We start from the raw sequence: 115343 nt of genomic DNA, 5'->3' as shown, positions 1-115343 counted from the left end.
GAAGCAATAATCGGTGAAGGGGACGTTGTGCTGGATCGCTACTTTGAGTTCATGGGCAAGACCTCTGAAATCAATGAAAAGCTGATCAAGTACATTGACCAGGTAGACAGTCGACTGCAGGAGCTCAAGCAGGTCCCCCGGCTGGGCATTGAGTACTGGAAGCGACTCACCAGCGGCAGGCCGGAAAATGAGATGACGGCACTGCGGGTCAAAAGCTACCAGCTGGGAGTGTTACGCCTGCTCAGTCTCAAGGCCATGGGAAGCAGCACCATGAGTGTCCTCGAAAGCACCCTCAGTCCCCTGCTGTTACTGTCCCGATCGCATTCCGAACTGCAAACGCAACATTTCTACTCCAACACCGACCGGATCGCCGTCCTCGAAAATCTGGTCGAGCATTACAACAAGGCACAGGACGGTCTGGAAACCATCAATATTTTCAGCACAGATGAACTGCAGACGCACCCGTTCAATCGCCTGCGCGAGCTTATAGATCAGTTGCGTATCGATGCCGAGCAGCGTCTAGCCCAGGCGCTGCAACTCGAACCAGAACCGGATGAGCCACCGGCTTCTGCATCCGGGGCCAGGCCATCGGTACCACAGCCAAACTCGTCACACAGTCGCAAGCGGGTAATCAAAACCGCCAAAGGCACCTTCATCGGCGACCTGCGCCCACGAGCCACCGAACTGGGAGGGGACATCGTCGACATCAATGGCCCTTTCGAAGAGAAGCCACTGGCTTCGTTCCACGAACACGAACCCAATGTCTGGGTCGAAGTTGTCGAGGTGAGGCCCATTCCAGCCAGGGCTCCGCGTCCCTATCAGCAGGTGAAGGGCGATGCGCGCAAAGCGTTGGCCGAAGTTGATAGGAACGTGCAGAAGATCGACGGTTACGCGCAACGCGCCAGCTCTCCAAAGGAAATCGAGGAGCAATTGCAACGCGAGGCACAGAAGCTGGCCGGCTACGCCGATAATCTGGAACAGCACGACAGCCCTCCGGCCAACCGGGATCCCGATATGGCGCTGATCAGCGGCCTGCGGGACAAGGCGCGCATCCTCCACGCCAAGGCCACCGAACTGCGCACCCGCATGACTCTCGCCCGACCGCCGACCAGCGAGGGCGTGGAGTACCTGCTGCGCAGCAATGCAATCTTTGCCCGGATCACCGGCAACCGGGTTCAGCTGAAGACTGGACGACGGGACTTCATGCAAGAGTACGTATTGCTCAAAGAAGAAAACCAACCCTGGTGGTACGCGCATTTTCACTACGCCACTGCAGAGGACGCCAAGGCTGACTACACCCAGGCCCATCTGAAGACCAGGGAGCAACGCTTCGAGACCTATGAATCGGCGATGGCCAAGGCCAGGGACCCGAAACAAAAAATCGATATCCATCATGGAATCATCAGCAAGGAACTGGCGAGCAACGTATTTTTACCATTGATCCCACGCTGAGTTTTCAATCGCCATAAAAAAAGCCGCAACCTGGGTTGCGGCTTTTTTTCCTCAGCTATTGATCAGTGAGCAAACAACGAATTGCCCTTCTGCCCCGCCAGTTTCTCCGGCTTGATCAGGAACCGCGCCAGTGCCGGCAGCAGCCACAGCGCACCGAACATGTTCCACAGCAGCATGAAGGTCAGCATCAGGCCCATGTCGGCCTGGAACTTGATGGCCGAGAAAATCCAGGTGCACACGCCGATCGCCAGGCACAGGCCGGTGAACAGCACCGCTTTACCGGTGGACTTCAGTGTCTGGTAATACGCCTCCTGCAACGGCAAGCCGGCACGCAGGAAACTCTCCAGGCGACTATAGATGTAGATACCGTAGTCCACACCAATCCCCACTCCAAGCGCCACCACCGGCAGGGTCGCGACTTTCACGCCGATGCCCATGAAGGCCATAAGGGCGTTGCCCAGTACCGACGTCAGCACCAGCGGCAGCACGATGCACAAGGTCGCCGCCCAGGAGCGGAAGGTGATCATGCACATGGTCGCCACGCAGATATACACGAGGATCAGGATGGTCAGCTCGGACTCCTTGATCACCTCGTTGGTCGCCGCCTCAATCCCGGCGTTACCCGCTGCAAGGATGAATTCCAGGCCGTCCTTGTTGTTTTCCTTGGCGAAGTCCTGCACCGCATGCACCGCACGATCCAGCGTCGCCGCCTTGTGATCGTTGAGGAACACCAGCACCGGCGCCAGGGAGCAACTGTTGTTGTACAGGCCGTCAGCGCGGGCGATGGAGTTGTTCAGGACATCCGGGTTACGCGACAGGGTTTCCCATTTCAGGTTGCCCTCGTTCATGCCCTTGATCATCTGCTTGGACACGGTCACCAGCGAGATCGCCGACTGCACGCCCTCGGTGTTCTGCATCTTCCACATCAGCTCGTCGATCGGAGCCATGGCTTCGTAGCGCGAGCAGCCTTCGGACTTGGTCTTGACCATCACCACCAGCACATCGGAACTGGTGGAGTAATTACTGATAATGAAGTTGTTGTCCTTGTTGTAGCGTGAGTCCGGACGCAGTTCCGGAGCACCCTGGTCGAGGTCGCCGATCTTCAGGTTCTGGCTGTACCAGAGGCCACCACCGAAGGCGATCAGCGCCAGCACCACGGAAATCTTCGCGACTTTCGGGTTGGCGAAGTTCGACAGCAAGCGCCAGAACGGATGTTCGCGATGCGCGTCCTTCTTGCTCTTTTCGATCGCGCGCTTGCTGATGCCGACATAGGAAATCGCCACCGGCAGCAGGATCAGGTTGGTGAACACGATCACGGCGACGCCGATCGACGCGCCAATTGCCAGCTCGCGAATCACGCCGATATCGATGATCAGCAGGGTGATGAAACCCACCGCATCCGCCAGGATCGCGATCATCCCCGGCAGGAACAGTTGGCGGAAGGTACGACGCGCTGCAGTCAAGGCGTTGTCAGCCTCACTGGATTGCAAGGCAATACCGTTGATCTTCTGCACGCCGTGGGAAATACCGATGGCGAAGATCAGGAACGGTACCAGCATGGAATACGGATCCAGCCCGAAGCCAAAGAAGTGCATCAGGCCGAGTTGCCAGACCACCGCCACCAGCGTGGTGCTCAACACAGCGACCGTACTGCGCAGGCAGTTGGTGAACCACAGCAGCAGGATCAGGGTAATGACGAAGGCGATACCGAAGAACATCACCACCATCACCAGGCCATCGATCAGGTCGCCGACTTTCTTGGCGAAACCGACAATGTGGATCTGGACGTTGGGATTCTGTTTCTCGAACTTGTCGCGGATCTTGTCTTCCAGCTCGTGGGAGAACTTGCGATAGTCAAGGGCCAGCAGCTTGCCCTGGTCCTGCGGATCCGGGTAGGACTCCAGCAGCGGGATATCGACGATGCTCGACTTGAAGTCGTTGGCTACCAGGCGTCCGACTTGCCCGGACTTGAGCACGTTGTTGCGCAGCAGGTCGAGGCTTTGCTGGGACCCGTTGTAGCTCTGCGGGATCACTTCACCACCGGCGAAGCCTTCCTCCGTCACTTCGGTCCAGCGGACGCTCGGGCTCCACAGCGACTTGAGGCCGGAACGGTCGACGCCGGAAATGTAGAACACTTCGTCGTTGATCTGGCGCAGGGTCTCCATGTATTCCTTGGAGAAGATGTCGCCGTCGGTGGCTTCCACCGAGATCCGCACGGTGTTGCCCAGGTTAGCCAGGTCGTTGCGATGCTCCATCATCTTCTGGATGAAAGGATGCTCCAGCGGGATCATCTTTTCGAAACTGGTGGACGGCCGGATCAGCGTTGCCTGCCAAAACAGGAAGATACTGACCAGCAGGCAGATGGTGATCACTGCCGGGCGGTTATTGAAAATCAGGCGTTCGAGAAACGTCGCCTTGTCCTGGTGATGACTTGTCATGGATGTCATAGCTCCGCCCTTCTTATTATTTGCCCAGCTCGGCGCCGGATAGCGAAGTAGCGCGAACGCCGCCCTGTCCTGCCAGAATCAGATTGCCGTTGCCCGCTGCTGTCACCGCCGAAACGGAAATGCGGTCCGGGCGATTGAACACGCTGAAGGTTTCGCCGTTGTCGGTGCTGCGCACCACACTGCCGCCGTTGCCGACGATGACGATGGAGCCGTCGTCGAGCAAGGTCGCGCCAGACAGGCCGAACTCCAGCGCTCCGCGAGTGGCCTTCAGCTCGACCGGCTCCCAGGTGCTGCCGAAATCGGTAGAGCGGAACAGGTTGCCGCGCAGACCATAGGCCAACAGGGTGTTGGCCTGGGCTGTGCCGATCGCGCCAAACAGCGAACCTTGGTATGGGCCTTCAAGCTTTTCCCAGGTCTGGCCCCAGTCGGCAGAACGGAACATGCTGCCCTGCTCGCCGACGATAAACAGCCCGGCATCCTTGACGGCGGCAATGCCGTTGAGGTGAAACTGGTCTTCGTTGTCGAGGCGATCGCTGACATCTTCCCAGTGCTTGCCGCCGTCGGTGGTGGCGACCAGCGCGCCATAAGCGCCCACGGCAAAGCCGTTGCTGGCGTCCTGAAACCAGACGTCGAGCAGCGGCGCTTCGCGTTTGAGGTCTTCGTATTGTTTGCTCCAGGTGACGCCACCGTCCTCGCTGGCGAGGATCTGCGCGTCATGCCCGACGGCCCAGCCGTGCTTGTCGTCGGCGAAGAATACCGAGGTCAGCAGCTGCCGCGTCGGCACCTTGGCCTGGGTCCAGGTGACGCCCTGGTCATCGGAATAGAGGATGTGCCCACGATCGCCCACCGCCACCAGGCGCTTGCCGGCGTGCACGACGTCGAGCATCAGGCTTTTGCTGGCCTTGGCCGATTCAACGGAATAAACAACGTCGGCTGCCGGCGTAGCAGCGGCCAGCACAGGCGCCGACATCACGGCACAGCCCAACAGCGAGAGCGCTGTAGCCAGCAAGGCGATTTTGCGCAATGCCGGCGGGCGGCAGGTACCCACACCCATGACAGGCTCACTCATAAACCTTTCCCCATTATTATTGTTAGGTCGTTCAACCCTTCAGGGCGCCGTAAGGGTGCTCATGCTGATTGCCTGTTCTGGAGCATAGTCCTGAAATGCGCAATCTAGAGCCCCTTCGGAAGCTGGCTTATCCTATCGGGGTTTGGAAAGGTCTGACAATCGACGCCACGTTATCTTTTGTTAACCTGGGGCGGATGGGGTTCATCTGAATGACGGGGTATCACGCGGGGGGATCCCTGGCTCGGTCCCCTGTAGGAGCTGCCGAGTGAAACGAGGCTGCGATCTTTTGATCTGGCTTTTTTTCAATCAAGATCAAGAGATCGCAGCCTCGTTTCACTCGACAGCTCCTACGGGGCATACGGGCATACGGGCATACGGGCATCCTTGCGCGTTACGCCAGGCTCTTGCTGACCACCTCGAATACATCGCTCGACAGCTGCCCCGAACCACGAATGCGCTCAAGCTCACCCTTCATCAACGCCTGACGAGCATCGTCGTACTTGCGCCAGCGGGTCAGCGGGGCCAATTGCCGCGAGGCGATTTGCGGGTTGAAGGCGTTCAGTTCGATGACCAGATCCGCCAGGAAGCGATAGCCGGAACCGTCTGCCGCGTGGAAGTTGATCAGGTTCTGCCCGGCGAATGCGCCGATCAGTGCGCGCACCTTGTTCGGATTCTTGATGTTGAACGCCGGATGCTGCATCAACGCCTTGACCCTCTCCAGACCACCCGGCAGCGGGCTGCCGGCCTGGACGCTGAACCACTGGTCCATGACCAGCGGGTTGTCCTTGAAGTGCTCGGCAAAGCTCGCCAATGCCTGGGCTTTCTGATCTTCGAACGGTGAATTGACCAGCACCGCCAGCGCGGTCAAGCGCTCGGTCATGTTGTCGCTGCTCTCGAACTGCTCCAGGGTCGCGGCCAGTACTTCGGCTTTTTCGCTGAGCATCAGGTACGACAGCGCAATGTTCTGCAAAGCGCGACGGGCGAAGTGTTCGGCTTCGGCGACGTAAGGGGTCTTTTTCGACAAGTCGCGATTGGCCTGGTAACGCAGCCACAGCGGCTCGAACAGGTTGTCGGCCAGGTGCTCGCGGGCGAACTCGCGGGCGGCGTGGATGGCGTCGACGTCAGCCACTTCACTGATTTCCGTCAGGTAGGCTTCGCCTGGCAGCGAGAGCATTTCGGCGACCATCGCCTGGTCCAGCGTTTCGTCGGTCAGCACGCTGTGCAAGGCGGTGATCAGGCGCTGGTCGAGCACCAGCGCTTCGCCCTTCTGGTAATCGGCGATCAGTTCCTGCAGGACCTGCACCGACAATTGCTGGCCGGCCTCCCAACGGTTGAAGCCGTCGGTGTCATGCTGCATGAGGAACATCAGCTGGTCGCGGCTGTAGGGGAAGCTCAGCTTCACCGGTGCCGAGAACCCGCGCAGCAACGACGGCAGCGGCTGTTCGGCGATGTCGACGAAGGTGAAGGTCTGCTCGGCTTCGGTCACCGAGATAACCCGCGAAGTGCCCTGGGCGCTGGCTTCACCTTGCAGGCGCAAAGCGAGTTCGCCACCCTGGCTATCCAACAGGCCCAGTTCGACCGGAATCACGAACGGCAGCTTCTCGACTTTGTCCGGGGTGGCCGGGCAGCTCTGCCGGAAGGTCAGGCTGTAGGTTTTCGCCGCAGCATCGTAGGACTCGCTCACGGCCAGGCGTGGGGTGCCCGCCTGGCTGTACCAGCGCTTGAATTGGGTCAGGTCGACGCCATTGGCATCTTCCATGGCCTTGATGAAATCGTCGCAGGTCACGGCCTGGCCGTCATGGCGTTCGAAGTACAGGTCGCTGCCTTTACGGAAACCTTCGGCACCAAGCAGGGTGTGGATCATGCCGACCACTTCCGAACCCTTCTCGTACACGGTCAGGGTGTAGAAGTTGGAGATCTCGATGAAGCTGTCCGGGCGCACGGCGTGGGCCATGGGGCCGGCGTCTTCGGCGAACTGGTGGGTGCGCAGGTAGGCGACGTCCTGGATGCGCTTGACCGTCGCCGAGTTCATGTCGGCGGAGAAACCGGAATCACGGAACACCGTGAAGCCTTCCTTGAGCGACAGCTGGAACCAGTCGCGGCAGGTCACGCGGTTGCCCGACCAGTTGTGGAAGTATTCGTGGGCGACGATCGCTTCGACGCGCTGGTGAGCGGCGTCGGTGGCGGTTTCGGCGCGCGCGAGCACGGCGCTGGAGTTGAAGATGTTGAGGCCCTTGTTCTCCATGGCGCCCATGTTGAAGTCGTTCACGGCGACGATCATGAAGATGTCCAGGTCGTACTCGCGACCATAGACTTCTTCATCCCAACGCATGGACTTCTTCAGGCTGTTCATCGCGTGCTGGCACTTGTCGATGTTTTCCGGTTCGACGTAGATGCGCAGCGCCACCGAGCGCCCGGTCATGGTGGTGAAGGTATCTTCCACGCACCACAGGTCACCGGCCACCAGCGCAAACAGGTACGCCGGCTTCATGAACGGGTCTTCCCAGGTCGCCCAGTGCCGGCCGTCTTCGCCAGGGCCCGAGGCAATCGGGTTGCCATTGGACAGCAGCACCGGATAGCTGTGCTGCTCGGCCACCACGGTGGTGGTGAACTTGCTCATCACGTCCGGGCGGTCGAGGTAGTAGGTGATCTTGCGAAAACCTTCGGCCTCGCACTGGGTGCAGAACATGCCGCTGGATTTGTACAGACCTTCCAGGGCAGTGTTGGTTTCCGGGTGAATCCGCACGCTGGTGTCGACCGTGAAGGTGGTGCTGGTCGGGTGCAGGGTCAGGTGGTTTTCGGTTAACTGGTAATCCGCCTCGCCCAGCTCGCTGTCGGCCAGGGTTACCGACAGCAGTTCCAGCTGCTGACCATCCAGCACCAGCGGCGGCAGGCCCGGGCCACGTTGGGGATTGCGGCGCATCACCAGTTGCGCATGGACCAGGCTGTGGTCCTCGAACAACTCGAAGGTCAGGTGCGTCTCGTCGATCAGGTACTCAGGCGCCTGATAGTCCTTCAGGTAGATCATCTTCGGTTGTTCGGTGCGCATGCTGGAGTCCTTACTGATGCACGGCGAGCTGGTAAGCCGTGTATTTGCGAATATTGATGACACCGGTGTCGAAGATCAGGTACTGGCCCTTGATCCCCAGCAGGGTGCCTTCGGCAATCGGGTTCTTGTCCAGGTTGAAGCTGACGATCTTGGCCGGATACTGCTCGACCGGGTAACGGATTTCGATGGGCTCGACGTCGGCAATGGTCTGGATCGCCTGCAAGCCAAATCGTTCCTGCAAACCTTGCAGGCCCTCGGCGGAGCTGTCGAACAACTGGTCGCGAACTTCTGCCAGGTTCACCGAAACCGCTTCGCCCTTGAGTAAAGCACGCCAGTTGGTCTTGTCCGCCACCTGGCTGCGAAACAAATCTTCGACGAAACCCGACTGCTGGCGGGTCGAGGTGCGCATGATCGGCAATGCCTGGCGGGCGCCCTGGTCGATCCAGCGGGTCGGCAGCTGGGTCGCACGGGTGATCCCGACTTTGACGCCCGACGAGTTGGACAGGTAGACGATGTGGTCGGTCATGCAGAACGTCTGGCCCCACTCCGGATCACGGCAGGTGCCGGCGTCGAAGTGGCAGCGTTCAGGACTCATGATGCACAGGTCACACTGGGCCAGCTTGGTCATGCACGGGTAGCAGTAGCCTTGGCTGAAACTGGTCTTGGTCTTGCGCCCGCAATGGGAGCAATGGATCGCCCCCAGGTATTCCAGGCGCACCGTGGTGCCGATCAACGGGTTGACCGGTACCTCGACTTCACCCAGGCGAAACGCGTACTGCACATTCGGCCCGTCCAGGCGCGCCGACATCTTGCTGATTGCACCGCGGCCAATCTCGATCAATGGATGGCATCCGACTTGAACAGGATATTGGGCACTTCAATCGACTTGGAGCTGCACTCTTGGGGGCCCATGTAACCGGTGCGCTGGTCTTCGGGCAGGTTCTGGATTTCCCAGGCGATCATTGCCTGCAGCGACAGTTCGCGTTGCTCGGCGCTAAGTTTGCCACCGTCGGACCATTTACCGATTTCCACCGCCAGTTTCAGGCTCTCGTAGATATCAGGAGTGATGTTGTTGATCATTTCGTTAAAAGAGGACATTGGGTCTCCGCGCTCTTTATTTACCGCAAAAATTTTAGGCGGCCAGTTTACGGCGGTTGTACAAACCGCCCAACAAGCCGGTGAAGCATCCGATGAGTAACCCGCCGACGTGGGCGGCATTGGCAATTTCGCCGAAGCCGATCATCGACACCAGCCCGGACAGGCACAACACTAGCCAGACCAGCATCATCACCAGCACGCCGCGCGGCAGGCGATAAGCCGGGTTGGGCGCGACCATCTGGAATATCCAGCAATGCCCGAGCAGGCCGTACAACACGCCAGACAACCCACCAAACAGGGTCGGGCCGCTGAACAGGTATTGGGCGTAGTTGGACACCAGGCTGAACAACAGCGTCAGGCCGATCAGGTTGATGCTGCCCTGGCGCGACTCGATCCGCCGCCCCAGCTCCCAGTACCACATGCCGTTCATGGCCAGGTGCAGGATCCCGAAGTGGATCAGCATCGGCGTGACCAGGCGCCACCACTGCCCCGCCGCCAGGCTGTCAGCCAATGGCACGAAGTGGATGTACTCGCCGACCACGCGAAAATCCAGGAAAGTCAGCCAGCGCATGGTCTCGAGGTTTTCGCCGAGCAAGGTCACTGCGCCAACGATGATGCTCAACAACAGCACCAGCGCCGTGGCCTTGGCATAACGCAATTGCTCGACAAAGCCTGGGCGATGGCTGGTTTGCGCCACCGGGATGTCCAGTTGCTGATCCGGGTCACCGGCGGGAAAGCGCTCGTACAGCGAGCGCACGTCGTCGCTGATATTGGCCGGCACCCACAGCACCTGCTCGCCCGACTCCTCGCTGACCCGATGCGGCACCTGCATGCGTTGTAGCAGCTGGACAAAACCGCTCAGATCCACCGCCAACGGCAGGCGCAATACGGCAACCTTGCTCATTGCAACACCTCCGGGCGCTCGACATCGACCCAGACGAACTTGTTGGGATCGAGGCGGGTTTCCTGGTCCAGGCGATAGGCGACGAGCTTGCCGTAGAGCACCGCGCTGTAGTCCAGGCACGCCAGGTTCGGCCGGATCGGTGCCGGTTTGCCGCTGCGCCAGTAGTGACCGACGAACAACAGAGGCTCGTCAGCACCGTAGCGCAGCAAGGTGGTTTTTTCAGAAGAAGACAGCGGCGTGCGGGCCACCGGGTCAGGCAAGGCGTCAGGCTGGAACACAATGTCTCCGTAGGTTTGCGGGTCGTCTTCCCAGAACTTGGTGCGGAAAAACGAACGCGTCAGGCCATCGCCGCTGGTCATGGTCAAGCCATGGGGCAGGCGCATGTCGGTGCCGCGCAACAGGCGATCGAATACGGTACAGGCGAAACTGCCGGGCTCGGCCGAGGACTGGAGAAAATGTTCATCGACGCAGCCGTTGGGGAACAGTGCCCGCAGCGGCTGGATCAGGCCGGCATCCCAGCAGGCATGCACCACGCGGAAGCGCTCGGCATCGACGAACAGCGGCATCTCGTAGAACCACTGCAGGAAATCATGCCAGTCCGCCGGATGGTCCTCAAACTGGGTCAGGGTTTCATGCAGCAGGCGCGCATGGCGCGGGGTATGTTCGCGCACGAACTGCTGGCCGCTGCCTGGCGATGCCGGAGTGCTCCAGCCCAGGGCGTTGAATTCGTGATTGCCCATGATGCACAGGGCCTGGCCGGCTTCGACCATGTCGTGAACGATGTGCAGGGCCTCGCGAATGCGCGGGCCACGGTCGATGATGTCACCGACGAACACCGCCATCCGCGACGGGTGCCGCCAGACACCGCCTTGCTTGTGATAACCGAGCCGGTCGAGCAAGTGCTCAAGGGTCAGAGCGCAACCGTGCACGTCACCGATCAGGTCGTAGCTACGCGCGGGATCGAGCATCAGTCGCCTCCACCACCCAGCCGGCTGCCCCAGCCGAGCTTGGTCCGGCAGACTTCATAGTAGTTGTGGTCGAGTGGGTGGATCAGCCGCAGTTTCTGGGCTTTCTTGCTGACGGTGATGGTGTCACCCGGCGCGCAGGTGAAGTGGTTCTGCCCATCACAGGAGACTTGCGGGTAGATCTGCATATCCTTGGACACGACGATTTTCAGCTCACTGTTGCCATCGACCACAATTGGCCGGCCTGACAAGGTATGGGGGTACATCGGCACAATCACAATAGCGTCCAGCTTGGGATGCATGATCGGGCCGCCCGCTGACAGCGCATAAGCGGTCGAGCCGGTCGGCGTCGCGACGATCAGGCCGTCGGCCTTCTGGCTGCAGACGAACTGGCCGTCTATGTACAGCTCGAATTCGATCATTCGCGTCGATTTGCCCGGGTGCAGCACCACGTCATTCAGCGCATCGCCCTGGCCGATGGCCTCGGCGTGGCGACGGACTTCGGCCTGCAGCAGGAAGCGGTTTTCCACCAGGTAGTGACCGTCGAGCACTTCGGCGACTTTGACTTCCAGCTCGTCGGGGCGAATGTCGGTAAGGAAACCCAGGCTGCCACGGTTGATCCCCAGTACCGGAATATTGTGTCGGGCCAGCGCGCGTGCGGCGCCAAGCAGGCTGCCATCACCGCCGACCACGATCACCATGTCGCACACTTCACCGAGCATCTTGCGCGACGAGGTCTGCAGGCCGTGCCCTGGCAGCACTTCGGCAATGGTGTCCTCGAGGATCACATGCAGGTGACGATCGAGCAGAAACCGTTTCAGTCGGCGCACGGTATCCAGCACCTGCGAACTGCCGAGGCGACCGATGATGCCGATATTACGAAATTGCTCCATGGGGCCCCTGGGTCTGTGACGGCGAAAAACACGATTATGGGCGAAACCTGCGCGCAGACAAAATCCTTTCAGCCACAAAGGGGTACTCGTGTTTCAGGCTATGCTCGCAAGATGATCCTATTTCCAGATTTGCTGCAGTTGCCCCACCAGCTACGCCATCCCGAAGTGCGTGATCTGGCGTGGGTCATCCTCGCGCCGCCGATGCTCAGCGACACGCCGTGGCCGCAGCGCCATCCACTGGCCGGCAGTGACTGGGTGCAAGCGCCGGAACGCCTGGAAGGCTGGTTGCGCCAGCTCGATCGCGACAGTTATGACTTGTTGCACTGGCTGGCCCAGGCCCGCACCCGGCGCCTGGGTTTGTACTACGAACGATTGTGGCAGTACGCCGTGCGGCACGCGCCGGGGATCGAGCTGATCGCGGCAAATCTGCCAATCCGCCGTGAAGGCCACACGCTGGGTGAACTGGATATGCTGTTGCGCGATCGCGACGGCGTGCATCACCTTGAACTGGCCATCAAGCTGTACCTCGGGCCGCAACAGGGTGATGGCCGGGACGCCGGGCAATGGCTGGGGCCGGGCTGTCACGATCGGCTGGACCGCAAACTGGCGCACCTGAGCCAGCACCAGTTGCCCATTTCGGCGCGGCCGGAGAGTCGCGAGGTGCTGGCGGCACTGGATATCGTGGAGTTCAGCGCGCACCTGTGGCTCGGCGGCTACCTGCTTTATCCGTGGCCGGGCCTGGCCGAGTCGCCCAGCGGCGCTCATCCCCGGCATTTGCGCGGCAGCTGGTTGCATCAAAAGGACTGGGCGACATTTGTCGTGCAGCGCCCGAGCGGCCGCTGGCAGCCCCTACCCCGGCATGCCTGGCTGGCGCCGGCGCACTATCCTGCCGAGCAGACCTGGGAAGTGGCGCAGCTGGATGCCTGGCTGGGTGAGCTGGAACCCTTGGCGCCGGCGCAGTTGCTGGTGCGGCTGGTGGAGAATGCCGAGGGGGATTGGGAGGAAGCGGAGCGGTTATTTCTGGTGGCGGATCTGTGGCCGAATGTGCCGGGGGGTGGTTGAGTTTTGTGCTGGCAGGACTGGCTTGATCGCGAGCAGGCTCACTCCTACAGAGGCATTCCCCTGTAGGAGTGAGCCTGCTCGCGATAGGGTCCCCACAGTTTAGATGGACAACCGCACCGCCAAAGCCGCCAAGGTCACCAGCAACACCGGCACCGTCAACACAATCCCGACCCTGAAATAATACCCCCAGCCAATGCGGATCCCCTTGCGCTCCAGCACATGCAGCCACAACAACGTGGCCAGGCTGCCGATCGGCGTGATCTTCGGCCCCAGGTCACTGCCGATCACGTTGGCGTAGATCATCGCCTCCTTCACCACGCCAGTGGCCTGGCTGGCATCAATCGACAACAGGCCAATCAACACCGTCGGCATGTTGTTCATGATCGACGACAGCAGCGCCGTCAGCACGCCGGTGCCCATGGCCGCGCCCCAGACGCCATACTCGGCGAAGCCGTCCAGCCAGCCGGCCAGATAGCCTGTCAGCCCGGCATTGCGCAGCCCATAAACGACCAGGTACATGCCCAGGGAAAAGACCACGATATGCCAGGGCGCTTCCTTGAGCACTTTGCGCGTGGAGATCTTGTGTCCTTGAGCCGCAATCACCCAGAGCAATGCCGCACACACCGCAGAAATCGCGCTGATCGGAATGCCCAGCGGTTCCAGCGCAAAACAACCCACCAGCAAGATCACCAGCACAGCCCATCCCGCATAGAACGTTGGCTTGTCGTGGATAGCACTGGCCGGATCTTCCAGCTGCTCGGGGTCGTAATTCTTGGGAATGTCGCGGCGAAAGTACCACAGCAGCACCGCCAGGGTGGCCGCGACGCTGACCAGGTTGACCGGGATCATGACCGCCGCGTAGCGGCTGAACCCGATATCGAAGAAGTCGGCGGAGACGATGTTGACCAGGTTCGACACCACCAGCGGCAGGCTGGCCGTGTCGGCAATAAAACCGGCGCCCATCACGAACGCCAGGGTGGCAGCGGGAGAAAAACGCAGCGCCAACAGCATGGAAATCACGATAGGCGTAAGAATCAGCGCGGCCCCGTCATTGGCAAACAACGCCGAGACCAGTGCGCCGAGCAGCACCATGAAGGCAAACAACTTGCGCCCGCTGCCGCGCCCCCAGCGGGCCACATGCAGTGCGGCCCAGGCGAAGAATCCGGCTTCGTCGAGCAACAGGCTGATGATAATCAGCGCAATGAAGGTTCCGGTGGCGTTCCAGATGATCTGCCACACCAGGGGAATATCGCTCCAGTGCACCGCGCCAAAAATCAGCGCCAGCACCGCCCCGAACACCGCGCTCCAGCCGACACCCAGGCCTTTGGGTTGCCAGATCACCAGGGTAATGGTCAGCAGGAAAATCAGCGCGGCGGTGAGCATGGAGGAACAGCCTTCAAAAATCGATGCAACATACAGGATCCCGAAGACTGCTCCTATCCCGCCATATGCGGATGATCAAACTTTCTTGTGCTGCTCCACCCACTGCCCGTAAGCGTCGATGAATTTCTGCAGGAACGGCCTCACCGAATCGGATAACTTGCCGGCCTCATCAAACGCCGAACCAGCCCCGCTCAAGTAAGCTTCCGGTTGCTGCATCAGCGGCACATCCAGAAACACCATGGACTGGCGCAGGTGATGGTTGGCACCAAAACCGCCAATAGCGCCCGGTGACACGCTGATCACCGCCCCCGGCTTGCCGCTCCAGGCGCTCTTGCCGTAGGGACGCGAACCCACGTCGATGGCGTTCTTCAATGGGGCCGGAACGGAGCGGTTGTATTCCGGGGTTACAAACAGCACCGCGTCGGATGAGCTCACGTGTTGTCGGAAAGTGCTGTAGGCTGCCGGCGGTGATTCACCATCAATGTCTTCGTTGTAAAGCGCCAGGTCGCCGATTTCGACGATTTCCAGCTTGAGATTCGCCGGAGCCAGATCAGCCAGGGCCAGTGCAACTTTGCGATTGATCGATTCCTTTCTCAAGCTGCCGACCACTACGGCGACCGTATAGACATTGCTCATGGAAGATTCTCGACTGTTCAACGGAAAGAACTTGTAGTTATAGATGACGATTCATCCAACGGGCGACAGAAAATTCCGTCCGTGACTATTTTTTTCTTGCAAGAAAACTTACTTCGCCCAACCACGGTCTGAATACCGCAAATTGAGTGATTTATCTCCAGAGGTTCTAAGCAGATGGCAGCAGTACTTGTCGGTCAGTTCCATGCAAGAGATGCGGAAGGCCGCGTCTATTCAGTGCATGAATTTCAGGAATCCACCCCGTCGGCAGACGGTCTCACCGGCTCCGTGCCTGTCACCACCTACAAGCTGGCCATTGGTGATCGGGTCCGCAAGCTCGATGACAACCAGTTTCTGCTGGTGCAGTCGGATGTGACCATCGTTCGCGAGCCTGACACCTACGTCGGCAGCCTGCCGGAAACGAACGTCGCCTCATAACCTGCCGCTATGAGCAGAAGTCATATGCACGGACATGGGTTAGGATTCAGCCACTGAATCCTTCATCTGCCGAACATGGACTTCACGCATGCGTTTACGTCATATCGAAGTCATCCAGGCGCTGTTGCAGACCGGTCACCTGGGCACCGCCGCCGAATGGTTGCAGTTGCCGGTGGCCGAGGTGGAACGCACCCTGCGCGACGCCGAGGATCAGTTGGGCTTCATGCTGTTTTCCAGCGTGCGTGGACGCTTGCAGGCTACGCGTGAAGCGCGCGAGCTGCAGGGTGAAATCGCCCACGTGTATGCGGCGCTGGAGCCAGTCCAGCGCCTGGCCAGCAGTCTCAAGCAGTACCAGGCCCCGCCGCTGCGAATCATCTGCACCGCGCCACTGGCGCACACGTTGTTGCCGCAGAGTATTGCCGCCCTGCGCCGACGCCTTCCCGATGCACCCTGCACCCTCCTGAGCCAACCGACCCGCGACATCGTCAGAAGCCTGCTTCTGCGCGAAGCTGACCTGGGCCTGAGCCTGCACGACCCGGACGACGCCGACATCGATTGCCAGGTCATCGCCCAAGGCAAAATCCAGCTGCTGGCCCCCCATGGCTGGCTGCAACCCAAACAGAAATACATCTCGCTGCAAGACCTCGCTGGCCAGTCAATGGTCGGTCTAGAGGGGCATGATCCGCTGAGCCCGGCCCTCGAGAGCAAACTGCACGCCCTGCGCCCTGCCCCGGTGATTCACACCCGGGTGCAGACGCACCAGATGATGCGCAGCATGGTCGAAGCCGGGGAAGGTCTGGCGCTGGTCGACCCGTTCACCGCCCTGGGCGCCAGGGCCGCCGAACTCGATGCATGCCCATTGGCGCCGGCGGTGCTCATCAGCCTGTATGCCCTGCGCCTGAAGCACGCCGAGCCCTCGCCGGCCGCTCAGGCACTGCTGGACATCGTCACGGAACAAGCCGTGGCGATGTTGGCGAACTGAGCGGCAGCACCAGCGGATCATCGAACAGGCGATACCAGAACAGCGCCACTTCGGCGGTGTTGGGGTCGATGCCGCGATAACGCAGGTAATCGATGCCGCCGACCACGTAGCCGCAACGTTCGTAAAGCCTGCAGGCGCCAAGGTTGTTGTTCTGGGTCTCGAGCATGATGCCCGGCAGTTTCTTCTTGCGCGTCCAGAACTGCGCGACATCCAGCAACGCCTTGGCCACTCCGTGCCGACGCGCCGGCGCGTGCACCGCCAGCTCGTCGATGTGCGCAAAGCCGTTCCAGTTGGTACTGACCACCAGATGGCCCACCGGCTCATCGTCCAGATAAGCCATGAACACAGCGCTGTCCGGCGCATCGCGAAAACTGCCGAACTCTTCTGGATCGATGCCGTAGCACTTGCGATAGGGCGTGATCGGCGTGACCGACCACTGCTCCACCGGTTTGCCCACTTGCGCCGCGACGTAAGCCGCGACCTCGAAACTGAAATCGCTGCCCCATACGTAGGGGGCAAATCCATCGTCGGCGACTCGCACCGACAGCCCTGGGTACTTCGGATTCATAACCGGTTGCATACTGGGAAAGGTCCTCATTCCTTGATGCAATCGACGGTGTAGTACCGCCCATTGCCCTCGTCTTCGTGTTGCAAGCCATGCACATCCGCGACAAATCCCGGAAAGCTGCTGTCGAATGTGCGGGCAAATGCCAGGTAATCGATGATCGAACGGGTCGCGTCGGTGAAACGCTCTCCGGGCATGATCAACGGAATGCCTGGCGGATAGGGTACCAGCATCACGGCAGCGATCCGCCCATCCAGGGCATCGATCGACACCGCTTCAACATCGCCGCGTACCAATTGATCATAAGCGTCCGATGGCTTCATCGCGATTTGCGGCAGCACCGTGTACATGCGCTTGAGGTGTTTGGCTGTGGCATTGCTGCGGTAGCAGGCGTGCAATTGATCACACAGGTCGCGCAAACCCATGCCCCGATAGCGGCCGGCATCCTGTTGCGCCACGCACGACAGGCAGCTTTCCAGACTGATGTTGGCATCGTAGCTGCGTTTGAATTCCAGAAGTTCCGTGAGCAAGGTGCTCCACTTCCCTTTGGTAATACCCATGGAGAACAGCACCAGGAATGAATACAGCCCCGTCTTCTCCACCACCAGTCCGCGTTCCCAGAGGAACTTGCTGACTACTGCTGCCGGAATACCACGCTCGCTCAGGGCACCGCCTGCGGTGAGGCCGGGCATGACCAGGGTGACCTTGATCGGGTCGAGCAGCACGTAATCGTCGGTGACACCGGCAAAGCCGTGCCATTCGGAGTCGGGCTGCAGCAGCCAGTCTTCGGTGACCACCTGGTTGATCCCTTCCACCGAAGGTGGCTGCCAGATTGAAAACCACCAGTCATCTGCGGCTATGTGCTGACGCAAGTTGGCCAGGGCGCGGCGGAAGCTCAGGGCCTCGTCAAACATTTCCTGGAGCAACGAGCGACCCGACGGGCCTTCCATCATGGCCGATGCGACATCCAGTGAAGCGATGATGCTGTACTGGGGAGAAGTGGAGATATGCATCATGAACGCTTCGTTGAAACGATCACGGTCGAGCTGCCGCGCACCGCCATCCTGCACGTGAATCATCGACGCCTGGCTGAAGGCCGCCAGCAGCTTGTGGGTGGAATGGGTGGTGAACACCAGCGGGCTGTCCTCGCTGCGCGAAGTGCCCATGCCGTAGCGCCCGGCGAAGAATTCATGAAATGCAGCATAGGCGTACCAGGCCTCGTCGAAGTGCAGTACTTCGACGCTGTTGCCCAGGTTCTGCTTGATCAGTTCGGCGTTGTAGCACAGGCCGTCGTAGGTCGAATTGGTCACCACCGCCAGCTTGACCTTGGGCGTACGGCCTTGGGTCAACGGGCTGGCGTCGATCTTGGCCTGGATCGCCTCGCGGCTGAATTCGCTCAGGGGGATCGGGCCGATAATTCCCAGCTCGTTGCGTTCCGGACACAGGTACAGCGGGATGGCGCCGGTCATGATGATCGAGTGCAGCACCGACTTGTGGCAGTTGCGGTCCACCAGCACCAGGTCATCTCGCGCCACCATCGAATGCCAGACAATCTTGTTGGCGGTGGACGTGCCATTGATCACGAAGAACGTGTGATCGGCGCCGAAATTGCGCGCCGCACGTGCCTCTGCTTCAGCCAGCGGCCCGGTGTGATCGAGCAATGAACCCAACTCGGGCACTGAGACCGACAGGTCCGAGCGCAGGGTGTTTTCCCCGAAAAACTGATGAAACGCCTGCCCTACCGGGCTTTTGTGATACGCCACGCCGCCGCCATGGCCGGGGGTGTGCCAGGAATAATTGGAGTCGGCCGTGTGCTGTACGAGAGCCTTGAAGAACGGCGGCAGCAAGCCATCAAGGTACTTGCGTGCGGCGCGGGCGACCTGACGGGCCAGGAATGGCACAGTGTCTTCGAACAGATAGAGGATGCCGCGCAGCTGGTTGAGCTCGGCCATGGCGTCGGCCGGGGCATTCTCCAGGGTGACCTGTTCGCCGAGGGCGAAGATCGGCAGGTCCGGTGCACGAACCCGGGCGAGCCCGATCAGTTCTGCCATGTTCTGTAACAAATGTGAGTTAGCGCTGGCATCTTCACTGGCAATCAACATGCAGGAAAGACCATGGTGCGTCGAGGCGACCAGGCGCCCCTCCGTATAGTCCATCGCGGAGACAATGCTGAAGCCTTCCTGCTCCAGCTCCCGGGCGATGCCGCGTACGCGGTCTCCGGCGACCGTGTCGGCCTTGATGTCGCGATGGACGATCAACACCGGGAATTTCAAGTCTTTATACATGGAGCTCAGTGTCCTGAGGCGGCAGCCCTGGGGGTGCCAATCTCCTCAGGGTAGAGGGTTGTAGCGGATGTGGCGAGGGGGATGCCCTGAAATGGGTCATCGGGCAGGGAGGGATCGCGTGCGCCGGGAAGATCAAAAGATCGCAGCCTCGTTTCACTCGACAGCTCCTACGGGCTCCTACCCCTACCCCTACCCCTGTAGGAGCTGTCGAGTGAAACGAGGCTGCGATCTTTCCCCGAAGCTACGCCGAAGCCTCAGCCTCGACCATCTGCTGCCACAACGAAGGAGCTCCCGCTGCCTTGGCAATGGCTTCCAGCCGCGTAACATGCTGTACCAGGTCGTCCTCGCTGGCGCGGATGATCCGCGTCGGTTGGCGATCCAGCGGCAGGCGGCGGATCTCGGTGGCCGAATTATCCGCACCCTCCCCCGAACCATTGCCATCGGAAGCATTACCGGCCAGGGACAGGCTGGTCTGGCCACCGGTCATGGTAAGGTAAACGTCGGCCAGGATCTCCGAATCGAGCAACGCGCCGTGCAGCTCACGGCCCGAGTTGTCGACGCCATACCGTTTGCACAGGGCGTCCAGGCTGTTGCGCTGCCCAGGGTGACGTCCCCGAGCCATCATCAGGGTGTCGAGGATGGTGCAGTGTTGCGTGATGTCTGCGCGATCGTGCTGGCCCATCAGCGCGAATTCGTTGTTGATGAAGCCAACGTCGAACGCCGCGTTATGGATGATCAGCTGCGCACCCTTGATGAATTCGAAAAACTCATCGGCCACTTCGTTGAAGCGCGGCTTGCCCACCAGGAATTCGTTGGTGATGCCGTGGACGCCAATGGCGCCCTCGTCACTCTCTCGATCAGGTTGCAGGTAGACGTGAAAATGCCGGCCGGTCAGGCGCCGACCGAGCAACTCGACACAACCGATCTCGATAATCCGGTGGCCATCGGTCACCGGCATGCCGGTGGTTTCGGTATCGAGTACAACGGATCTGGTGGCCATCAGTGCTCAGCTCTCAGCGGGTCAATCTTGCAAAAGCGCGAATGTTAACACGCAGGTGGTTATCGTCGAGAGCACGGCCACCGTAGGAGCTGCCGCAGGCTGCGATCTTTTGATCTGCGCTCTTAAAAAACAAGATCAAAAGATCGCAGCCTGCGGCAGCTCCTACAGGGAATTTGTAGCGGCTTCAGGCTTGTTTGTAGCCACGCACTTCGTCGACCCCGCGGTTGGCCAACTGGTCCGCCCGTTCGTTGCCATGATGACCGATGTGCCCGCGCACCCATTTCCAGGTGACGTTGTGGCGATTGACCTGCTCATCCAGCAGCTTCCACAGGTCGGCATTTTTCACCGGTTCTTTCGCCGCCGTCTTCCAGCCGCGTTTCTTCCAGTTGTCCATCCACTCGTTGATGCCTTTCATCACGTACTGCGAGTCAGTCACCAGCAGCACGTCACAGGAACGCTTCAGTTCTTCGAGGCCGCGAATTGCGCCCATCAATTCCATGCGGTTGTTGGTGGTGTTGGCCTCGCCGCCCCAGAGTTCTTTTTCAACGCCCTTGCACACCAGCAATGCGCCCCAGCCGCCAGGGCCGGGGTTGCCCTTGCAGGCGCCGTCGGTGAAAAGTTCTACGCTATCGCTCATGCCAACCTATCCAGAAAAATGCCGTGGCCCGCCGATCCGTGATCGACGCTGCCCGAGGCCGGGACTCGCCCGGCCGGGAAAAAAGAATGTATTACGGTTCGATACGACGTCGATTGACCTTGGCCATCGGCAACGGAATCAGCTTGCCCATCGGCTCGCGGCGTTCCTGGCGCAGGGGTCGCAACCCGACCACGATCTTGCGCGCCACGATTAAATAGAAGCCGCCACCGGACAATTGCCAGTCACCGGCCTTGCGCTCCCAGCCGGCCAGACGGGTCTGCCATGCCGGGGACGCAAGCGGCGGACGATAGCACCCGAAGCGGCGTTTCTCCAGCGCGAAGCCCAACAGGTTGAGCCAGTCGCCCACCCGCGACGGCGAGATGCAACGCGCCTTGCGCAAGCCGTCATGGGCGAACACGTGACGTAACCCCCAAGTACTCCAGGGGTTGATGCCGATGATCAGCAAATGGCCGCCGGGCCGCACGCTACTGGCAGCCTCGCGCAACAATCCGTGGGGCGACAGGCAGAAATCCAGCCCGTGCTGCAGCACCACCACGTCGGCTGCATGTTCACTCAGCGGCCAGGCCTGTTCTTCGCAGACGATCTCAACCCCTGGCAGCGGCGCTCCCAGGCGCACATTGCGCTGCACTTGCGGTGCCGACGGCGGGGTTTCAGCCGAAGGGCCGTAGTGCACCAGGTAGCCACCAAAAAAGCGCCCCAGCTCGTCTTCGAGCATGCGCCGTTCTTCATCCAGGAGAAATTGTCCGATCGGGCCGGACAGCCATTCACGGGCTGCACTGATCAAATCCAGCCAGTCAGGATCCGCCTGAGCGAACGCTTTATCGGTCATTGCATTCTCCAACGCGCCAGGAAGTTCTAAGATGCGCCAATGTTTTCCGCTTGGCGAATCCGACGATGATACAGATCAGTGCCCTGCCTGCCTTTACTGACAACTACATCTGGTTGTTACAAGACCACAGCACTCAACGTTGCGCCGTGGTCGATCCCGGCGATGCCGCGCCGGTCCAGGCCTGGCTCGCGGCCCATCCGGGCTGGGTGTTGAGCGATATCCTGATCACCCATCACCACCACGATCACGTCGGCGGCGTCGAACAGCTCAAGAGCGTGACGGGCGCGACCGTCTACGGCCCCGCCAGCGAGCGTATCCCGGCGCGCGACGTGGCGCTCAAGGATAACGACAAGGTCAGCGTGCTGGGCTGGGAATTCAAAGTCTTCGCCGTTCCGGGCCATACCCTGGGGCACATCGCCTTCTACCACCATGGCTTGCTGTTCTGCGGCGACACCCTGTTTGCCGCTGGTTGCGGGCGTCTGTTCGAGGGCACGCCGGAGCAGATGCATACCTCCCTGACGCGCCTTGCAGCCTTGCCTGAGGATACGCTGGTGTATTGCACGCATGAATACACCTTGAGCAATCTGCGTTTCGCGATCGCGGTCGAACCCGACAATCCCGACACCGTCGAACGCCTGGAAAAAGTCACGCAAATGCGCGAAGCCGGGATCATGACCCTGCCCTCGACGCTGGCCCTGGAAAAGCTCACCAATCCCTTCCTGCGTGTTGGCGAAACATCTATTAAACAAAAAGTGGACGAACGGAACGGTACCAATAACACCGCTCCGAGTGCGGTCTTTGCTGCCTTACGTGCCTGGAAAGACAAGTTCTAGGGAGGCTACTGGACGGTACAGAAATTCTGAATGGTTGACCTCGGGGGGTGCGCTTTCTAGAATCGCCCGACATTTTTGCCCGGAACTTACTTCCAGCCAATGTCGTCATCTATTCGTAAATCCATCAATTCAGACGCATTGACCCGCTTGGCTCAAGCCATTGCGGTGGCTGTGTCCGCCACTCTGGCGGGCTGTTCAAGCCATGTGCCGCAGACCGAAGCGACACACACACCCAACATCGCCGCTCGAGCCAAGCAGAAACCTGTATGGCTCAGCGAAAAGCCTGTTCCGCAAATCCCGCAGGACGTCTGGGAGCGCATGCGCCAAGGCTTCCAGCTACAGGACAGCCTGGGCGTCAACCCGCGCATCGAGCAACAACGCCTGTGGTTCGCCAGTAATCCGACTTACCTCGAAAGCGCCGGTGAACGCGGCAGCCTGTACATCCATTACATCGTCGAACGCCTTGAAGAACGCAACATGCCGCTGGAGTTGGCGCTGCTGCCAGTGATTGAAAGTTCCTACAATCCGATGGCCTACTCTCGGGCCAATGCGGTGGGTCTTTGGCAATTCATTCCCTCCACCGGGCGTTACTTCAACCTGCGCCAGACCCAGGCTTACGATGGGCGCCGCGACATCACCGCCTCGACCACTGCCGCGATGGACTACTTGTCCCGCCTGCACGACATGTTCAACGGCGACTGGCTGCTGGCCCTGGCAGCTTACAACGCGGGCGAAGGCACGGTCAGCCGGGCAATCGAGCGTAACGAAAAGCTCGGCTTGCCCACCGATTACTGGAACTTGTCACTGCCGGCGGAAACCCAGGCGTACGTGCCCAAGCTGCTCGCCCTGTCGCAAGTGGTGCTGTCGCCGCAAGCCTACGGGGTCAACCTCAACCCGATCGCCAACGAACCGTACTTCCAGGTTGTCGAAATCAACCAGCGCATGGACCTGTCCAAGGTCGCTGCAGTAGCCAACATCGACGAAGACGAACTGTTCCAGCTCAATCCGGCGTTCAAACAGCGCACCACCACCCTCGACGGCCCTCAGCATTTGCTGGTGCCAACCTCCAAGGCGCAACTGCTGACCACCAGCCTGTCGACCATGCGTCCTGAAGAGCTGATCAGCAAGCGACCGCTCAAGCCAGTGTTCGAAAACGCCAACAGCCCGGCCATTGCCGGCGCCAAGCGCTCCTATCGGGTCAAGCGTGGCGACAACCTCGGCACCATCGCCAAGGCCAATAACGTCGACGTCAAGGACCTGCAGCACTGGAACAAGCTGACCGGCAAGAATCTCAAGGTCGGTCAGACGCTGGTCATGCAGGACAACACCAAGCGCAGTACCGGTCGCGTCAACACGGTGGTTGCCTCCAACAGCAAGAAGCAGCAGACCCAGTACAAGGTCAAGCAAGGGGACTCGCTGTACATGGTCGCCAAGCGCTTCAATGTCGAGATGCAGCACCTCAAGCGCTGGAACCCGCGCCTGGGACAGGCCCTGAAGCCCGGCCAGATGCTGACGGTTTACTCGCCACACTAATCTGCAGGCGCTAGACCTGTAGAGGATAAGACTTGATGGAGCAAGGCCTGTGGGAACAAGGTCTGTGGGAGCAAGGCTTGCCCGCGATTCAGGCACTGCGGTGTTTCAGTCCAACCGCGTTATCGTTCATCGCGGGCAAGCCTTGCTCCCACAACAAACCCAGCACCTAACCAAGCCTTGCTCCCACAGAAACCCAGCGCCCAACCAAGCCTTGCTCCCAGACAAGCTTGCTCGCGCTGTCTACCGCAAATATCCATCTTTTTCCTGCCCAGACAAGCTGTTACTGTACGGCGCATAAAGCCCAAGCCGCCTGGATCGGATCTCTGACTTGAAGCGTCCCCTCCTCCTGCTCCTGATCAGCCTGGCCTTGAGCTCTTCCGCAAGCGCGACGATCAGCGAAAGCCACGGTTATGCGCAGTTCGGCACGCTCAAGTACCCGGCCCGATTTACCCACTTCGACTGGGTCAACCCGCAAGCGCCCAAGGGCGGTACGTTGCGGGTAATGGCATTCGGCACCTTCGATACGCTCAATCCCTACACATTCAAGGGTTCGAGCCCGGTTTCCACCCCCAACTTCCTGCAGTACGGCATCAACGAGCTCAACGAACCGCTGATGGTCGGCACCGGCCAATACGCACCATCCGGCGATGAACCGACTTCCAGCTACGGGCTGATCGCCCAATCGGTGGAATACAGCGAGGACCGCAGCTGGGTGGTATTCAACCTGCGGCCGGAGGCGCGCTTCCACGATGGCGCACCGATCACCGCCTACGACGTCGCGTTTTCCTACCGCCTGCTGCTCAAGGAAGGTCATCCGCAGTACCGCACCAATCTCCAGGAAGTGTTGCGGGTCGACATCCTCAACGCTCATCGCATCCGCTTCGTCTTCAAGCGCGCGGGCAATCCGCTGTTGATCCTGCGCCTGGGCGAATTGCCGGTGTTGCCCCAGCATTACTGGAAAGATCGCGACTTCAAGGCCACCACCTTCGAACCGCCCCTCGGCAGCGGGCCTTACCGCATCACCTCGGTCACGCCGGGGCGGCAGATTATCTTCGAGCGGGTCAAGGATTACTGGGGCAAGGACCTGGCGGTCAATCGCGGCAAATACAACGTCGATCGCATGGAGGTCGAGTTTTACCGCGACAGCGACGTCGCTTTTGAAGCCTTCAAGGCCGGCGAATTTGACATCTACATCGAACACCAGGCAAAAAACTGGGACAACGGTTACCGTTTCCCGGCCGTCCGGCGCGGCGACGTGATCAAGGCACAGATCCCACACCAGATTCCGACCCAGAGCCAGGGCCTGTTCATGAACAGCCGCCGCGCCACCTTTGCCGATGCCAAGGTTCGCGAAGCGCTCGGGCTAATGTTCGATTTCGAGTGGACCAACCGCACGCTGTTCAGCGGCGCCTACAAACGGGCCATGAGTTACTACCCCAACAGCGAGTTTTCCGCCACGGGGCTGCCGGTCGGCCACGAATGGCTGATGCTCAAGCCCTATCGCGAGCAGTTGCCAGCCAAGCTCTTCACCGAGCCTTTCAGCCTGCCGCAGACCGACGGGCGCGGCATTCCCCGGGAGACTCTGCGCAGCGCCCTCGGTCTGCTCGCCGAAGCCGGCTGGAAACTCAATGGCCAGCGCCTGCAAAATCCCGCAGGCCAGCCATTGCGCCTGGAGATACTGCTGGTCAACCCCAACCTGGAGCGCATCCTCCAGCCCTACGTAGAGAACCTTGCGAGCATCGGCGTCGAGGCCAGGCTGCGCACCGTCGACCGCGCCCAGTACAAGCAACGCCTCGATCAGTTCGACTTCGACATGATCCTGATGACCCTCAACCAGACCCTCAGCCCAGGTCTTGAGCAGTGGCAGTACTTCCACTCCAGCCAGGTGGGCGTCAAGGGCAGCAAGAATTACGCGGGAATCGCCAACCCGGTGGTCGATCACCTGCTGGATCAGTTGCTGGGCGCCCAGACCCGCGATGAACAGGTGGCCGCCGGCAAGGCTCTGGACCGAGTGCTGCTGTGGCAGCACTACATCATTCCCAACTGGTACCTCAATTATCACCGCCTGGCTTACCGCAACCGGTTCGCCTTTGTCACTACGCCGCCCTATACCCTGGGCTTGAGCGCATGGTGGCTGAAATCTTCGGAGAAGGATCGATGACTCCCGTACGTGCCCTGCTCTTGCAGGTCAGCGGCTTGATGTTCGCCGGGCTGGCCTGCGCCGCTCCGCAACACGCCCTGACCCTGTACAACGAACCGCCGAAATACCCTGCCGACTTCAAGCATTTCGATTACGTGAACCCGGATGCGCCCAAGGGTGGAACCTTCCGCCAGGCCGGATTTGGCGGCTTTGACAGCCTCAACCCGTTTATCAGCAAAGGCGTACCGGCCGAAGACGTCGGCATGATCTACGACACCCTGACCAAACACGGCCTGGACGAGGCGTTCACCGAGTATGGCCTGGTCGCTGGCAAGATCGAAAAAGCCCCCGACAATAGCTGGGTGCGCTTCTACCTGCGCCCCGAAGCAAGATTTCACGACGGCCACCCGATCCATGCCGAGGACGTGATCTTCAGTTTCGACAAGCTGACCAAGGAAGGCGCCCCGCTCTATCGCGCCTACTACAGCGACGTCGCCGAAGTCGTCGCCGAAGACCCGCTCACCGTGCTGTTCAAGTTCAAGCACAGCAACAACCGCGAGCTGCCGCTGATCCTCGGCCAACTGCCGGTACTGCCCAAACACTGGTGGGCCGACCGCGATTTCAACAAGGGCAACCTGGAAATCCCCCTCGGCAGCGGTCCCTACCGGGTCGCCGAAGTGAAGGCCGGGCGCTCGGTGCGTTACGAGCGGGTCAAGGATTACTGGGGCAAGGACCTGCCGGTGAACCGCGGCTTCTACAATTTCGACGTGATGACCACTGATTATTACCGCGACAACACCGTGGCCCTCGAAGCCCTCAAAGCTGGCCAGTTCGATTACTGGCTGGAGATGGCTGCGAAGAACTGGGCCAATGCCTACAACATCCCGGCGGTCACCGAAGGGCGGCTGATCAAGGAACAGATTCCCAACGGCAACCCGACTGGCATGCAGGGTTTTGTGTTCAACCTGCGGCGCCCGGTGTTCCAGGATGTGCGCGTGCGCCAGGCCCTGAGCCTGTTGCTGGACTTCGAATGGACCAACAAACAACTGTTCAACGGCGCTTATGTGCGCACCCGCAGCTTCTTCGAAAACTCGGAAATGGCCGCCACTGGACTGCCGGATGCCGATCAGTTGGCAATCCTTGATCCCTTTCGCGGCAAGGTTCCCGAAAAAGTTTTCAGCGAGGCGTTCCAGAATCCGCTCACCGATGCCAGCGGCATGATCCGCGCCCAGCAACGCCAGGCCTATCAGCTGCTGCAGGAAGCCGGATGGCGGATCGTCGACGACAAGATGGTCGACGCCAATGGCAAGCCGGTGTCGATCGAGTTTCTGCTGGCCCAGACCGAATTCGAACGGGTGCTGTTGCCGTTCAAGCGCAACCTCAGCGACCTGGGCATCGACCTGGTGATCCGCCGGGTCGACGTCTCGCAATACATCAACCGCGTGCGCTCACGGGACTTCGACATGATCGTCGGCAGCTTCCCGCAGTCCAACTCGCCCGGCAACGAACAACGGGAGTTCTGGATGTCGGCTGCGGCCGACAAACCCGGCAGCCGCAATTCCATGGGCCTCAAGGACCCGGTGGTCGACCTGTTGGTCGAGCAATTGATCAACGCCGACTCGCGCAAAAGCCTGGTGGCTCACGCCCGGGCGCTGGACCGCGTGCTGCAATGGGGTTATTACGTGATCCCCAACTGGCACATCAAGACCTGGCGCGTGGCTTACTGGAACCATATCGGTCATCCGAAAATCTCACCTACTTACGATGTCGGCATCAATACCTGGTGGATCAAGCCGAACGCAAAACCGGCCATAGAGATCGAAACCGAACTGCAAACCGACCCTGCGGGCACGGAGTAATTAGATGGTGGCGTATATTTTTCGGCGACTGCTGCTGATCATCCCGACTTTGCTTGGCATCTTGCTGATCAACTTCGTGATCATCCAGGCCGCTCCTGGCGGGCCGGTGGAGCAGATGATCGCCAAGCTGGAAGGCTTCGAAGGCGCTACCAGCCGCATTGCCGGCGGCGGCGCCGAGGTCTCGGTGGCCGGCTCGGCCTATCGCGGCGCCCAGGGCCTGGACCCGGCGCTGGTGAAGGAGATCGAGCACATGTACGGCTTCGACAAATCGGCGCCGGAACGCCTGTGGATCATGATCAAGAACTACGCCACGCTGGATTTCGGCGACAGCTTCTTCCGTGACGCCAAGGTCATCGACCTGATCAAGGAAAAGATGCCGGTGTCGATCTCCCTTGGGTTGTGGAGCACCCTGATCATGTACCTGGTGTCGATCCCGCTGGGGATCGCCAAGGCCACCCGGCACGGCAGTCACTTCGACGTGTGGACCAGTTCGCTGATCATCGTCGGCTATGCGATCCCGGCCTTCCTGTTCGCCATCTTGCTGATCGTGGTGTTTGCCGGCGGCAGTTATTTCGACTGGTTTCCGCTAAGGGGACTGACTTCAAACAATTTCGATGAACTGACCACCGGCGGCAAAATCCTCGACTACTTCTGGCACCTGGCACTGCCGGTGACAGCGCTGGTGATCGGCAACTTCGCGACCATGACCCTGTTGACCAAGAACAGCTTCCTCGACGAAATCAACAAACAGTATGTGGTAACCGCCAAGGCCAAGGGCCTGACCAACCACCGCGTGCTCTATGGCCACGTGTTCCGCAACGCCATGCTACTGGTGATCGCCGGCTTCCCATCGGCGTTTATCGGGATTTTCTTCACCGGTTCGCTGCTGGTGGAGGTGATCTTCTCCCTCGACGGCCTGGGCCTGATGAGCTTCGAGGCGGCGATCAACCGTGATTACCCGGTGGTGTTTGGCACGCTGTTCATCTTCACTCTGCTGGGTTTGGTGGTGAAGCTGATCGGTGACCTCACCTACACCTTTGTCGATCCGCGTATCGACTTCGAAAGCCGGGAGCATTGAGATGAATCTGTCCCCGCTCAATCGCCGTCGATTCGAACTGTTCAAGGCCAACAAGCGTGGCTGGTGGTCGCTGTGGCTGTTCCTGGTGTTGTTCGGCCTTAGCCTGGGTGCCGAACTGATCGCCAACGACAAACCGCTGGTGGTGCATTACGACGATGGCTGGTATTTCCCGGCGCTCAAACGCTACCCGGAAACCACCTTCGGCGGCGAATTTCCGCTGGAGGCCAACTACAAGAGTCCGTACATCCGCGAGCTGCTCAAGGCCAAGGACGCCTGGGTCTTGTGGGCGCCGATTCCTTACAGCTATCAAAGTATCAACTATGACCTGAAGGTACCGGCGCCAGCGCCACCCTCGCCGGACAACCTGCTGGGCACCGACGACCAGGGCCGCGACGTGTTGAGCCGGGTGATCTACGGTTTCCGCATCTCGGTGTTGTTTGCCCTGACGCTGACCATCCTCAGCTCAATCATCGGCGTGATTGCCGGGGCCTTGCAGGGGTTCTACGGAGGCTGGGTGGACCTGGCCGGGCAGCGTTTCCTGGAGATCTGGTCCGGGCTGCCGGTGCTGTACCTGCTGATCATCCTGGCCAGCTTCGTCCAGCCGAACTTCTGGTGGCTGCTGGGGATCATGCTGCTGTTCTCCTGGATGAGCCTGGTCGACGTGGTGCGCGCCGAGTTCCTGCGCGGGCGCAACCTGGAATACGTGCGCGCGGCCCGGGCGCTGGGGATGCAGAACGGTGCGATCATGTTCCGCCACATCCTGCCCAACGCCATGGTCTCGACCATGACCTTCATGCCGTTCATCCTGACGGGCGCCATCGGCACCCTGACTGCTCTCGATTTCCTGGGCTTCGGACTGCCGCCGGGCGCGCCGTCCCTGGGTGAACTGGTGGCCCAAGGCAAATCCAACCTGCAGGCGCCGTGGCTGGGCATGAGTGCATTTGCGGTGCTGGCATTGATGTTGAGTCTGCTGGTGTTCATCGGCGAGTCCGCTCGCGATGCCTTCGACCCGAGGAAGTGAAATGAATCAGGACAATCTGATCGAAGTGCGCGACCTGGCCGTCGAGTTTGTGGTCGGTGAACAGTGTCAGCGCGTGGTGGAAGGCGTGAGTTTCGACATCAAGCGTGGCGAGACCCTGGCACTGGTGGGCGAAAGCGGCTCGGGCAAATCGGTGACTGCCCACTCGATCCTGCGGCTGCTGCCATACCCGCTCGCCCGGCATCCTTCCGGGACCATCGAATACGCGGGCCAGGACCTGCTGAGCCTGAAAGAGAAAACCATCCGGCATATCCGCGGCAACCGGATTGCGATGATCTTCCAGGAGCCGATGACCTCGCTCAACCCGCTGCACTCAATCGAAAAACAGATCAACGAAGTGCTGGGCATTCACAAGGGCCTGGTCGGCAAGACTGCCACCAAACGCACCCTCGAATTGTTGGAGATGGTCGGCATCCCCGAGCCGCACAAGCGCCTCAAGGCCCTGCCCCACGAACTGTCGGGAGGCCAACGCCAGCGGGTGATGATCGCGATGGCCCTGGCCAACGAGCCGGAACTGCTGATCGCCGACGAACCGACCACCGCGCTGGACGTGACGGTGCAGCTGAAAATCCTCGAATTGCTCAAGGAATTACAGGCCCGGCTGGGCATGTCGCTGTTACTCATCAGTCACGATTTGAACCTGGTGCGAAGAATTGCGCATCGCGTATGTGTCATGCAGCGCGGTTGCATCGTCGAACAGGCATCGTGCGAAGAATTGTTCCGCGCGCCGCAGCATCCGTACACTCGGGAACTGCTGGCAGCGGAGCCCAGCGGCAAACCGGCAACTAACGTGATTGGCCCGCCGCTGCTGCAGGTCGAGGACCTGAAAGTGTGGTTCCCGATCAAGAAAGGCTTGCTAAAAAAGACCGTCGATCACATCAAGGCGGTCGACGGCATCAATTTCAGCCTGCCCCAGGGCCAGACCCTGGGGATTGTGGGAGAAAGTGGATCCGGGAAGTCGACCCTGGGCCTGGCCATTTTGCGGCTGATCGGTAGCAAAGGCGGCATTCGTTTTGAAGGCAACCAGCTAGACTGCCTGACGCAGCAACAGGTTCGGCCGTTGCGACGGGAAATGCAGGTGGTGTTCCAGGACCCGTTTGGCAGCCTGAGCCCACGGATGTGCGTGAGCCAGATCGTTGGCGAAGGCCTGCGGATCCACAAGATGGGCACCGAAGCGGAGCAGGAACAGGCGATAATTGCGGCATTGAAGGAGGTAGGCCTGGACCCGGAAACCCGGAACCGCTACCCCCATGAATTTTCCGGCGGGCAGCGGCAGAGAATCGCCATTGCCCGGGCTTTAGTGCTAAAACCGGCGTTGATTTTGCTGGACGAGCCGACTTCGGCCCTCGACCGCACCGTGCAGCGCCAGGTGGTGGAGCTTTTGCGTTCACTGCAAACCAAGTACAACCTGACGTATCTGTTTATCAGCCATGACCTGGCTGTCGTCAAAGCGTTGAGCCACCAGTTGATGGTGGTCAAGCATGGCCAAGTGGTCGAACAGGGGGACGCGCAAAGCATTTTTGCCGCCCCCCAACATCCGTATACACAGCAGTTGCTGGAAGCCGCTTTCCTGGCTCCGGCCACTGCGCAATAACCTGAAAGAGGAGCTACACATGGGTTTTCTCGCCGGTAAGCGCGTACTGATCGTCGGTGTCGCCAGCAAGCTGTCCATCGCATCCGGCATCGCTGCCGCCATGCATCGCGAGGGCGCTGAGCTTGCCTTCACTTATCAGAACGACAAGCTCAAAGGTCGTGTCGAAGAGTTCGCACAGAGCTGGGGTTCCAACCCGGACCTGTGCTTCCCGTGCGACGTGGCCAGCGATGAAGAAATCGCCAAGGTGTTCGTCGAGCTGGGCAAGAAGTGGGACGGCCTGGACTGCATCGTTCACTCGGTAGGCTTCGCTCCGGGCGACCAACTGGACGGCGACTTCACCGAAGCCACCACCCGTGAAGGTTTCCGCATCGCCCACGACATCAGCGCCTACAGCTTCGTGGCCCTGGCCAAAGCCGGTCGCGAAATGATGAAAGGCCGCAACGGCAGCCTGCTGACCCTGTCGTACCTGGGCGCCGAGCGCACCATGCCAAACTACAACGTGATGGGCATGGCCAAGGCTTCCCTGGAAGCTGGCGTACGCTACCTGGCCGGCTCCCTGGGCCCGGACGGCACCCGCGTGAACTGCGTATCGGCCGGCCCGATCCGCACCCTCGCCGCTTCCGGCATCAAGAACTTCCGCAAGATGCTGGCCGCCAACGAAGCGCAGACCCCGCTGCGTCGCAACGTCACCATCGACGAAGTCGGCAACGCCGGCGCCTTCCTGTGCTCGGACCTGGCGTCCGGCATCAGCGGCGAAATCATGTATGTAGACGGTGGTTTTAATACTACTGCGATGGGTAGCCTGGAAGAGTGATCTTCGGTTAGCTAATAAAAAACCCGCCGGTAATGGCGGGTTTTTTTATGCCCCTATTTCGAGCTCAGCGCAGATTCCCGGTAGGAGTGAGCCTGCTCGCGATGGCGTAGTGTCAATCACCATTGTATTGCCTGACAGCACGCCTTCGCGAGCAAGCCCGCTCCCACAAGGGGGTCGGGTGAATCAGAAGTATGCGCACAACCACACAAGCGAAGCGCGCCGGCTTGATGCCTTGGTCGGCCCGGAGGCCGCCACGGCCTGGCTTTTGATGGCAGGCGCCCCGTTAACCACGCTGGCCGAACGCAGGTATTGCGTAGCGGGTAAACCGGCAAGGATGTCGGTTTAGCTGCGCTGGGCCATGGATGGCCCGTCGCAGCGGCCTGCGGAGCAATGCCGGAGTGAGGGCACACCGAGCCTAGGCGAGGTGCCGAGTGGAGGGGCAAGAGCGTTTGGTCACTTTGCGCTTTTCAAAGTGACTCGCTGTAAAAGCGAAACCAATGGAAGCCGTTACCGCAGAAATGGATATGTACACACAGTGAGAAAGCCATCGCGAGCAGGCTCACTCCTACAGGATGCCTAAAATCGCACCGCCCCCTGATGGCGCGCGAAATCAACCGCAGCCATCAATCCATCCACCGTCCTGTGCACGTCAGGATCGAACTCCACCTGTTCAATACTGAAGCAAATATCGTAGCCGCGATGAACAGAGGGCATACGCTCATCGAGCATTTCCTGCAGCCGGGCGCGAATGGCGGCCTCTTCTACCGCGCCCGAACCAGTCAGCAACACGGCAAACTCGTCACCGCCTACCCGCCCCACCACATCGCTCTCGCGAAAAGCAATGCGCAGCACGTCGGCGAAAGCCTTCAAAGCCTTGTCGCCTTCGACCCTGCCGTATGTCTGGTTGATATGTCTGAAGTACTGCAGATCGAACAACAACAGGCTCACAGGCTTGTCCAGCTGCTGACAAGCGTCCAACCATAGCTGCGCCAAGGCCAGAAAGCCATGCAGGTTAGTCAACAACGTCAACTCATCCATGCTAGCCATTTGTACCGCCGTGAGTTGTTGCTCGAACTCGCGTGCCAGCTCGCGCATCCGTTCTCGGTCCTGTACGGCAAAATCGAGGACCTTGTGCCCACGCGCAATCTCTACGCTTGGCCCGGTTTTACCCGGCTTGCCTGAAACAACCATCAGCCACTCCGTTGAGGGGTTCATACATTAGAGACCCCCACAGCCGACTTGACTGGCTAATTGACGACCGTTGGTCAGATGCCCTCGACCGGACAAGGTCCTCCCGCCTCCGCCCACAGCTTGAACTGGCTGACAAAAAAGTCGTGCGGCACGGGCACTGGCGCCCTGCCAATACCTGGATTCCAGCCCCAGAGCACCAGCTTGTCGTCGCTGACATGCTTGATCAGGGCGGCGAAATCGCGATCTCCATTGGATGAACGATCCTTGATCATCGCGCACAGCTTGTCCGCTGGCAGGCCGATCCAGGCCATTTTGTGGGCTGCCGGCGGCAGGCTCCAGTGCGGCGCACCGGGTGGCGCGTTCGGGCCGTAACTGGCCGGTGGATTGGCACCTCCGCCACCTGGGCCACATAACTGCCGAACGACTCATGCACCGCCACGCCCAACGCGTGCCCGTCCGGCAGCGCTGCCTTCCAGTTGGCCTTCTCCACCGCCAGGTTCAGCACCCCGAGATGCCGCGGATGCTGCTTGAGCAGGGTGCGTCGGTACTCGACCGGATCCTTGCCTGCGGCCTCGGCCAGTTCATCTATCAAGGATTCCATGACGAACCCGGTGTGGCTATGCCCGACCGATCGCAGCCACAGAACTTGAATCCCGGTCTTCGGCGAGTGCAACTCGACCTGGTGGTTGGCCATGCCCTGCAGGTAAGGACTGTCGGCTACGCCCTCGACCGAAGTCTTGTCGACGCCGTCCTTGACCATCGCCCCTTCCAGCAGGGTGTCGCTACAACCTGGGCTGCAGCAGAATGCCGCTATAGCGCATCAGAAACAGAGTAAAAGCAGCACACCAGCACAGCGCCGACAAGCCGAGACCAGTGGCGGAAAACGGCACGAGCAGCACCCGGCAGACGCCCGCGACCATCAGCAGGGAAAACCCCAGAACCATCGTTTTTGAAGGTTTGAGCGCTCGACCTGTGTGGCCCAGGCTGACCCGCGCAATCATCGCCAGGATCAACCCGCCGATCCCCCCGACTGCAAGGGAATGGCTGGCAAGGCTCTGCTGCGCCAGCAAGCCGGCGTGCCACAGCATCATGGCCAGCGCGGCAACCACCAGCCAGGCATAAGCGAGGTACAACGACCAGAGCAACGGCACACTCCAGATCCCCCGGTCATGCCAATGCCAGAGGCGCAGCAGATGCAAGCCAGCGATCAGCAGGAAAAGGGCCGACAGCCAAAGGCTGGGCAGGTCGTCCAGGCCGAATGCAAATGACAGGGCTGCCAGCAGTCCACCAACCAGCAAGACCCGAGAGGGCCAAGAGCTGGTCACCGGCACTGGCGCACGATTCAAACCGCGCTGGATGAAGAATGGAATGACCCGTCCGCCAATCACACTCATCAGCGCCCCGACCAGCCACAGCGCAGCCAACGCGCCGCGCCGCTGCAGGTCGACGTTGTCCGTCGACATACCCGCCAACGTCATGAACTGGCAACCTGCCAGAAGCGCGATCACCAGCAGGATAGGATAATTATCACGCTTGCCCGCCTTCACCAGATCCCGTCCGATGAACCATGCCACCAACGGCAGGAAAGGGATCTGCGTAGCGATCAGCACTGCGGCCGGCAGCGGCATCAACCACGCCAGTCGCGCCAGCAGCCACACCAGTATCAGACCGATCAGCGGCCAACCGTGCAGGCCTGGGCGGCCGGTCCAGTTTGGCACAGCGGTAAGCAGGAACCCGGCGATGATTGCCGAGGCAAAACCGAATGGCATTTCATGCCGATGCCAGGCCAGCATCCCGCCGATAGGCTGGGCGCCGGGTAGTTGACCGTGCAGCCATAAGGCCCAAATCGCTATGGCAATGGTTGCGAAGCCGGCGCCAGCGAGAAAAAACGGCCGAAACCCGAGACTGAACAGCGGCGCAGAGGCCAGTGGGCGCATCAGACAGTTACCGCTACCAGGCGCTGCCCCAGGCGATGCTGGGACAACAGGCGCATGACATAGCCGATTTTCAACAGGGTTGGCCCGATGATCGTCATGGCGTGCAGGGAGACGAGGACCGGGATCGGCAAGTTTCCCTGGTACAGATAGGCGCCATAGATCCCGGCCAGCGACAGGGCCAGACCGGCACCGAGGATACGGCTGGACAGGTGCAGGACGTTTTGTGGGTTGCTGAAGCAGGTGAACATTTTCCGGTACTCCTGAAGTTGTTCTGGGTACTGGTGGTATATCAAGGGTCGTGCCAGGTTTTATTTCTAAATAAATCAACGTAGTGCGGGGGTGGCGAGTCATAATGACCTAGCGGATATTGAGTCATTATGACTCGAATTATGGTCAATATGACCTGATGGCAATCTCTCAGAATGCAGTGGAAAACTGTGGAAGCAAGGCTTGCCCGCGATGGTGTCCTGGCTGGGGATGAAGATGTAAAGATCCCAGCCTCGTTTCTCTCGACAGGTCCTACAAGGTCCCCCACAATTCCTTGTACTCCCGCAATGACCTGCAGTGGACGAGAATATGAAACACGCGGTTGCCAAGAACTCCGACAAGGCCCCCATATTCTGGCGTGATGACGCCCTGCCCTTTATCGAAGCACGCTCCATCGCCGACGGCCGAGAGGTGTGCTACTCGCGTCATTCCCACCTACACTTTTCGATCGGCGCAATCACCGCCGGGTGCAGTACCTACATCCACGAACAGGCGCAGTTTGAAGTCAGTGTCGGCACCGTGGTGCTGATGAACCCCGGCGATGTGCATGCCTGCAATCCGATCGATGACCAGCCCTGGTCATACCTGATGTTCTACGTCGACACCGCGTGGCTAACCGATTTGCAACACCAGCTGGGATTCAGCCTCGACCTTGAATTTCGGCGGTTTTCCCTGACTCATGTGCGCGACCAAAACCTGTTTACCGGCCTGATAAATTTGTACGACGCATTGATCGACACCCGACAGGACAACCTGCAAAAACACAGTGCACTGGTCGAATTTTTCAGCGAAATGCAGCTGCAGCTCAACCCGGCCGAACAAACACTGCGCGAACCCAATTTTAAGCTGGAACGCGCAGCCGACTTCATCCGCGACAACTGCACACATCTGCTCAAGCTCGAAGACATTTGCGCGGCCGCCCAGCTCTCGCCCTCCTACCTGATCCGCGCGTTCAAGCAGCATTACGGCATGACGCCCCACGCCTTCCTGGTCAACCGCCGAATCCAGTTCGCCCAGGACCGCCTGCGCAGCGGCCAGTTGATTGCCGATGTGGCGCTAGAAGCCGGGTTTGCCGACCAGGCGCATTTTCAAAGGGCATTCAAACAGCACCTGGCCGCAACGCCCGGCCAATATCGCGGCTAGCCCCCGACCTATTGGAGTACAGCCCAGTGGAGCAAGGCCCTGTGGGAGCAAAGCTTGCTCGCGACGGCAGTGCCACAGGCAACATCAATGGTGAGTTTCAGTCCCTCATCGCGAGCAAGCTTTGCTCCCACAGATCAGATCACATCAGGCCAGGCCAGGCCAGGCCAGATGAGACCAGCTCAAGGCAGCAACAGATACCCTGCACTCACTGCCAACATTGCCGCCATCCCCCGGTTGAACCAGCGCATCCCCTGCGGATTATTCAGATACCCGCGCAAAAAGGTCCCGGCATACGCCCAACACCCAACTGACAGATAACAAATCACCAGATACACCGCCGCAAATTGCCAGACCAGCCGCGCCTCGCCGTCTGCGACAAACGCACCCATGCCCGCCACACAGGCCAGCCAGGCTTTCGGGTTGAGCCACTGCATCACCGCACCGTAAAGCATCGACGGTGCACGGGCGGAGTCACTGGTATCCAACCGACCATCGTCAGTCGCCAGTTTCCAGGCCATGAACAGCAGAAATGCCACCCCCGCCAACTGCACCATCCGCGTCAGAGTCGGCCAGCGCTGCAATACCTCATGCAGCCCCAGGCCCATCAATACCAGCAACAACACAAACCCCAGCGTCGCCCCGGCTACATGCCGTTGACTGGCTCGAAAGCCAAACTGCGCACCGGAGCTCAAGGCCACGATATTCACCGGCCCCGGGGTTATCGAAGCCACCAGCGCAAACGCCGCCATGGAGACAATCAGACTCATCACATACCTCATCACTCTGTTAAACCAGACCTCAGGGTAAGGAGCAGCCGCATACGGGTATTGAACAAAACACCCCTCACCGGCAGCGCGACGTGCGTCGGCCATCGAGGTCCAGGACGATAACGTGGAATTCACTGTCGATTTTGCGGTGGAGCAACCGCCCGCGGCACCCTATGCTCCCTCCATGAACCTACAAAACACATCGCTACCACCCCACAACGAAATGGTCCGCGCCATGCTCGAACGGGACACTGCCTACGAAGGCGTGTTCTTCACGGCGGTCAAGACCACCGGCATCTTCTGCAGGCCCAGCTGCACGGCGCGCAAGCCCAAGCCTGAAAATGTCGAGTTCTTCGCCCATGCCGATGAATGCCTGTCGGCAGGCTACCGCGCTTGCCTGCGCTGCAAGCCGCTGGACGCCGCAGCCATCGCCCCCGACTGGGTACAAAAGCTCCTGACTGCCGTGGACACGACTCCGGATCGACAATGGTCGGATGCGCAGTTGCTGGCCGAAGGTATCGAGCCGCTGAAGCTTCGGCGCTGGTTCAAGCAGCATTTCGGCATGACCTTCCATGCCTGGCTGCGCACCCGTCGTCTGGGCATGGCGCTGGGCGGCATCAAGCAAGGTGCCTCCATCGACAATGCGGCTTTTGATTCGGGGTATGAATCCCTGAGCGGTTTTCGCGACGCGTTTCAGAAGTCGTTCCACATGACCCCGGGCCGCGCCGCCAGCAGCGAGCCACTGCTTTTCACCCGGCTTACCACGCCCCTGGGGCCGATGATCGCCATGGCCGAACGGCGTGGGCTGGTGCTGCTGGAATTTCTCGACCGTCCGGCCCTGACCCGCGAAGTCGAGGCGCTGCAAACCCGTTACGGCTATGCGATAGCCCCGGGACACAACGCGCACTTGCGTCAGATCGAAGACGAACTGGCGCAGTATTTCGCCGGCAAGCTCACCGTGTTCAACGTCCCGCTGCACCTGCCAGGCAGCGAGTTCTCCAGGCTGGTGTGGGCCGAGCTGGTGAAAATCCCGTACGGCCACACCAGCACCTACGGCAGCATCGCCGCTACCTTGGGCAAACCCGGCGCCAGTCGTGCGGTCGGCCTGGCCAACGGGCATAACCGGGTGTCGATCGTCGTGCCTTGCCATCGGGTCATCGGCGCCGATGGCTCGTTGACCGGCTACGGCGGCGGCCAACCGCGCAAGGCGTTCCTGCTGCGCCTGGAAAATGCTGCGCTGCAGCTCACTCAGCTGAGCCTGTCGGGAATGAGCTTGGAGGACGCCTGATGCCCGACACCTGGTCCGCTGCCAGCGAGTTTCTAGCCGGAGTCGACGAAGACTGGCGCCAACACATCGCAGCCGTCGGCCCCTGCCTGCATCAGCCGCATCCGGCGCGTGATCCGTACGAGTCACTGGTGCGCTCGATCGCCTATCAGCAGCTGCATGCCAGGGCCGGTGACGCGATCATCGGGCGGTTATTGGCGCTGTTTCCTACAGGCGCTTTTCCGCGGCCGGAGCAGATCATCGCTACCGACTTCAATCAGTTGCGAAGTTGCGGCTTTTCCGCCAGCAAGATCGCGACCATTCAGGGCATTGCCAAAGCGGCGTTGAGTGGCCTGGTGCCCGATTACCCCTCCGCACTGGCGCTGGACAATGAGGAGTTGATCGAGCGCTTGATCACCTTGCGTGGGGTCGGGCGCTGGACGGTGGAGATGCTGCTGATCTATGGCCTGGAAAAATCGGATATTTTGCCCGCCGATGACTTTGGCGTGCGCGAGGGGTATCGGCGGCTGAAGCGGCTTGAGGTGCAGCCGACTCGAAAGCAGATGATCGAGATTGGCCTGGCGTGGAGCCCTTACAGGACGGTCGCGGCCTGGTATTTGTGGAGGGTGCCGGCCAGGTAGTCCGCGTTATCGTTCTTCCCAGGCACGCCAGCTCCCACAGGTTATATATCTGTATCGCCATAGCGCTACGGCCATTCACCGCAGATCCAGTCTCCTATCACCCTCTCTTATCGTCACTGACATTGCCCCGAAGCCGGCGCATGTTGGTGCCTCAACCGGAGGGATTCGACATGCTCAACACACTTAAACAGATCAATTCAACCTCAGCGTTTAGTCGCTGGGCCGGCTTCGAAGTTACCCGCGCCGAGAGCGGTGAGGCCGAATTGACCATGGCGTTTCGCAAGGAAGATATGGCGCAATACGCGGGTTTCCTCCACGCAGGGCTGATCGGTGCGTTGCTGGACACGGCTTGTGGTTTTGCGGCGGGGACGGTGGCGGGGAATGTGCTGGCCTCGCATTTCTCTGTGAACTGCTTGGCGCCTGCGGTGGGCGAGGTCTTTATTGCCCGGGGTCGGGTGGTCAAGGCGGGGAAGAAGCAGGTGTTTGCACGGGCTGAATTGTTTGCGCAGGTGGGTGATCAACTGAAGTTGGTGGCCACGGGTGATGCGATATTGGTGCCCGTCGAAGCGCGCTGACTGAGATATTCGGTGTTGCTGCTGGCCTCATCGCGAGCAGGCTCACTCTTACAGGACTCCGCGTCGGGCACAAATCCCATACGCAGCATAGCCCCCTGTAGGAGTGAGCCTGCTCGCGATGGCCATTTTTCTAACGCCATCACCAGCAAGCCGTACGCCACAGATCAAGCAGCCGCCGGCACACCACTATGAAACCGAAACTCCACATCCGGCGATTCAATCAACTCCTGCTCCGCTACCCGCACCCGGTCAATCACCTGGGCAACATCCTTGGCATCCCCATACTGGTACGCCAGCTTCAAATAACCCTGAAAATGCCGCGCCTCGCTTTTCAGCAGGCCAAAATAGAACTTGCCCAGTTCATCGTCCAGATGCGGCACCAGGGCTTCAAAACGCTCGCAGCTGCGCGCTTCGATAAAAGCCCCGACGACCAGCGTGTCCACCAGTTTCACCGGCTCATGGCTACGCACCACCTTGCGCAAACCCGACGCATAGCGTCCGGCTGACAGCTGGCGCAGCTCGATCTTGCGCTTTTTCATCAGCCGCATGACCTGCTCATGATGCACCAGCTCTTCCCGGGCCAGACGCGACATCAGGTTGATCAGGTCGACATGCGAATGATATTTGGCGATCAGGCTCAGCGCCGTGCTGGCCGCCTTGAATTCGCAGTTCTTGTGGTCGATCAGCAGGGTTTCCTGATCGGCCAGCGCGGCTTGAACCCAGCCGTCAGGGGTGCGGCAGCCGAGGAACTGGTGAATGTCGGGAAGGATCATGGGACTCACGGATAGAAGGTACAAAACGAAGGGCGCCGATTATACCGGCCTGCCGCCAGACCACCAGTCGCTTGCCATTGATATGCATCAAGTCCCGGATACGCGGCGAGCAACTATAGTTGTCCAACGCAGTATTTTTCATTCCCCGGAGATCCCGATCATGCAAGCCATTCGCAGCATCCTGGTGGTCATCGAGCCCGAGCATTCGGAAAGCCTCGCGCTCAAGCGCGCCAAACTGATTGCCGGCGTGACCCAAGCGCATCTGCACCTGCTGGTGTGCGATCGCAAGCACGATCACGCCGGCATGCTCGGCGTGCTCAAGGCGGCACTGCTGGAGGACGGCTACAGCGTCACCACCGAGCAGGCCTGGAATGAAAGCCTGCATGAAACCATCATCGAAGTGCAGCAGGCGGAAGGTTGCGGCCTGGTGGTCAAGCAGCATTTCCCCGACAGCCCGCTAAAAAAGGCCCTGCTGACGCCGGCGGACTGGAAGCTGTTGCGCCACTGCCCTACCCCGGTGCTACTGGTGAAAACCGCCAACCCGTGGAAAGACGGCGTGGTCCTGGCAGCGGTTGATGTCGGCAATACCGACCCTGAACATCGTCACCTGCATGACACCATCATCGACCATGGCTACGACATCGCCAGCCTGGCCAAGGCCCGCCTGCACGTGATCGCCGCTCATCCATCACCCATGCTGTCGTCGGCGGACCCGACCTTCCAGCTCAGCGAAACCATCGAGGCGCGCTATCGCGAGCAATGCCGGGCCTTCCAGGCAGAGTTCGATATCGACGATGATCGCCTGCATATCGAGGAAGGACCGGCGGATGTATTGATCCCGTTCATGGCACACAAGCTGCATGCGGCGGTGACGGTGATTGGCACCGTGGCGCGCTCGGGATTGTCCGGGGCTTTGATTGGCAATACGGCGGAAGTGGTGCTGGATGCGCTGGAGAGTGATGTGCTGGTGCTCAAGCCGCAGGAGATTGAGGATCACCTGGAGGAGCTGGTGGCGCATCATTAAGGATTTTCAGCGTCTGGAGAATTGCCATCGCGGGCAAGCCTTGCTCCCACAGGATGTCCGCTGAAGATGAATTTGGGCTCTTGCTCCCACAGTGCGTTCACTGAAGATTACTGTGGGAGCAAGGCTTGCCCGCGATGCTTTCAGGCGCCGAAGGCGTCCTTGAGAAACCCCGGTGCGATGTAGCGCTGGTAATGCGCCTCTGACAGCAGAAAGAACTCCCGATCAATCGCGTCGCGCAATTGCGGCAAGTTCCAGTCGCGAAACTCCGGCATCAGCACCATCCCGTAGGCTTCCAGGTTGTTGATCACCCGCGCGCCCCGGGCAATCAACTGATAGGCCCAGCAATATTCCGACTGATGCGGCACGAAGCGAATCTTGCGCTGTTCCAGCTGCAGCCGCAGGCGCTGGGGGTCGAAAATCTCCAGTTTGCTGGCCATCACCTGGGACAACAGCTGCTCCAGACGCAGCCACACCGCACGTTTCTCCTCCTCGTTGTAACCATTCCAATTGATCACTTCGTGGTGGAAACGCTTGCAGCCACGGCACACCAGATCACCGTAAACAGTGGAGCAGAGGCCGACGCAGGGGGTCTTGATGGTCTGATTGGGCATAGGTAAGAACAACACGGGAAAGCAGAACAGGTCGGCATGTTAGCCCTTTGTCTAAGATTGATCACCCCTCAAAGTTCCCCAGCCAACTTACCTTTAAATTTTTTTTGCCGTAGAATCAGCCAGCCTTTTAAGGCGCCAATGTCCGTTAGAAGCTGTTTTCAAAGCGTCACGAGCACAGTCGTTCCTTCAGAGCGGTGTTGGCGTAGGGTTTTTCCAGCGGGGAAAAGCCCAACGCCAACCCTCATCAGCTCCCCGTTCTGCAGGCGTAAAACTTTGAAAGCAGCTTCTGTAAGGAATTGTCGGTAATTCTGGCTAAGTGGCCCACAACGCCACGCAGCGCATGAGTACGGCAATTTCGGGATGAGCGTCCCGGACACCCATTTGGGACCACTGATGAGGGTAATAACTGTGCTTGAAGCCTACCGCAAACATATCGAAGAGCGTGCAGCACTGGGTATCGTTCCCCAGCCGCTCAACGCCGAACAAACAGCCGGCCTGGTCGAGCTGCTGAAGAATCCCCCGGCTGGCGAAGAAGCTTTCCTCGTTGACCTGATCACCAATCGCATTCCACCAGGCGTGGACGAAGCGGCCTACGTCAAGGCTGGCTTCCTGTCTGCTCTGGCCAAGGGCGAAGTGTCCTCCCCTCTGCTGGACAAGAAGCGCGCTGTTGAACTGCTCGGCACCATGCAGGGCGGCTACAACATCGTGACTCTGGTTGACCTGCTGGACGACGCCGAGCTGGCGCCAGTCGCTGCCGCGCAACTCAAGCACACCCTGCTGATGTTCGATGCGTTCCACGACGTGGCCGAAAAAGCCAAGAACGGCAACGCTCACGCTCAAGGCGTGCTGCAATCCTGGGCTGATGGCGAGTGGTTCAAGAACCGCCCGGTCCTGGCCGACAAGATCAGCCTGCGCGTATTCAAGGTCACCGGCGAAACCAACACCGACGACCTGTCCCCTGCTCCAGACGCCTGGTCCCGTCCGGACATCCCGCTGCACGCCCTCGCCATGCTGAAAATGGCTCGCGACGGCATCGTGCCGGACGTCCAGGGCTCCATCGGCCCGATGAAGCAGATCGAGCAGATGCGCAACGACGGCTTCCCGATCGCCTACGTCGGTGACGTGGTCGGTACCGGTTCGTCGCGTAAATCGGCAACCAACTCGGTACTGTGGTTCTTCGGCGACGACGTTCCTAACGTGCCGAACAAGCGTGCCGGCGGCTTCTGCTTCGGCAGCAAGATCGCTCCGATCTTCTACAACACCATGGAAGATGCTGGCGCCCTGCCAATCGAATTTGATGTGACCAACATCAACATGGGCGACGTGATCGACCTGTACCCGCACGCCGGCAAAGTCTGCAAGCACGGTACTGACGAAGTCATCACCACCTTCGAAATGAAGACCCCTGTGCTGTTGGACGAAGTCCGTGCCGGCGGTCGTATTCCGCTGATCATCGGCCGTGGCCTGACCGAGAAGGCTCGCGCCGAACTGGGTCTGCCAGCGTTCGACCTGTTCAAGAAACCGGATGCCCCGATCGAAAGCACCAAGGGTTTCACCCTGGCGCAGAAAATGGTCGGCAAGGCTTGCGGCGTGGCTGGCGTTCGCCCAGGCACCTACTGCGAACCGAAAATGACCACCGTGGGTTCCCAGGACACCACCGGTCCAATGACCCGTGATGAACTCAAAGACCTGGCGTGCCTGGGCTTCTCCGCTGATCTGGTGATGCAGTCGTTCTGCCACACCGCGGCTTATCCAAAGCCGATCGACGTGACCACCCACCACACCCTGCCTGACTTCATCATGACCCGCGGCGGCGTTTCCCTGCGTCCGGGCGACGGCATCATCCACAGCTGGCTGAACCGCATGCTGCTGCCGGACACCGTCGGCACCGGTGGCGACTCGCACACCCGTTTCCCGATGGGCATCTCGTTCCCGGCCGGTTCCGGTCTGGTTGCGTTCGCTGCTGCCACCGGCGTGATGCCGCTGGATATGCCGGAATCGATCCTGGTGCGCTTCAAAGGCAAGATGCAACCGGGCGTCACCCTGCGTGACCTGGTTCACGCCATTCCTTACTTCGCGATCCAGGCTGGCCTGCTGACCGTTGAGAAGAAAGGCAAGAAAAACGCGTTCTCCGGCCGCATCCTGGAAATCGAAGGCCTGGACAACCTCAGCATCGAACAGGCTTTCGAGCTGTCCGATGCCTCGGCTGAACGTTCGGCTGCCGGTTGCACCATCAAGCTGTCGAAAGAGTCGATCACCGAGTACCTGCAATCGAACATCACCCTGCTGCGCTGGATGATCGGCGAAGGTTACGGCGATGTGCGCACCCTGGAACGTCGCGCTCAAGCGATGGAAGCCTGGATTGCCAACCCTGAGTTGATGGTTGCCGATGCTGACGCCGAATACGCTGAGATCATCGAGATCGACCTGGCCGACATCAAGGAGCCTGTGCTCTGTGCGCCAAACGATCCGGACGACGCCCGTCTGCTGTCCAGCGTTGCTGGCGAGAAGATCGACGAAGTGTTCATCGGTTCGTGCATGACCAACATCGGCCACTTCCGCGCTGCGGGCAAGTTGCTGGAACAGGTCAAGGGTCAGCTGCCAACCCGTCTGTGGCTGTCGCCGCCGACCAAGATGGACGCTCACCAGCTCACCGAAGAAGGCTACTACGGCATCTACGGCAAGGCTGGCGCGCGCATGGAAATGCCGGGCTGCTCGCTGTGCATGGGTAACCAGGCACGTGTAGAGCCGAACTCGACTGTTGTGTCGACTTCGACCCGTAACTTCCCGAACCGTCTGGGTGACGGCGCCAACGTTTACCTGGCTTCGGCCGAGTTGGCGTCGGTGGCTTCCATCCTGGGTCGCCTGCCGACCGTCGAGGAATACATGGAATACGCTGGCAAGATCGACAGCATGGCGGCTGATGTCTACCGCTACCTGTCCTTCGACCAGATCGCCGAGTTCCGTGAAGCTGCAGCGAACGCCAACATCCCGGTCGTTCAAGCCTAACGCTACAACGCAATAAAAAACGCCGCCCATCGTGAGATGAGCGGCGTTTTTTTATGACGTGAAATCAAAAGATCGCAGCCTTCGGCAGCTCCTACGGGTCTGCGCAAATCTCTGTAGGAGCTGTCGAGAGCAACGAGGCTGCGATCTTTTGATCCTGCTGGTCAGGCACTCAGCGAATAGATCAACGCCGAAATCGCCACCAACCCCACCGCCGTCACAAACACATTCGAAGCCTGCCCACGATACCGCGCCATCGCCGGCACCTTGCGAATCGCATACATCGGCATCAGGAACAGAATTGCCGCAATGATCGGCCCGCCCAGGGTTTCGATCATCCCCAGAATGCTCGGGTTCAACGTCGCGACAATCCAGCACACCACCAGCATAAATGCCGCTGTCATCCGATCCAGAGTCTTCGGCGCAGGACGCTTGCCGCTCTTGACGATCAACCCCTTGAGCCCTTCACTGGCGCCGATGTAGTGCCCCAGAAACGACTTGGAAATAGCCACGAACGCAATCAACGGCGCAGCAAAGGCGATGGTCGGATTGCTGAAATGGTTGGCCAGATAGGACAGGATCGACAGGTTCTGCGCCTTGGCTTCTGCCAGCTGTGCCGGCGATAACGTCAGCACGCAGCTGAACACGAAGAACAGCACCATCACCACCATCAACCCGTGGGCGCGGGACAGGATCTGCGAGCTGCGCTCCTCGGCATGTTCGCCGTATCGGCGCTTCTGATCGACAGCAAAAGCCGAGATGATCGGCGAGTGGTTGAACGAGAACACCATCACCGGGATCGCCAGCCATAGCGTATGCAGCAACGCCGAAGGCTCAGGCAAGGTCGTGGCGGTGGCAAGAATGCCGCCATTCCAGTGCGGAATCAGGAACACCGCCAGGAACAGCAGCGCGACGATGAACGGATACACCATCAGGCTCATCGCCTTGACGATCACCTGTTCACCGCAGCGCACCACCGCCAGCAGGCCGAGAATCAGCACCAGCGACAGCACCGCACGCGGTGGCGGCATGATGTGCAGTTGATGCTCGAGGAAACTGCCCACGGTGTTGGTCAGGGCCACGCTGTAGATCAACAGGATCGGGAAGATCGCAAAGAAGTACAGCAAGGTGATCAGCGCGCCGGCCTTGATCCCGAAGTGCTCTTCAACCACCTCGGTGATGTCGGCGCCTTCACGCCCGGACAACACAAAGCGGGTCAGGCCACGGTGCGCGTAGAAGGTCATGGGGAATGCCAACACCGCAAGCACCAGCAGCGGCCAGAAGCCGCCCAGCCCTGCGTTGATCGGCAAAAACAGCGTGCCGGCCCCGATTGCCGTGCCAAACAGGCCGAGCATCCAGGTGGTGTCATGGCGATTCCAGCCTTCAAGGCTGGTGGGTTTCGCCGCTACATAGCGTTCGTCGACGCTATTGGCCTGATCATTCATCCGGTGGGATCTCCGCATTCCGGTCAGTTGCTACCCGGTCAGGACGAGTCGGAATACCCGACAGGCAGCGTCCTGGCCGAAACAGGGGCGCGATTGTCCGGGATTAATGAGCAGAAGCAAAGACTTAGCTGAGGAATGGTTATGCGGATCAGATGCTTGACCGGTTTTTCTAAATCCTGTCAGCCCGACGCTGCGCATCGCTCTTGGAGCAAACGTACGAACATGCTCAGGCTTTGCGACACCGTCCCCCGGCGCCACACCAGCCAGGTTCGCAAATAGCGAAAGGACTCCGACAACGGCCACACACTCACCGTGGTGCAGTCCGGCATTTGGCCCGATGGCTCGCTTTGATCTGCGCGATGAGCTGGATCAACAGGTACGCGATACTCTGGAGGAAGGTGCTACGTTGTTACTGGGTGGCAAGAGAGCCGACGGCCCGGGTAACTTCTACGAGCCAACGGTTTTTGCTAATGTCACCGACCAGATGACCTCGTTCAAGCTTCTGCAACGTGCAGACGGTGTGGCTGGATCGGCATTAAGCCGGGGCCGTCGGTAAAAATCTGGCCGCGTCCAAGCGCTGTTACGCAGGTTCCACTTGTCTGCTCGATTGCTGCCAAGCTAGCTGCGCCTGGACTTCAGCTGCTGCACTTAAGACTCGCTGCGCCCAATTTTCATCATCCGGTCGTACTACAACGACGCGAAATCCGTGATCACAGCCTTCTATCCGCACACCCTCGGAATCATCGACATGCAAGTCGATATCGAATGCCGGGGGAAATTTCGAGGGCGAGTTCGAGAGCCCGTGCGCCGTGAGGGCATGATTATGCCGAACACTGTTGACCACACCGTCCACGCGAATACCGTACAACATTAGCCAACGCCTGATGTAGGAAGGCGTTCGACCGGACGATGTATAGACCCAGATACTGCACCCCTGGCGACGTAATTCCCGGGTCAGGGATACTGTTCCAATACGCAGTGGCTCGCCCATCCAACGATGGACAAATGCCGGCAACCTGCTCTGCTCGACTGCGCTGTGATGGAGCTGACAGGCTAACGTGTCATCGATATCAAACGAAATACGAATGCGCTGACGCCCGAGCACGTTTATCGGAATCCAACCCTTGATTGCTTGCCAGACTCGGCTGCTGGAAATTCGGCAGCTGGCAAGTGTCGGGTAAAGTCTCATCAATGCTCCCCCTGATAAACGGGCAGGTGCTTGTCGCTCAAAAAAAATTGCATTGGATCAGGGGCTTGTTCTTCCAGGAAGGCCGCATATTTTTTCTTGATCTTGGGCAATTCGTACAATGCCCTGACCCCATGCTTGGCGGAGTTGCGTATCACCGATGAAGGATTGAAATAACCTTCTGCATTCTCTAACGTCAACACGAATGGGGGCAGTCCAGCGCGCATGAGCAAATAGCTGACGATGAGGGATCCAGTGCGGTTGTTGCCCTCGATGAATAATTGCGGTTTGCTGAGAATTCGTACGTAGACACCGGCCGCACGCTTCCATGCTGATTCGCTGCGGTGCGCGCAGTACCAATTGAACAAGTCCTTTATCCCACCCTCAGCATTGTTGAAGAAGTGCTGCTCGGTAGCGGCCAGGTGCTGAGCGTATTCCTGTCGGCGTACCGGATCCTGGCCGCAGAGTACGGTGGCATTGATCTCCAGCATCAGATTCAGTTGCTGCAGATCAAACAGGTCGACGCCACGTGCGACGTAGTCGTCAATCAGCGCGTAGCCATCAAGCATGTTGACCAGCACTTCGTCAGTCAACGGATCGCGCGGCTCGGTAAAGTGCATGCTGAGCTCGGCGAAGCGACCCTGCACCTCACGTAGCGCACGTTCAATCGCTGGCAGATCAAGACGACGCTTTCCAGACATTGGCAATCCTGACGAGAGGTGTGAGAGCTAAAAAAGAAAGAATGCAGGCAAATGCCGTATGACCGATATTTGCCTTCGACCGCAGCCGAACAGTTGTTGGCTAGCTAAATTTGCCGCTGATGTAATCGCTAGTCATTTGTTCGCGTGGGCTATCGAAGATCTGGTTGGTCGGGCCCATCTCCACCAGATAGCCGGTGCGCGTGCCCTGGGAAATATCCACCGAGAAAAAAGCCGTCGTGTCAGCGACACGAATCGCCTGCTGCATATTGTGGGTTACCAGAGCGATGGTGTAATCCTTCTTCAGTTCGACCATCAGTTCCTCGACCCGGCGGGTGGCGATCGGGTCAAGTGCAGAACACGGCTCATCCAGCAACAGCACTTCAGGCTCGGTCGCGATGGCGCGGGCGATACAGAGTCGTTGCTGTTGACCTCCCGAGAGAGACAGGCCACTGACCTTGAGCTTGTCCTTGACCTCATCCCACAGTGCCGCGCCCTGCAGGGCGTGCTTGACGCGGTCACCCAAATCACCTTGATAACGATTAAGGCGCAGACCAAAAGCGACGTTATCAAAAATGCTCATCGAGAACGGGTTGGGTTGTTGAAACACCATCCCGATATAACGGCGCACGACCACCGGATCCACACCTTTGCCGTAGACGTCCTGCCCGAGAAAATGTACATGGCCCTCGAAACGAAAGCCTTTTACCAGATCGTTCATCCGATTCAGACTGCGCAGCACAGTACTCTTGCCACAGCCGGAAGGACCGATGAATCCGGTAATCTTGTTCTTTTCGATTGGCACATGGCTGTCGCGTACCGCCAGGAAGTTGCCATAGAAAATCTTGTCCAGCTTGCAGTCCATGACTACTGGTGCCTGGATTTCAAACGGGGCGGTTTTTTGCACGCTTAATACATTCACAGTTCAGTTGCTCCCATTCTCAAAACTTAGGCTTGCCAAAAATACGGCTGACAACATTCACCACCAGTACGATCATCACCAGCACCAGCGAAGCGGCCCATGCGAGCTCAAGCTGATTGTCGAACGGCATACCGGAGAAATTGTAAATCAACACGGCGAGCGATGCGGTTGGATTCATCACATCCAGGCTGCCCTCGTGGTAGATCCAGTAGTTGCTGAATAGAGCGGTAAACAACAGCGGTGCGGTTTCGCCGGCAGCGCGCGCCACGGCCAGCATCACGCCGGTCAAGATCGCCGGCATGCCGGTCGGCAATATGATTTTCCAGATCACCTGCGATCGGGTGCAGCCCATCCCGTAAGCGGCATCCTTCATTATCTTGGGCACCATCCTCATCGACTCTTCAGCTGTTAGCACAACGATGGGCAGCATCAGTACAGCCAGAGCCACGCCGCCTGCCGGTGCCGAGTAGGTACCGGTGGTCATCACCACGAGGGCGTAGGCAAAAACCCCGGCCAAAATGGAGGGCAGCCCCGTGAGCATCTTGGCGGCAAATCGCGAGGCGTTGGCGAGCTTGCTATCGGGGCCCAGCTCAGCAAGGAAAATGGCAGCCATGATACCGATTGGCACCGCAATTGCGGCTGCGATACCAACCATGACAAAGGTACCTGCCATCGCGTTACCAAAGCCGCCGCCAGTCTCGAATCCGGTCGGAGGCAATTCGGTGAACACCTCCAGGCTAAGGCGTGCACCGCCGCGCGTGATGAGCATGTAGAGCACAGAAATCAGCGGCACGCTGGCCACAACAGCGCCAGCCCAGACCAGTGTGGTCAAGACCAGGCTTCGCAGGGCGCGGCCTTCGAACTTGCGCTGCAGGCTGGGCAACGCGGTCGCAGGAGAAGTGAGATCACTCATCATTTAGTACCACGCTGGGCATAGACCATTATCATCGATCCGATGATGTTCACTATCAGGGTGATCATCATCAGCACCAATGCGGCATACATCAAAACCTCTATCTCGGTCGGCCCCGCTTCGGGGAAATTCAGCGCCAACAATGCCGCCAGCGTATTGGCTGGTGCGAACAGAGAAAGAGAAATATTGTTCGAGTTGCCTACCAACATGGCCAGGGCCATCGTTTCACCCAAGGCACGTCCCAGACCCAGCACCAATGAGCCAAAAATACCGGTGGCCGCGGATGGCACCATTACCTTGAGAATCGCCTCCCAATGGGTGGTGCCCATGCCGTAGGCCGCCTGCTTGGTTTTCATTGGAACGCCCGCGAGGGCATCCTGGGAAACGGCAGCAATGGTCGGCAGAATCATGATGGCCAGCACCAGCGCGGCGGGTAAAAGTCCCGGCCCGCTCAATGTCGTACCGAAAAAAGGTATCCAGCCAAGTTCACTGTTTAGCCAATCCGTGAGGGGCCGAATAGCCGGGATCACCACGTAGATTCCCCACAGGCCATAAACGACGCTGGGAATGGCCGCGAGCAATTCGACGATAGTGCGGAAGACGGCCGCAAGTTTCCCTGGCAGGAAATCCTGGGTCAGAAAAATCGCCATGCTGACGCCAAAAAAACCAGCAATCACCAACGCTATCAGGGCGCTGTAGAGCGTGCCCCAAATAGCCGGCAGAATTCCGTACTTGCCTTGGTTCACGTCCCATACGGTACCTAACAGCACGTCCAGACCGTGTTTTTCCATGCCTGGAAGGGCCTTGCGTCCTACCTCGAACACCAGGGCAAAGACCACCGCCAGAATGAGAACTACACCTATGCGCGCAAGTGCGCGGAAAGTGCGATCAACCAGGAAGTCCTTTGCTGACGGAGGGCGACAGGCAGAATCCGGGTTAACCGGTACGACAAATGGCTTGTTCATGGGTTATTCCGGGGCGTAGGGGAAAACTCTCTGGCGAGGCTAAAAGCACTCGCCAAAAGAGGCCTCGCGAGCGTCACTGGATGTTGGCGGAAGCTTTGCGAACTTGATCAACGACCGACTGCGGCAGAGGGATGTAACCCATCGAATCGGCAATTTTCTGACCCTCAGTCAGACTGTATTCGACCATCTCACGCATGGCCTTGGCTTTGGCCGGGTTCTCGTTTTGCTTGCGGAAGATCATCCAGGTGTAGGAAGTGATCGGGTAGGACTTGGCACCGTCCGGATCCGGCAACCAGGCCACCAGGCTTTCCGGCATCTTCACCGCCGCCAATGCCTCAGCGCCGCTCTCGGCGTTCGGCACAACGTACTGACCGGCCTTGTTCTGCAACTGGGCAAAGTCGACTTTGGCCAGTTTGGCGAAACCGTATTCAATGTAACCAATGGCACCTGGGGTCTGGCGTACGGTGGCGGTCACGCCATCGTTTTTGGGCGATTTGATGAATTTGTCGCTGGCCGGCCAATTGACCGTGTTGCCTTCACCCAAGGTCTTATTAAACTCTGGGTTGATTGCCGCCATGTGCTTGGTGAACACGGCAGTCGTACCGCTGGAGTCTGCGCGTACAACAACAGTGATTGGCATGTCCGGCAGTTTCATCTCGGGATTCGCGGAAACGATTTGCGCATCGTTCCAGCGAGTGATTTTGCCCAGGAAGATATTGGAGTAAACATCGCGCGGCAGTTTCAGCCCTTTAGGACTGCCTGGCAGGTTATAGGCAAGTACGATTTCGCCCGCAGTCATCGGCAGCAATTGTGCGCCTTCGGCAACCTTGGCGATGTCCTCGTCTTTCATGGCGGAGTCGCTGGCCGCGAAATCAACGGTCTTGTTCAGAAAGTCCTGTACACCCGCACCGCTGCCTTTGGATTGGTAATCCACGGTTACGCCAGCGGTTTTTTTGCTGAAATCCTTGAACCAGGTGAGGTAGATCGGAGCCGGAAAACTGGCGCCGGACCCTGTAAGGCGGACGCTTTCCGCAGCAAAAGAAACCGAGGTGGCACAAAGAGAAACTGTAAAGGCGAGCGCAACAGACTTCATCAAACTTTTCATCGAAAGGACTCCTTGTGATAGCGGGCCGCGTCACTCTGCAACATTATTGTTACGCTTTTATGAAAACCGACCGACGCAAGCTTTCGCCGGTCTGATTTATCTGTCAGCTACGGCCTACCTGGAACCCGAGCCAAACCCGCGACAGGCCTGTTTCCGATAAAAACATCATGTAATTATTTAGTAACAGGTTACGACTGACACTCAGGAGGCCCTCCCCGACGCGAGTTTCTCCCATGCTCTCCACCGAAGACTCCCTGATACAGCGCATCCACCGTGAGCTTCTTGATCACAGTGACGAAGAGCTGGAACTGGACTTATCCGAAGACGGTACTGACTTGAATGCTCTATTCGATGAGCAGCTTGAGGAAGGAAGTCAGAAGGAAGCTCGAAGGATGTATTTCAGCGAGCTATTCCGCCTGCAAGGCGAATTGGTGAAACTGCAAAGCTGGGTGGTCAAGACTGGCCACAAGGTAGTGATTCTGTTCGAAGGCCGAGATGCCGCCGGCAAAGGTGGTGTCATCAAGCGTATTACTCAGCGACTCAATCCTCGAGTCTGCCGGGTCGCCGCGCTGCCAGCACCCAATGACCGCGAACGCACTCAATGGTACTTCCAGCGCTACGTCTCGCACCTGCCGGCAGCCGGTGAAATAGTGCTGTTCGACCGTAGCTGGTACAACCGTGCGGGGGTCGAACAGGTGATGGGGTTTTGCAACGCCGACCAGTACGAGGAGTTTTTCCGCACTGTGCCCGAATTCGAACGAATGCTCGCACGCTCCGGCATCCAATTGATTAAATACTGGTTCTCCATCTCCGACCAGGAACAGCACCTGCGCTTCCTCAGTCGCATCCACGACCCACTCAAGCAGTGGAAACTCAGCCCTATGGATCTGGAGTCCCGCCGACGCTGGGAAGCCTATACCAAGGCCAAGGAGATCATGCTTGAGCGCACTCATATTGACGAGGCGCCATGGTGGGTAGTGCAGGCCGATGACAAGAAGAAAGCCAGACTCAACTGCATTCATCACCTGCTGGGGCAGATGCCCTATGAAGAAGTGGAGTTGCCGGTTATCGAACTACCGCAACGTGTCAGGCAGGAGGATTACTCCCGCAGTCCGACACCACCAGAACTCATCGTGCCCCAGCTCTATTAGATTGGGTGAAACAGGGCACTCAAACCCACGGGGTCATCGATAGAATAACCGCCGGAAGTGCAACTGCTGCCAGCAGGGTCTGGCATGCGATTATCCCGGCCATGAGGGGCGCATCTCCCCCTAGCTGCCTCGCCATGATGTAAGAGGATGACGCCGTGGGCAGCGCCTGGAAAAGCAATGTCGCGATTGCTGCTTTTCCTTCCAATCCAAATAAATGACATGCGCACAGCGTGGCCAACGGCATGATCATGAATTTGACCACCGATGAATACGCAACGGGTCGAATCCAACTGCGCACTGAGCCCAGCTCAAGGGCTGCCCCTACGCAAAGCAGGCCCAGTGGTAAGGACGCTTGCCCCAGGGCCTTGATAACCGGCTCGATGCCCGCAGGCAAGCCTAATCCTAGAGCCTGAAGCAAGATTCCCCCGAAGCAAGCGAGTACCAGCGGGTTAAGTGCCAACTGCTTGGCAACCTTGCCCACAGGCATCTTGCCACCTGTGCCGTAGCGCGCGAATACCAGGACACACAAAATGTTCACTGTCGGCACTATGGCCGCATTAGCTACGGCAGCCAGAGCGATCCCCTGGGCACCAAACAAGCCGGCCACCACTGAGACGCCGACGTAATTGTTAAAGCGCACCCCTCCCTGGAAGACGGAAGTGAACGCCGCGTCATTACTTTTAATAATCCTGCGGGCGCCGACCATCAACACTGCGACCATGACCGTCGAGAGCACCAGCGCCATGATCATCCCTTGGACTGGCACGTTGTCCAATTTGGCGGTCGCCAGGCCATGTAAAAACAGCGCGGGCAGGAGAACGTAATAGCCTAGGCGCTCCGCCTGTGCCCAGAAGCTGTCTTCCATAAACCGAATGCGCTTGAGCCAGGCGCCCATGACAATAAGCAGGGCAATAGGCGCGAGCGCAATCAAAAGTTCCGCAGTCACGAGTACGCCTCTAGCGCACGAACCAACCGCTTACATCCTTCAACCAAGGTAGCTTTGTCGGTGGCGAAGGAAAGGCGCAAATGCCCAGGCAGGCCAAAAGCACTTCCGGGAACCGTTGCAACGCCGACTTCGAGCAGATCCAGTGCGAGCGATTGATCGTCAATGCTCGTTTTGATCCGAGGAAGTAGATAGAACGCACCCTCCGGGCACGATACCTCCAGTTTATCGCTCGCCTGGAGGACATGAAGTGCAGCATCTCGGCGCTGACGATAGATCGCGTTGCGCTCAGCAAGAAAATTTCGGGGCCCCTCAAGCGCCGCAACCGCAGCTAGCTGGCTCAAGGTACTGGTCTGCGTACAGTTTTGAGATTGCACTGTGGTGATTGCCGAAATCAGCGATCTCGACCCACAACCCCACCCTACACGCCAACCTGTCATCGCGTAGGCTTTGGATACACCGTCGACGATGAGGATACGTTCTGCCAGGTCTGGTGCTACCGAAGCCAATGTCCGATAAGGATCTTGGGTGAATCGGATTTCTGCGTAGATATCGTCGGACATTACCATCACGTCCGGGTACTGACGCAGAACGTCAGCCAACGCTTGCAAATCGGTCTCGCAGTACAGTGAACCGGAAGGATTACCAGGGGCATTGAGAATGACCCATTTGGGCGATTTTGCCAGGCGCAGGCCTGCTGCCAAGTGCTCCGCTGTCAATCTGAATCCTTGCGAGGCGGTGGTCGGCAGAATGATCGGTTGGGCGCCGCACATCTTGATCATCGCGGGATAGCTGGCCCAGTAAGGGGCCGGGACAATAACGTCATCACCCGTCTTGAGGGTAGCTTGGAAGGCGTTAAAGATGATCTGTTTCGCGCCGCATCCCACCGTGATTTGATCATCATCGAAATTTAATCCCCGGTCGTCCCGTGCTCGCTTACGAATAGCGCTGCGAAGCGGCTCAATACCGTTTGACGGCGAATACGTCAGGCGGCTACCTAGCGCCAGGTGCGCAGCGTCCAGCACGTGCTCGGGGGCATTGAAATCAGGTTCGCCGAGTGTCAGGTCAATTATGTCCCGCCCTTCAGCGCGCAGGGCGGCGGCACGTTTGGCCATGAGCAGAATAGGCGATTGGAAAGCGCTGGTTAGGGATTCGTTGCTGTGCATGGTGCCCTTCTCGGAATGCGTTTGTATGGGCACTACGATAAGGAGTCGATACCTAAAGTAAAAACGATTTAATATTCAGCTATCAACAAGTATTTCTCATTGATCGGTGTGCGGGGAATGCGCTATCACGGCGTGCACCAAAGCTTTAGCCAATCGACCAAGAGGACGGTCTTCTCGCTCCAGCAATACCACACGCCTGGTTTTCTGCGGCGTGCCGAATGGCTCGAAGACGATTGTCGTCAGGCTTTCAACTTGATGCCGGGCGAGCGGAATGATTGATACGCCGAGCCCGCTTGATACCATCTGGATAATCGCATCCTGACTATCCAGCTCCATACTGGTTTGCACCCGCAGTCGCCTATTGCGAAGTTCTCGCTCAATTGTCCGACCTGCCCAAGCGCGACGATCAAAGCGGATGAAAGGCTGACTTTTCAGTAGACGGTGCAAGTCCTGATTCGCGTGGGACACTGGCGCGATGATCCAGAATCCCTCCTCATACAGCACCGTGCTTACCAGACCGTAAGGGTGTGGTTTGACCGGCTCCGTGGTGATCGCAACGTCAAGCTCGCCCGCCTCTACTCGCGTGGCCAACTCAGCGGACATTCCTGATGCAACCGTAATACGCAGATGGGGATGATCTGCGCCCAATGCCGACAGCGCGAGTGGCAAGGGGCCCGCCAGCGCTGTCTGGATCGCGCCGATTCTAAGCCTGCCGCGCAACTCACTGTCGCCGCCAATCTCGGATGAGATGCCGTCGTACAGGCCCAGAATTTCTCGCGCGCGCTCCACTGCGATATGGCCGGCATCCGTGAGCACTGGCAACCGTCGTGAACGGTCAAACAGGAGTGCATTAAAATCCTCCTCTAGCGCGCGAACATGCAGACTCACCGCTGACTGGGTGAGATGCACGGCGTCCGCAGCTCTGACGAAAGAACCGTATTGGGCGATGGCAAGAAGTGTTCTAAGTGCGCGTAGTGACATAGCCATTCATCCAGCGTGTTGAGGGGGACAGCTTACCAGCTGGTACAGTCGTCTGGCCGCAGCAAACCGGCGGACCCGTGGCGAAATAGCGCACCCTGGGAAATTTACATCGTTAGTTAATGCGGGCTAAACAGCCGCCCCCTTGCGGCGATTTCATTTATGAGTTCGTTGAAACGCGTCGGTCCCTGGATGGCCTGCAAAAAGCCAAGCGCCTGGTTTCCGTCTGTACAGGGATATTTGCATTGGCAACCGCCGGAAAATTAAATGGGCGGAACGTAACGACGCACTGGTCAGCATACGACAAGTTGGAACTTGATTTTCCGGCTGTAAAGGTCCGCCGCGGGCCTATCTTTGGCACTTCTGTGGTGATCTACAAACAGTCCTGGGCGCCGCTTGTGAAGAAATTCAATACTTGTGGCCGGTTATTGGCCGACGGATATTCTTGCCGAAGCCAGGTGAAACGACAGGATGGTGTAGCCGTCTTACATCCGCTGCAAGCGCTGCTCGCTGTCGCCAGGAATGCTGCTGCCTAAGTTGTAGGGCATCGTCGAATGTCAGCCTTGGACCGAGTAGGCGGCTCAGCGGAATGCTCACTGCTGCTCGCCTTCCGACCCGGGTTGATTTCGCGAGAAAACGTTCGACGATATTCAGAAGGCGAAGTACCAAGATGAACACTGAATTGCTGCCGCAATGATAAGGGCGTTCCAAAACCTGCCTCCCCCGCAATACATTCGATAGGCAAGTCAGTGGTTTCCAAGAGTTCTTGCGCCCTGACAACGCGCTCAGCGTTCAGCCATTTTGAAACGGTACTGCCAGTGGCGTCCTTGAATCGCCGGGTAAACGTGCGCCTGCTCATTTTGGCCATGTCTGCCAGGACGTCGAGCGAAAGATCGCTGGCCAGGTTTATTCGGGCCCACGCCAATACGTCAGACAAATGAGTCTCGCTGGATAGTTGCGGCACCGGATGTTCTACGTATTGAGCCTGGCCTCCCTGTCTGTGCGGCGGCGTCACCAGCATCTTCGCGGTGCGATTCGCTACGTCGGCACCGAGGCGCTGGCGTATCAGATGCAGGCAACAATCGATTGCCGCCACGGTTCCCGCAGAAGTCATGATATTGCCATCACTGACATACAGCACCTGGGGCCTGAAACGAACCTCAGGGAAACGTCGCGCAAACTCGTCTCGGACTGCCCAGTGAGTAGTTGCTTCCTTCCCATCAAGCAGCCCTGCATCTCCGAGCACGAATGCGCCTAAACATAATCCGACGATGAGCTTGCCCTGGGCATTGGCGAGCTGAAGCGCTTTTACCAGCTGTGAAGATGCACCGGCCGATTGATCTCCCCACGCGGGAATGACGATTACATCAGATGCCTCCATCAGCTCCAGGCCGTGAGTGACCGCCAAGCCGATGCCCTGGTCGCTACTGACCATTCCCGGCGTCTCCGCGCAGTAGCTCACCTCGTATTGAGGTTCACCAGGTGCCGAGTGCGCCGTCCCCAGCACCACTCCCGGCACAGAAAGATGGAACAGGCTTACGCCGTTAAAAGCTAGAACAGCAACACGTATGGGTTTCATATGGCAGCCTCGAATTGGCCCGATTATATCGCAACATGTCTTTCAGGCCACTATCAAGCTTCAGAGCATTCAGCAAAAATAGGGTACTCGATGCATCAACAGGATTAATCTCATGAATCTCAGAACTCTCCCGCTTGCCCTCAGCATCGCTTGCGCTGCAGCTACCACCCCTGCATTCGCGGGCACAAGCGCCCCTCAAGCAGCCCACAAAGTGGACCTGCAGCAAGTTCGTAACGCAACGGTAAAAATCGCCTACGGCGACACTACCTTCCTGATAGACCCTATGCTTGCAAAAAAGGGAACCTACCCCGGCTTTGAAAATACCTACCGGAGCAACCTCCGTAACCCGATGGTTGATCTAACCGAATCGCCCGCTGACGTCATTGCTGGTGTGGATGCCGTCATCGTCACTCATACGCATCTTGACCACTGGGACGATGCCGCGCAAAAAGCACTGCCAAAAGACATCCCGCTGTTCACACAGCATGAGGACGATGCAAAGCTGATTCGATCCCAAGGTTTCAAGAATGTGCGCGTACTGACTGACGAAGCTGAATTCGGCGGAGTCAAAATCACCAAGGCCGGTGGTCAGCACGGCACGGACGCGATGTATGCCGCGCCGCCCCTCGCAAAATTGCTGGGCGAGGCGATGGGCGTTGTGTTCCAGGCGCCAGGCTACAAAACTCTTTACTTGGCCGGTGACACCGTCTGGCGTAAAGAGGTCGACCAGACCATTGAGAAATATCACCCTGAAGTCATCGTACTCAACGCCGGGAAAGCAAAAGTGAACGGGTTTGAGGGCTCGATCATCATGGGTGAGGAAGACGTCCTGCACGCGTCAAAAGCCGCTAAAGACGCGAAAATTGTCGCCGTGCACATGGACGCAATCAATCACATGTCCCTGACCCGTGAAGAGCTGCGCACCTACGTCAAGAAGCAGGGTATTGAGAGTCGCGTAGATATTCCGGAAGACGGCGCTTCGCTGGAGTTCTGACTATAACCCTCTTGCGTCGGGGTAAAGGCAGGTTCTCTACCCCGCCCCAGCCTTCACCACTACACCACTGGATAATTCGACATTGATGGCTGCGTTTGAATTCGGCTACGCCAGCGTTAAATCTGTGGACGAGTATCTGTCGGCCTAATCGCGTAACGGTTTACTCTTTCGGGCCCTACGGGGCCCTTTTTTTCATCATCGAAGCACACTAAGGTCGCCGAGAAGCTGGGGAGGCAATTCCCAAAAAAGACGTGAATCCAAATGTCCTCAGTGTCTGCTCGAAACGACTGACGTACCCATCGAACACGTTGCAGCAGACGTAGGCTTTAGTTCTTCAACCTCTCTGAGAGAACACTTCCTGCATATTGTCGGGACGAATCCGATGACTTACCGACAGGCCTTCAGAAAGGCGCCGTCAAAGGTCAAGCCAGACCCAACAACATGCGCGGCAACATCCTTTCTCACAACGCCATAGCCATCCAGTAACGCTCCGCTATGATCATTGGAGCACGGCGACCTTCGGTCATTGCCAAAGTGGCCCGCGGCCCGCAGTCTCAAGCGACGTTCGAGTCCCCGACTTCATGATGCCCACAGGAGCCAAGCATGCCCGCAACCGTTCTGGTACTGGTTGAAACCATCAATGACTACTTGCCGATTCTCGAACAACAGGGCTTTCACCTGATCCTGGCGCCGACCCCCGCCGAACGCGCGGCGGCCATCAGCCGCCACGGCGCGCAGATCGATGCCGTGCTGACGCGCGGCCCGCTGGGTTTGTATGCCGATGAGATCAGCGCCCTGCCCGCCCTCAAGATCATCTGCGTGATCGGTGCGGGCTACGAACACGTCGACTTGCAGGCTGCCGCCGACCGGGGCATCACCGTGACCAATGGTGCAGGTGTGAATGCCTCTTCGGTGGCTGACCACGCCATGGCGATGCTACTGGCACTGGTGCGCGACATTCCTCGCTGCGATGCCGCCGTGCGCCGTGGCGAATGGCCGAAGATCATGCGCCCCTCCCTTGCCGGTAAACGCCTGGGCATCCTTGGCCTCGGCGCTGTTGGCATGGCCATCGCCAAACGCGCGGCCTATGGCTTTGACATGACGGTGAGCTACCACAATCGGCAAAACCGCAAGGAAGTGCCCTATCACTTCTGCTCGACGCCCACCGAACTGGCCCGCGCCTCTGACTTCCTCATCGTCGCGACGCCTGGCGGGCTTGGCACCAAGCACCTGATCACACGCCAAGTGCTCGATGCGCTGGGGCCCACCGGCTTTATCGTCAACATTGCCCGGGCCAGTGTGGTCGCCACCGCAGATTTGATTAGCGCCCTGGAGCAACGTCGAATTGCCGGTGCGGCCCTGGACGTATTCGACGCCGAACCCCATGTGCCCGAAGCGCTCAAGTCCCTGGCCAACGTGATCCTTACGCCGCATGTCGCCGGGCTGTCCCCCGAAGCGACTCAGGGCACCGTGGAACTGGTCGGGCGCAACCTCGTGGCATTCTTCAGCGGCGAACGAGTGTTGACACCCATCAGCCTGCCCCATGCCCTGAGCAGTGCTGTACTCTGAGGCAATTCAAACAGGTGTATCAAAAACAATGATTGCCCGGCAACACGCTCACCTATAAGGGCCGTCCGTGGTTGTGGGTGCCGGGAGTGCGCATTAGATTAGCCAATAGTTTCGGGCCTCCAGAATAAGCAGAAGGGATAAGCATGGCGCTTACTGACCAATCCACACGCATTCGCAGCGGCGAAGAACTCGATGCCAGCCTGATCGATCCTTACCTCAAGGCGCACATTCCCGGTCTCAGCGGCCTGCCCATCATCAGCCAGTTCCCCGGTGGCGCGTCCAACCTGACTTACCTGCTGGAGTACCCTGAGCAGGAATTTGTCCTGCGTCGGCCGCCGTTCGGCCACAAGGCCAAGTCCGCCCACGACATGGGGCGCGAGTTTCGCATCCTCAATCAACTACGTGACGGCTTCCCGTATTGCCCCAAGGCCTACGTGCATTGCACCGACGAATCGGTGATGGGCGCCGAGTTCTACGTGATGGAGCGGGTCAAGGGCATTATCCTGCGCTCCGAACTGCCCGCAGAACTGGGGCTGGATTCGGCGAAAACCGAAGCCTTGTGCAAGAGCTTTATCGACAAGTTCGTCGAGCTGCACCAGGTTGATTACCAGGCCTGCGGCCTGGGCGACCTGGGCAAGCCTGAAGGTTATGTGGCTCGGCAGATTCGCGGCTGGAGCGATCGCTACGAGAAAGCCCTGACCCCGGACGCTCTGCAATGGGCAGAGGTGAAAGCCTGGCTCAACGACAAGATGCCGGCTGATCACCCGACCTCAAGCATCGTGCATAACGACTACCGCTTCGACAACGTGATCCTCGACCCGCACAACCCGATGCAGATCATCGGTGTGCTCGACTGGGAGCTCACCACCCTCGGCGATCCGCTGATGGACCTGGGCAACACCCTCGCCTACTGGATCGAAGCTGGCGATCCACCGCCGGTGCAACTGATGCGCCGCCAGCCGAGCCATGCCCCAGGCATGCTGACCCGCCGTGAATTCGTCGACTATTACGCCGAACGCGCCGGCCTGAAGATCGACAACTTCGACTTCTACTACACCTATGGCCTGTTCCGCCTGGCCGGCATTGTGCAACAGATCTACTACCGCTTCTTCCACGGCCAGACCCAGGACAAGCGCTTCGCGCAGTTCATTCACATGAACAAACTGCTGGAACAGATGAGCTTGCAGGTCATCGCCAAATCCAGCCTCTGAGTTCGCCTCTGGCCCAATAACAACACTTATATATAAGGGAACACCATGTCCAAGACCCAGTTGTTCGACCTCGACGGCAAGATCGCTTTCGTCTCCGGCGCCAGCCGCGGCATTGGTGAAGCCATCGCCAAGTTGCTGGCCCAGCAAGGTGCCCACGTCATCGTCTCAAGCCGCAAGCTCGAGGGCTGCCAGCACGTTGCCGACGCCATCATCGCCGACGGCGGCAAGGCCACTGCGATCGCCTGCCACATTGGCGAGATGGACCAGATCAGCCAGGTCTTCGCCGGCATCAAGGAACAGTTCGGTCGTCTGGATATCCTGGTTAACAACGCCGCGACCAACCCGCAATTCTGCAACGTACTGGACACTGACCTGGGGGCCTTCCAAAAAACTGTTGACGTGAATATTCGCGGCTACTTCTTCATGTCAGTGGAAGCCGGCAAATTGATGCGTGAGAACGGCGGTGGCAGCATCATCAACGTGGCCTCGATCAACGGTATTTCCCCGGGCATTTTCCAGGGGATCTACTCGGTGACCAAAGCTGCTGTGATCAACATGACCAAAGTGTTTGCCAAGGAATGTGCGCAGTTCGGTATCCGCTGCAACGCCCTGCTGCCGGGCCTGACGGACACCAAGTTTGCTTCGGCACTGGTAAAGAACGATGCGATTCTCAAGACCGCGCTGCAACAGATTCCGCTGAAGCGGGTAGCGGATCCGAGTGAAATGGCGGGGGCCGTGCTCTACCTGGCAAGTGACGCGTCCAGCTACACCACGGGTGTGTCGCTGAATGTGGACGGCGGTTTTCTGTCCTGATTGACTTCATCACTTGAAGCAAACTGTAGGAGCCGGCTTGCTGGCGATCGCTGTGGGAGCAAGGCTTGCCCGCGATTCAGGCGCCGCCATCATCCAGATGGACCGCAGCGCGTGCATCGCGGGCAAGCCTTGCTCCCACAGTGTTTCAAGCCACTATTGAGTGATACACCGAGTCAGCTCGGTCACTCGCGTGACCTGCCCATTCTCCCCGCGCGCATCTCCCTGCACATCAGTGCTCTCGATCGTCTCGCAAGTTCGTTCAAGGGGCGGCGGCGCTGGAGGGGGTGGCGGCGGTGGCGGACTGGCGCAACCGACCAGGATCAGTGCGCATAGGGCAAGCGACAGCGGCGAAAAAATACGTTTTACAGGACTGTTCATAGGCTGACCTGCGGTAAGTAATCGACACTTTCCGCAACCCCACGACGACACCGCGAAGCCGCGGACTGGTCACAGAAAATTATACCTTCGCCTTCCTTATAGCTCAGCCTGCGGTCAACGCCAGTAAATCGCCACTTAACGACTACAAAGGACCCAATTGCCGCAGATTGTTGCTCTCAAGTTCATAGCGCAGCTCTTCGACCAGGGCAGCCACTGCATCGGGGGTACGAAGGTTGACCACACTCAAGCCGCTCACCACAAGGTCAACCTGTCCCGATGTCGGGTGATACAGCTTAACCGTCAACGAGCTGTCGCCGGTCAGGCTGCATTCGCAGGCCAGAGGGGAGAAGCTCTGCTCCAGCTGAACACGTAAATGCGCAAGAGAAATCATAAGGATTCACCTTGGCAGTGGCGCAAAATGGATCGATATGTCGAGGTATTCATGGTCAATGTTGCAGTTCCTTGGGCTGAATGTCAGGACACCACAGGTGATTTCAAGACCTGTGTCGCACCCTTCCAGAATACGAATCCCAGCCACCCCTAAAACACATCAATTTGCACCCCCGCACCTAGTGCATTTGCACCCCTAGCGCTGCCATTTAGTGCGCCATTCCCCCGAGAACAAACCACGCTCCCGCGCCCAGACGATGGCTTCGCTGCGACTGTGCACGTCCAGTTTCGAGTAGATGGTCGAGACGTGATTGCGCACCGTGTTCGGCGCCAGTTTCAGGCGTGCGGCGACTTCCTTGTCGGCCAGGCCTTCGCAGATCAGCCCCAATACATCGCGCTCGCGGGCGGTCAGGTCGGCGAAGGACACGCTGGGCAGTTTCGGCGAGTTGACGCTCTTCACGTTGGCAAGCTTTTCGATCAGGGTGCGGCTGAACCATGACGCGTCCTTCATCACTTCCTCGATCGCCGCCACCAGTTCCAGCTCGGTGCGCTTGCGCTCGGTGATGTCCATCATCACCAACAGGTAGGACGGATGGTCCTGGATATTCACGGTGTCGGCCGATACGGCGCAGTCCAGCAATTCGGCATTCTTTTTGCGCATGCCAACGTCAATGCGGTCGAGGCTGGCGGATTTCTCCAGGGCAGCGAACAGACGTGACTGCGCGCCCTTGTCATCGATGAAGCCAATCTCGGCGATGCTCTTGCCCAGTACTTCTTCGCTGGGGTAGCCGAACGTAGCCAGGAAGGCTTCGTTGACATCCATCACCACCTGATCGACGGCGCCACACACGACAATCGGCACCGGCGAAAGGCGAAATGCCTTGGCAAACCGTTCTTCGCTCTGGCGCAACGCAGCTTCAGCCTTGTGCCGCGGCTCAATGTCGACGAAGGAAAACAACATGCAATCTTCTTCGTTGAAATCCAGGGGCTGGCCGGCGACGATCACCTGCTTGCTGCCACCCTCGGGCAGCTTCAGTTCGGCCTGCATCTGCGGGATGGTCGCGTGCTCGCGCAGGCGCTCGATCGCCAGGTCCTTGCGCTCGGCGCCTTCAAGAATGTCCAGCTCGTAGGTCGACGCGCCGATCACCTGATCGCGGGTATAGCCGGTCATCTCCAGGAAGCCGGCATTGACCTTGATGTAGCGCAGGTCGCTGAGGCGACAGATCACCGCCGGTGCCGGGTTGGCGTTGAAGGTCTTTTCAAATCGTTGCTCGGCGCTGGCCCAGTCGGTGACGTCGTCCATGATCAGCACCAGCGACTCGGCATCGCCACTGCGGTCGGTCAGAATTCTGCTGCGCACGTTGTGCACCCGGGTACGTTCCTCGTCGCCGGCCGCAGTGACCTCGACCAGCACATCACTGAAGGTTTCGCCACGGGCCACGCGGTTGATCGGATAGTTGTCGAACGGCACCGGATGGTTATTGCGGTAGCGCAGGGCGAACCGCTCGGCGTACTCCTTGCCATTGCCGCCCAGCTCACTCAATTGCTCAACGCCGTGCATGGCCAAGGCGGCTTCGTTCGCCCAGAGAATGGTCTGGTCAAGTTCCAGCAAAATCACCCCGTCGGACAGGCCAGCGATGATCTGCTGCAGATGGCGGCGATTGGTTTCGGTAGTCAGGACGTCCTGGCTCATTGCATCTCCACAAGTATGGTGACCCTGTGAAGTCTACGACCACACGCGCTCATGATCGTGCAGCCTGCTCACGCAACCAATGTAGAAGCTGCCGCAGGCTGCGATCTTTTGACCTTTGGCAATCATGGTGCCGAAGATCAAAAGATCGCAGCCTGCGGCAGCTCCTACAAGGTCGCACCTTCGGCGACCAGTTCGCGCAGCGTATCCAGGAACAGTTTGAGCACCGGCGACTCGTCGTCGGCGCGGTAAGTGGCGTACAACGGAACCTCCGGCAGGGCCGGGCTCAAGCGGCGGAACACCAGGCCGGCAGGTGCCAGTTGTTCGATCGAGGCCGGCAGCAAAGCCACACCAAACCCGGCGCGCACCAGGCTGAGCAGCGTTTGTACCTCGATCACCTGCTGGCGGATCTGCGGAGTGAACCCGGCCTTGATACAACACTGATAGAGAAAATCGGCAAACCGCGACTGCTTCAGCTCCAGCGCCACGAACGGCTCTGCGGCGAGATCACCGGGCGCCAATACTTCGCGCTGCGCCAAGGGATGATCGACCGGCATGACCACCCGTATCGGTTCATAGATCAGCAGTTCGTTACGCAACTGCGGATCGTCATAGCCGACCCGGAACACACAGGCATCAATGCGCTTTTCCTTCAAGGCCTTGACCTGCGCCGCCGGGGTCATCTCGTGCAAACGCCAGTTGACCTGCGGATAGCGCTCACGAAACAGGTGCAGGGCCCGGGGCAGCACACCGACCATCACCGAGCTGATCATGCCGATTTCCAGTTCGCCCAACTGCCCGCGACCGGTCTGGCGCGTCAGGTCCAGTGCGCGGTTGAGTTGCTCGAACACAAGCGGCGCCTGTTCCTTGAGCATCTGCCCCGCTGCGGTCAATTCGACCCGATGGTGACTGCGCTCGAACAACGGCGTACCCAGCTCTTCCTCAAGCAAGCGAATCTGCTGGCTCAGGGGCGGCTGGCAGATGTGCAATCGGGTGGCGGCCCGGCCGAAATGCAGCTCTTCGGCCAGAACCATGAAGTAACGCAGCAAACGCAGGTCCACGGCGGCTTACCCGAGTGTCAGCGGGGTTGAGCGCTGGCGCACGCCAGTTAGGCTGAACAGCGCGTTGGCAATGGCCGGGGCCACCGACGGACTGCCCAGCTCACCGACGCCGCCAGGTTTGCCTGGCTCACCTTCCAGCACCAGGATGTCCGTGGCTGGCATGTCGGACATGCGCGGCACCCGGTAATCATGGAAGTTGCTCTGCACCACCCTGCCCTGCTTGATGTCCATGCGATCGAACAGCGCGTGGCCGAGGCCCCACATCAGGCCGCCGTAGATTTGCTCTTCGACGCCGCCCGGGGATACCGCCAGGCCGCAATCGACCACACACGTCAGCTTTTCCACATGAGCCACTCCATCCTTTCTGGTCACCCGCGCCACCACCGCGATAAAGCTGGTGTAGCCCTGGTTGGTGGCGATCCCCAGCGCCGTGCCCTCGGGCAGCGGCTGCCCCCATCCCGCGCGTTCGGCGGCCTTTTTCAGCACCTCGACGTGGCGCGGACGCTCATGCATATGGGCCAGCCTGAAGGCCAGCGGATCCTGTCCGGCACCCAGCGCGAGCTCATCCATGAAGCTTTCCACGGCAAACACATTCGGGATGAAACTCACCGACCGATACCAGCCGCTTGGCACCTGGCTTTCATGCTTGACCCAGACCAGGTCCAGGTGCGCCGGGCGATAAGCAAAGTCCCATGCGGTAATCGCTTCGGTGGTGCTGTAGTCCATGTGATCGGGGCGTTCGAAATACCCCGGCTCCCACTGCTCCGGCGAGGCCGGTGACACCGCTTCGAGCCTCAGGGCAGTCAGCCGGCCCTCGGCGTCCAGTGCGCCTTTAGCCCGGTGCAGCGTGGCCGGGTGCATGAACAGCGAGCGCATTTCATCTTCGCGGCTGTTCATCAGCTTCACCGGAACCTTGGCCTGCTGCGCCAGGTAGGCGACTTCGAACAACCAGTACTTGGCCTCCCGAGCGCCAAAGCTGCCGCCAGAAACCATTTCATTGATGGTGACTTTTTCCTTGGCGATGCGGCATACGGTTTGCGCCGCTTCCAGGGCCGATGATGGCACTTGCACCCCACCCCAGTAAGTGATCGCCTTGTCCTTGACCTGGGCGGTGATACACACCGGTTCCAAAGGGTTCTGCACTTTGTAGGGCATGTGGTAATCGGCTTCCAGCAACTGCGCCGCACCCGCCCACTGCGCATTTACGTCGCCGGCCTGCATCGCCGTCACCCGCTGCGCGGTTTTGTCGGCGATGGCCGCCGCCTGCGCTGCCGGCAATTGCTCGCTGTCGAATCCGGCGAGGGGTGAATCACTCCAGGTCACCACCAGCAGCGCCCGACCCTGCTGCGCGGCCCAGTAAGTGTCCGCCAGCACCGCGACGCCTGCCTGATTGCCGCCGAGCACGTCCGGGCGACCGGGGATCGCGATCACCTTGCGCACGCCCGGTACCTGCAACGCAGCCGCGGAATCGACCTGCAAGACTTTTGCCCCGACCACCGGCGTGCGCAGGATTACTGCCACGAGCATATCGGGTAATTCCACATCGATGCTGTACTTGAAGCGCCCGCAGACTTTCGCCGCCGCATCGCGTTTATGGCGCAGTTTGCCGATGTACTTGAACTGCGACGGGTCCTTCAATTTGACGTCGGCAGGGGCCGGCAGGTGCGCGGCGACGCTGACCAGTTCGCCGTAACCCAGGCTGCGCCCGCTGGCGCTGTGCAGCACACGCCCCTCCTCGGTGGCACAGCTGTCGACGCCGACCTTCCACTGCCTGGCCGCCGCCGCGATCAACAGCGCGCGGGCGGTGGCCCCGGCCATGCGCAGGCGATCATATTCCAGGGACACGCTGGTACTGCCGCCGGTGGAAAACACTTTCCACACCGGGTGAATGTAAGTCTCGAAGAACGGATTTTCCGGGGTGATCACCTGCACGGTCATCGGATTGACGTCCAGCTCCTCCGCCACGCAGGCCGCCAGTGCGGTCTGGGTGCCGGTCCCGGAATCGTGTTTGTGCACCACCAGCTTTACCGTGCCATCGGGCAACACGCGCACCCAGGCATTGGGCTCGAAAGCCATGGCAGGCGCCGGCGCCTTCGGGTCGCTGGCGCTCACGCCAGCAGGCAGATAGAACGCCACGGCCAAACCGGCAGCGACGGTGGCGGAATGCTTGAGAAACTGCCGGCGTGGCAGCTCGATTCGATGGCCGGTCATCACGCCTCCTTGGATGCAGTGGCGGCGCGCTTGATCGCCTTGTTGATGCGACCGTACGTGCCGCAGCGACACAGGTTGCCGGTCATGGCATTGCGGATCGACTCATCGGTGACTGCCGCCCCGGTGTTGAGCAGTGCCGCTGCGGACATGATCTGGCCGGATTGACAGTAGCCGCATTGCGGGACATCTTCGGCAACCCAGGCCAGCTGCAAAGGATGCTGTCCGGTCGGCGACAAGCCCTCGATGGTGGTGATGTCGTGCCCCGCCACGGCGGCGACCGGCAGCTGGCAGGAACGCACGGCGACCCCGTCCAGATGCACGGTGCAGGCGCCGCACAGGCCCATGCCGCAGCCGAACTTGGTGCCAGTGAGTTTCAAGTGGTCACGCAGTACCCATAACAAGGGCATGGAGGGCGAAGTCTCTACCAGCTCGTGTCGTTCGCCGTTTACTGTGAATTCGATCATTGTCAGGCTCCAAGAGAGCGGCCCGTCTTTGTGCAGGCCTGGTGCTCGAATAGTGGGAAGCCTTGGCCAATCGGGCCAGCGACGATTTCTGCCACCCTGTGTAAGTAGGACTAACAGCATGTACAAGCGATACCCGTCGGTGCAGTCCATGAGCGCATTTATCCAGGCCGCACGCAGCGGCAGTTTCTCCAGCGCCGCGCGCAAACTCGACCTGACCCACAGCGCCATCAGCCAGCAGATCCGCTCCCTGGAAGACTTCATCGGCCAGCCGCTGTTCGTGCGCGAAGGGGGCGGCAGCAACCTGACCGACGCCGGGCAGTTGTTCGCCAGCGTGCTATCCGACGGCCTGGCGCAGATCGACCGCGCGCTGTCTTCGGTGAAAAACCGCAGCGTGGCGCAGAGGCTGACGATTGACGTGGACAGCGAACTGGCCCAGAGCTGGCTCAATCCACGCTTGCCCGAGCTGCTGGATCTGCTGCCTGGGCATGAGGTGGTGCTGCTGTCGATGCCACGTTCGGACCGCAGCTCATTCGAGCGGGTCGACCTGGCGTTGCGCTACGGTTACGGCGATTGGGAAGACTGCGAGATGACGCAGATCTGCGGGGATCGGGTGATGGCGGTGGCTTCGCCTGCGCTGCTGGAACGCCATGGTCTGCAGGTGCCGATTACCCCGGCGCAGGTGTTGGAATTGCCGTTGCTGGGGTATACGCGACGGTCGTGGATTCCTTGGTTGGATGCCGCTGGCATGGCGCCTACCGAGCCGCCCGCGCGGGTGATTTTCGACAATGCGGCGAACCTGATTGCGGCGGCTGAAGCGGGGGTCGGTGCGGGGTTGGTGCGCGGGCTGCTGGCGGCGGATGGGTTGCGCACAGGGCGGCTGGTTGAACTGAACACGGCCCAGATACCGGCGCATTACAATCTGTATGCGGTGTGGCCACCGGGCCACGGCGAGCGCGTGGCGCCGGTGGTTGAAGCGGTGAGGCAGTTGGCTCAGCAAACACTCATCTGACGCCATCGCGAGCAGGCTCGCTCCCACATTGGTTTTGTGTACGACGAAAATCCCCTGTGGGAGCGAGCCTGCTCGCGATGGGGCCAGCACATCCACTGCAGCAATCGGCCCATATCGAACGCATATCATCACCCCGCCCAATTAATATTGTACGAACCCATCCCCCCCTTCCAATACTCATCCCCAAGCAGCCAGCGTCCCGAGCCGGATGCGACCAGGCGAGGGAATGCGCAATCACCTGCGCATAGAAATGGCCGATTGCCCGGACGTGGCTGCTAGCGAACCGCAAGGTTCCCTTTCCGCTATCAGGAGATCGACTTCAATGATCATCGATATCAGTTGCTATCCCACCGACCTGGTGGACCTCGCCTGGAGGCATGACGGTGACCCGTTCACCGGCGAGCGTCTGCTGGAGATGATGGATGGCCCGTACATGGTCAACGGCAAACCTCGCCGCATCGACAAAGCCTTCATCCAGCCACCCCAGGGCAACACCATCTACACCTGGACCGACGGCGACCTCACCGGCCGCGAGTCCATCGACGCCTACATGGCCTACACCCTGAAGATGGTCCAGACCTACCCGGACCGATTCATCGGCTGCTTCGTCTACAACCCGCGCTGTGGCGTGGAAAACGGCGTCGAGGCGATCGAGCGCTACGTCACCGAGCACGGTTTCAAGATGGTGCAGATGCAGGCCAACATGCATGCCTATCGTCCAGACCGTGCGCTTGACTGGGTGCGCCCGTGCTTTGAGAAATGCGCCGAGCTGGGCATCCCGGTCAAGCTGCACACCGGTGACGGGCCGTACAGCATCCCGTCGGAATGGGTGCCGATGATCAAGGAATTCCCCAACGTCGATTTCATCATGGCCCACTTCGGCGTGCAGACCGGCGGCGTCTACGTGTTCGAGCCGATGCAATGGGCGATGGAGCTGCCCAACGTCTACTGCGAATCCGGCTGGTGCCTGCAATCGCGGATCGTCGAGTTCGCCAAGGTCCTGCCGACCCACAAGATCCTGTTCGGCACCGATACCCCGCCCAACGAACCTGGCATGTGGCTGCGCCTGCTGGAAGTGCTGTGCCACGAGCCGCCGCAGGGCCTGAACCTCGACGAGGACACCCTCGAAGACTACCTGGGCAACAACACCGCACGGATGATCGGCCTGGAGCCGACAGCCCCGCCGCGTTCCGTGTCCGAAGCCGAGGCGCAACTCAAGCGCCCTGTCACCACCCAACTGGCCAGGAGCTGAATCGATGATCATCGACACCCATCTGCACCCCACCAACCTGGTCGACGAGGCCTGGCGCCACACCGGCGAACCCTTCACCGGCGAGCGCATGCTCAAGCTGATGGATGGCCCGTACATGATCAACGGCAAACCACGCCGGATCGACATGGGTTTCATCCAGCCACCACCGGGCAACACCGGCTACCGCGACGGTAACCGTCGGGGCCGCGAAGGCGTGCGCGACTACATGTCGTACATCGCCGAACTGTGCATGAAGTACCCGGACCGCTTCATCGGCAACTTCAACTTCAACCCGCGCTGGGGACCGGAAAACGGCGCGGCGGAGCTGGAATTCCACATCAAGGAATACGGCTTCAAGATGCTCAAGCTGCACGCCAACATGCACGGATACCGACCGGACCGCGCGCTGGACTGGTTGCGCCCGGCGATGAAGGTCTGCGCCAAGTACAACATCGTGGTGCTGATCCACACCGGCGACGGCCCGTACACCATCCCGACGATGTTCTACCCGATCATCCGCGAGTTCCCGATGGTCAACTTCATCATCGGCCACTTCGGCATCCAGACCGGCGGCAACTACTCGTTCGAAGCATTCTGGATGGCGATGGATACGCCGAACGTGTACTGCGAATCCGGCTGGTGCTTCCAGTCGCGGATCGTCGAGTTCGCCAAGGAGCTGCCGCGCAACAAGATCGTGTTCGGTACCGACTCGCCGCCCAACGAGCCGGGCATGTGGTTGCGCGAGCTGGAGGTGCTGTGCTCGCCGGCGCCGCAAGGCCTGGGGATCGATGAGGATCACCTGGAGGATTACCTGGGCAACAACATTGCACGGCTGTGCGGCATCGAGCCAACCCCGCCGCCCAGGGACCTGATCGAGGCGGACATTCGCCTGACTACCACTTACCTGTAGGGCATCACACAGAACCCCTGTGGGAGCGGGCTTGCTCGCGAAGGCGGTGTGTCATTCAACATCGATAGCGACTGACACACTGCCTTCGCGAGCAAGCCCGCTCCCACAGGGGTCAGTGTCAAGACGCAACACAGCGACTTTACAGGCGCGAAGATGACCCGGCACTTGATCGATCGGCAGGCCAACAGTCCATCGATCACCCGCCGTCTTCAACACTGCGCGCCTGCTTTTTACGAGGTGAAACCATGACCGTTTCGACGCTTGGCGATACCCAGGACTTCCACGTATTCATCGACGCCTATCGCCGGCAATATCCGGACGATGTGCTGACCATTCACGACGCCTTGAGCGCCGACCAGGACATCACCGCCCTGGTCGACGCCCTCGCCGCCCAGGGCCGCGATCCGCTGCTGATCTGCGAAAACGTCGGCACTCTCGGCGTGCCGGTAGCCACCAACCTGTTCGCCTCCCGCACCCGCATTGCGCGGATCTTCGGCGTCACCCCGGCGCAACTGCACGAGACCTTCCAGGCCCGCGCCAACCAGCCAATCGCGCCGATTTACGTCGAAACCGGCCCGGTACTGGACGAGATTTTCGAAGGCGAAGCCGTGGACCTGGCGCTGCTGCCGATGCTCAAGCACTTCGACAGCGACCGCGGGCCCTACATCACCAACGCGATCATCATCGCCGAGGACCCGGTGACCGGCATTGCCAACATGAGCTATCACCGCTCCATGCGCCATGCCCGCCAGACCCTCGCCACCAGCCTGCATTCCCGGGGTCACCTGTGGCGCATGCTGCAAACCGCCAGGGAACGTGGGGAGGAATTGCGCGTGGCCATGGTAGTCGGCGCACACCCGCTGTTCATGCTTGCCGCCGCCGCGCGGTTACCTTTTGGCAGTGATGAGCGAGCCGTCGCCGGTGGCTTGTTCGGCGCAGCGCTGGAGCTGGTCAAAACCCCCCGCTACGGCATCGGCGTGCCGGCTTTCGCCGAGTTCGTACTCGAAGGCGCGATCGACCCGGCGGCCTATGCGGAAGAAGGCCCGTTCGGTGAATTCAGCGGTTACTCCTCGGACCGTTCGACCAACAACGTCCTGCGCGTCGACACCCTGATGCGGCGCAAGGATGCCTGGCTGGTGGACGTGGTCGGCGGGCGTTATGCCGAACACCTGACGCTGGCGCGGCTGCCCCGTGAAGCGGAGATGAGCGAAAAACTCAAGGCACGCTTTCCTGCGGTCACCGCCGTGCACTACCCCAATTCCGGCACGCATTTTCATTGCTACGTAGCCCTGGATCAGAGCCGCGACGGTGAGGCGCGGCAGATCATGCTCGCACTGTTGGGGTGGGACCCCTACCTGAAATCAGTGATCGCGGTGGACAGCGACATCGACATCACTGACGACAGCCAGGTGCTCTGGGCATTGGCCACCCACTTCCAGCCGCACCAGGACATCTTCGTCATTGACGGCTTGCCCGGCAGCCCGCTGGACCCATCGTCCTCGGTCAATGGCACCACCTCGCGCATGGGCCTGGACGCCACCCGCGGCGCCGGATTCGACGGGATCAAGGCGCAGCTCGACCAGACCGTGCTCGAGCGTGCCCGCCGCCTGCTGCAAGGCTACCTGTCATGAACCGCCAGCGCCTGGTCGTCGGTATCAGCGGTGCGTCCGGGTTCGTCTACGGCGTGCGCCTGCTGGAGTTGCTGGCAGAACTCGACATTGAGAGCCACCTGATCATCAGCCGCGCCGCGCTGCTGACCATGGCCCATGAAACCGACTACAAACTGGCGGACGTCATCGCCCTGGCCAGTCACTACCACCGCGCCGACGACGTCGCGGCAGGCATCGCCAGCGGCTCGTTCCGATGCCTGGGCATGGTGGTCGCGCCCTGCTCCATGCGCACCCTGGCGGAAATCGCCACCGGCACCTCGGCCGGCCTGATCGGCCGCGCTGCCGATGTGACCTTGAAGGAGCGTCGGACCCTGGTGCTGATGGCCCGGGAAACCCCGTTGACCCTGGCGCACCTGCGCAACATGACGGCCGTCACCGAGATGGGCGGGATCATCTCCCCACCCGTCCCGGCCTTTTACGCGCGCCCGCAAAACCTTGCGCAAATGGTCGATCACAGCCTCGGCCGGGTCCTCGACCTGTTCGGCCTCGACGCCGGAACAGCACTGCGCTGGGGTGAACCGTCACTCAAACACACAACCTGTAGGAGTGAGCCTGCTCGCGATAGCGGTGTATCAGTCGACACAAATGTCTGCTGACACTCCCTCATCGCGAGCAGGCTCACTCCTACAGGGGAGAGTACACCGACCCATTGGTTATACAGGAGCATCACATGAACAACCCATTCAACGCCCCAACCCCCAACACCAAAATCCCGGTAACCATCCTCACCGGCTTCCTCGGCGCCGGCAAAACCACCCTGCTCAACTACATCCTCAAGGAAAACCACGGGCGAAAAATTGCCGTGATTGAAAACGAATTCGGCGAAGTCGGCATCGACGGCGACCTGGTATTGAGTTCCGAAACCGAGGAAATCTACGAGATGGTCAATGGTTGCGTGTGCTGCACTGCCGAGGTCCGCGAGGACCTTGTGCGCATCGTGCGCGAACTGGTGGCACGTCCGGTGCGGCTCGACCACATCCTGATCGAAACCAGCGGCCTGGCCGACCCGTATCCGGTGGCGCAGAGCTTCTTCATCAACGATCCGATCGCCGATGAAGTGGAACTGGATGCGATCGTGACCATGGTCGATGCCAAGCACATCGCCCAGCACCTGGAAGACCTGCGACTCGACGGAGTCGACAACCAGGCAGTGGACCAGATCGTCTGCGCCGACCGTATCGTGATCAACAAGGTCGATCTGGTGAGCAGCGCCGAAGTGACCGCCCTGAGCGAAAAAATCCGCGGCCTGAACGCGACTGCAGACCTGGTAACTTCCAGCTATGCCGAGATCGACCTGACAAAAATCCTCGGCATCGGCGCCTTCGAGTCCACGCAAAAACTCATGGAAATCGGCGCGGAACACGACCACCACGCCGATGACCATCACCACGACCTGGACCACGACCACGATCCCAGCGTTTCCTCGGTAGGCATCGCCGTGGACGGCGCGGTGAACCTGGGTGCGTTCCACCGCTGGATCAGCGAATTGCGCACCGCCCAGGCGGACAACCTGTACCGCATGAAGGGCGTATTGGCGGTCCAGGACCAGGATCAACGCTACGTGCTGCAGGGCGTACACAGCCTGGTGGAGTTTCGCGCTTCAACCTTGTGGGGCACGGAACCGCGCTCCAGCAAGATCGTGTTCATCGGCCGCGACCTGGACCGCGCGGCGTTGAATCAAGGCTTCGCCGCCTGCCTGGCAGGCTGAAACAACGGCATCGGAGCCGGTGGATGGCGGCTCCGGGCATACAGATGCCACCCAAACCGGACACACCCCCTGTGGGAGCGGGCTTGCTCGCGAAGGCGGTTAATCAGGCGGTAATTTTGTCGACTGACCCACCGCCTTCGCGAGCAAGCCCGCTCCCACAGTAGACCTCAGTGTTTGGTCTGTCGGCACCTGGCATCAGCACGAATACCCCTCTCTACAGCACAACAACAGCAAGAGGTGTTTCCCATGTCGTCAGCCACTCCGCACTCACCCATCCACCCGGTCGACCAGGTTCTGCCGGTCCGACAGATGCTCACCCTCGGCCTGCAACACATGGCCGTCTCGTACATCGGCGCCATCGCCGTGCCGTTGATTGTCGCCAGCGCCTTGAAAATGTCCCAGGCCGATACAGTCGTGTTAATCAGTACCACCCTGTTTTGCTCGGGCATCGCCACGCTGCTGCAAACCGTGGGCTTCTGGAAATTCGGCGTGCGCCTGCCGATCCTGCAGGGCGTGGCGTTCAGTAGCGTCGGCCCGGTAATCGCCATCGGCAGCAACCCGGAGGTGGGGTTCGCCGGCGTCTGCGGAGCGGTGATCGGCGCGGGAATATTTACCATGCTGGTCGCCCCCTTCGTCGGTCGATTGCGGCGGTTTTTCCCACCGGTGGTCACCGGGTGCATTGTCACCGTGATTGGCCTGCAATTGTTCCCGATTGCCTACGAATGGGTTGGTGGTGGGCGCCATGCCGCCGATTTCGGCGCGCCGGCCTACCTGGCCGTGGCCGCCGTGGTGCTGCTGACCATCCTGCTGGTCAACCGTTATGGCAGCCCGATGCTGCGCAACATGGCGGTCCTGGTGGGCATGCTGGTGGGTGCGGGACTGGCCTACGGCCTGGGCATGGGCAGCTTCAGCAGTGTCGGTGATTCGCCCTGGCTCACCGTGCCCTACCCGTTCTACTTCGGTCTGCCGACCTTCAGCCTGATTCCGATCGCGACCATGGTGGTGGTGATGATCGTGCAGATGGTCGAGTCCATGGGACTGTTTGTCGCGATCGGCGACATCGTCGACAAACCCGTGGAAGAAAAGCAGGTGATCAACGGCCTGCGCGCCAACGGCCTGGCGAGCACCATCGCCGGCATGTTCGCCGCTTTCCCGTTCATTGCCTTCATGGAAAACGTCGGCCTGGTGATCCTCACCGGCGTGCGCAGTCGTTGGGTAGTGGCAATCAGCGGGCTGCTGATGTGCAGCGTCGCGCTAGTGCCGAAGGCCGGGGCGATCATTGCCTCGATGCCGACCGCAGCCCTTGGCGGTGCCGGGATCGCCATGTTCGGCGTGGTCGCGGCGGCCGGCATTCAGACGTTGGCCAAGGTCGACTACGAACGCAATCGCTACAACGTGCTGATCGTCGGTTTCACCATCGCTGCCGCCCTGGTGCCGGTGCTGGCCCCGGCGCTGTTCAAGCAATTACCCGAGTGGAGCCAGCCGTTCCTGCACAGCAGCGTGGTGATCGCCTGCCTGGTGTCGGTGCTGCTCAACGCCACGCTCAACGGCGTCAGCGCGCCTGACAGCGCCGCCACCAAACCTGCATCCCACAGCCTCTGACCGGAGAAGTCCATGACTCAACTTCAAAATATCCTGATCAAAAATCCGCTGGCGGTGATGACCGGCCTGCGCGGCGCCCGCGCCCGGGCTGGCAGCGTCGACATCCGCGTGGTCAACGGGCGCATTGCCGAAATGGCGGCCGGCCTGGTGGCGCAACCCGGCGAACGGGTGATCGATGCGCGCAATTGCCTGGTGTACCCAGGCTGGATCAACACCCATCATCACCTGTTCCAGAACCTGCTCAAGGCCGTGCCCGAGGGTTTGAACCAGGACCTGCAAGGCTGGCTGGCGAGCGTGCCCTACCCGCGTCTCAACCGTTTCACTCCGCAGCTGTCACGCATCGCCGCGCGGCTGGGCATGGCCGAGTTGCTGCTGTCGGGGGTGACGACCTGCGCCGACCACCACTACCTGTATCACGCCCATGGCACCACCGAGACCGGCGACCTGCTGTTCGACATGGCCGACGAATTTGGCCTGCGCTTCGTGTTGTGCCGGGGTGGCGCCCTGGAATCGGCCAGCGCGCATCCCGGGTTCTCGAAAACCGCGCTGCAACCGGAATCGCTGGACCAGATGGTGGGGGATATCGAGCGCCTGAAGTCGCGTTATCACCAGGACATTCCAGATGCCATGCGCCGGGTCGTGGTGGCGCCGACCACGCCGACGTTTTCCCTGCCCCCGACTTTGTTGCGTGAACTCGCGCACACGGCTCGCGGCCTGGGCCTGCGTCTGCACACGCACCTGTCAGAGACGCAGAACTATGTGAACTTCTGTCGCGAGAAGTACAACTGCCTGCCCGTTGAATTCGTCGCAGAACACGAATGGCTTGGCCCGGATGTGTGGTTTGCCCATGCGGTGCACCTGCAGCCTGGCGAAATCCGCATGCTCGCGCAGACCGGCACCGGCATTTCCCACTGCCCGGTAAGCAACGCCCGCTTGGGCAGCGGTATTGCACCAGTGCCGCAGATGGCCGAGGCCGGCGTGCCGATATCCCTGGGCGTCGATGGCGTGGCGTCGAACGAGTCCGGGAGCATGGTCGGTGAAGCGAACACCGCGTGGCTGATTCACCGAGCGGAACAAGGCGCCTCGGCGACTACCGCCGAGGACGTGATTCATTGGGGTACGGCCGGCGGCGCGCAGGTATTGGGGCTCGGTGCAGTGGGCACCCTGGAGATCGGCCAGGCGGCGGACCTGGTGATCTACGGCCTGGACCACCCACGCTTCTTCGGCTTCCACGACCTGGCGGTAGCGCCAGTGGTGGCCGGCGAACCGATCACCGTACGCTACAGCCTGGTCGGTGGCCGAGTGGTGGTGGATGACGGAGTGATACCCGGCCTGGACCTGGAGCGCATGCGCGCCGAAGCGTGGGAAGGTGTGCAGCAATTGATGCACGTCGACGATTAATCCCCCCACCCGTGGGCAGGAGCAACCTGTGGGACAAGGCCAACCTGTGGGAGCATAGCTTGCTCGCGATAGCGGCGGATCATTCAACATTGATGTTGAATCAGAGTATGCAATCGCGAGCAAGCTTTGCTCCCACAGGTTGTGTCTTATGCCACAGGTGTTTCGCACCAGACAGGTGCAGGCATGACCTCCCTCAAGCAGCCAATTGTCCGCTGGCAATCGCTGCCGAAGCCGCCAACATCGCCCGCAACAACACCGCACACCCCGCCGCCAGATCATCCGGCGCAGCGTTTTCGATTTCGTTGTGGCTGATTCCTCCTTCGCACGGCACAAAAATCATCCCCGCCGGACCCAGTTCAGCGAGGAAAATCGCGTCGTGCCCCGCGCCACTGACGATATCCATATGCGACAGCCCCAAGCCGTGCGCTGCATTGCGCACCGCGTTGACACAGCCCTGATCGAAGTACAGTGGCGGAAAATCCGCCGTGGGCGTCAGCTCGTAGCTCAGGCCATGCTTCTCGCAGGTGGTTTCAATCACCTGCCGAACCTCAGCAATCATCGAATCCAGACGAGCCGGTTCCAGATGCCGGAAGTCCAGGGTCATGCGCACTTCTCCGGGAATCACATTGCGCGAGCCGGGGTAAGCCTGCAGGCAACCCACCGTGCCGCAGGCATGCGGTTGATGACCGAGAGCCGCACTGTTGACGGCGCCAACAATGATCGACGCACCGACCAGGGCGTCCTTGCGCAGGTGCATCGGCGTCGGGCCGGCGTGGGCTTCAACACCGCGCAGCTTCAGGTCAAACCACTTCTGCCCGAGGGCGCCCATGACCACGCCGATGGTCTTGTGCTCGTCCTCAAGGATAGGGCCCTGCTCGATGTGCGCTTCGAAATAGGCGCCGACCGCATGACCACTGACCTTGCGTGGGCCGGCATAACCGATGGCATTCAATGCTTCGCCCACGGTGACGCCTTCGGCATCGACCTTGGCCAGGGTTTCTTCCAGGGTGAATTTCTCCGCGAACACCCCGGAGCCCATCATGCAGGGAGGGAAGCGCGAGCCTTCTTCGTTGGTCCAGACCACCACTTCCAATGGCGCCTCGGTTTCCACGCCGAGGTCGTTGAGGGTGCGCAGGACTTCGACACCGGCGAGCACACCAAAACAGCCGTCGAACTTGCCACCGGTGGGTTGGGTGTCGATGTGGCTGCCGGTCATTACAGGTGGCAGGTCCGGATTACGTCCCGGACGGCGGGCAAAGATATTACCTATGCCGTCGATGCTGACGGTGCAGCCGGCGTCCTCGCACCACTTGACGAAGATGTCCCGGGCCTGGCGATCAAGATCGGTCAGCGCCAGGCGGCAGACGCCACCCTTGACCGTGGCGCCAAGCTTGGCCAGTTCCATGAGCGACTGCCACAGGCGGTCGCGATTGATGTGCTGATGGGTGGACTGCAGAACGTCTACAGCAGCGTTCATGATGATCTCCTCAGGCAGTTTTATAGGTCTTCAGATAATTAAATGGTGAGTTCGAGGCCGCCATTGCGGGCAAGCCCGGCTCCCACAGGTTATGCGGTGTCCCCAATATCTGGGGCTGACACAAACCCTGTGGGAGCCGGGCTTGCCCGCGATGGGGCCATCCCTCACACCGCAGATTTCACGGCAGACTGACTGGGCCGCATCACGCACAACCCGTAATAAATCACCCCACCCAACGCCGATCCGGTAAACCAGCCATAACTGTAAAACCAGCTGAACGCATCGCTGCCCAGCGACAGCAGGGTCAACACCACCGGCACGCCGAACGCGATAAAACCAAACCAGTTCCACGCCGGATACACGTCATCGCGGTACAGCCCGGCCAGGTCCAGCTGCTGTTTCCTGATCAGGAAATAGTCCACCACCATGATCCCGGCGATCGGCCCCAACAGGCTGGAATAGCCCAGCAACCAGTTGGAATACACCGTCTCCAGGCTCACGTCGGAAACAATCAACCCAAGCTTTTTCAGCAACTCGTGGGCCATCAGCACCAGCCCGACCACACCGGTCAGTAACACCGCCTTGGTGCGGTTGATCACCTTGGGCGCGATGTTCTGGAAGTCGTTGGTCGGCGACACGATATTCGCCGCCGTGTTGGTCGACAGCGTCGCGATAATGATCAGTGCCATGGCCACGGCAACCCACACCGGGCTCTGGATATGGCCGATCAGCGTCACCGGATCTGAGACGGTGACACCTACCAGTTTCACCGAGGCGGCAGTCATCACCACACCGAGTGCCGCAAACAGAAACATGGTCAGCGGCAGGCCGATAATCTGCCCGACTATCTGGTCCTTCTGGCTCTTGGCATAACGACTGAAGTCCGGAATATTCAGGGACAAGGTTGCCCAGAAACCGACCATCGCAGTGAGCCCGGCGGCGAAGTAGCTGACCACGCTCGCACCTTCTGGACGCTTGGCCGGGATCGCCATCAGTTCGGTCATCGACACGTTCGGCATGGCCCAGACCAGCAGTCCGACACCGACGAGAACCAGCAATGGCGCCGACAGGGTTTCCAGCCACTTGATGGATTCAGCGCCGCGGATCACCACCCACAGGTTCAGCGCCCAGAACACCATGAATCCAATGACCTCACCGGTACCACCCAGGGACTTCCAGCCCTCGAATACTGAGCCGAGGAACAGGTGGATCGCCAACCCACCGAACATCGTCTGGATGCCGAACCAGCCACAGGCGACCAGGGCGCGAATCAGACAGGGAATATTGGATCCGAGGATGCCGAACGAGGAACGCAGCAACACCGGAAACGGGATGCCGTACTTGGTACCGGGAAAGGCATTCAGTGTGAGTGGAATCAGCACGATGATATTGGCAAACAGAATCGCCAGCAGTGCTTCGCCAACGCTCAAGCCGAAATACGCGGTGAGTACGCCACCGAGGGTGTAGGTCGGCACGCAGATCGACATGCCGACCCACAATGCCGTGATGTGCCACTTGTTCCAGGTTCGTTCGCGCACCTTGGTCGGTGCCATGTCGTGGTTGTACCGGGGACTGTCGAGGACGTCGGTGCCGGCTTCCAGCTCATACAAGCCGTTGCGCTCGGTCACTTGCGATCTGATCTGTTGCATGGCCGCTCCACTGTTATTTTTGATTATTTGCTCATCAGGGGCTGGCGACATCAATAAACATGCCGGGTGCCCCGCTTGCGCATCGGGCAGATCCATCAAAACGCTTTAACACTCTGAAACTGATCAATTTTATTTATATCGACAATAAGTCCCCGGCGTCCTGCAAGGCACTCAGGCCGAATACCAGGCAAGTTGTCCAAACCGTCAGGACTCAATCTGGTGCATTAAACTTTTTTCCCGCTTGGCGCGTTAACCATAGACGCTTCTCAAGCAGCTGATTTCACATAAGAAATCTCGTCTATTTTGGCAACCTGTCAAGTGCGTCAAAATGGGGAGAGACTGTACCAAACTGGTGAAAACTAATTATAAACGTTATTAATCAATAGCTTAATAACGATATAAGCTTATAAAAAATATTCTTGCTCATTCCCTGAACTCAGTCTAGTTTCTATTCCTGACAGCGCTGACAGGAATACACCTGTTTGCGCCTGGTTCATATAAAACATTTAGAACCGGCACCAGTCGGTCATTGCCTGCGAGGAACTCGGAATGTCTCTGTTGATCCGTGGCGCCACCGTTGTTACCCATGATGAAAGTTATCGCGCCGACGTCTATTGCGCCGACGGCGTGATCAAGGCCATCGGTGAAAAGCTGGATGTTCCGGCGGGTGCCGAACTACTCGACGGCAGTGGCCAGTACCTGATGCCCGGCGGCATCGATCCACACACTCACATGCAACTGCCCTTCATGGGCACCGTGGCCAGCGAGGATTTTTTCAGCGGCACGGCGGCAGGACTTGCCGGTGGCACCACCTCGATCATCGATTTTGTGATCCCCAACCCCCAGCAATCGCTGATGGAGGCTTTCCATCAGTGGCGCGGCTGGGCAGAAAAATCAGCGTCGGATTACGGCTTCCACGTCGCCATCACCTGGTGGAGCGAGCAGGTTCGCGAAGAAATGGCCGAGCTGGTCAGCCAGCACGGGGTCAATAGCTTCAAGCATTTCATGGCGTACAAGAACGCGATCATGGCGGCTGACGACACGCTGGTGGCGAGCTTCGAGCGCTGTCTGGAACTGGGCGCCGTGCCGACCGTGCATGCGGAAAACGGCGAGCTGGTGTATCACCTGCAACGCAAGCTGATGGCCCAGGGCATCACCGGGCCCGAAGCGCATCCATTGTCGCGGCCTTCCCAAGTGGAAGGCGAAGCCGCCAGCCGGGCGATCCGGATTGCCGAAACCCTGGGTACGCCGCTGTACCTGGTACACGTGTCGACCAAGGAAGCCCTCGACGAAATCACCTATGCCCGCAGCAAGGGCCAGCAAGTCTACGGCGAAGTGTTGGCCGGGCACCTGCTGCTCGATGACAGCGTGTATCAGCATCCGGACTGGCAGACCGCCGCCGGCTACGTGATGAGCCCCCCGTTCCGCCCGCGCGGCCATCAGGAAGCGCTGTGGCACGGCCTGCAATCGGGAAACCTGCACACCACCGCCACCGACCACTGCTGCTTCTGTTCCGAGCAGAAAGCCGCCGGCCGAGACGATTTCAGCAAGATCCCCAACGGCACCGCCGGCATCGAAGATCGCATGGCGCTGCTCTGGGACGAAGGGGTCAATACCGGGCGTTTTTCCATGCAGCAGTTCGTGGCGTTGACCTCCACCAACACCGCGAAGATCTTCAACCTCTACCCGCGTAAAGGTGCGATCCGCGTGGGTGCCGATGCCGACCTGGTGCTGTGGGATCCACAAGGTACGCGAACCATCTCTGCGGCGACCCATCACCAGCAGGTGGACTTCAACATCTTCGAAGGCAAGACTGTGCGCGGCGTGCCCAGCCATACCATCAGCCAGGGCCGCGTGGTCTGGGCCGATGGCGACCTGCGAGCCGAGCGCGGTGCCGGGCGGTATGTCGAACGGCCGGCGTATCCGGCGGTGTTTGATTTGTTGAGCAAGCGGGCGGAGTTGAATCAGCCGGTTGCTGTGAAACGCTGAGATCGAGGCCTTCGGCCATCGCGGGCAAGCCTTGCTCCCACAAGTTTACTTCGGCCTATCGCGGGCAAGCCCGGCTCCCACAGGTGTTGTGAACGCCCGATGTACCTGTGGGAGCAAGGCTTGCCCGCGATGAGGCCGGCCCGGACAACACAAATCCCACTGCCCACCAGAGGCAGCACCTCAAAAACCATGAGGCAAAAACCGTGATCAAGAGCCTGAACCACCTCCCGCATCCCCACGAGAACGCAGCCGCTCTCGCCGGTCATTTCACCGACCTGGCGCCTGCGCTCAATGACCGTCAGGCGCACCTGGAAGCCTCGCGCTGCCTGTATTGCTACGACGCGCCCTGCGTAAACGCATGTCCCAGCGAAATCGACATCCCCTCGTTCATCCGCAACATCCATGCGGAAAATGTCCAGGGCGCAGCGCATAAAATCCTCTCGGCCAACATCCTCGGTGGCAGTTGCGCACGGGTCTGCCCCACGGAAATTCTTTGCCAGCAAGCCTGCGTGCGCAATAACGATCATGAGTGTGCACCAGTGCTGATCGGCCTGCTGCAGCGCTACGCGGTGGACAACGCGCATTTCACCGAACATCCATTCCCTCGCGCGGCGGCCACCGGCAAACGTATAGCGGTAGTTGGCGCCGGTCCTGCTGGCTTGTCCTGCGCCCACCGCAGCGCCATGCACGGCCATGACGTGGTGATCTTCGAAGCCCGCGACAAAGCCGGCGGTCTCAACGAGTACGGCATCGCCAAGTACAAGCTGGTGGATGACTACGCGCAGAAGGAGCTGGATTTCCTCCTGCAAATTGGCGGCATCGAAATCCGTCATGGACAAAAACTCGGCGAGAACCTGACCCTCAGCGAACTGCACCAGCAATTCGACTCGGTGTTCCTTGGCATCGGTCTCAACGCCAGCAAGCGCCTCGGTCTGGCCCACGAAGACGCGCCGGGACTGCTCGCCGCCACCGACTACATCCGCGAACTGCGCCAGTCCGACGACCTGACCCAATTACCGCTGGCGGATCGCTGCATCGTCCTCGGCGCCGGCAATACCGCCATCGACATGGCCGTGCAGATGGCCCGCCTTGGCGCCCGCGATGTCAACCTGGTGTACCGCCGCGGCGTCGAGGAAATGGGCGCCACCGGTCACGAGCAGGACATCGCCAAGGCCAATCAGGTGCGCCTGCTGACCTGGGCGCAACCGGAGGAAGTGCTACTGGATGACCACGGCAATGTCCGCGGCATGCGTTTCGCCCGCACCTCACTGGTCGAAGGACGCCTGCAAACCACCGGCGAAACCTTCGAGCTCGCCGCCGACGCCATTTTCAAAGCCATCGGCCAGGCTTTCGATTCCAGCGCCCTCGCCGACCCCATGGCCCGGGAATTGAAACGCCAGGGCGAGCGCATTCAGGTCGATGAGCAGCTGCGCACCAGCATCCCCGGCGTGTACGCAGGGGGCGATTGCACCAGCCTCGACCAGGACCTCACTGTACAAGCCGTGCAACACGGCAAGCTGGCCGCCGAGGCCATCCACGCCCAACTCATGCTCAATGTGGAGGCTGCGTAAATGGCCGATCTCTCAATCAACTTCGCCGGTATCAAAGCCCCCAATCCATTCTGGCTGGCCTCCGCCCCGCCCACCGACAAAGCCTACAACGTAGTGCGCGCATTCGAGGCCGGCTGGGGTGGCGTGGTCTGGAAAACCCTGGGTGAAGACCCCGCGGCGGTCAACGTGTCGTCGCGCTACTCGGCGCACTTCGGGGCCAACCGCGAAGTCATGGGCTTCAACAACATCGAGCTGATCACGGACCGCTCCCTGGAAATCAACCTGCGGGAAATCACCCAGGTCAAAAAGGACTGGCCGGACCGCGCCCTGATCGTTTCGCTGATGGTGCCCTGCGTCGAAGAGTCGTGGAAGTTCATCCTGCCGCTGGTCGAAGCCACCGGTGCCGATGGCATCGAACTCAACTTCGGCTGCCCCCACGGCATGCCCGAGCGCGGCATGGGTGCCGCGGTCGGCCAAGTACCGGAATACGTGGAACAGGTCACGCGCTGGTGCAAGACCTATTGCTCGCTGCCGGTGATCGTCAAGCTCACCCCCAACATCACCGACATCCGCGTCGCCGCCCGCGCGGCCCATCGCGGCGGCGCCGATGCGGTGTCGCTGATCAACACCATCAACTCCATCACCAGCGTCAACTTGGAACGCATGGTCGCCAACCCGGTGGTCGGCAGCCAGAGCACCCACGGCGGTTACTGCGGTTCAGCGGTCAAGCCCATCGCCTTGAACATGGTCGCCGAAATCGCCCGCGACCCACAGACTCAACGCCTGCCCATCTCCGGCATCGGCGGCATCGGCTCATGGCGCGACGCGGCAGAGTTCATTGCCCTGGGCAGCGGCTCGGTGCAAGTGTGCACGGCGGCGATGCTGCATGGCTTTCGCATCGTCGAGGAAATGAAGGATGGCCTGTCGCGCTGGATGGACAGCCAGGGCTACGCCAGCATCGCCGACTTCTCCGGGCGCGCGGTGGGCAATACCACGGATTGGAAGTACCTCGACATCAACTACCAGGTCATCGCCAAAATCGACCAGGACGCCTGCATCGGTTGCGGTCGCTGCCACATCGCCTGCGAAGACACCTCGCACCAGGCAGTGGCCAGCCTCAAGCAAGCCGACGGCACCCACAAGTATCAAGTAATCGACGACGAATGCGTGGGCTGCAACCTGTGCCAGATCACCTGCCCGGTGCAGGACTGCATCGAGATGGTACCGATGGACAGTGGCAAGCCGTTCCTGGACTGGAACCACGATCCGCGTAATCCGTACCATGTTGCCGTTTGATTTTTAAGATCAAAAGATCGCAGCCTCGTTGCACTCGACAGCTCCTACGCGGATCTCGGGGCTCCACAGCCCCCCTGTAGGCGCTGTCGAGTGCAACGAGGCTGCGATCTTTCAAGTCTGTCTCTACACCAAGGACTATCAGTTCTGCTAGTAGACAAGGACCAATCAAAATCCGATCCTGAGAGCACGTCATCTCCAGGGACTTCCTCATGACCTCCTCCTTGAAAATCCTCCAGCGGTATCACTACGACGCTGTAGATCATCTGATAGCCACTGACCTTCCAGCTCACGCAAGCGCCCAGCGTTTCTACCAAGGCAACCACCTGGTGACAGAACTGGGAGAGCATTCGCAGCGGACGATCTTTCGCCATGATTCTCAGCCACTGGCTCAACATGAAGCCGCTACTGGCTTAAATGAAACTGCACTGCTGGCAACCGAACAAGCCCATTCTTTGCTGCACAGTTTCACGCAATCCAAAGCAGAGCATCTGGCTTACACTGCCTACGGTTATCACTTGGCCGAAGGTTTGAGCCAGATGATTGGATTCACGTCTGAGCACCCTGAGCCGATTACGGGACACTATCTACTAGGACAGGGGACAAGGGCATTCAATCCGGTATTGATGCGTTTCAACAGCCCAGACGAATTAAGTCCATTCGGTGCAGGCGGAATTAATTGTTATGCCTACTGCCAGGGCGACCCCGTTAACTACAATGACCCTAGTGGAAATATGCGCTTCAAGATTTTGCCACGGAGAATCAATAGAAACGCATCCGGAATCATTCAGAATCCGCAAAATAGGCTAGGTGTAGTCGATGGCTTCACGGGAAACACGATGAGCAGTCAACGCCGCCGAACAACGTTCCGTCCGATCAACATGACCAATCAAGCACCCGATGAGTCCTCGAGGGTAATGAGTCGCAACTCGCCCTCACTTGTCCCCTTCGAAACTAAAATCCCCTCCACGAAGGTTTTGGCAAACAATCAGCCTGCGCTGCCACGAACTCGAAGAGATGACGTGAACTTGATTAAAAACGGGGAGATGTTCGACAGTACCAAGGCTCAACACCCGAACATTCAGCAATTATCCAACCCTGAAGATATCCAGGCTGCCCAATATTTCATGGCCCAGGAACAAGATCCGCGACGCTTTTTCAGCATAAGGGTCAACCGTATAAAATTCAAACAAGCACTTATTCGAATCAAGGGATCCAGCCTGGAAAACCATATTACAGAAACTAGCAAAAAACTTCGCCGGAATTGAATCCAACCTGGAGGATTACGGATCATTACTTCGCTGACAGAGCCTTCCGCTTATTCGGCTTTCACCATCATCCGCATGATGCGATTTGCTGGTCCGAGCGAAACTGGATAGTTCGTTGTACACAGTGCGCATGTGCCAAGACCGGTCAGAGGCCATGCGCGACTCGGAGCGGGCAAACGTGGCTTCTTAGCCCGCTTCGACGCTAGCGCGTCAACCGTCGTATGCGACACCTACGGCTCCAACCCAATCCCCCTTAAAATCACACTCGTCACCGTCTGCACCGCCCGCTCGAACTGCATATCCGACAACGGCTGATGATCATTCAAAATATTCACCTGATGATCAAAATCCGCATAATGCTGGGTCGAAGCCCAGATCATGTACAGCAAGCTGGAAGGCTCCACCGGCAATATGCGTTTGTCCTCCACCCACTGGCGGATTTTCGCTTCTTTCATTTTGGCCCAGTCATACAGGCTGGCGTCCAAGGCTTCACCGAGGGTCGGGGCACCGTGGATGATTTCATTGGCCCAGACTTTCGAGCCATAAGGCCGGCTGCGCGAGTGCTGCATCTTGGCGCGGATGTAGCTGCTGAGGACCACGCGGGGGTCGTCGAACATTTCGAAGCACAGGGCGTCCTGTTTCCACACTTCCAGCAGGTCGAACAGCACGGCGCTGTAGAGTTCGCTCTTGGTGCTGAAGTAGTAATGCAGGTTGGAGCGCGGCAGTTGCACTTCGGCGGCAATGTCGGCCATGGCGGTGCCGCCGAAACCTTTTTCGGCGAAGACCTTTTCGGCCCCCAGCAGAATTTTCTCGACGTTACTGCGACGAATCTCGATCTTGTGATTGCCCATGAGGGCTCCCTGGCGACAGCGTTGCTCAAGACTAGCATCCGCTCTACCTCGCGGCGACAGGGGAAAACGAAACTTCATACAGGCGACTTATGGAAGGTAAACTGACAGCCTTTCGAACCTGCACCAGAGGTATTCCCTGATGACGCTGAAGAAAACCCTGACCACCGCCGCCCTGCTCGGCGCGCTGTTCGCCGCTTCGTCGGTGTTTGCCCACGCCCACCTGAAAAGCCAGACCCCGGCTGCCGACAGTACGGTCAGCGCTCCCGCTGAGTTGCGCCTGGTGTTTTCCGAAGGCGTTGAAGCGACCTTCACCAAAGTGACCCTGAGCAAGGACGGCGTCACTGTGCCGCTGAAAAGCCTGGCCACCGAAGGCAGTGACAAGAAAACCCTGGTGGTCACCCCGGCCGCGCCCTTGACTGCCGGCGCGTACAAGGTCGAATGGCACGCGGTGTCGGTCGACACCCATAAAAGCGAAGGCGCCTACAGCTTCAAGGTTGGCCAGTAATTCATGACGAGCGCGATGGTACTGTGCCGCTTTCTGCATTTCACCGTGGTGCTGATGCTGGTCGGGGCCTGGGTGTTCAGGCCCCTGCTGTTGGGACGCGACGCCACGACGCTGGATCAGCCATTGACGCGACTGAGTCGGTGGCTGGCGGCGGTGGCGTTAGTCAGCGGCGTCTGCTGGTTGCTGTTGATCACGGCGAGTATGGCTGGGGATTGGCAAGCGGCATTCGACTTGCCGACCTTGCAGCTGGTGTTGCGCAATACGTTTTTCGGCCAGGTGTGGCGTTGGCATCTGCTGCTTAATGGTTTGTTGCTGGCGTTACTGCTGACACCCTGGCATGCACGCCGGGCGCCGCGACTGGTGCTGGGAGGCCTGTTGTTGGCAGCTCTGGCCCCGGTCGGCCATGGCGCCATGCTCGATGGGTTGAGTGGCCAGCTGCTGATCCTCAACCAGATCGTGCACCTGATGTGTGTCGGTATCTGGCTCGGTGGGCTGATGTTGCTGGTGATGATATTGCGCCAGCCGCGAGGGCAGCCGATCGGTGCGATTCTTGAGCGTTTCAGCGGAGTGGGTTATGCGCTGGTGGCCGGCTTGGTGGTGACCGGCTTGATCAACGTGCGAGTGCTGACAGGGCAGTTGTGGCCGACGCCGTTGTGGTCGGGGTTTGCCTTGATTCTGCTGATCAAGGTCACGCTGGTGGTGGTGATGCTTGGCCTGGCGTTGTTCAACCGGTTGCGCATCAAGGACTGCGAGCAGCGGATGGAGGCGTTGAAAGCCAGTGTGATCATGGAGTGGCTGTTAGGGATTGGCGCGGTGGCGGCGGTGTCGTTATTGGGGACCATGCCGCCGATGGTGGCTGCCTAGAGTCAAAAGATCGCAGCCTTCGGCAGCTCCTACAGAGAAACGCAAATTCCCAATGTAGGAGCTGCCGAAGGCTGCGATCTTTTGATCTTGACCAGCTAGCTTCCCTCCGCCGCCGTATCGATACTCACCACCACCGACATCCCCGGCCGCAAGCGTTCACTCTGCGCCTGGCCGTCATCCACGGTAATGCGCACCGGCACCCGCTGGGCGATCTTGACGAAGTTGCCGGTGGCGTTGTCCGCCTGCAGCAGCGCAAATTCCGCACCGGTACCTGGTGAGATGCGCTGCACCCGCCCCTGAAACTTGCGGTGATCCAGCGCATCTACGGTAAACGTTACCGGCTGCCCGATCCGCACGTTGTTCATCTGGGTCTCCTTCATGTTGGCAATCACCCACAACTGATGCGGCACCAGCGCCATCAGCTGCGCGCCGGAGTTCACATAAGCGCCCAGGCGCACGCCGATCTGGCCGAGCTGGCCATCGCGAGGCGCAACGATGCGCGTGTTCGACAGGTCGATACGCGCCAGTTGCACCGCAGCGTCGGCGCTGGCGACTGCCGCTTCCAGCGAGCCACGGTTGACGATTACCGACTGCAGATCCTGCCGGGCAATTTCCAGGTTGGCCTGGGCCTGGGCGACTGCGGCAATGGTCTGCGCATTGGCCGCCAGGGTCACGTCCAGCTCGCGTTTGGACACCGAACCATCACGGACCAGTTCGTTGTTGCGGCGCAGGTCCGCTGCGCTTTTACGGGCCTGGGCCTGACTGTCGGCGACCGCTGCCTGGCGCAGCTTGATGGTCGCCTCGGCACTGTTGCGCTGCTGCACCACGTTGGCCAGGCCAGCTTTTTGCACCGCCAGTTGCGCAAGGGCCTGATCGAGGCGCTGCTGGTAGATCCGATCATCCAGGCGCACCAGCAAGTCGCCGGTCTTGACGAACTGGAAGTCCGACACCGGTACTTCAAACACGTAGCCACTGAGCTGCGGTCCGATGATCGTCACCTGGCCGCGCACCAAAGCATTTTCGGTGGTCTCGATGGCACTGCTGAACGGTGGCAGCTGCCACGCATACAGTACGATCAGCACGCCCACCAGAGCGATGGCGGCAAAGCTCATGGACGAAACAACCCGAACCCGCAGCGAACGGGGTTCGGTGGCGGGCGTGGACGGTGGCGCGACGCCCTCGGGGGTGGCGGCAATGGCGTTGGTGGTGGTCGTGGTCGGTTCGGTCATGAAGAAGTGGCACCGCGGGTGGAGTCGGGAGGCGTTGGGGTGACGTTTTTGCTAGTGCTCATCAGCCACAGGGCACGTAGGGAAATCCAGATCATGGTCAGCACAGCAATCACCGCGATCAGCATGAACACATCGTTATAGGCCAGCACGTTGGCCTCGCGGGTGGCGGCCGTCGCCAGGCTGCGAATGCCCTGCAGATTGCGCAGGCCAGGGTCAGCAATCACCGAAGCGAGGGCATTGCCGCCACTCTGGACCCTGGCGGCCACTCGCGGATCGGTCAACACCAGGTGTTCGACAATGTTACTGGAGTGAAATTTCTCCCGAACGATCTGAAAAGTGCCGAGCAACGCCGCACCGATAAGCCCGCCGAGGTTCTGGCAGATGCCGAAAAGCACCGAAAAGCTCACCAGGTTGCGCGGGTTGGTCAACACGTTGCGCGTGCCCAGCACCATGGTCGGGCCGAGAAAAAACGTGCTGCCGAACGCCAGCAAAAACTGGCTGAAGTACATGTTCTCCGGGCGCGTCAAATTGTTCGATTGACTATCGATCACTGAGCCGACGGCCATCAGTGCCAACGACACGATCAACGGGCTGAACAGGTGTTTGGGGCTGATGGTCAGCGCACTGGTCAGCAGCCCGGCGATGCTGCCGATCATCATCACCACATACAGGCTGTGCAGTTGCTGGCTGCTCATGTTCAGGGTTTGCATGAAACCGACGGCGCCAGTGGACTGCTCCGAAGTCACCATGCGAATGAGCACCACCGCCAGGGCCAGGCGAATCATCACTCCGCTGCCCAGCCAGCGCGTCATCAACATCGGGTTGCTGCGGTTGTGTTCGATGGCCAGGCCGGCGCAGATCAACACGATGGAGCCGGCCGACGCGACGCCAATCCACGGAGCTTCCAGCCACCAGTCGATGCGCCCGAGCGACAGCACCGCACAGAGCAGCGCGACACCGCTGGCGAGAATGGCGAAGGTCAGGAAGTCGAGTTTTTCGAAGGTCTTGAAGCGATCACCGGGCGGCAGCTTGAGCAGAAATACGCAGCCCAGGGACAACAACGCCATGCCCAGTTCAAACAGATAGAGCCCGCGCCACTCGGCGATTTGCAGCAGGTCTTCGGAAAACAGCCGGGCCAGGGGCAAGGCCAGTTGCGAGCTGCCCAACCCAAGCACCAGCGCCTTCATCCGCCACTTCGCCGGGAAGGCCTGGATCATGTAATAAAGGCCCAGGGAGCTCAGCGCCGCCCCGACCATACCGTGGGCCGCGCGCACGGCGATCGCGGAGTTGAGGTCGTTGACGAACAGGTGGCCGAAGGTCACCAGCGCGTACAGCACCAGGAACACTTCGGTGAACGCGCGCAGGCCGAACTGTTGGCGAAACTTCACCAGCAGCAGGTTCATCGAGACGTTGGTCATCACGTACGCCGCCGGTAACCAGGCCATTTCGGCGGTGGTCGCACCCAGCGCACCTTGCAGGTACGGCAGGTTGGCGATGACCAGCGAGTTGCCCAACCCGCCAGTCAATGCCACCAGCAACCCAACCAGCGCATAGGCCAGGCGCTTGGCCGTGGAGTGCTCCGGCGTCGAAGGAGAACCGGGCAGGCTGGGCCGCTCGTGGGGCTGCCAGTCGCGCGGGGCGTAGTGATCCATTCAGTGGCCTTGTGTCAGAGGTGGTGCCAGTTTGCCGGAAAACCTCCTGAGCCAACACCCATAACGTCTACCCCCCTATACCTCGGACTCTGCCCCCCTGTGGGAGCAAAGCTTGCTCGCGATTGCGGTGTGCCTGACACAACAGCGCAACTTACAGGCCGCTGTCGCGAGCAAGCTTTGCTCCCACAGGCCAATTCCCAAAATCTCGTCCGGTCATCGTATAAGTTGTGATTGACAACCCCCTAAAACCTCGCAAATAATCAAACCCACGTTGTACGACGACGTATAACAATAATAAAAACAAAAACACCAAGGGAGCGTCACTGTGAGCCATCTCGTCCGCAATTCCTTCGCCAACACCCCTCGCCCGACTTTTGCACGCCGCCAAACCCTCAGTCTTATCAGCCTCGGTGGCATCGTCCTGGCCCTGCCCCTGGCCAGTCAGGCCGAAGGTTTTATCGATGACAGCAAGGCGACGCTGAATCTGCGCAACGCCTACTTCAACCGCAACTACACCAACCCGGCCTATCCCCAAGGCAAGGCTGAAGAGTGGACGCAGAGCTTCATCCTCGATGCAAAATCCGGCTTCACCCAGGGCTTCGTCGGCTTCGGTGTGGACGTGCTCGGCATGTATTCGCAAAAGCTCGACGGCGGTAAAGGCACCGGCGGCACGCAGTTGCTGCCGATCCACGACGACGGTCGCCCGGCGGACAATTTCGGGCGGATGGGCGTGGCGGTCAAAGGCAAGATCTCCAAGACCGAGGTGAAGGTCGGCGAATGGATGCCGGTGCTGCCGGTGCTGCGTTCGGATGACGGACGCTCGCTGCCGCAGACGTTCCACGGCGGCCAGGTCACCTCCACCGAGATCAGCGGCCTGACGCTCTACGGCGGCCAGTTCCGTCAGAACAGCCCACGCAACGATGCGAGCATGGAAGACATGTCCATGAACGGCAAGGCGGCGTTCACCTCGGACCGCTTTAACTTCGGCGGCGGTGAATACACCTTCAACGACAAGCGCACCCTGGTCGGCGTGTGGTACTCGGAACTCAGCGACATCTATCAGCAGCAGTATTTCAACCTGAGCCACAGCCAACCGCTGGGTGACTGGACCCTGGGCGCCAACCTCGGTTTCTTCAATGGCAAGGAAGACGGCAGCGCCCTGGCGGGCGACATGGAAAACAAGACCACCTTTGCCATGCTCTCCGCCAAATATGGTGGCAACACCTTTTACGTGGGCCTGCAGAAACTGACGGGCGACAGTGCGTGGATGCGCGTCAACGGCACCAGCGGCGGCACCCTGGCCAACGACAGCTACAACTCCAGCTATGACAACGCCAAGGAAAAATCCTGGCAGCTGCGCCACGACTACAACTTCGTCGCCCTGGGCATTCCCGGCCTGACCCTGATGAACCGCTACATCAGCGGCGATAACGTGCACACCGGCGCCATCACCGACGGCAAGGAATGGGGACGCGAATCGGAACTGGCCTACACCGTGCAGAGTGGTGCGCTGAAAAACCTCAACGTGAAATGGCGCAATGCGTCGATCCGCAAGGATTTCAGCACCAACGAATTTGATGAAAACCGCATTTTTGTGAGTTATCCGATTTCGTTGTTGTAGGCCAATGTCGCGTTGACAAAACCCGGAAACTCTAACGATACTTCGACAATGTCGTACGACAACCTACAACAAATCCAATAATAACTGCTGGTCCAGGATTCCCATGACTACTACTCCTACAGCCCCATTCAATCGCCTGCTACTCACCGGCGCTGCAGGCGGGCTCGGTAAAGTGCTACGCGAAAGCATGCGGCCCTATGCCAATGTCATTCGCCTTTCGGATATCGCCGACATCACCCCGGCCGTGGATGATCGCGAAGAAGTGGTCACCTGTGACCTCTCGGACAAGCAGGCCGTGGATCATCTGGTCGAAGGCGTGGACGCCATCCTGCATTTCGGCGGTGTATCGGTTGAGCGTCCGTTCGAAGAGATCCTCGGGGCGAACATCTGCGGCGTGTTTCACATCTACGAAGCCGCGCGCAAGCACGGGGTCAAGCGAGTGATTTTCGCCAGTTCCAACCACGTGATTGGCTTCTATCAGCAGGGTGAGATCCTCGACGCCCACTCCCCTCGCCGTCCCGACAGCTACTACGGCCTGTCCAAATCCTATGGCGAGGACATGGCGACCTTCTACTTCGATCGCTACGGCATCGAAACCGTCAGCATCCGCATTGGCTCCTCGTTCCCGGTTCCGCAAAACCGCCGGATGATGAGCACGTGGCTGAGCTTCGGCGACCTGACGCAACTGCTCGAACGCGCGCTGTATGCACCCAATGTCGGCCATACCGTGGTGTACGGCATGTCCGATAACAAGGAAGTCTGGTGGGATAACAGACTGGCCTCGGGGCTTGGTTATGTGGCCCAGGACAGTTCGGAAGTGTTCCGCGCCCAGGTCGAAGAACAACCTCTACCGGCTGCCGATGATCCGGCGCGGGTCTACCAGGGTGGTGCGTTCTGCGCCGCTGGACCGTTCGGCAACTGAGCCCTGCAACAGTCCCCGCAACAAAAACCAAGGGAATGAGTGGCCATGCAAGCAGAACTGATTGTCGATGCCCGCAACGCGGTCGGCGAAAGCCCGGTGTGGGTCGCCCGGGAAAACGCCCTGTACTGGGTGGATATCCCCAGCGGCGGCCTGCAACGCTGGAGCGCCGATAGCGGCCACGTGCACGCCTGGAAAACCCCGCAGATGCTCGCTTGCATCGCGCGTCAAGCCGACGGCAGCTGGGTTGCTGGAATGGAAGACGGCTTCTACCAACTGCGCCCGCACAGCGATGGCAGCCTGGACAGCGAGTTGCTGGCCCACGTTGAGCATGCGCGTGCGGACATGCGCCTGAATGACGGGCGCTGCGATCGCCAGGGCCGCTTCTGGGCCGGGAGCATGGTGCTGAACATGGGCGCCAATGCCGCGAACGGCAGCCTTTACCGCTACAGCGCCGGGCAGACCGGCCCGATCGAAGCCAGGCTAGGCGGCTTTATCGTACCCAACGGCCTGGGTTTCAGCCCGGATGGCCGCACCCTGTACCTGTCCGATTCACACCCGCTGGTCCAGCAGATCTGGGCTTTCGACTACGACATCGACAGCGGCACGCCTTCCAACCGCAGGCTGTTCGTCGACATGAACCAGTACGAGGGACGCCCTGACGGCGCCGCAGTGGATGCCGAGGGCTGCTACTGGATCTGCGCCAATGACGCCGGGTTGATTCATCGTTTTACCCCCGATGGCCGCCTGGACCGTTCCCTCGCCGTGCCGGTGAAAAAACCCACCATGTGCGCCTTCGGTGGCAGTCGCCTGGACACGCTGTTCGTGACCTCGATCCGCCGCGGTGACGACCACGACCCTCAGTCCCTGGCCGGGGGAGTGTTTGCATTCACCCCGGGTGTCCAGGGTTTGCCGGAACCGCAATTCAATCACTCGCTATAAACCGCCCTTGCTGTGCCTTGAATAAAAACAACAACAAGACTGGAGGTCGCCCCATGGACTTCAAACGCACGTTGCTCGCCGCTGCACTCCCTCTGGCTTTCACCCTGAGCGGTGCCGCCCAGGCCCTGGAAATCAAATTCGCCGACATCCATCCCACCGGTTACCCCACGGTCGTAGCGGAAGAACAGCTGGGTAAAACCCTGGTGGCCGACAGCGACGGCAAGCTGACCTTCAAGATGTTCGCCGGCGGCGTGCTCGGCTCGGAAAAGGAAGTGGTCGAACAGGCCCAGGTCGGTGCCATCCAGATGGCCCGGGTCAGCCTCGGCATCGTCGGGCCCGTGGTACCGGACGTAAACGTGTTCAACATGCCGTTCGTGTTCCGTGACCAGGCGCATATGCGCAAGGTCATCGACGGTGAAGTGGGCGATGAAATCCTCGCCAGGATCACCGACTCCGAATTCGGCCTGGTCGCCCTGGCCTGGATGGACGGCGGCACGCGCAACATCTACACCAAAAAGCCGGTGCGCAGCCTTGAAGACCTCAAGGGCATGAAGATCCGTGTACAAGGCAACCCGATGTTCATCGAGACCATCAATGCCATGGGCGGCAACGGCATTGCGATGGATACCGGTGAAATCTTCAGCGCCCTGCAGACCGGGGTAATCGATGGCGCGGAAAACAACCCGCCGACATTGCTTGAACACAACCACTACCAGAATGCCAAGTTCTATAGCCTCACCGGCCACCTGATCCTGCCAGAACCGATCGTGATGTCGAAAATCACCTGGGACAAACTGACCCCTGAGCAGCAAGTGCTGGTGAAGAAAACCGCCAAGGCCGCCCAGGCCCAGGAACGCACCCTGTGGGATGCGAAGTCCGCCAGCAGCGAAGAAAAACTCAAGGCTGCCGGCGTCGAGTTCATCACCGTCGACAAGAAACCTTTCTATGAGGCCACCGCCTCGATCCGCGAGAAATACGGCGCGCCTTACGCCGACCTGATCAAGCGTATCGAAGCGGTCCAATAACCTCCCCCTGGCACTCATGAAAGGCCGGCGCCACTGACGTCTGTTTACGTCCGCGCGCGCCCGGTTACGGTGGAACCCGATGAAGAATCTACTGCTGCGCGTCAACGACAAGCTCTACATGACCTGCATCTGGGTCGCCGGACTGTCAGTCCTGGCCATCTCGCTGATCATTCCCTGGGGCGTATTCGCCCGCTACGTCCTCGGCACCGGCTCCAGCTGGCCGGAGCCTACGGCAATCCTGCTGATGATGGTCTTTACCTTCATCGGCGCCGCCGCCAGCTACCGCGCCGGCGCACACATGGCGGTGGCGATGCTCACCGATCGCATGGCGCCTGAGTTGCGCAGGGCCATGAGCATTTTCTCCCAGCTGCTGATGGCGACGATCTGCCTGTTCATGGCGATCTGGGGCACCAAGCTGTGCATCTCGACCTGGAATCAGTTCATGAGCGCCCTGCCCACCCTGCGCGTCGGCATCACCTACATGCCGATCCCTGTGGGCGGTGTGCTGACGCTGATCTTTGTCCTGGAAAAACTCTTGCTGGGTGACCAGAGCAACCGTCGGGTCGTGCGTTTCGACCTGGTTGAAGAAAATGAAGGTGCCGCATAAATGGACGCTCTGATTCTGCTTGGCAGCTTTATCGCATTGATCCTGATCGGCATGCCGGTCGCCTATGCCCTGGGCCTTTCGGCCCTGATCGGGGCGTGGTGGATCGACATTCCGTTCCAGGCCCTGATGATTCAGGTGGCCGGCGGGGTGAACAAATTTTCCCTGCTGGCGATTCCGTTCTTCGTCCTTGCCGGCGCGATCATGGCCGAGGGCGGCATGTCCCGGCGGCTGGTGGCGTTTGCCGGGGTGCTGGTGGGGTTCGTGCGCGGCGGCCTGTCGCTGGTCAACATCATGGCCTCGACCTTCTTCGGCGCGATCTCCGGCTCTTCGGTGGCGGACACGGCATCGGTCGGCTCGGTGCTGATTCCGGAAATGGAACGCCGGGGTTACCCGCGGGAATTTGCCACGGCAGTCACCGTGAGTGGTTCGGTGCAGGCACTGTTGACACCGCCCAGCCACAACTCGGTACTCTACTCCCTGGCGGCCGGCGGCACGGTGTCGATTGCCTCGCTGTTCATGGCCGGCGTGGTGCCTGGCCTGCTGATGAGCGCGTGCCTGATGGTGCTGTGCCTGATCTTCGCCAGGAAGCGTAATTATCCCAAAGGCGAAGTGATTCCGCTGCGCCAGGCGCTGAAGATCTGCGGCGAGGCGATGTGGGGCCTGATGGCCATGGTGATCATTCTCGGCGGGATTCTGTCGGGCATTTTTACCGCCACCGAATCGGCGGCAATCGCGGTGCTGTGGTCGTTCTTCGTGACCATGTTCATCTACCGCGACTACAAATGGAGCGAGCTGCCCAAGCTGATGCACCGCACGGTGCGAACCATTTCGATCGTGATGATCCTGATCGGCTTCGCCGCCAGTTTCGGCTACATCATGACCCTGATGCAGATCCCGGCAAAAATCACCACGATGTTCCTGACCCTGTCGGACAATCGTTATGTGATCCTGATGTGCATCAACGTCATGCTGTTGCTGCTGGGCACGGTGATGGACATGGCGCCGCTGATCCTGATCCTGACGCCGATCCTGATGCCGGTGATCCTGGGCATTGGTGTGGACCCGGTGCAGTTCGGCATGATCATGCTGGTGAACCTGGGGATCGGATTGATCACACCGCCGGTGGGCGCGGTACTGTTTGTGGGGTCTGCGGTGGGCAAGGTCAGCATCGAAAAAACCGTGAAGGCGTTGTTGCCGTTTTATGGCGTGCTGTTTTTGGTGTTGATGTTGGTGACTTACGTTCCGGCACTGTCGCTTTGGTTGCCGCATTTGGTGTTGTAACCAGCGACAACACACATTCCTGTGGGAACTGACCACAACTGTGGGAACTGATCATCCCTGTGGGAGCAAGGCTTGCCCGCGATGAGGGCCTCAAGTCCGCCAAAAGCATCGCGGGCAAGCCTGCTCCTACAGGGGGCGCTGGACCGTCAGCTGCTGGCGCGCAGAAGCATATAGGTCGCAATGACTACACACAGGCTGGCAAATCCGACTTGCAGGGCGCGGGCCGGCACCTGCGCGCAGAAGCGCCGGCCGATAAGCATGCCGACGATACTGGCGACAATGAAGGTCACGCCCAGGTCGTCGATCCGCACACCGGCATGGAACGCGCCGATCACCCCGATGGCTGAGATCAGGCTGATCACCATCAGCGAGGTGGCGACGATGCCGCGCATCTGCACGTCGGTCAGTTGCTTGAATGCCGGGACGATCAGAAACCCGCCGCCCACCCCGAGCAAGCCGGACACCACCCCAGTCACTGCGCCCAGCGCCGCCAGGGTCGCGGTGCACTTGGCGGTCCAGGAAAAGCGCCCGGTCTGCTGATCGAGCATGCAATTTTTCTGGCCCCAGTTGGCGTGGCCGTGATCGCTGGGCCCCTCTTCATGTCGCTCGCGACGCAACATGCGCCAGGCGACCATGATCATCAGCAGGCTGAACAGGATCATCAGGACTTTCTCCGGCAACTGATGGGCGAAAAAGATTCCGACCGGCGAAAAAATCGCCCCCAGCAAGGCAATCAACAGCGCGGCGCGGTAGCGAACCAGGCCGTGGCGCAAGCCATCGATCGCGCCGACGGCCGCCGCACTGCCAACCGCAAACAACGCAACCGGGGCCGCTTGGGTCATGCTCCAGCCGAGTCCCAGCACCAGCGCCGGCACCGCCAGGATGCCGCCGCCGGCCCCGGTCAATCCGAGGACCAGGCCCATCACCACGCCAAAAAAAACTGCCAGCAACATAAACACTCAAGATCCATGAATAAGCCGGGAACGCCCGGTATCGATGAGTTACAGGATAGAGGTTGCGGGGCTTTTTTCCTTGCAAGAATTGATCGGGGCTGGCCAATGCGGGGCAAATGACTCTACGCTCAGCGCTTGTCCCACGAAGAACCGGCCAACATGCCTGCCCTGATTGAAGCTTTTCTTGACCCCGCCTCATCGACCTGGAGCTACGTGATTTACGAGGGCGATGGCAGTGCCTGCGCCATCGTTGATCCGGTGCTTGATTACGACGCGGCGGCCGGTCGTACCGGCACTGTCCAGGCGGATCGAATCAGTGCGTTCGTGCGTACGCATCAACTACAGGTGCAGTGGTTGCTGGAGACCCACGCCCATGCTGATCACCTGTCGGCCGCGCCTTACCTGCGCCGGGAACTGGGCGGCAAGATCGCGATCGGCCAGTCGATCAGCAAGGTTCAGGACGTGTTCAAGAACCTGTTCAACCTGGAACCCGGGTTTGCCGTGGACGGCTCGCAGTTCGACCACCTGTTCGCGCCGGACGAGTCGTTCATGATCGGCAATCTGAAGGCCACGGCCTTGCATGTACCCGGTCATACCCCGGCAGACATGGCCTACCTGATCGACAGCAACCTGATTTTGGTGGGAGATACCCTATTCATGCCGGACGTGGGCACTGCCCGTTGTGACTTCCCCGGTGGCGATGCCAGGCAGATGTTTGCTTCGATTCAGAAGCTGCTGGCGTTCCCGGCCAGCGTGAATCTTTATGTCTGCCACGATTACCCGCCCGAGGGTCGCGAGCCTTGCTGTGCGACTACGGTTGGCGCGCAGCGAAAAAGCAATATTCATGTGCGCGACGGGATGGATGAGGACGGGTTCGTGGCGATGCGCACTCAGCGCGACGCCGGGTTGGGCATGCCGAACCTGTTGCTGCCGGCGATTCAGGTGAATGTGCGGGCGGGGAATTTGCCGCCGGCGGAGGACAATGGCGTCGCTTACCTGAAGATTCCAATTAATCGCTTGTAGGAAAATTCACTCACGCCCTTAAATTTTCTATTTTTACTGACAGTTTGTAGCGACAAGACGGACTTGAGTAACCTGCTTGAGCGAACAATACTTCATTGGACAGACAACCAATGGAGCTACAGCAATATGGACATTCGTCGTAACCATCGTGACATGACACAACAACAGAAATACGCGTTCGTCGAAGCAATCCTGCGCCTGAAGAATGAGATCCCCAGTGTGCTGCGGCCAGGGCAGCAAAACCGCTACGATGATTTTGTGCAAATCCACAAAAACTCAATGGGTCGCGGAAACCCGATCATTCCCAACCCTCATCGAAGCCCGCTGTTCTACCCCTGGCACCGAATATTGATTCGCCAATTCGAATTAGCGCTTCAGAGGGCGGCGAATGACGAAAGCATGGCCCTGCCCTACTGGAACTGGCAAATCATCGGAGCAGACAACCCCTTCACCTCAGACTTCATGGGTGGCAACGGTGACAACATGCAGAACCAGGTGGTCACCAGTGGACCTTTTTCGCGTAACACCAGCCAATTCGATGTACGGGTATGGGATTCTGCCACCGGGGACACAGGCCTGCGTCGAAACTTTGGGGCAGAAAGCACCCTGCCTTCGGCCGAAGCCATTGTTTCGGCGTTGAACGGTATTCCCTATTGGTCTGAACAACCAGAACAACCGGTGCAACCAGAAACACCAGTACAGCAGGTCCAGATTGGCTGGGAAAATTTTTCAGAATTCGAGTTGCACAATCCGGTGCATGCCTGGATAGGAGGCAACATGGCTGAAGCATCTTCTGCCAACGACCCGATATTTTTCCTCCATCACTGCAACCTTGATCGCTTGTGGGAATGCTGGAAACGACAGCATCCCACCACGCCTGGCTTCATGTCCCGGGACAACTCTCCCAATGGGGTGATGGAGTCAACGCTAATCTTCAATCCAGCCAATGAGCCCGCTCCGTGGGAGCATAACTACACGGTCGCGCAAACGCTCATTACCGAGGGCCTCGAATACCGATATGACTACCTCTGACGGCAGATAGAGTTTAGCCGACCAAGGTGATGCCATTCGCTGGCAACGGCAACGCCGTCTTGTACCGCACCTGCTTGAGCGCAAAACTCGAGCGGATATTTGCCACACCGGGCACCTTGGTCAGAAAATCCATCATGAAGCGCTCCAGCGACTGGATGGTCGGCACCAGCACCCGGATCAGGTAGTCCGGATCACCCGCCATCAAGTAGCACTCCATCACCTCCGGACGATCGGAAATCGCCTCCTCGAACTGCTGCAACGCCTCCTCCACCTGCTTTTCCAGGCTGACGTGGATGAACACATTGACGTGCAACCCCAGCAGATCGGCGTCCAGCAGCGTGACCTGCTCGCGAATCAACCCCAGTTCCTCCATTGCCTTGACCCGGTTGAAACACGGAGTCGGCGACAGGTTCACCGAGCGCGCGAGGTCGGCGTTAGTGATGCGCGCATTCTCCTGGAGGCTGTTGAGAATGCCGATGTCGGTACGGTCCAGTTTACGCATGAGACAAAATCACCTGTTTTTTGTGTTTATGCAGGTTTTTTATCCTCAAATGATCCTGAGCGCAACGAAACAGAGATAAATATTCTTCTTCAGCCGGCCTATGATTGTTGTAGGACAAGATTTCTTCCACAGAAGAATGACTGTCAGCTCACTACAAGAAATTCACAAGATCGAGCGTAGAAGCCATGAATCAAGCGTACGAACCGCTGCGCCTGCACGTTCCCGAACCCTCGGGCCGCCCAGGCTGCAAAACCGACTTCTCCTACCTGCGTCTAACCGATGCCGGCACGGTGCGCAAACCCCCAATCGACGTCGAACCCGCCGACACCGCTGACCTGGCCAAGGGCCTGATTCGCGTGCTCGACGATCAGGGTAATGCGCTCGGTCCATGGGGCGAAGGCGTACCTGGCGAGATCCTGCGCAAAGGCATGCGCGCCATGCTCAAGACGCGGATTTACGACAACCGCATGGTGGTCGCCCAGCGTCAGAAGAAAATGTCGTTCTACATGCAGAGCCTTGGCGAAGAAGCCATCGGCAGCGGCCAGGCCCTGGCGCTGAACGTCGATGACATGTGCTTCCCGACCTACCGCCAGCAAAGCATTCTGATGGCACGAGACGTGCCGCTGGTGGATCTGATCTGCCAGCTGCTGTCCAACGAGCGCGATCCGCTCAAGGGCCGTCAGTTGCCGATCATGTACTCGGTCAAGGACTTCGGCTTCTTCACCATTTCCGGCAACCTCGCCACCCAGTTCGTCCAGGGTGTGGGTTGGGGCATGGCCTCGGCGATCAAGGGCGACACCAAAATCGCTTCGGCCTGGATCGGCGACGGCGCTACCGCTGAGTCCGACTTCCACACCGCCCTCACCTTCGCCCACGTTTACCGTGCACCAGTGATCCTCAACGTGGTCAACAACCAGTGGGCAATCTCTACCTTCCAGGCGATTGCCGGTGGTGAAGCCACGACGTTCGCCGGTCGCGGCGTGGGTTGCGGCATTGCCTCCCTGCGGGTCGATGGCAACGATTTCGTCGCGGTCTACGCCGCCTCTGCCTGGGCCGCCGAACGCGCCCGCCGCAACCTTGGCCCGACCATGATCGAATGGGTCACCTACCGCGCCGGTCCGCACTCGACATCCGATGATCCGTCCAAATACCGTCCTGCCGACGACTGGAGCTGCTTCCCGCTGGGCGACCCGATTGCGCGCCTCAAGCAGCATCTGATCAAGATCGGCCAGTGGTCCGAAGAGGAACACGTCGCCGTCAGCGCCGAGCTGGAAGCTGAAGTGATAGCCGCGCAGAAAGAAGCCGAGAAGTACGGCACACTCGCCGGTGGCCAGATTCCGAGCGCCGCGACCATGTTCGAGGACGTTTACAAAGAGATGCCGGAGCACTTGAAGCGCCAGCGTCAGGAGTTGGGGATCTGACATGAACGATCACAACAATAAAATCGAGCTGGAAACCGCCATGACCACAACCACCATGACCATGATCCAGGCCCTGCGCTCGGCCATGGATGTGATGCTTGAACGTGATGACAACGTCGTGGTCTTCGGCCAGGACGTGGGCTACTTCGGTGGCGTGTTCCGTTGCACCGAAGGCTTGCAGACCAAGTACGGCACCTCCCGGGTGTTCGACGCACCGATTTCCGAAAGCGGCATCGTCGGTGTGGCCGTGGGCATGGGTGCCTACGGTCTGCGTCCGGTGGCCGAGATCCAGTTTGCCGATTACGTCTACCCGGCATCCGACCAGATCATTTCCGAAGCCGCCCGCCTGCGCTATCGCTCCGCAGGCGAGTTCACCGCGCCGATGACCCTGCGCATGCCTTGCGGCGGTGGCATCTACGGTGGCCAGACCCACAGCCAGAGCATCGAGGCGATGTTCACCCAGGTCTGCGGATTGCGCACGGTGATGCCGTCCAACCCCTATGACGCCAAGGGCCTGCTGATCGCTTCCATCGAAAACGATGACCCGGTGATCTTCCTCGAGCCAAAACGCCTGTACAACGGCCCGTTCGACGGCCATCACGACCGCCCCGTAACCCCATGGTCGAAGCACCCGTCGGCGCAAGTGCCGGACGGTTACTACACCGTGCCGCTGGACGTTGCCGCGATTGCGCGTCCGGGCAAAGACGTGACCATCCTCACCTACGGCACCACCGTGTACGTGTCGCTAGTGGCTGCAGAAGAGACCGGGATCGACGCGGAAGTCATCGACCTGCGCAGCCTGTGGCCGCTGGACCTGGAAACCATCGTCAAGTCGGTGAAGAAGACCGGTCGATGCGTGATCGTTCACGAAGCGACCCGCACCTGCGGTTTCGGCGCCGAACTCGCCGCCCTGGTGCAAGAACACTGCTTCCATTACCTCGAAGCGCCGATCGAACGCGTCACCGGTTGGGACACCCCCTACCCGCACGCGCAAGAGTGGGCGTATTTCCCTGGCCCGACCCGAGTGGGCGCGGCTTTGCATCGGGTTATGGAGGTCTGAATGGGCACGCACGTTATCAAGATGCCGGACATTGGCGAAGGCATTGCAGAAGTTGAATTGTCGGTGTGGCACGTCAAGGTAGGCGACCTGGTCGTCGAAGATCAGGTACTGGCCGATGTGATGACCGACAAGGCGATGGTCGATATTCCATCGCCCGTCCACGGCAAGGTAATTGCCCTGGGCGGCGTGCCCGGCGAGGTCATGGCGGTTGGCAGCATCCTGATCAGCATTGAAGTGGAAGGCGCCGGCAACGTTAAGGAGTCGGCCCAGCCGGCGGCTGCAGTTGTGGTTAAGGAAGCAGCGGTTGCGGCACCTCAAGTGGAAGCGGTTGCGCCTGTCGCAGCTGCTGCCCCGCGCGCTGCGGTCGCTCAAGGTCCGATGGTTGCCCGCGAAGCCGATGAGCGTCCGCTGGCCTCTCCGGCCGTGCGCAAGCATGCCCTGGACCTCGGCATTCAGTTGCGCCTGGTGCGTGGCACCGGTCCTGCGGGCCGGGTACTGCACGAAGACCTCGATGCCTACCTGGCACAGGGTCAGTCGAATCCATCGAGCGCGTCAACCGCTGCTGCCGGTTATGCCCAGCGCCACGACGAAGAGCAGATTGCTGTCATTGGCATGCGTCGCAAGATTGCCCAGCGCATGCAGGACGCCACTCAGCGCGCCGCCCATTTCAGTTATGTCGAGGAAATCGATGTGACTGCCGTGGAAGAACTGCGCGCGCATCTGAATGAAAAACACGGCGCCAGCCGCGGCAAGCTGACACTGTTGCCGTTTCTGGTCCGCGCCCTGGTGGTTGCCCTGCGTGATTTCCCGCAGATCAACGCCCGCTATGACGACGAAGCCCAGGTCATCACCCGTCTTGGCGCGGTACATGTGGGTATTGCCACCCAGGCCGACATCGGCCTGATGGTGCCAGTGGTGCGACACGCCGAAGCTCGCAGCCTGTGGGACAACGCTGCCGAAATCTCGCGTCTTGCCTCCGCCGCACGCAATGGCAAGGCCAGCCGCGACGAGCTCTCGGGCTCGAGCATCACCTTGACCAGCCTCGGAGCTCTGGGCGGGATCGTCAGCACTCCGGTGCTGAACCTGCCGGAAGTGGCGATTGTCGGCGTGAACAAAATTGTCGAACGGCCGATGGTGGTCAAAGGCCAGATCGTGATTCGCAAGATGATGAACCTCTCCAGCTCCTTCGATCACCGCGTGGTCGATGGCATGGACGCGGCGCAATTCATCCAGGCGGTGCGCGGCTTGCTCGAACAACCCGCCACGCTGTTTGTGGACTAAGTCTCTGTGGAGCAAGGCATGCAAACTCTGAACACCACACTGCTGATCATTGGCGGCGGCCCCGGCGGTTATGTCACCGCGATCCGCGCCGGCCAGCTGGGCATCCCGACCATCCTGGTGGAAGGTCAATCCCTGGGCGGCACCTGCCTGAACATCGGCTGCATTCCGTCCAAGGCGCTGATTCACGTCGCCGAGCAGTTTCACCAGACTCGCAACCACAGTCAGCACTCGGCCCTGGGGATCAGCGTTGCGACGCCTACCCTGGACGTCGGCAAGAGCGTTGAATGGAAGGACGGCATCGTTGATCGCCTGACCACCGGCGTTGCTGCGCTGCTGAAAAAGAACAAAATCCAGGTCATACAGGGCTGGGCGAAGATCATCGACGGCAAATCCGTCGAGGTCGGCGACACGCGGATCCAGTGCGAGCACCTGGTGCTGGCCACCGGCTCGAAAAGCGTCAACCTGCCGATGCTGCCGATGCTGCCGATCGGCGGTCCGATCATCTCTTCCACTGAAGCCCTGGCACCAACCTCGGTGCCCAAGCGCCTGATCGTGGTGGGCGGTGGTTACATCGGCCTGGAGCTCGGGATTGCCTACCGCAAGCTGGGCGCCGAGGTCAGCGTGGTCGAGGCCCAGGATCGCATCCTGCCCGCCTACGACGCCGAACTGACCCAGCCGGTTCACGAAGAACTGAAAAGACTTGGCGTGAAGCTTTACTTGAAGCATAGCGTCGAAGCTTTTGATTCTAAAAGTAATACGCTGCAGGTACGAGATCCTGAGGGCGATACCTTGAATCTGGAGACCGATCAGGTATTGGTCGCGGTCGGGCGCAAGCCGAATACCCAGGGGTTTAACCTGGAAGCCTTGAACCTCGACATGCACGGCTCGGCGATCAAGATCGACAACCGTTGCCAGACCAGCATGCGCAATGTGTATGCGATCGGCGACCTGAGCGGCGAACCCATGCTGGCTCACCGCGCCATGGCCCAGGGCGAGATGGTCGCGGAGCTGATCAGTGGCAAATCCCGCGAGTTCAACCCCACGGCCATCGCTGCCGTGTGCTTTACCGACCCGGAGCTGGTGGTGGTCGGCAAGACCCCGGACGACGTCAAGGCGGCGGGCCTGGACTGCATCGTTTCCAGCTTCCCGTTCGCGGCCAATGGCCGGGCGATGACCCTGGAATCCAAAAGCGGCTTCGTGCGCGTCGTGGCACGGCGTGACAATCATGTGATTGTCGGCTGGCAAGCGGTGGGCGTGGGCGTTTCGGAGTTGTCGACGGCGTTCGGCCAAAGCCTGGAAATGGGCGCTCGGCTGGAAGACATCGCCGGCACCATCCATGCGCATCCGACGCTCGGCGAGGCGGTGCAAGAAGCCGCTTTGCGTGCGTTGGGGCATGCGCTGCACCTGTGATTCAGAACAATGGATGGCGGCATAGATGGCCCCATCGCTAGCAGGCTAGCTCCCACACTTGGAATGCGTTCTCCTGTGGGAGCCAGCCTGCTGGCGATTTCTTGAGGTCAGCTCGATTTATCTGTCTGTCATCCGATAGTCCGGACTGCGAAATAGCCGCAGAATGAAGTATTGTTGTCCCCATCCAAAAAAACGTCAGAAGCCTTGAACCGCTTTGGCGGTTGTTCAGTGATAGAGGGTGTCATGGGTAACGAAAGCATCAATTGGGACAAGCTGGGTTTTGATTACATCAAGACAGACAAGCGCTTCCTCTCGTACTGGCGTAATGGCGAGTGGGACAAGGGCACCCTGACCGAAGACAACGTGCTGCACATCAGCGAAGGCTCTACTGCCCTTCACTATGGCCAGCAATGCTTCGAAGGCATGAAAGCCTATCGTTGCAAGGACGGCTCGATCAACCTGTTCCGCCCGGACCAGAACGCCCTGCGCATGCAACGCAGCTGCGCGCGCCTGCTGATGCCGTTCGTCGAGACTGAGCAGTTCATCGAAGCCTGCAAGGAAGTCGTCCGCGCCAACGAGCGCTTCATCCCGCCTTACGGCACCGGCGGCGCTCTGTACCTGCGCCCGTTCGTGATCGGCGTGGGTGACAACATCGGCGTGCGCACCGCCCCCGAGTTCATCTTCTCGATTTTCTGCATCCCGGTTGGTGCCTATTTCAAAGGCGGCCTGACCCCGCACAACTTCCTGATCTCCAGCTTCGACCGCGCGGCCCCTCAAGGCACCGGCGCAGCCAAGGTCGGTGGCAACTACGCCGCCAGCCTGATGCCAGGTTCCCAGGCGAAGAAAGCCAACTTCGCCGACTGCATCTACCTGGATCCGATGACCCATTCGAAAATCGAGGAAGTCGGTTCCGCCAACTTCTTCGGTATCACGCACGACAACAAGTTCGTCACGCCGAAGTCGCCTTCGGTGCTGCCGGGTATTACCCGTCTGTCGCTGATCGAACTGGCCCAATCGCGCCTGGGCCTGGAAGTGATTGAAGGTGACGTGTTCATCGACAAGCTGGCGGACTTCAAGGAAGCCGGTGCTTGCGGTACTGCGGCAGTGATCACGCCGATTGGTGGTATCAACTACAACGACCACCTGCATGTGTTCCACAGCGAAACCGAGGTGGGTCCGGTTACCCAGAAGCTTTATAAGGAGCTGACCGGGGTACAAACAGGCGATATCGAAGCGCCAGCTGGCTGGATCGTCAAGGTTTGACCTGACGCTTGCGACATCCGAGCCCTCCATTGCTTTGGCAATGGGGGGCTTTTTTTGCCTGAGGTTTCGATGAAACCTGCAGAAGCCGTAGGAGCTGTCGAGAGAAACGAGGCTGCGATCTTTTGACCTGGCTTTTGAAAAAACAAGATCAAAAGATCGCAGCCTCGTTTCTCTCGGCAGCTCCTACGGGGTTCTTCCAGGGCCGCCCAGGGCCAATCCAATCCGCTTACCCTGCCGCCCCTTGATCCCACTCGCCTGGCCATCCTGCTGCTTACCCGTGCGTGCCTGGGTAATCAAACCAGGAATCAGTGCTCCCTCGGGCAGATTTTTCCAGAACCGCGTCGGCAAATGCCCCTCCATTACCTTAGGATTCAACCGCGCCGGATTAAAGATGTGGCTGTAATAGGTCAACCACATGTCACCGTGAGGGTCGTCAATGTTCTGCGCCATTTGCTGCCATTCCACCGGACATTGGCGCTGATAGATCAACTGCTCGCCATCGTAATAAACGCCATCCCTGGGCGTCGCGATCAACCAGCGGTGCCGACCCATGCGCCCAATGAAATGCTCACTGGCGCTGTGCAGGATGTCGTGGGCCGGCTCATGCCAGGCCACATATTCCGGCCCCTCGCAGCCAGGCAGTTCAACGAACCGCACAAATGCATGTAAATGATGAGATTCACGGCGTATCTGCTTGATTCTTCTCTGTAATTCGGTGCCAAGCTTGTCGCCAGCCATCATTGCCGTGCGGTCCCCATGGCTGACCCGCCACAGCACCTCGTACAACAAACTCCAGCGCTGGTCGCCGCGATATCGGGCCGCTTGCTCGAGGGTGTCGAGCAACGTTCGCGGAATGCGAGCCTGAAAGGGGCCCTGTGTTTCAGGCAACGTGTGATCGCTGGCAAACAGATCCTGAACGCCCTCACTGGCCCATCCGACCAGGCTCGGATCCATCTCATGACTAAGCAACCAGCGCGCTTGCTGTCGCCAGGTTTCGAACAGGTCGTCGCAATCCAGATTGATCATCCCCACAACCCCATTTGCTGCGGTTGTGGGCGGTCGCGCAGTTGTTGATAGAGCATATGACTGGTGACCTCCGCCTGCTGCGGGTGATAATCGCTGGTGATGAAGAACGGCTTGGCCTTGGCCAGTACGCAACGCATGCGCGCCAAGTCTTCGTAACGAATGCGGCGTTGGCTGCGCAATTGAATCAGCCGCTCGGTCGTGCGCAAGCCGATTCCGGGAATGCGCGAGATCAGCGACGCCTCGGCGCGGTTGAGATCCAGCGGAAAGATGTCGCGATTTTCCAAGGCCCAAGCTAGTTTCGGGTCAATATCCAGAGCGAGGTCGCCCGGCCCTTTGAATAGCTCGCCAGCGGTATAACCATAGCTGCGCAGCAGGAAATCAGCCTGATACAACCGGTGTTCACGCATCAGCGGCGGCGCCGCGAGCGGTACGCTTTTCGGGCTGTCGGGTATCGGGCTGAACGCCGAATAGTAGACCCGGCGCAATTTGAAGTTGCCGTACAGCGCCTGGGCACTGTGCAGAATGGTGCTGTCATCGGTGTCATCGGCACCGACAATCATCTGCGTGCTCTGCCCGGCTGGCGCAAACTTCGGCGCTCGAGGTTCGTTGAGCACCGTCTGCACGCCGGTATAGATGGTCTGCATGGCGCTTTTGATCGAGCCCAGGTGCTTTTCCGGGGCCAGGGTCTGAAGGCTCGCATCTGTGGGCAATTCGATGTTGACGCTCAGCCGATCAGCATAGCGCCCCGCTTCCTCGATCAGCGCCGGGTCGGCCTCGGGGATGGTCTTGAGGTGGATGTACCCGCGAAACTCGTGCTCCTCGCGCAATAGCCGGGCCACGCGAATCAGCTGCTCCATGGTGTAGTCCGCCGAGCGGATGATCCCGGAGCTGAGAAACAACCCGCTGACACAGTTGCGGCGGTAGAAATCCATGGTCAGCGTAACCACTTCCTCCGGCGTGAACCGCGCCCTGGGCACGTCGCTGGAGCGGCGGTTGACGCAGTACTGGCAGTCGTACAGACAGAAGTTGGTCAGCAGGATCTTCAGTAGCGAAACACAGCGCCCGTCCGGCGTATAACTGTGGCAGATACCCATGCCATTGCTCGCACCCAGGCCGCTCTTACCCTCCGAGCTGCGCTTGGGCGCACCGCTGCTGGCGCACGACGCGTCGTATTTGGCGGCGTCGGCGAGGATGCTGAGCTTGTCGATGAGTTCCATGGGGTACGCCACTAGCTGTTTGGATATACAGTATAGTGTCGGTAGTCAGGGATCAAGCTGTCAGACAGCCCTTGGTCCGATTGTCGACGGGCGATTGGCCTGCACAGGTGTCTCGGCTGCACGGGGCAGCTCAATATCGAACCGTCGACTAATTTCCTTGCGCCCCAATGCCGTCAGCGCCAACGCCCGACTGTCCAGATCCTGGGTCACCCACCGGCGCGAGATCGCCACTTTCAACAACGCTGCACCCAATGCCCCTCCCAAATGTGGCCGACGCATGCTCCAGTCCAGGCAGGGACAAGCAAACCGTCGGCGCAGGCGCGCTAACTCTTCGACCTCGATCCCCAAGCCTTCGAAAGCCTCCGCACCGCGCCCGCTCAGCTGATAGCCCTGATCATCGGTTAACAGCAACCACCCCGCCGCGAGCATGCGGTCATGCATCAGGACCGCCAGCGTGCCGGCCATGTGGTCATAACAGGTGCGGGCGAACTGCAGGCGATCCGGCGTTCGCGAGCTGAAGGTAGATGGCGCACTCTGGCCAATCACCATCAACGCCTCCAATGCCTGGGCCACCCGCGGATCCGCAAGACTGTAATAGCGATGGCGACCCTGGACGTGCAAGCGCACCAGCGCCAGGTCCTTCAATTTGGCCAGGTGCGCACTGGCGGTGGACGCGCTGACCTCGGCAATCGCCGCCAGCTCGGTGCTGGTTCGCGCATGGCCATCCATCAACGAGCAGAGCATTTTCGTCCGAGCAGGCTCTGCGATCGCCGCCGCTACTTGAGAGACACCGATATCGTGCTGTTGTGCGTGCATATTTCGCTCCCGGACGAATCAAGGCCGTTTCGAACTGAAGATAGTAGCAACACTTCTACCCTATCGAACAAGGCTGCGACCCATGGACCCGATCATCGCTGCGACTCACGTTGACCCATATTCCTACTACGCACAGCTGCGCTCCGAGGGCGGACTGGCGTTCCATCAGGAACTCAATATGTGGATCGCCAGCAGCGCCCGCGCTGTCGCGGCAGTCCTGGAACACTCCGACTGTCATGTCCGACCACCCCACGAGCCGGTGCCGCTGGAAATCGTCGGGGGGATGGCGGGCACCGTCTTCGGGCAACTGATGCGGATGAATGAAGGCGAACGCCAACGCTGCCCCAGATCCGCGATCGAGCCGGAACTGGTGATGCTCGATACAGGCGCAGTAACGGCGCTGGTGGCTGCGCGGCTCATCACGCCTGACGTTGAAGGCCTGCACAACGCGATGTTCCGTGGACCGGTCTGCGTGGTCGCAGCACTATTGGGATTTTCTCCCGCCCAAGGGCGGATTATCAGCGAGTTGACGGCCGACTTTGTGGCGTGCCTGTCACCTTTGAGTGATCACGTTCAGTTACACGCGGCGCATTTTGCAGCGGAGCAGCTCAGCGGATATTTCGTTGAGCTACTGGATGATCCGGACAACCGAAGCGCTTTGCTCGCAGGCATCCGCAGGCGCTTCGCTGCGACGGCGCTGCCCCACTCGGCGGTGATCGCCAATCTGATCGGGTTGTTGTCACAAACCCATGAGGCAACTGCGGGTTTGATTGGTAATGCGTTGATTGCGCTGATTCAAGATCCGGCGTTGCTCCGAGATGCCGCGCGGGTCGATGATTTGATTGCTGAGACCCAGCGCTTCGATCCGCCAGTGCAGAACACTCGGCGCTTTGTCGCTACGGCCTGTGAGATTGAGGGCGTGCGGCTTGAGGCTGGGGATGTGGTTTTGGTGGTGGTGGCTTCGGCTAATCGGGATCCGCTATTAAATAACGAACCTGAAATGTTCATGCTAGATCGTCCGAACCGTCGAAGTTTCAGCTTTGGTGCGGGGAGGCATCAGTGTCCTGGGCAGCGGCTGGCGTTGGATATTAGCGCAGCGACCGTGCGGGCGGTGCTGGCCGCAGGGATTGAGTTGGGGGGATTGGAGTGGGTGTATGGGCGTTCTTTGAATGGGCGGGTTGCAGTTTTTGGCAGACGGACCGCGTAGGTCAAGATCAAAAGATCGCAGCCTCGTTGCACTCGGCAGCTCCTACAGGGTCCGGGTGGCGCGAGTAATTTACTCAATCGTCCCTGGTCAGCACTTCCAGCAATTCAATCTCGAAAATCAGATTCGAATTCGGGGTAATCGCGCCCATGGTCCGCTCACCGTAAGCCAGATGCGCCGGCACCAGCAATTTACGTTTACCGCCAACCTGCATGCCCATGATCCCCTGATCCCAACCCTTGATCACTCGACCAGTGCCAATCACACACTGGAACGGTTTGCCCCGGCTGTAGGAGGAATCGAACTCGGTGCCGTCTTCCAGCCAGCCGCGGTATTGAGTGGTGATCAGTGCGCCCTTGACCGCTGCCTTGCCGTCGCCCGGCAGCAGGTCGATGATCTGTAATTCGTCGTTCATGAAATTCGCTCAGTCGCCCGGTTAATCAGGGCGTTTTCGCAGAATCCGCCGGGAATGGCAATGCATGGAACCGAAAGTCGCCCTCCGGTTCACATGAGTATCGACTCTGTACTCAGGAAAGGACGCTCCGATGACCGACTCACCGCGCAGTTTCATTCCGCCCTACATCCTCAACCGCATCATTGCCAACGGCTCCGAGCGCCAGCGTTCCAGTGCGCAGAAGACGCTGACGCACGTGCGCACCCTGCGCCATACGCCCCTTCCCCCGGCGCGACCGCCTGCCACGACCTTGCTACCACCCTCCACCAAACCCGGCGTAGTCGAGCGCAGCATCCATGATGCCCAGGGGAAAATGCTCCTGCCGGGCATGCCTGTGCGAGTCGAAGGCCAGTCGGCGACGGGTGATCCGGCGGTCGATGAGGCCTATGACGCCCTGGGCGCCAGCCATGATTTCTTCTGGAACGTGCACGGTCGCGACTCCATCGACAATCGGGGTTTCGCGCTGATTGGCAGCGTGCATTACGGCCAGGACTACGAGAATGCGTTCTGGAACGGGGCGCAGATGGTGTTTGGCGACGGCGATGGCGAAATCTTCGAGCGTTTCACCCGCTCCCTGGATGTGATTGGCCACGAACTGACCCACGGCGTCATCGAAAGTGAGGCCGGCCTGGTCTACGCCAATCAGTCTGGGGCCCTGAATGAGTCGATCGCGGACGTGTTCGGCGTGTTGATCAAGCAGCGAGTACTGAATCAGACCACCGAAGAGGCAGACTGGCTGATCGGCGCCGACCTGCTGGCGCCGCAGATCAAGGG

General features: G+C 59.8%; 100 protein-coding genes and 5 pseudogenes (2 of these 105 running past the window's edge). 54 read left to right on the top strand and 51 right to left on the bottom strand.

Features of this window, described 5'->3' with window-relative positions:
- Positions 1 to 1452, top strand: the final stretch of a protein-coding gene (locus ACYZTK_RS01010; RefSeq protein WP_462012723.1) for a dermonecrotic toxin domain-containing protein. It extends 3237 nt beyond the left edge of the window; the window shows 1452 of its 4689 coding nt (coding positions 3238-4689); its start codon lies beyond the left edge, outside the window; the stop codon is at positions 1450 to 1452.
- 62 nt (positions 1453 to 1514) lie between these two features.
- On the opposite strand, the gene ACYZTK_RS01005 is transcribed toward ACYZTK_RS01010, so the two are convergent.
- The 8 genes from ACYZTK_RS01005 to ACYZTK_RS00970 all read right to left on the bottom strand — a co-directional run bounded on the left by ACYZTK_RS01005 (position 1515) and on the right by ACYZTK_RS00970 (position 11877).
- A complete protein-coding gene (locus ACYZTK_RS01005) occupies positions 1515 to 3890 on the bottom strand; it encodes an efflux RND transporter permease subunit (protein WP_462012722.1) in 2376 nt (791 codons plus the stop codon).
- A 25-nt stretch (positions 3891 to 3915) separates the two neighbouring features.
- A complete protein-coding gene (locus ACYZTK_RS01000) occupies positions 3916 to 4968 on the bottom strand; it encodes a WD40/YVTN/BNR-like repeat-containing protein (RefSeq protein WP_462012721.1) in 1053 nt (350 codons plus the stop codon).
- A gap of 391 nt (positions 4969 to 5359) precedes the next feature.
- A complete protein-coding gene (gene pepN, locus ACYZTK_RS00995; RefSeq protein WP_462012720.1) occupies positions 5360 to 8017 on the bottom strand; it encodes an aminopeptidase N in 2658 nt (885 codons plus the stop codon).
- A 10-nt stretch (positions 8018 to 8027) separates the two neighbouring features.
- A complete protein-coding gene (locus ACYZTK_RS00990; protein WP_462012719.1) occupies positions 8028 to 8858 on the bottom strand; it encodes a DUF2797 domain-containing protein in 831 nt (276 codons plus the stop codon).
- A complete protein-coding gene (locus ACYZTK_RS00985; RefSeq protein ID WP_462012718.1) occupies positions 8855 to 9115 on the bottom strand; it encodes a YeaC family protein in 261 nt (86 codons plus the stop codon). Before ACYZTK_RS00985 ends, ACYZTK_RS00990 begins: the two co-directional genes overlap by 4 nt.
- Positions 9116 to 9149: 34 nt before the next feature.
- The gene (locus tag ACYZTK_RS00980) at positions 9150 to 10019 is read right to left on the bottom strand and encodes a rhomboid family intramembrane serine protease (RefSeq protein ID WP_462012717.1); all 870 of its coding nucleotides are present in this window, start codon (positions 10017 to 10019) and stop codon (positions 9150 to 9152) included.
- Positions 10016 to 10990, bottom strand: coding sequence for a metallophosphoesterase (locus ACYZTK_RS00975; RefSeq protein ID WP_462014990.1), 975 nt, complete (start codon positions 10988 to 10990; stop codon positions 10016 to 10018). The genes ACYZTK_RS00980 and ACYZTK_RS00975 overlap by 4 nt, the downstream gene beginning before the upstream one ends.
- On the bottom strand, positions 10987 to 11877 hold the full coding sequence (locus ACYZTK_RS00970; protein ID WP_162436772.1) for an NAD(+) kinase: 891 nt from the start codon (positions 11875 to 11877) through the stop codon (positions 10987 to 10989). Before ACYZTK_RS00970 ends, ACYZTK_RS00975 begins: the two co-directional genes overlap by 4 nt.
- 111 nt (positions 11878 to 11988) lie before the next feature.
- On the opposite strand from ACYZTK_RS00970, the gene ACYZTK_RS00965 reads away from it, so the two are divergent.
- Positions 11989 to 12939, top strand: a complete 951-nt coding sequence (locus tag ACYZTK_RS00965; RefSeq protein ID WP_462012716.1) for a DUF1853 family protein — start codon at positions 11989 to 11991, stop codon at positions 12937 to 12939.
- Between the two features lie 99 nt (positions 12940 to 13038).
- Here ACYZTK_RS00965 and ACYZTK_RS00960 read toward each other — a convergent pair whose 3' ends face one another.
- Together ACYZTK_RS00960 and ACYZTK_RS00955 are read right to left on the bottom strand one after the other, a co-directional pair.
- Entirely contained in the window at positions 13039 to 14322 is a 1284-nt protein-coding gene (locus ACYZTK_RS00960; protein ID WP_462012715.1) for an arsenic transporter, read from the bottom strand.
- A 75-nt stretch (positions 14323 to 14397) separates the two neighbouring features.
- Complete coding sequence (locus ACYZTK_RS00955) at positions 14398 to 14958, bottom strand: NADPH-dependent FMN reductase (RefSeq protein WP_462012714.1); 561 nt, start codon at positions 14956 to 14958, stop codon at positions 14398 to 14400.
- Positions 14959 to 15132: 174 nt separating this feature from the next.
- On the opposite strand from ACYZTK_RS00955, the gene ACYZTK_RS00950 reads away from it, so the two are divergent.
- Both ACYZTK_RS00950 and ACYZTK_RS00945 read left to right on the top strand, forming a co-directional pair.
- Positions 15133 to 15393 carry a hypothetical protein gene (locus tag ACYZTK_RS00950; RefSeq protein ID WP_095128250.1) on the top strand — a complete coding sequence of 87 codons (261 nt, stop codon included), beginning with the start codon at positions 15133 to 15135 and terminating at the stop codon, positions 15391 to 15393.
- Between the two features lie 88 nt (positions 15394 to 15481).
- Complete coding sequence (locus ACYZTK_RS00945) at positions 15482 to 16375, top strand: LysR substrate-binding domain-containing protein (RefSeq protein WP_462012713.1); 894 nt, start codon at positions 15482 to 15484, stop codon at positions 16373 to 16375.
- Here ACYZTK_RS00945 and ACYZTK_RS00940 read toward each other — a convergent pair.
- The 5 genes from ACYZTK_RS00940 to ACYZTK_RS00920 all read right to left on the bottom strand — a co-directional run bounded on the left by ACYZTK_RS00940 (position 16341) and on the right by ACYZTK_RS00920 (position 21712).
- Positions 16341 to 16955 (bottom strand): GNAT family N-acetyltransferase, encoded by a 615-nt coding sequence (locus ACYZTK_RS00940; protein WP_462012712.1) that lies wholly within the window; start codon positions 16953 to 16955, stop codon positions 16341 to 16343. The two genes, ACYZTK_RS00945 and ACYZTK_RS00940, sit on opposite strands and share 35 nt — an antisense overlap.
- Before the next feature lie 14 nt (positions 16956 to 16969).
- A complete protein-coding gene (locus ACYZTK_RS00935) occupies positions 16970 to 19225 on the bottom strand; it encodes an Orn/Lys/Arg family decarboxylase (RefSeq protein ID WP_462012711.1) in 2256 nt (751 codons plus the stop codon).
- A 241-nt stretch (positions 19226 to 19466) separates the two neighbouring features.
- Positions 19467 to 20225 (bottom strand): DNA polymerase III subunit epsilon, encoded by a 759-nt coding sequence (gene dnaQ, locus ACYZTK_RS00930; RefSeq protein WP_462012710.1) that lies wholly within the window; start codon positions 20223 to 20225, stop codon positions 19467 to 19469.
- Positions 20226 to 20409: 184 nt separating this feature from the next.
- Positions 20410 to 20862 carry a ribonuclease HI gene (gene rnhA, locus ACYZTK_RS00925; RefSeq protein WP_008028618.1) on the bottom strand — a complete coding sequence of 151 codons (453 nt, stop codon included), beginning with the start codon at positions 20860 to 20862 and terminating at the stop codon, positions 20410 to 20412.
- 91 nt (positions 20863 to 20953) lie between these two features.
- Complete coding sequence (locus tag ACYZTK_RS00920) at positions 20954 to 21712, bottom strand: class I SAM-dependent methyltransferase (RefSeq protein WP_462012709.1); 759 nt, start codon at positions 21710 to 21712, stop codon at positions 20954 to 20956.
- 65 nt (positions 21713 to 21777) lie between these two features.
- Here ACYZTK_RS00920 and gloB point away from each other — a divergent pair, with 65 nt between their 5' ends.
- From gloB to fabI, 8 genes are all read left to right on the top strand, one after another.
- Positions 21778 to 22545, top strand: coding sequence for a hydroxyacylglutathione hydrolase (gene gloB, locus ACYZTK_RS00915; RefSeq protein WP_462012708.1), 768 nt, complete (start codon positions 21778 to 21780; stop codon positions 22543 to 22545).
- 99 nt (positions 22546 to 22644) lie between these two features.
- Entirely contained in the window at positions 22645 to 24078 is a 1434-nt protein-coding gene (locus ACYZTK_RS00910) for a transglycosylase SLT domain-containing protein (RefSeq protein ID WP_462012707.1), read from the top strand.
- 346 nt (positions 24079 to 24424) lie between these two features.
- On the top strand, positions 24425 to 26239 hold the full coding sequence (locus ACYZTK_RS00905) for an extracellular solute-binding protein (RefSeq protein ID WP_462014989.1): 1815 nt from the start codon (positions 24425 to 24427) through the stop codon (positions 26237 to 26239).
- Positions 26236 to 28077, top strand: a complete 1842-nt coding sequence (locus ACYZTK_RS00900; RefSeq protein WP_462012706.1) for an extracellular solute-binding protein — start codon at positions 26236 to 26238, stop codon at positions 28075 to 28077. The genes ACYZTK_RS00905 and ACYZTK_RS00900 overlap by 4 nt, the downstream gene beginning before the upstream one ends.
- 4 nt (positions 28078 to 28081) lie before the next feature.
- Positions 28082 to 29155 (top strand): microcin C ABC transporter permease YejB, encoded by a 1074-nt coding sequence (locus ACYZTK_RS00895; RefSeq protein ID WP_462012705.1) that lies wholly within the window; start codon positions 28082 to 28084, stop codon positions 29153 to 29155.
- 1 nt (position 29156) lies between these two features.
- A complete protein-coding gene (locus ACYZTK_RS00890; protein ID WP_462012704.1) occupies positions 29157 to 30176 on the top strand; it encodes an ABC transporter permease in 1020 nt (339 codons plus the stop codon).
- Between the two features lies 1 nt (position 30177).
- Positions 30178 to 31788: an ABC transporter ATP-binding protein gene (locus ACYZTK_RS00885; protein WP_462012703.1), complete on the top strand. Its 1611-nt coding sequence runs from the start codon at positions 30178 to 30180 to the stop codon at positions 31786 to 31788.
- Positions 31789 to 31807: 19 nt separating this feature from the next.
- The gene (fabI, locus tag ACYZTK_RS00880; protein WP_008152082.1) at positions 31808 to 32602 is read left to right on the top strand and encodes an enoyl-ACP reductase FabI; all 795 of its coding nucleotides are present in this window, start codon (positions 31808 to 31810) and stop codon (positions 32600 to 32602) included.
- 576 nt (positions 32603 to 33178) lie between these two features.
- Here the strand turns inward: fabI and ACYZTK_RS00875 are convergent.
- From ACYZTK_RS00875 to ACYZTK_RS00855, 5 genes and pseudogenes are all read right to left on the bottom strand, one after another.
- Complete coding sequence (locus ACYZTK_RS00875; protein ID WP_462012702.1) at positions 33179 to 33793, bottom strand: GGDEF domain-containing protein; 615 nt, start codon at positions 33791 to 33793, stop codon at positions 33179 to 33181.
- A 74-nt stretch (positions 33794 to 33867) separates the two neighbouring features.
- Positions 33868 to 34182: pseudogene (locus ACYZTK_RS00870) on the bottom strand (hypothetical protein); the annotation flags it as partial.
- Positions 34158 to 34571: pseudogene (locus ACYZTK_RS00865) on the bottom strand (xanthine dehydrogenase family protein molybdopterin-binding subunit); the annotation flags it as partial. The pseudogenes ACYZTK_RS00870 and ACYZTK_RS00865, both read right to left, overlap by 25 nt.
- A 4-nt stretch (positions 34572 to 34575) precedes the next feature.
- Positions 34576 to 35730: an NnrS family protein gene (locus ACYZTK_RS00860; RefSeq protein WP_462012701.1), complete on the bottom strand. Its 1155-nt coding sequence runs from the start codon at positions 35728 to 35730 to the stop codon at positions 34576 to 34578.
- Positions 35730 to 35978, bottom strand: coding sequence for a transmembrane sensor/regulator PpyR (locus ACYZTK_RS00855; RefSeq protein ID WP_462012700.1), 249 nt, complete (start codon positions 35976 to 35978; stop codon positions 35730 to 35732). The genes ACYZTK_RS00860 and ACYZTK_RS00855 overlap by 1 nt, the downstream gene beginning before the upstream one ends.
- 328 nt (positions 35979 to 36306) lie before the next feature.
- On the opposite strand from ACYZTK_RS00855, the gene ACYZTK_RS00850 reads away from it, so the two are divergent.
- Positions 36307 to 37140: an AraC family ligand binding domain-containing protein gene (locus ACYZTK_RS00850; RefSeq protein WP_462012699.1), complete on the top strand. Its 834-nt coding sequence runs from the start codon at positions 36307 to 36309 to the stop codon at positions 37138 to 37140.
- A 179-nt stretch (positions 37141 to 37319) separates the two neighbouring features.
- On the opposite strand, the gene ACYZTK_RS00845 is transcribed toward ACYZTK_RS00850, so the two are convergent.
- Positions 37320 to 37907, bottom strand: a complete 588-nt coding sequence (locus tag ACYZTK_RS00845; RefSeq protein WP_462012698.1) for a LysE family translocator — start codon at positions 37905 to 37907, stop codon at positions 37320 to 37322.
- A gap of 184 nt (positions 37908 to 38091) precedes the next feature.
- On the opposite strand from ACYZTK_RS00845, the gene ACYZTK_RS00840 reads away from it, so the two are divergent.
- The 3 genes from ACYZTK_RS00840 to ACYZTK_RS00830 all read left to right on the top strand — a co-directional run bounded on the left by ACYZTK_RS00840 (position 38092) and on the right by ACYZTK_RS00830 (position 40387).
- Complete coding sequence (locus tag ACYZTK_RS00840; RefSeq protein ID WP_462012697.1) at positions 38092 to 39195, top strand: bifunctional transcriptional activator/DNA repair enzyme AdaA; 1104 nt, start codon at positions 38092 to 38094, stop codon at positions 39193 to 39195.
- Positions 39195 to 39812: a DNA-3-methyladenine glycosylase family protein gene (locus ACYZTK_RS00835; protein ID WP_462012696.1), complete on the top strand. Its 618-nt coding sequence runs from the start codon at positions 39195 to 39197 to the stop codon at positions 39810 to 39812. Before ACYZTK_RS00840 ends, ACYZTK_RS00835 begins: the two co-directional genes overlap by 1 nt.
- Positions 39813 to 39982: 170 nt before the next feature.
- The gene (locus ACYZTK_RS00830; protein ID WP_462012695.1) at positions 39983 to 40387 is read left to right on the top strand and encodes a PaaI family thioesterase; all 405 of its coding nucleotides are present in this window, start codon (positions 39983 to 39985) and stop codon (positions 40385 to 40387) included.
- A 164-nt stretch (positions 40388 to 40551) separates the two neighbouring features.
- On the opposite strand, the gene ACYZTK_RS00825 is transcribed toward ACYZTK_RS00830, so the two are convergent.
- A complete protein-coding gene (locus ACYZTK_RS00825; protein WP_462012694.1) occupies positions 40552 to 41160 on the bottom strand; it encodes a MiaE family protein in 609 nt (202 codons plus the stop codon).
- A gap of 160 nt (positions 41161 to 41320) precedes the next feature.
- Between ACYZTK_RS00825 and ACYZTK_RS00820 the strand changes: the two genes are divergently transcribed.
- Positions 41321 to 42184, top strand: coding sequence for a universal stress protein (locus ACYZTK_RS00820; protein ID WP_462012693.1), 864 nt, complete (start codon positions 41321 to 41323; stop codon positions 42182 to 42184).
- Between the two features lie 140 nt (positions 42185 to 42324).
- On the opposite strand, the gene ACYZTK_RS00815 is transcribed toward ACYZTK_RS00820, so the two are convergent.
- Positions 42325 to 42795: a DUF1289 domain-containing protein gene (locus ACYZTK_RS00815; RefSeq protein WP_462012692.1), complete on the bottom strand. Its 471-nt coding sequence runs from the start codon at positions 42793 to 42795 to the stop codon at positions 42325 to 42327.
- Positions 42796 to 43203: 408 nt separating this feature from the next.
- Between ACYZTK_RS00815 and acnB the strand changes: the two genes are divergently transcribed.
- Entirely contained in the window at positions 43204 to 45804 is a 2601-nt protein-coding gene (acnB, locus tag ACYZTK_RS00810) for a bifunctional aconitate hydratase 2/2-methylisocitrate dehydratase (RefSeq protein WP_462014988.1), read from the top strand.
- 161 nt (positions 45805 to 45965) lie between these two features.
- Here acnB and ACYZTK_RS00805 read toward each other — a convergent pair whose 3' ends face one another.
- Together ACYZTK_RS00805 and ACYZTK_RS00800 are read right to left on the bottom strand one after the other, a co-directional pair.
- Positions 45966 to 47246: a serine/threonine transporter gene (locus ACYZTK_RS00805; protein WP_462012691.1), complete on the bottom strand. Its 1281-nt coding sequence runs from the start codon at positions 47244 to 47246 to the stop codon at positions 45966 to 45968.
- A 179-nt stretch (positions 47247 to 47425) separates the two neighbouring features.
- A pseudogene (locus ACYZTK_RS00800) lies at positions 47426 to 47575 on the bottom strand (LysR family transcriptional regulator); the annotation flags it as partial.
- 2 nt (positions 47576 to 47577) lie between these two features.
- Here ACYZTK_RS00800 and ACYZTK_RS00795 point away from each other — a divergent pair.
- Positions 47578 to 47745: pseudogene (locus ACYZTK_RS00795) on the top strand (aldehyde dehydrogenase family protein); the annotation flags it as partial.
- Between the two features lie 81 nt (positions 47746 to 47826).
- On the opposite strand, the gene ACYZTK_RS00790 reads toward ACYZTK_RS00795, so the two are convergent.
- The 6 genes from ACYZTK_RS00790 to pstS all read right to left on the bottom strand — a co-directional run bounded on the left by ACYZTK_RS00790 (position 47827) and on the right by pstS (position 53035).
- Positions 47827 to 48435: a hypothetical protein gene (locus tag ACYZTK_RS00790; RefSeq protein ID WP_462012690.1), complete on the bottom strand. Its 609-nt coding sequence runs from the start codon at positions 48433 to 48435 to the stop codon at positions 47827 to 47829.
- Positions 48435 to 49133, bottom strand: a complete 699-nt coding sequence (locus ACYZTK_RS00785) for a hypothetical protein (protein WP_462012689.1) — start codon at positions 49131 to 49133, stop codon at positions 48435 to 48437. The genes ACYZTK_RS00790 and ACYZTK_RS00785 overlap by 1 nt, the downstream gene beginning before the upstream one ends.
- 100 nt (positions 49134 to 49233) lie before the next feature.
- Complete coding sequence (gene pstB / locus ACYZTK_RS00780) at positions 49234 to 49995, bottom strand: phosphate ABC transporter ATP-binding protein PstB (RefSeq protein WP_462014987.1); 762 nt, start codon at positions 49993 to 49995, stop codon at positions 49234 to 49236.
- A 76-nt stretch (positions 49996 to 50071) separates the two neighbouring features.
- On the bottom strand, positions 50072 to 50965 hold the full coding sequence (pstA, locus tag ACYZTK_RS00775) for a phosphate ABC transporter permease PstA (protein ID WP_462012688.1): 894 nt from the start codon (positions 50963 to 50965) through the stop codon (positions 50072 to 50074).
- Positions 50965 to 51930, bottom strand: a complete 966-nt coding sequence (gene pstC / locus ACYZTK_RS00770; protein WP_462012687.1) for a phosphate ABC transporter permease subunit PstC — start codon at positions 51928 to 51930, stop codon at positions 50965 to 50967. Before pstC ends, pstA begins: the two co-directional genes overlap by 1 nt.
- Before the next feature lie 73 nt (positions 51931 to 52003).
- Positions 52004 to 53035, bottom strand: a complete 1032-nt coding sequence (gene pstS, locus ACYZTK_RS00765; RefSeq protein ID WP_462012686.1) for a phosphate ABC transporter substrate-binding protein PstS — start codon at positions 53033 to 53035, stop codon at positions 52004 to 52006.
- A gap of 233 nt (positions 53036 to 53268) precedes the next feature.
- Between pstS and ppk2 the strand changes: the two genes are divergently transcribed.
- Positions 53269 to 54186, top strand: coding sequence for a polyphosphate kinase 2 (ppk2, locus tag ACYZTK_RS00760; protein ID WP_462012685.1), 918 nt, complete (start codon positions 53269 to 53271; stop codon positions 54184 to 54186).
- Positions 54187 to 54205: 19 nt separating this feature from the next.
- Here the strand turns inward: ppk2 and ACYZTK_RS00755 are convergent, their stop codons facing one another.
- The 3 genes from ACYZTK_RS00755 to ACYZTK_RS00745 form a co-directional block, all read right to left on the bottom strand.
- Entirely contained in the window at positions 54206 to 55081 is an 876-nt protein-coding gene (locus tag ACYZTK_RS00755) for an AEC family transporter (protein ID WP_462014986.1), read from the bottom strand.
- A 47-nt stretch (positions 55082 to 55128) separates the two neighbouring features.
- Positions 55129 to 56295 (bottom strand): pyridoxal phosphate-dependent aminotransferase, encoded by a 1167-nt coding sequence (locus ACYZTK_RS00750; protein WP_462012684.1) that lies wholly within the window; start codon positions 56293 to 56295, stop codon positions 55129 to 55131.
- A 96-nt stretch (positions 56296 to 56391) separates the two neighbouring features.
- Complete coding sequence (locus tag ACYZTK_RS00745) at positions 56392 to 57276, bottom strand: LysR substrate-binding domain-containing protein (protein WP_462012683.1); 885 nt, start codon at positions 57274 to 57276, stop codon at positions 56392 to 56394.
- Positions 57277 to 57395: 119 nt separating this feature from the next.
- Between ACYZTK_RS00745 and ACYZTK_RS00740 the strand changes: the two are divergent.
- Positions 57396 to 57533: pseudogene (locus ACYZTK_RS00740) on the top strand (hypothetical protein); the annotation flags it as partial.
- A 272-nt stretch (positions 57534 to 57805) separates the two neighbouring features.
- Here ACYZTK_RS00740 and ACYZTK_RS00735 read toward each other — a convergent pair.
- Entirely contained in the window at positions 57806 to 58852 is a 1047-nt protein-coding gene (locus ACYZTK_RS00735) for a GlxA family transcriptional regulator (RefSeq protein WP_462012682.1), read from the bottom strand.
- Between the two features lie 112 nt (positions 58853 to 58964).
- Between ACYZTK_RS00735 and ACYZTK_RS00730 the strand changes: the two genes are divergently transcribed.
- From ACYZTK_RS00730 to ACYZTK_RS00715, 4 genes are all read left to right on the top strand, one after another.
- Positions 58965 to 59846, top strand: a complete 882-nt coding sequence (locus ACYZTK_RS00730; RefSeq protein ID WP_462012681.1) for an MBL fold metallo-hydrolase — start codon at positions 58965 to 58967, stop codon at positions 59844 to 59846.
- 603 nt (positions 59847 to 60449) lie between these two features.
- On the top strand, positions 60450 to 61415 hold the full coding sequence (locus ACYZTK_RS00725; protein ID WP_462012680.1) for a 2-hydroxyacid dehydrogenase: 966 nt from the start codon (positions 60450 to 60452) through the stop codon (positions 61413 to 61415).
- Between the two features lie 143 nt (positions 61416 to 61558).
- The gene (locus ACYZTK_RS00720; protein WP_462012679.1) at positions 61559 to 62626 is read left to right on the top strand and encodes a phosphotransferase family protein; all 1068 of its coding nucleotides are present in this window, start codon (positions 61559 to 61561) and stop codon (positions 62624 to 62626) included.
- Between the two features lie 45 nt (positions 62627 to 62671).
- Positions 62672 to 63439, top strand: coding sequence for an SDR family oxidoreductase (locus ACYZTK_RS00715; RefSeq protein WP_462012678.1), 768 nt, complete (start codon positions 62672 to 62674; stop codon positions 63437 to 63439).
- Between the two features lie 520 nt (positions 63440 to 63959).
- Here ACYZTK_RS00715 and ACYZTK_RS00710 read toward each other — a convergent pair.
- The 5 genes from ACYZTK_RS00710 to ACYZTK_RS00690 all read right to left on the bottom strand — a co-directional run bounded on the left by ACYZTK_RS00710 (position 63960) and on the right by ACYZTK_RS00690 (position 69633).
- The gene (locus ACYZTK_RS00710; RefSeq protein ID WP_462012677.1) at positions 63960 to 64208 is read right to left on the bottom strand and encodes a DUF1652 domain-containing protein; all 249 of its coding nucleotides are present in this window, start codon (positions 64206 to 64208) and stop codon (positions 63960 to 63962) included.
- 195 nt (positions 64209 to 64403) lie between these two features.
- Entirely contained in the window at positions 64404 to 65900 is a 1497-nt protein-coding gene (locus ACYZTK_RS00705) for a helix-turn-helix transcriptional regulator (protein ID WP_462012676.1), read from the bottom strand.
- A 164-nt stretch (positions 65901 to 66064) separates the two neighbouring features.
- Positions 66065 to 66958, bottom strand: coding sequence for a LysR substrate-binding domain-containing protein (locus tag ACYZTK_RS00700; protein ID WP_462012675.1), 894 nt, complete (start codon positions 66956 to 66958; stop codon positions 66065 to 66067).
- A 6-nt stretch (positions 66959 to 66964) separates the two neighbouring features.
- Positions 66965 to 69169: a xanthine dehydrogenase family protein molybdopterin-binding subunit gene (locus ACYZTK_RS00695; protein WP_462012674.1), complete on the bottom strand. Its 2205-nt coding sequence runs from the start codon at positions 69167 to 69169 to the stop codon at positions 66965 to 66967.
- Positions 69169 to 69633 (bottom strand): (2Fe-2S)-binding protein, encoded by a 465-nt coding sequence (locus ACYZTK_RS00690; protein WP_462012673.1) that lies wholly within the window; start codon positions 69631 to 69633, stop codon positions 69169 to 69171. Before ACYZTK_RS00690 ends, ACYZTK_RS00695 begins: the two co-directional genes overlap by 1 nt.
- A 118-nt stretch (positions 69634 to 69751) precedes the next feature.
- Here ACYZTK_RS00690 and ACYZTK_RS00685 point away from each other — a divergent pair, with 118 nt between their 5' ends.
- From ACYZTK_RS00685 to ACYZTK_RS00650, 8 genes are all read left to right on the top strand, one after another.
- Positions 69752 to 70642 (top strand): LysR substrate-binding domain-containing protein, encoded by an 891-nt coding sequence (locus ACYZTK_RS00685; RefSeq protein ID WP_462012672.1) that lies wholly within the window; start codon positions 69752 to 69754, stop codon positions 70640 to 70642.
- A gap of 322 nt (positions 70643 to 70964) precedes the next feature.
- Positions 70965 to 71894, top strand: a complete 930-nt coding sequence (locus tag ACYZTK_RS00680; protein ID WP_462012671.1) for an amidohydrolase family protein — start codon at positions 70965 to 70967, stop codon at positions 71892 to 71894.
- Positions 71895 to 71898: 4 nt separating this feature from the next.
- Entirely contained in the window at positions 71899 to 72804 is a 906-nt protein-coding gene (locus ACYZTK_RS00675; RefSeq protein WP_462012670.1) for an amidohydrolase family protein, read from the top strand.
- Positions 72805 to 73049: 245 nt separating this feature from the next.
- On the top strand, positions 73050 to 74435 hold the full coding sequence (locus ACYZTK_RS00670; RefSeq protein ID WP_462012669.1) for a UbiD family decarboxylase: 1386 nt from the start codon (positions 73050 to 73052) through the stop codon (positions 74433 to 74435).
- Positions 74432 to 75070, top strand: coding sequence for a UbiX family flavin prenyltransferase (locus tag ACYZTK_RS00665; protein ID WP_462012668.1), 639 nt, complete (start codon positions 74432 to 74434; stop codon positions 75068 to 75070). Before ACYZTK_RS00670 ends, ACYZTK_RS00665 begins: the two co-directional genes overlap by 4 nt.
- Before the next feature lie 74 nt (positions 75071 to 75144).
- On the top strand, positions 75145 to 76182 hold the full coding sequence (locus ACYZTK_RS00660) for a CobW family GTP-binding protein (protein WP_462012667.1): 1038 nt from the start codon (positions 75145 to 75147) through the stop codon (positions 76180 to 76182).
- A 246-nt stretch (positions 76183 to 76428) separates the two neighbouring features.
- On the top strand, positions 76429 to 77784 hold the full coding sequence (locus ACYZTK_RS00655; protein ID WP_462012666.1) for a nucleobase:cation symporter-2 family protein: 1356 nt from the start codon (positions 76429 to 76431) through the stop codon (positions 77782 to 77784).
- 12 nt (positions 77785 to 77796) lie between these two features.
- The gene (locus tag ACYZTK_RS00650) at positions 77797 to 79185 is read left to right on the top strand and encodes an amidohydrolase family protein (RefSeq protein ID WP_462012665.1); all 1389 of its coding nucleotides are present in this window, start codon (positions 77797 to 77799) and stop codon (positions 79183 to 79185) included.
- A gap of 193 nt (positions 79186 to 79378) precedes the next feature.
- Here ACYZTK_RS00650 and ACYZTK_RS00645 read toward each other — a convergent pair whose 3' ends face one another.
- Positions 79379 to 80662, bottom strand: a complete 1284-nt coding sequence (locus ACYZTK_RS00645; RefSeq protein ID WP_462012664.1) for a Zn-dependent hydrolase — start codon at positions 80660 to 80662, stop codon at positions 79379 to 79381.
- A 164-nt stretch (positions 80663 to 80826) separates the two neighbouring features.
- Positions 80827 to 82311, bottom strand: coding sequence for an NCS1 family nucleobase:cation symporter-1 (locus ACYZTK_RS00640; protein ID WP_462012663.1), 1485 nt, complete (start codon positions 82309 to 82311; stop codon positions 80827 to 80829).
- Positions 82312 to 82860: 549 nt separating this feature from the next.
- Between ACYZTK_RS00640 and hydA the strand changes: the two genes are divergently transcribed.
- The 4 genes from hydA to ACYZTK_RS00620 all read left to right on the top strand — a co-directional run bounded on the left by hydA (position 82861) and on the right by ACYZTK_RS00620 (position 88411).
- Positions 82861 to 84300 carry a dihydropyrimidinase gene (gene hydA / locus ACYZTK_RS00635; protein WP_462012662.1) on the top strand — a complete coding sequence of 480 codons (1440 nt, stop codon included), beginning with the start codon at positions 82861 to 82863 and terminating at the stop codon, positions 84298 to 84300.
- Positions 84301 to 84503: 203 nt separating this feature from the next.
- Positions 84504 to 85871, top strand: a complete 1368-nt coding sequence (locus ACYZTK_RS00630) for an NAD(P)-dependent oxidoreductase (protein ID WP_462012661.1) — start codon at positions 84504 to 84506, stop codon at positions 85869 to 85871.
- Complete coding sequence (gene preA / locus ACYZTK_RS00625) at positions 85872 to 87146, top strand: NAD-dependent dihydropyrimidine dehydrogenase subunit PreA (RefSeq protein ID WP_462012660.1); 1275 nt, start codon at positions 85872 to 85874, stop codon at positions 87144 to 87146. It begins immediately after the preceding gene.
- 209 nt (positions 87147 to 87355) lie between these two features.
- The gene (locus tag ACYZTK_RS00620; RefSeq protein WP_462012659.1) at positions 87356 to 88411 is read left to right on the top strand and encodes an RHS repeat-associated core domain-containing protein; all 1056 of its coding nucleotides are present in this window, start codon (positions 87356 to 87358) and stop codon (positions 88409 to 88411) included.
- A gap of 230 nt (positions 88412 to 88641) precedes the next feature.
- On the opposite strand, the gene ACYZTK_RS00615 is transcribed toward ACYZTK_RS00620, so the two are convergent.
- Complete coding sequence (locus tag ACYZTK_RS00615) at positions 88642 to 89262, bottom strand: TetR/AcrR family transcriptional regulator (protein ID WP_462012658.1); 621 nt, start codon at positions 89260 to 89262, stop codon at positions 88642 to 88644.
- Between the two features lie 139 nt (positions 89263 to 89401).
- Between ACYZTK_RS00615 and copC the strand changes: the two genes are divergently transcribed.
- Together copC and copD are read left to right on the top strand one after the other, a co-directional pair.
- A complete protein-coding gene (gene copC / locus ACYZTK_RS00610) occupies positions 89402 to 89767 on the top strand; it encodes a copper homeostasis periplasmic binding protein CopC (protein ID WP_462012657.1) in 366 nt (121 codons plus the stop codon).
- Positions 89768 to 89770: 3 nt separating this feature from the next.
- Entirely contained in the window at positions 89771 to 90631 is an 861-nt protein-coding gene (gene copD / locus ACYZTK_RS00605; protein WP_462012656.1) for a copper homeostasis membrane protein CopD, read from the top strand.
- 95 nt (positions 90632 to 90726) lie between these two features.
- On the opposite strand, the gene ACYZTK_RS00600 is transcribed toward copD, so the two are convergent.
- Entirely contained in the window at positions 90727 to 91860 is a 1134-nt protein-coding gene (locus ACYZTK_RS00600; protein WP_462012655.1) for an HlyD family secretion protein, read from the bottom strand.
- The gene (locus tag ACYZTK_RS00595) at positions 91857 to 93512 is read right to left on the bottom strand and encodes an MFS transporter (RefSeq protein ID WP_462012654.1); all 1656 of its coding nucleotides are present in this window, start codon (positions 93510 to 93512) and stop codon (positions 91857 to 91859) included. Before ACYZTK_RS00595 ends, ACYZTK_RS00600 begins: the two co-directional genes overlap by 4 nt.
- A gap of 325 nt (positions 93513 to 93837) precedes the next feature.
- Between ACYZTK_RS00595 and ACYZTK_RS00590 the strand changes: the two genes are divergently transcribed.
- The 6 genes from ACYZTK_RS00590 to ACYZTK_RS00565 all read left to right on the top strand — a co-directional run bounded on the left by ACYZTK_RS00590 (position 93838) and on the right by ACYZTK_RS00565 (position 99907).
- Positions 93838 to 95133 (top strand): OprD family porin, encoded by a 1296-nt coding sequence (locus ACYZTK_RS00590; protein WP_462012653.1) that lies wholly within the window; start codon positions 93838 to 93840, stop codon positions 95131 to 95133.
- Positions 95134 to 95236: 103 nt separating this feature from the next.
- Complete coding sequence (locus ACYZTK_RS00585; protein ID WP_462012652.1) at positions 95237 to 96055, top strand: NAD-dependent epimerase/dehydratase family protein; 819 nt, start codon at positions 95237 to 95239, stop codon at positions 96053 to 96055.
- A 45-nt stretch (positions 96056 to 96100) separates the two neighbouring features.
- Complete coding sequence (locus ACYZTK_RS00580) at positions 96101 to 96994, top strand: SMP-30/gluconolactonase/LRE family protein (protein WP_462012651.1); 894 nt, start codon at positions 96101 to 96103, stop codon at positions 96992 to 96994.
- A gap of 53 nt (positions 96995 to 97047) precedes the next feature.
- Positions 97048 to 98019 (top strand): TRAP transporter substrate-binding protein, encoded by a 972-nt coding sequence (locus tag ACYZTK_RS00575; RefSeq protein ID WP_462012650.1) that lies wholly within the window; start codon positions 97048 to 97050, stop codon positions 98017 to 98019.
- A 79-nt stretch (positions 98020 to 98098) separates the two neighbouring features.
- A complete protein-coding gene (locus tag ACYZTK_RS00570) occupies positions 98099 to 98626 on the top strand; it encodes a TRAP transporter small permease (protein ID WP_462012649.1) in 528 nt (175 codons plus the stop codon).
- Positions 98627 to 99907 carry a TRAP transporter large permease gene (locus tag ACYZTK_RS00565; RefSeq protein ID WP_462012648.1) on the top strand — a complete coding sequence of 427 codons (1281 nt, stop codon included), beginning with the start codon at positions 98627 to 98629 and terminating at the stop codon, positions 99905 to 99907.
- 146 nt (positions 99908 to 100053) lie between these two features.
- Here the strand turns inward: ACYZTK_RS00565 and ACYZTK_RS00560 are convergent, their stop codons facing one another.
- The gene (locus ACYZTK_RS00560; protein WP_462012647.1) at positions 100054 to 100860 is read right to left on the bottom strand and encodes a sulfite exporter TauE/SafE family protein; all 807 of its coding nucleotides are present in this window, start codon (positions 100858 to 100860) and stop codon (positions 100054 to 100056) included.
- A gap of 159 nt (positions 100861 to 101019) precedes the next feature.
- Here ACYZTK_RS00560 and ACYZTK_RS00555 point away from each other — a divergent pair, with 159 nt between their 5' ends.
- Together ACYZTK_RS00555 and ACYZTK_RS00550 are read left to right on the top strand one after the other, a co-directional pair.
- Positions 101020 to 101883, top strand: a complete 864-nt coding sequence (locus ACYZTK_RS00555; protein WP_462012646.1) for an MBL fold metallo-hydrolase — start codon at positions 101020 to 101022, stop codon at positions 101881 to 101883.
- Between the two features lie 126 nt (positions 101884 to 102009).
- Complete coding sequence (locus ACYZTK_RS00550) at positions 102010 to 102915, top strand: tyrosinase family protein (RefSeq protein WP_462012645.1); 906 nt, start codon at positions 102010 to 102012, stop codon at positions 102913 to 102915.
- A 13-nt stretch (positions 102916 to 102928) separates the two neighbouring features.
- Here ACYZTK_RS00550 and bkdR read toward each other — a convergent pair whose 3' ends face one another.
- The gene (gene bkdR / locus ACYZTK_RS00545) at positions 102929 to 103417 is read right to left on the bottom strand and encodes a Bkd operon transcriptional regulator BkdR (RefSeq protein ID WP_462012644.1); all 489 of its coding nucleotides are present in this window, start codon (positions 103415 to 103417) and stop codon (positions 102929 to 102931) included.
- A gap of 185 nt (positions 103418 to 103602) precedes the next feature.
- On the opposite strand from bkdR, the gene ACYZTK_RS00540 reads away from it, so the two are divergent.
- From ACYZTK_RS00540 to ACYZTK_RS00520, 5 genes are all read left to right on the top strand, one after another.
- On the top strand, positions 103603 to 104838 hold the full coding sequence (locus tag ACYZTK_RS00540; RefSeq protein WP_462012643.1) for a thiamine pyrophosphate-dependent enzyme: 1236 nt from the start codon (positions 103603 to 103605) through the stop codon (positions 104836 to 104838).
- Position 104839: 1 nt separating this feature from the next.
- Positions 104840 to 105898 carry an alpha-ketoacid dehydrogenase subunit beta gene (locus ACYZTK_RS00535; RefSeq protein ID WP_462012642.1) on the top strand — a complete coding sequence of 353 codons (1059 nt, stop codon included), beginning with the start codon at positions 104840 to 104842 and terminating at the stop codon, positions 105896 to 105898.
- Positions 105899 to 107179, top strand: a complete 1281-nt coding sequence (locus ACYZTK_RS00530) for a dihydrolipoamide acetyltransferase family protein (protein WP_462012641.1) — start codon at positions 105899 to 105901, stop codon at positions 107177 to 107179. It begins immediately after the preceding gene.
- An 18-nt stretch (positions 107180 to 107197) separates the two neighbouring features.
- Entirely contained in the window at positions 107198 to 108589 is a 1392-nt protein-coding gene (lpdA, locus tag ACYZTK_RS00525; RefSeq protein ID WP_462012640.1) for a dihydrolipoyl dehydrogenase, read from the top strand.
- A 243-nt stretch (positions 108590 to 108832) separates the two neighbouring features.
- Positions 108833 to 109852, top strand: coding sequence for a branched-chain amino acid aminotransferase (locus ACYZTK_RS00520; RefSeq protein WP_462012639.1), 1020 nt, complete (start codon positions 108833 to 108835; stop codon positions 109850 to 109852).
- Between the two features lie 183 nt (positions 109853 to 110035).
- On the opposite strand, the gene ACYZTK_RS00515 is transcribed toward ACYZTK_RS00520, so the two are convergent.
- The 3 genes from ACYZTK_RS00515 to ACYZTK_RS00505 are packed head-to-tail and all read right to left on the bottom strand — an operon-like array spanning position 110036 to position 112911.
- Complete coding sequence (locus ACYZTK_RS00515; protein ID WP_462012638.1) at positions 110036 to 110878, bottom strand: TIGR03915 family putative DNA repair protein; 843 nt, start codon at positions 110876 to 110878, stop codon at positions 110036 to 110038.
- Positions 110875 to 112095: a putative DNA modification/repair radical SAM protein gene (locus ACYZTK_RS00510; protein WP_462012637.1), complete on the bottom strand. Its 1221-nt coding sequence runs from the start codon at positions 112093 to 112095 to the stop codon at positions 110875 to 110877. Before ACYZTK_RS00510 ends, ACYZTK_RS00515 begins: the two co-directional genes overlap by 4 nt.
- A gap of 60 nt (positions 112096 to 112155) precedes the next feature.
- Positions 112156 to 112911 (bottom strand): ArsR/SmtB family transcription factor, encoded by a 756-nt coding sequence (locus tag ACYZTK_RS00505; protein ID WP_462012636.1) that lies wholly within the window; start codon positions 112909 to 112911, stop codon positions 112156 to 112158.
- An 82-nt stretch (positions 112912 to 112993) separates the two neighbouring features.
- Between ACYZTK_RS00505 and ACYZTK_RS00500 the strand changes: the two genes are divergently transcribed.
- Positions 112994 to 114118: a cytochrome P450 gene (locus tag ACYZTK_RS00500; RefSeq protein ID WP_462012635.1), complete on the top strand. Its 1125-nt coding sequence runs from the start codon at positions 112994 to 112996 to the stop codon at positions 114116 to 114118.
- A gap of 73 nt (positions 114119 to 114191) precedes the next feature.
- On the opposite strand, the gene ACYZTK_RS00495 is transcribed toward ACYZTK_RS00500, so the two are convergent.
- On the bottom strand, positions 114192 to 114530 hold the full coding sequence (locus ACYZTK_RS00495; RefSeq protein WP_462012634.1) for an FKBP-type peptidyl-prolyl cis-trans isomerase: 339 nt from the start codon (positions 114528 to 114530) through the stop codon (positions 114192 to 114194).
- A 130-nt stretch (positions 114531 to 114660) separates the two neighbouring features.
- Between ACYZTK_RS00495 and ACYZTK_RS00490 the strand changes: the two genes are divergently transcribed.
- Positions 114661 to 115343, top strand: the 5' portion of a protein-coding gene (locus tag ACYZTK_RS00490; RefSeq protein WP_462012633.1) for a M4 family metallopeptidase. 376 nt of this gene lie beyond the right edge of the window; the window shows 683 of its 1059 coding nt (coding positions 1-683); its start codon is at positions 114661 to 114663; its stop codon lies beyond the right edge, outside the window.

This window comes from Pseudomonas sp. LB3P31 (genome assembly GCF_054897945.1).
Note: the sequence above shows the minus strand (reverse complement) of the source record. Positions and strands in the feature narration are given on the sequence as shown.

Excerpts from the sequence above, each read along its gene's own strand:
- ACYZTK_RS00695 (WP_462012674.1), bottom strand. The coding sequence starts at position 69,169 with ATGACCGGCCATCGAATCGAGCTGCCACGCCGGCAGTTTCTCAAGCAT.
- pstS (WP_462012686.1), bottom strand. The coding sequence starts at position 53,035 with ATGAAAAGTTTGATGAAGTCTGTTGCGCTCGCCTTTACAGTTTCTCTT.
- ACYZTK_RS01005 (WP_462012722.1), bottom strand. The coding sequence starts at position 3,890 with ATGACAAGTCATCACCAGGACAAGGCGACGTTTCTCGAACGCCTGATT.
- ACYZTK_RS00945 (WP_462012713.1), top strand. The coding sequence starts at position 15,482 with ATGCGTTTACGTCATATCGAAGTCATCCAGGCGCTGTTGCAGACCGGT.
- ACYZTK_RS00495 (WP_462012634.1), bottom strand. The coding sequence starts at position 114,530 with ATGAACGACGAATTACAGATCATCGACCTGCTGCCGGGCGACGGCAAG.
- ACYZTK_RS00890 (WP_462012704.1), top strand. The coding sequence starts at position 29,157 with ATGAATCTGTCCCCGCTCAATCGCCGTCGATTCGAACTGTTCAAGGCC.
- ACYZTK_RS00500 (WP_462012635.1), top strand. The coding sequence starts at position 112,994 with ATGGACCCGATCATCGCTGCGACTCACGTTGACCCATATTCCTACTAC.
- ACYZTK_RS00520 (WP_462012639.1), top strand. The coding sequence starts at position 108,833 with ATGGGTAACGAAAGCATCAATTGGGACAAGCTGGGTTTTGATTACATC.
- gloB (WP_462012708.1), top strand. The coding sequence starts at position 21,778 with ATGATACAGATCAGTGCCCTGCCTGCCTTTACTGACAACTACATCTGG.
- ACYZTK_RS00860 (WP_462012701.1), bottom strand. The coding sequence starts at position 35,730 with ATGCGCCCACTGGCCTCTGCGCCGCTGTTCAGTCTCGGGTTTCGGCCG.
- ACYZTK_RS01000 (WP_462012721.1), bottom strand. The coding sequence starts at position 4,968 with ATGAGTGAGCCTGTCATGGGTGTGGGTACCTGCCGCCCGCCGGCATTG.
- ACYZTK_RS00720 (WP_462012679.1), top strand. The coding sequence starts at position 61,559 with ATGGCGCTTACTGACCAATCCACACGCATTCGCAGCGGCGAAGAACTC.
- copC (WP_462012657.1), top strand. The coding sequence starts at position 89,402 with ATGACGCTGAAGAAAACCCTGACCACCGCCGCCCTGCTCGGCGCGCTG.
- ACYZTK_RS00665 (WP_462012668.1), top strand. The coding sequence starts at position 74,432 with ATGAACCGCCAGCGCCTGGTCGTCGGTATCAGCGGTGCGTCCGGGTTC.
- ACYZTK_RS00615 (WP_462012658.1), bottom strand. The coding sequence starts at position 89,262 with ATGGGCAATCACAAGATCGAGATTCGTCGCAGTAACGTCGAGAAAATT.
- ACYZTK_RS00640 (WP_462012663.1), bottom strand. The coding sequence starts at position 82,311 with ATGCAACAGATCAGATCGCAAGTGACCGAGCGCAACGGCTTGTATGAG.
- pstC (WP_462012687.1), bottom strand. The coding sequence starts at position 51,930 with ATGAACAAGCCATTTGTCGTACCGGTTAACCCGGATTCTGCCTGTCGC.
- ACYZTK_RS00805 (WP_462012691.1), bottom strand. The coding sequence starts at position 47,246 with ATGAATGATCAGGCCAATAGCGTCGACGAACGCTATGTAGCGGCGAAA.
- ACYZTK_RS00980 (WP_462012717.1), bottom strand. The coding sequence starts at position 10,019 with ATGAGCAAGGTTGCCGTATTGCGCCTGCCGTTGGCGGTGGATCTGAGC.
- ACYZTK_RS00855 (WP_462012700.1), bottom strand. The coding sequence starts at position 35,978 with ATGTTCACCTGCTTCAGCAACCCACAAAACGTCCTGCACCTGTCCAGC.
- ACYZTK_RS00845 (WP_462012698.1), bottom strand. The coding sequence starts at position 37,907 with ATGAGTCTGATTGTCTCCATGGCGGCGTTTGCGCTGGTGGCTTCGATA.
- ACYZTK_RS00725 (WP_462012680.1), top strand. The coding sequence starts at position 60,450 with ATGCCCGCAACCGTTCTGGTACTGGTTGAAACCATCAATGACTACTTG.
- hydA (WP_462012662.1), top strand. The coding sequence starts at position 82,861 with ATGTCTCTGTTGATCCGTGGCGCCACCGTTGTTACCCATGATGAAAGT.
- lpdA (WP_462012640.1), top strand. The coding sequence starts at position 107,198 with ATGCAAACTCTGAACACCACACTGCTGATCATTGGCGGCGGCCCCGGC.
- ACYZTK_RS00910 (WP_462012707.1), top strand. The coding sequence starts at position 22,645 with ATGTCGTCATCTATTCGTAAATCCATCAATTCAGACGCATTGACCCGC.
- ACYZTK_RS00785 (WP_462012689.1), bottom strand. The coding sequence starts at position 49,133 with ATGTCTGGAAAGCGTCGTCTTGATCTGCCAGCGATTGAACGTGCGCTA.
- ACYZTK_RS00710 (WP_462012677.1), bottom strand. The coding sequence starts at position 64,208 with ATGATTTCTCTTGCGCATTTACGTGTTCAGCTGGAGCAGAGCTTCTCC.
- ACYZTK_RS00690 (WP_462012673.1), bottom strand. The coding sequence starts at position 69,633 with ATGATCGAATTCACAGTAAACGGCGAACGACACGAGCTGGTAGAGACT.
- ACYZTK_RS00680 (WP_462012671.1), top strand. The coding sequence starts at position 70,965 with ATGATCATCGATATCAGTTGCTATCCCACCGACCTGGTGGACCTCGCC.
- ACYZTK_RS00540 (WP_462012643.1), top strand. The coding sequence starts at position 103,603 with ATGAATCAAGCGTACGAACCGCTGCGCCTGCACGTTCCCGAACCCTCG.
- ACYZTK_RS00820 (WP_462012693.1), top strand. The coding sequence starts at position 41,321 with ATGCAAGCCATTCGCAGCATCCTGGTGGTCATCGAGCCCGAGCATTCG.
- ACYZTK_RS00825 (WP_462012694.1), bottom strand. The coding sequence starts at position 41,160 with ATGATCCTTCCCGACATTCACCAGTTCCTCGGCTGCCGCACCCCTGAC.
- ACYZTK_RS00970 (WP_162436772.1), bottom strand. The coding sequence starts at position 11,877 with ATGGAGCAATTTCGTAATATCGGCATCATCGGTCGCCTCGGCAGTTCG.
- ACYZTK_RS00705 (WP_462012676.1), bottom strand. The coding sequence starts at position 65,900 with ATGAGCCAGGACGTCCTGACTACCGAAACCAATCGCCGCCATCTGCAG.
- pstB (WP_462014987.1), bottom strand. The coding sequence starts at position 49,995 with ATGGACTGCAAGCTGGACAAGATTTTCTATGGCAACTTCCTGGCGGTA.
- ACYZTK_RS00715 (WP_462012678.1), top strand. The coding sequence starts at position 62,672 with ATGTCCAAGACCCAGTTGTTCGACCTCGACGGCAAGATCGCTTTCGTC.
- bkdR (WP_462012644.1), bottom strand. The coding sequence starts at position 103,417 with ATGCGTAAACTGGACCGTACCGACATCGGCATTCTCAACAGCCTCCAG.
- ACYZTK_RS00530 (WP_462012641.1), top strand. The coding sequence starts at position 105,899 with ATGGGCACGCACGTTATCAAGATGCCGGACATTGGCGAAGGCATTGCA.
- ACYZTK_RS00685 (WP_462012672.1), top strand. The coding sequence starts at position 69,752 with ATGTACAAGCGATACCCGTCGGTGCAGTCCATGAGCGCATTTATCCAG.
- ACYZTK_RS00650 (WP_462012665.1), top strand. The coding sequence starts at position 77,797 with ATGACTCAACTTCAAAATATCCTGATCAAAAATCCGCTGGCGGTGATG.
- ACYZTK_RS00960 (WP_462012715.1), bottom strand. The coding sequence starts at position 14,322 with ATGCTCACCGCCGCGCTGATTTTCCTGCTGACCATTACCCTGGTGATC.
- ACYZTK_RS00730 (WP_462012681.1), top strand. The coding sequence starts at position 58,965 with ATGAATCTCAGAACTCTCCCGCTTGCCCTCAGCATCGCTTGCGCTGCA.
- ACYZTK_RS00570 (WP_462012649.1), top strand. The coding sequence starts at position 98,099 with ATGAAGAATCTACTGCTGCGCGTCAACGACAAGCTCTACATGACCTGC.
- ACYZTK_RS00735 (WP_462012682.1), bottom strand. The coding sequence starts at position 58,852 with ATGAAACCCATACGTGTTGCTGTTCTAGCTTTTAACGGCGTAAGCCTG.
- ACYZTK_RS00895 (WP_462012705.1), top strand. The coding sequence starts at position 28,082 with ATGGTGGCGTATATTTTTCGGCGACTGCTGCTGATCATCCCGACTTTG.
- ACYZTK_RS00790 (WP_462012690.1), bottom strand. The coding sequence starts at position 48,435 with ATGAGACTTTACCCGACACTTGCCAGCTGCCGAATTTCCAGCAGCCGA.
- copD (WP_462012656.1), top strand. The coding sequence starts at position 89,771 with ATGACGAGCGCGATGGTACTGTGCCGCTTTCTGCATTTCACCGTGGTG.
- ACYZTK_RS00955 (WP_462012714.1), bottom strand. The coding sequence starts at position 14,958 with ATGAGCAATGTCTATACGGTCGCCGTAGTGGTCGGCAGCTTGAGAAAG.
- ACYZTK_RS00875 (WP_462012702.1), bottom strand. The coding sequence starts at position 33,793 with ATGGTTGTTTCAGGCAAGCCGGGTAAAACCGGGCCAAGCGTAGAGATT.
- ACYZTK_RS00505 (WP_462012636.1), bottom strand. The coding sequence starts at position 112,911 with ATGCACGCACAACAGCACGATATCGGTGTCTCTCAAGTAGCGGCGGCG.
- ACYZTK_RS00830 (WP_462012695.1), top strand. The coding sequence starts at position 39,983 with ATGCTCAACACACTTAAACAGATCAATTCAACCTCAGCGTTTAGTCGC.
- ACYZTK_RS00675 (WP_462012670.1), top strand. The coding sequence starts at position 71,899 with ATGATCATCGACACCCATCTGCACCCCACCAACCTGGTCGACGAGGCC.
- ACYZTK_RS00840 (WP_462012697.1), top strand. The coding sequence starts at position 38,092 with ATGAACCTACAAAACACATCGCTACCACCCCACAACGAAATGGTCCGC.
- ACYZTK_RS00620 (WP_462012659.1), top strand. The coding sequence starts at position 87,356 with ATGACCTCCTCCTTGAAAATCCTCCAGCGGTATCACTACGACGCTGTA.
- ACYZTK_RS00985 (WP_462012718.1), bottom strand. The coding sequence starts at position 9,115 with ATGTCCTCTTTTAACGAAATGATCAACAACATCACTCCTGATATCTAC.
- rnhA (WP_008028618.1), bottom strand. The coding sequence starts at position 20,862 with ATGAGCGATAGCGTAGAACTTTTCACCGACGGCGCCTGCAAGGGCAAC.
- ACYZTK_RS00660 (WP_462012667.1), top strand. The coding sequence starts at position 75,145 with ATGAACAACCCATTCAACGCCCCAACCCCCAACACCAAAATCCCGGTA.
- ACYZTK_RS00935 (WP_462012711.1), bottom strand. The coding sequence starts at position 19,225 with ATGTATAAAGACTTGAAATTCCCGGTGTTGATCGTCCATCGCGACATC.
- ACYZTK_RS00755 (WP_462014986.1), bottom strand. The coding sequence starts at position 55,081 with ATGGGCGCCTGGCTCAAGCGCATTCGGTTTATGGAAGACAGCTTCTGG.
- ACYZTK_RS00600 (WP_462012655.1), bottom strand. The coding sequence starts at position 91,860 with ATGACCGAACCGACCACGACCACCACCAACGCCATTGCCGCCACCCCC.
- ACYZTK_RS00550 (WP_462012645.1), top strand. The coding sequence starts at position 102,010 with ATGGACATTCGTCGTAACCATCGTGACATGACACAACAACAGAAATAC.
- ACYZTK_RS00965 (WP_462012716.1), top strand. The coding sequence starts at position 11,989 with ATGATCCTATTTCCAGATTTGCTGCAGTTGCCCCACCAGCTACGCCAT.
- ACYZTK_RS00595 (WP_462012654.1), bottom strand. The coding sequence starts at position 93,512 with ATGGATCACTACGCCCCGCGCGACTGGCAGCCCCACGAGCGGCCCAGC.
- ACYZTK_RS00815 (WP_462012692.1), bottom strand. The coding sequence starts at position 42,795 with ATGCCCAATCAGACCATCAAGACCCCCTGCGTCGGCCTCTGCTCCACT.
- ACYZTK_RS00940 (WP_462012712.1), bottom strand. The coding sequence starts at position 16,955 with ATGCAACCGGTTATGAATCCGAAGTACCCAGGGCTGTCGGTGCGAGTC.
- ppk2 (WP_462012685.1), top strand. The coding sequence starts at position 53,269 with ATGCTCTCCACCGAAGACTCCCTGATACAGCGCATCCACCGTGAGCTT.
- pepN (WP_462012720.1), bottom strand. The coding sequence starts at position 8,017 with ATGCGCACCGAACAACCGAAGATGATCTACCTGAAGGACTATCAGGCG.
- pstA (WP_462012688.1), bottom strand. The coding sequence starts at position 50,965 with ATGAGTGATCTCACTTCTCCTGCGACCGCGTTGCCCAGCCTGCAGCGC.
- ACYZTK_RS00535 (WP_462012642.1), top strand. The coding sequence starts at position 104,840 with ATGAACGATCACAACAATAAAATCGAGCTGGAAACCGCCATGACCACA.
- ACYZTK_RS00645 (WP_462012664.1), bottom strand. The coding sequence starts at position 80,662 with ATGAACGCTGCTGTAGACGTTCTGCAGTCCACCCATCAGCACATCAAT.
- ACYZTK_RS00585 (WP_462012652.1), top strand. The coding sequence starts at position 95,237 with ATGACTACTACTCCTACAGCCCCATTCAATCGCCTGCTACTCACCGGC.
- ACYZTK_RS00920 (WP_462012709.1), bottom strand. The coding sequence starts at position 21,712 with ATGACCGATAAAGCGTTCGCTCAGGCGGATCCTGACTGGCTGGATTTG.
- dnaQ (WP_462012710.1), bottom strand. The coding sequence starts at position 20,225 with ATGGCCACCAGATCCGTTGTACTCGATACCGAAACCACCGGCATGCCG.
- ACYZTK_RS00655 (WP_462012666.1), top strand. The coding sequence starts at position 76,429 with ATGTCGTCAGCCACTCCGCACTCACCCATCCACCCGGTCGACCAGGTT.
- ACYZTK_RS00580 (WP_462012651.1), top strand. The coding sequence starts at position 96,101 with ATGCAAGCAGAACTGATTGTCGATGCCCGCAACGCGGTCGGCGAAAGC.
- ACYZTK_RS00835 (WP_462012696.1), top strand. The coding sequence starts at position 39,195 with ATGCCCGACACCTGGTCCGCTGCCAGCGAGTTTCTAGCCGGAGTCGAC.
- ACYZTK_RS00850 (WP_462012699.1), top strand. The coding sequence starts at position 36,307 with ATGAAACACGCGGTTGCCAAGAACTCCGACAAGGCCCCCATATTCTGG.
- ACYZTK_RS00510 (WP_462012637.1), bottom strand. The coding sequence starts at position 112,095 with ATGGAACTCATCGACAAGCTCAGCATCCTCGCCGACGCCGCCAAATAC.
- ACYZTK_RS00515 (WP_462012638.1), bottom strand. The coding sequence starts at position 110,878 with ATGATCAATCTGGATTGCGACGACCTGTTCGAAACCTGGCGACAGCAA.
- fabI (WP_008152082.1), top strand. The coding sequence starts at position 31,808 with ATGGGTTTTCTCGCCGGTAAGCGCGTACTGATCGTCGGTGTCGCCAGC.
- ACYZTK_RS00950 (WP_095128250.1), top strand. The coding sequence starts at position 15,133 with ATGGCAGCAGTACTTGTCGGTCAGTTCCATGCAAGAGATGCGGAAGGC.
- ACYZTK_RS00900 (WP_462012706.1), top strand. The coding sequence starts at position 26,236 with ATGACTCCCGTACGTGCCCTGCTCTTGCAGGTCAGCGGCTTGATGTTC.
- ACYZTK_RS00555 (WP_462012646.1), top strand. The coding sequence starts at position 101,020 with ATGCCTGCCCTGATTGAAGCTTTTCTTGACCCCGCCTCATCGACCTGG.
- ACYZTK_RS00745 (WP_462012683.1), bottom strand. The coding sequence starts at position 57,276 with ATGTCACTACGCGCACTTAGAACACTTCTTGCCATCGCCCAATACGGT.
- preA (WP_462012660.1), top strand. The coding sequence starts at position 85,872 with ATGGCCGATCTCTCAATCAACTTCGCCGGTATCAAAGCCCCCAATCCA.
- ACYZTK_RS00560 (WP_462012647.1), bottom strand. The coding sequence starts at position 100,860 with ATGTTGCTGGCAGTTTTTTTTGGCGTGGTGATGGGCCTGGTCCTCGGA.
- ACYZTK_RS00885 (WP_462012703.1), top strand. The coding sequence starts at position 30,178 with ATGAATCAGGACAATCTGATCGAAGTGCGCGACCTGGCCGTCGAGTTT.
- ACYZTK_RS00565 (WP_462012648.1), top strand. The coding sequence starts at position 98,627 with ATGGACGCTCTGATTCTGCTTGGCAGCTTTATCGCATTGATCCTGATC.
- ACYZTK_RS00575 (WP_462012650.1), top strand. The coding sequence starts at position 97,048 with ATGGACTTCAAACGCACGTTGCTCGCCGCTGCACTCCCTCTGGCTTTC.
- ACYZTK_RS00750 (WP_462012684.1), bottom strand. The coding sequence starts at position 56,295 with ATGCACAGCAACGAATCCCTAACCAGCGCTTTCCAATCGCCTATTCTG.
- ACYZTK_RS00670 (WP_462012669.1), top strand. The coding sequence starts at position 73,050 with ATGACCGTTTCGACGCTTGGCGATACCCAGGACTTCCACGTATTCATC.